The organism is Achromobacter sp. CSND-B12, from assembly GCF_052906545.1.
Map to the genome: position 1 here is coordinate 6,479,478 of NZ_JBREGJ010000001.1, position 111,209 is coordinate 6,590,686.

Genomic DNA, 111,209 nt, shown 5'->3' on the forward strand with positions numbered 1-111,209 from the left:
TACGCCGGCGTCTACCAGGCCGTCATCGACGACTGCAAGCAGCACGGCGCCTTCAATCCGGTCACGATGGGCAGCGTGCCCAACGTCGGCCTGATGGCCCAGGCCGCCGAGGAATACGGCTCGCACAACAAGACCTTCGTCATCCCCACCGCCGGCACCGTGCGCGTCACCGACGCCTCGGGCAAGGTGCTGCTGGAGCAGGCCGTCGAGGCCGGCGACCTCTGGCGCATGTGCCAGACCAAGGACGCCGCCATCCAGGACTGGGTCAAGCTGGCCGTCACCCGCGCCCGCGTCAGCCAGACGCCGGCCGTGTTCTGGCTGGACGAAAAGCGCGCCCACGACGCCCAGGTCATCGCCAAGGTCAAGCAGTATCTGAACGACCACGACACCAACGGCCTGGATCTGCGCATCCTGGCGCCGGTCGAGGCCACCAAGTTCTCGCTCAAGCGCATCCGCGAAGGCCTGGACACCATCTCCGTCACCGGCAACGTGCTGCGCGACTACCTGACCGACCTGTTCCCCATCATGGAGCTGGGCACCAGCGCCAAGATGCTGTCGATCGTGCCGCTGGTCGCCGGCGGCGGCCTGTTCGAAACCGGCGCCGGCGGTTCGGCGCCCAAGCACGTGCAGCAGTTCCTGGAAGAAGGCTTCCTGCGCTGGGACTCGCTGGGTGAGTTCATGGCCCTGGCCGCTTCGCTGGATCACCTGGGCCGCGCCTACGACAACGCCCGCGCGCAAGTGCTGGCCAAGACGCTGGACCTGGCCACCGCCAAGTTCCTGGACGAGAACAAGTCGCCCGACCGCAAGGTCGGCGGCCTGGACAACCGCGGCAGCCACTTCTACCTGGCGATGTACTGGGCCCAGGCCCTGGCCGAGCAGACCGACGACCGCGCGCTGGCCGCGCTGTTCGCCCCGGCCGCCGCCGCCTTCGCGCAAGGCGAAGCCAAGATCCTGGAAGAGCTCAAGGCCGCCCAGGGCAAGCCGGTCGACATCGGCGGCTACTACCAGCCGAACGAAGACAAGGCCAGCCGCGCCATGCGCCCCAGCGCCACGCTGAACCAGGTGCTGGCCAACATCGGCTAAGCCCCGTCGTCCCGGGCCGTCTGGCCCGCGAGCGCAAAAAAGCCGGCGGTTCCGCAAGGAGCCGCCGGCTTTTTCTTTGCGCCAGGGTTGTCCGCCAGACCGCGGGCACGGGCCCGACGCGGCATCGCGCCGTCGACCTGCGCCGCTCAGGCCCGCGATACCCCGCGCGCCCGTCGGATCTGCAACCATTGCAGCGCCACCGGAATCAGCGACAGCGCGATGATGACGACCGACACCCAGTGCAGGTTGGCGCGCACCCAGGCGATGGAGCCGAGCCAGTAGCCCGCCAGCAGCATCGAGCCGCACCAGGCAATGGCGCCGACCACGTTGTAGATGAAGAAAGTGCGGCGCGGCATCTGCGACAGCCCCGCCACGAATGGCGCCAGGGTGCGCACGATGGGCACGAAGCGCGCCACCGTGATGGTCATGGCGCCGTAGCGGGCGAAATAATCGCGCGCCCGTTTCAGGTGATCCGGCTTGACCCAGCGGCTATGCGCCAGCTTCTGGCCCCAGCGCGACGAGGCAATGGCGTAGTTGAGCGCGTCGCCGGCAATGGCGGCCGCCGTGATGGCCGCCAACGACGCCAGCGGGTCGATGCCCGCCAGCCCCAGGAACGCGCCAGCCGCGAACAGCAGCGAATCGCCCGGCAGGAACGGCATCACCACCAAGCCGGTCTCGATAAACACGATGGCGGCGATGATGCAGGTGCCCAGCACCCAGTTCTGCGCCAGCAGCGCCATCAGGCCCTGCTCGCTGGTCAACCACGCAAACATCTCGGTAATGCTCATACGGATCCCGCCCTTCTTTTTTCATGGCCGGTGGCGCCGGCCGCGTCATGGATGAAGGGTCGCAGTATGCAGCGGGCCGCGTCGATATTTCATCAAATCCGGGTGCCGCCGACGAGACAGCGGCGGGCGCCGCTCAGCGCTCGGCCATCAACCGATCGAGCCGCAGCCGGCCGCGCTCGTCCGTCAGCCGCCGCATGGCGCCATAGGCCGCGCCCATGGCCGCCATGCCGCTGGCGCCGCACAGCAGGAACATCAGCAGGATCTGGTACTTGGCCGCATCGATCGGGTCCATGCCGGCGATGATCTGGCCGGTCATGATGCCAGGCAGCGTGATGATGCCGGCCGCCGACATCTGGTTGATGCTGGGCACGATGCCGCGCCGCACCGACTCGCGCAGCAACGCCGCGAAGGCCTGGTGCGCGGTCGCGCCCAGCGACAGGCGCGCCTCGATCGCCAGCTTGTCGCGGCGCACGCCCGACAGCACCCCGTCCAGCGCCAGGCTGGCGGCATTGAGCACGCTGCCCAGCACGATGCCGACCAGCGCAATGGTATAGCGCGGGTCGTACCAGGGTTCCGGGCGCAGCGCGGTACTGAGGATGAACAGCGCGGTGACCACCGTGGTGGCCACCACCGCCATCGTGCCCACGTGCCCGTTGCCGTGGCCGGCCAGCCGCCCCTTGGGCCGGGCCGCGACCTCGCGCGCCGCCAGCGCCATCATCACCGCCACCACCAGCGCGGTCAGCCAGGGCGCCGCGTGCGCGAACACGATACGCAGGATATGGCCGACCAGCAGCAGCTGCACCACGGTGCGCAGCGCCGCCCACAGCACCTGGCGCTGCAGGTTCAAGCGCAACGCGAACGAAATGCCGGCCGACAGCAGCACCAGCAGCGAGGCGATGACCAGGTCCAGCGTCTCCAGCTTGATCACGTCCATTGCGGCTCCAGCTTGCCCTGCTCCATGCGCCAGCCGCGCCTTCCCATGCGGCGCGCCTGCTCGGGATTGTGGGTGACCATGAGGATGGCCGCGCCACCCTCGAGATAGCGGCGCAGTTCGGCCTCGACGCGCGCCGTGGCCTCGGGATCCAGCGCCGCCGTGGGCTCGTCCAGCAGCAAAGCCCGCGGCGCCTGCGCCAAGGCCCGCGCAAGGGCGGCGCGCTGGCGTTCGCCGGTGGACAGCTCCTGCACCAGGGAGTCCATTTTTTCCGGCGCCAGGCCCAGGCGCTGCAACAGTTCGGTGGCCAGGGTCCGGTCGGCGAAATGCCGCGCGACGCGGTCGTCCCACCAGCCGGCCTCGGCCTGGCAATAGGTCACCTGGCGGCGCCATTGCCAACCGCGCATGCCGGAACGCGGCGCGCCGTCCAATTCGACTTCGCCATGGCCCGGATCGAGATCGGCGACCTGGCGCAACAGCAGCGACTTGCCCGACCCCGAAGGGCCGGTGATGGCGGCGCATTCGCCCGCCGCCAGATCCAGGCTGACGGGCGCCAGGCGTTCGCTGTAGACGCCGCGCAGCCTGAGCACGGGAGGTTTCTGTGACATGGCGGCAAGCATAACCCGCGCGCGCCAGGCATATGCGTGGCGCCGCGGCGCGCCCTCGATGCCCTCTCGGGTCCATGCATGAGCTTATGCGTTTCGGCCATGTCCCTATGCGCTTTGCCACCCTGCATATGGGCGCCGCCTCGGTGGCTGTGGCAATGCTTCGCCGCAAAAAACCATTTGCTAGAGTGTCTGTATTGCAAATGAAAATCATACCTACACAGATGTTCAATTCATGCAATACCGGCGATGGAAATTCTTTGTTGTTGCAGTGGACCGACGGACCGACGAGCCGCTCGCGTCCCGTTCCGCCTGATTAGCCGGCCCTGTTCCGAGTATGCCCTGCCCCGGGCATCGTCCGTGCAACGAGAGACTCCGCAAAAGGCGTAACCATCATGAACCGTGAAATCTATGACTTCGTCGCGATCGGCCTAGGCCCTTTCAACCTCAGCCTGGCCTGCCTGTCGGCGCCCTTACCCGGCGTGCGCGCCCTGTTCCTCGACAAGAAACCCGGCTTCGACTGGCATCCGGGCATGCTGATCGAGGCCTCCACGCTGCAGAACCCGTTCCTGGCGGACCTGGTCAGCCTGGCCGATCCGCGCAGCGAATACAGCTACCTGAACTACTGCAAGCAGACCGGCCGCATCTACTCGTACTACATGCGCGAGAACCACTACCTGACGCGCGCCGAGTACAACCGCTATTGCAAATGGGTGGCCGCGCGCCTGCCGAACCTGCGCTTCAACAGCGACGTGCAGAGCGTGCTGCACGATCCCGAGACCGACACCTACCTGGTCACCGGCCAGCACAGCGTCAATGGCGAACGCTTCATGGTCCGCTGCCGCAAGCTGGTGCTGGGCCTGGGGTCGCAGCCGGTGCTGCCGCCCTGCTGCGACCGGCGCGAGGCGCCCTACATCCACAGCGCCGAGTACCTGCGGCACAAGGAGCAACTGCAGGGGCGCGCCTCGATCACCATCGTCGGCAGCGGCCAGAGCGCGGCCGAGGTGTTCCACGACCTGCTGCGCGACAGCGACGAACACGACTACAGCCTGGCCTGGATCACGCGCTCGCCGCGCTTTTTCCAGATGGAGAACACCAAGCTCACGCTGGAACTGATTTCCCCCGACTACACCAACTATTTCTACGACCTGCCCGAGGCTCGCCGCCGCCAGATCCTGGCCGAGCAGAGCAGCCTGTACAAGGGCATCAACGCCTCGCTGATCAACCAGATCTACGACCTGCTCGATGAAAGGATCCGCAACGGCGACAACCGCTACACGCTGCTGACCAATGCCGAATTGCGCGCCAGCCGCCATGACCGCGGCACCGGCCGCTACCAGCTGGAATTCCGCCACGTCGATACCGGCCAGCCGTTCTCGCATTCGACCGATGGCCTGGTGCTGGCCACCGGCTATGCGCGCAGCATCCCCAGCTGCGTCAATCCCATCCACGACCGCATCGCCTGGGCCGACGATGGCGGCTACCGCATCGCGCGCAACTACACCATCGACCATGGCGGCAACGAGATCTTCGTGCAGAACAGCGGCCTGCTCAGCCACGGCGTCACCAATCCGGACCTGGGCTTCTGCTGCTACCGCAACTCGCAGATCCTGCGCGAACTGACCGGCCACGAGCATTACGCCATTGAACCGCGCACCGCCTTGCAGGATTTCCGTCCGCCGGCCGGCGGCGTGCTGGCGCATCGCGCGGCGCAAGCGGCGCCGGCGTGCCGCGGCAGCATGGCGCCGGAACTGATGCCCCTGATGGACGGCCATCGCGCCGCCACGGTCTGATACCCCGGGAGCCCGCCATGATCACCATGACCGCCGCCTTCCTGGGCGAGATCGACCGCCAGGCGCGCAGCCACTACGACGAGGGCGCGGGCCTGGCGCTGCGGCCGCTCGATCCCGCCGCCGATGCCGCGCTGCTGCGCCAGTGGTTCGCGATGGACTACGCCCGTTTCTGGTCGATGCAGACCTTCACCGAAGCGCAGGTGCGCGAGTTCTACGAAGCGCTGACCGACAGCGGCCACGCCGGTGCCTGGCTGGGCAGCCACGACGGCCGCCCCGCTTTCCTGGTCGAGTGCTACGACCCCGCCCACGACCAGGTCGGCGAGCACTACCCGGTGCGCCCCGGCGACCTCGGCATGCACATCTTCATCGGCCCGCCGCGCGTGCGCATCCCGAATTTCAGCCGCAACGTGCTGGCCTTCGTGATGCGCTTCATGTTCGACCGCCTCCAGGCCCGGCGCGTGGTGGTGGAACCCGACAGCAACAACAGCAAGATCCATGCGCTCAACCTGGCCATGGGTTTTGTCTACGCCGGCCAGGCGCGTTTTCGCGAGAAGACCGCCAGCATCGCCTTCTGCACCCGGCAGCAATTTGAACAGGCCCAACTCCAGGAGTCTTCCCTATGAGCACCCAGCCCCATCCCGCCCAGATCGCCAGCCACCTCGCTCCCGAGGTCTGGGACAAAGTGAACCGCCTGCTGGTGAAGAAGGCCATCTCGGAATATGCCCACGAATGGCTGTTGGAGCCCGAACGGCTCGGCCCGGCCGAGGCGCCCGGCTTTGACCGCTACCGACTGGTGCTGGCCGACGGCCATGCCGAGTACCAGTTCGACGCGCAACTGATGGCCATGCGCCACTGGCGCATCCCGCCCGAGTCCATCAGCAAGACCATGGCCGGCACGCCCGCGCCGCTGGACGCGTTGCAGTTCGTCATCGAGATCCGCGACAAGCTCGGCATGCCCGAGGACCGCCTGCCGATCTACCTGGACGAGATCACCAGCACGCTGCACGGCAGCGCCTACAAGCACACCCGCGCCGCGCCCGCGGCCGCCGAATTGGCGGTGGCTGATTACCAGACCATCGAGACCTCGATGATCGAAGGCCATCCCAGCTTCGTCGCCAACAACGGCCGCCTGGGTTTCGACGCCGAGGACTACCACGTCTACGCCCCGGAATGCGCCAGCCCGATCCGCGTGATGTGGCTGGCGGTGCACAAGGACAACGCCCACTTCGCCTGCCTGTCGACCATGGACTACGACAGCCTGCTGCGCGACGAACTGGGCGCGGATACCGTCGCCCGCCACACCCAGACCCTGCGCGATCAGGGGCTGGATCCGGCCGACTACTACTTCATGCCCTCGCATCCGTGGCAGTGGTTCAACAAGCTGTCGCTGGCGTTCGCCCCCTACGTGGCCTCGCGCAAGATCGTGTGCCTGGGCTACGGCGACGATGACTACCTGGCGCAGCAGTCGATCCGCACCTTCTACAACATCAGCCAGCCGGCCAAGCACTACGTGAAGACCTCGCTGTCGATCCTGAACATGGGCTTCATGCGCGGACTGTCGCCTTACTACATGTCCGGCACGCCGGCGATCAACGAGTACATCCACGGCCTGATCAACGCCGATCCGTGGCTGCGGGAGAACGGCTTCACCATCCTGCGCGAAGCGGCCTCGCTGGGGTTCCGCAACTACTACTACGAAGCGGCCATCTCGGTCGACACGCCCTACAAGAAGATGTTCTCGGCACTGTGGCGCGAGAACCCCACCGCGCTGATCGGCGCCAACCAGCGCCTGATGACCATGGCCGCGCTGCTGCACGTCGATCCGCAGGGCCGCGCGCTGCTGCCGGAACTGATCCGCGCCTCGGGGCTGGATGCCGCCGCATGGCTGGAGCGCTACGTCGACGCCTACCTTACGCCGCTGGTGCACTGCTTCTATGCCCACGACCTGGTGTTCATGCCACATGGCGAGAACGTCATCCTGGTGGTCCAGGACCACGTGCCGGTGCGCGCCTTCATGAAGGACATCGCCGAGGAATCGTCGATCCTCGATCCCAACGCCGCCCTGCCCGAGAACGCCCGCCGCCTGGCCGCCGACGTGCCCGAGGAATACAAGCTGCTGACCATCTTCGTGGACGTGTTCGAAGGCTACTTCCGCCATCTGTCCCAGGTGCTGGTCGACAACGGCGTGATGGACGAGGACGCTTTCTGGAAACTGGTGGCCGGCCGCATCATCGCCTATCAGGAGGCCCATCCCGAACGCCTGGAAAAGTACCGCCAGTACGACCTGTTCGCGCCGGAGATGATCCATTCGTGCCTGAACCGCCTGCAGCTGGCCAACAACCTGCAGATGGTCAACCTGGCCGACCCCATCGGCAGCTTCCAGATGGCGCCCAACCTGGCCAACCCGATTGCCCGCCACCGGCCCCAGTGGCTGGGCCAGGCCGACACCGCGCAGGCGCTTGCGTGAACCGCGACCTGGACGATCTGCTGGCGCTGACCGGCCGCCTGGTGCCCGGGCTGTCGGGCCAGGTCGCGGCGGCGCCCGGGCCGGGCATCCGCCCGGGCGCCGACAACGCCCAGGCCATCGCGCGGCTGCGCGATGTCTGGGGGCAGCGCTATCCGGAGGCCGGGCCACACTACCTGGCTTTGCGCTGCTGGGGGTTGCTGATCTGGCAGCCCGTCTACCTGAGCGTGATCGCCGCGCATCGCAGCGCGATCGTGCCCGACCTGTCGGGCATGATCCAGCCGGTGCCGGACGACGGTTTCATCATCGGCTACACCCTGGAGCGCCATGAACCCTTGCGCGGCGGCCTGCGCCACCGCATGCAGGCCGCCGCCGCGCAACTGCGCAATATCTGCGCCACCTTCTACCGCGAACTGACCCAGGTGCTGCGGGTGAGTCCGCGCGCCGCCGAGAGCATGCAGGCCGATTGCGTGCTGTATGCCCTGCTGGCCGCGCGTCACGACGACGGCGCCGCCGCCAACGACTGGGCCCAGCGGCAGGCCATCGAATGGATGGACCTGCTCGGCCTGCGCGGGCGCAGCGGCTACCTGACCTGGCGGCGCGCGGACCTGCCGGTCATCGCCGTCGATCGGCAGGTCTGCTGCCACTACTTCCGCAGGCGCGACGGCGACTACTGCAGCACCTGCCCCAAATTGGATCTTGCCGAACGCATGACCCGGATCGACGCCGAGAGCGCCGTGCCCGCCTGAAGGCGGCCGGGCCTTGCGGGACGGCACAAGGAGTCGGAAATGACGGACATTGGCCGCCTCGAGCACGTGCGCGAGGCCTTGAGCCCGCTGCACGTTCGGGCCTATTTCGACCAAGCCCTGTTCGAACGCGAACAGGAACGGATATTCAAGCAATCGCCCATCTACGTGGGCCACGAGAAAGTCGTGCCCGAACCGGGCGACTGGCGCCGCCTGCCGCACGAGGACGGCGGCCGGGTGCTGGTGCGCAACGCCCATGGCGTCGAGCTCGTCTCCAACGTCTGCCGCCACCGGCAGGCGCTGATCCTGGGCGGCGAGACGGGCGCGGTGACCGGACCCGGCAACCCCGCCGGCAACCTGTCGGCCAGCGGCGGCAACATCGTCCGCCCGCTGCACCGCTGGACCTACGACAACCGCGGCCAGATCCTGGGCGCGCCGCAGTTCCCCAGCACGCCCTGCCTGAACCTGCCGCGTTTTCCGCTGAAGAATTGCCATGGCCTGCTGTTCGAGGGCCCGCGCGATCCGCGCGCCGACCTGGGCCATCTGTTCGAGCGGCCCGAGTTCGACTTCTCCGACTACGTGCTCGACCACGTCGAGGTGCACCAGTGCAACTACAACTGGAAGACCTTCATCGAAGTCTATCTGGAGGACTACCACGTGGGGCCCTTCCACCCCGGCCTGGGCCGGTTCGTCACCTGCGAGGACCTGAGCTGGGAGTTCGGCCGCCACCACAGCCTGCAACGCGTGGGCGTGCATGACTCGCTGGAAAAGCCCGGTTCCGACGTCTACCGCGACTGGCACGACACGCTGATGCGCTATCGCGGCGGCTCGGCGCCCGACTTCGGCGCGATCTGGGTGACCTACTTCCCCACCCACATGATCGAGCTGTACCCGCACGTGCTGGTGCTCTCCACGCTCTACCCCAAGAGCCCGCAGGAAACCATCAACATCGCCGAGTTCTACTACCCCGAGGAAATCGCGCTGTTCGAGCGCGAATTCGTCGAGGCGCAGCGCGCGGCCTACATGGAAACCGCGGTCGAGGACGACGAGATCGGCGAGCGCATGGACGCCGGCCGGCTGGCGCTGCTGCGCCGCAGCACCTCCGAAAGCGGCCCATACCAGTCGCCGATGGAGGATGGCATGCAGCATTTCCACGAGTGGTATCGCGACATCATGGGCGAGGAACTGGGCGACTGCGCCGCGCCGTAGGGGACGCAGGGGACGGGCGCGCCGTAATTAAAACGGTGCCGGAGCGGTGAGAATAGCTGCAACAATGCGAACATATGCTATTCTCATTCTCACATTTGACGGTGTGCCGAACACCGCTACAGGGGCTCAACCCGTATCGCGAGTGACGATCTTGAACCCAGCACCCTCCCCCGCCCAATTCACCGTCGCCGACTTCAACCGCATGGGCAGCCAGAGCGGTTTCCGCTACCGCCTGCCGCAATTGAACGGCGCGTTGCGCGGCGACCCCGAGACCCTCTGCATCGCCGAAGGCCGCGTCGAGACCCACGCGATCCGACCGGGCCTGACCCTGGTGCTGTCCGACGTGCGCGTGCACCAGCACTACGAGGCCACCTCGATGATGTCGCCGCGCTTTTCCGCCATCGTCATGCTGCAGGGCCACGCCCAGACCCGCATCGATCGCCACGACGACGTCAGGCTGGCCGCGCACAGCGGCGTCAGCGCGCTTTACGGCGACACCGTCGCCATGACCGGCATCCACGCGCCGGGCCAACGCCTGCGCAGCATCAACCTGTCGCTGTCCGACCCCGACGGCGCCGGCGACGACCAGACCAGCGAGATGATCTGGAAGGCGCTGCGTTCGCCGTCGCTGCGGCTGCGCCGCTGGCAGGTCCAGGGCCATCTGCTGCAGGCCATCGAGCACCTGCTCGACTGCGGCTGGGACGGCCCGCTGCAGGCCATGCTGCGCGAAGGCGTGGGGACGCAGTTGCTGGCGCATGCGTTGGCGACACTGGAACAGCGCGCGCCGGCCGACAGCACGGTTTCGGAACGCGACCGCCAGTTGCTGGAACGGGTGCGCGAACGCCTGTACAGCGCGCCGGGCGAGGAACACACGCTGGACGAGCTGGCGCGGCTGGCCTGCATGAGCCCGAGCACGCTGCGCGCCAAATTCCAGGCGACCTACCAGCGCTCGGTCTTCAGCTGGCTGCGCGAACGGCGGCTGGAAGTGGCGCGCGAACAACTGGCCCAGGGGTGCAGCGTGCAACAGGCGGCGCATTTCGTCGGTTACCGCCACGCCACCAACTTCGCCACGGCGTTCCGCGAGCGCTACGGCATCGCTCCCAGCGAACTGAACTGAGCGCCGGCCGTGCACGGCTTACGGCGGCGCCCATTGCTCTTGCGGCGTTCACCATTCCTGCAACCCACGATGACAGGCGACCATGCGGTTGCGCTTCCCAGCCCGGGAGGCCCCCGCCATGGATGCCGTCGTGTCACGCCGCGAACCCCTGCCTTCCTTTCCCATGATGGTGCTGATGCTGGGCCTGCTGTCCTGTGTCGCCCCCGCCACCATCGACGCCTACCTGCCCGCCTTCGGCGCGCTGGGCCGGGAATTCGCCGTGCCGCAGGAAACCGTGCAGCTGACGCTGGGCGTCTACATGGCCTGCTATGCCTCCATGCTGCTGCTGCATGGCACGCTGTCCGACTCGCTGGGGCGGCGTCGCGTGGTGCTGGTTGCGCTGGGGGTGTACGTGTGCGGCGCGCTGATGGCGGCGCTGGCGCCCGGCTTCGGCTGGCTGCTGGCCGGACGCGCGGTGCAGGGCCTGTCGGCGGGCGCCGGCATCGTGGTCGGCCAGGCCATCATCCGCGATTGCTACGACGGCGCCGTGGCGCGCCGCGCCATGTCCTACCTTATCCTGGTGTTCAATCTGTCGCCGGCGCTGGCGCCGATCCTGGGCGGCTACCTGGCCGCGCACCAGGGCTGGCGGTCCATATTCCTGCTGCTGACCGCGCTGGCCGCCGCGGCCTGGCTGCTGTGCGCGCGGCGCCTGCCCGAAACGCTGCCGCCCGATCGACGCCAGCCGCTGGCCTGGCGCACACTGGGCGGCAACTACGCGCGCGTGCTGGGCAACCGGCGCTACGCCGCGCTGGGCCTGGCGTTCAGCCTGCTGTTCGCCGCGCAGGGATTCCTGATCGGGGCCGCGCCCGACTTCATCACCAATGTGCTGGGGCTGCCGGAAACCGATTTCGCCTACCTGTTCGTGCCGCTGGTGGTGGGCGCCATGGCCGGCGCGCTGCTGGCGGCGCGCAAGGCCGGCCGCTGGTCGGACGGGCGCATCACGTTGCTGGCCTACCTGCTGATGGGAGGCAGTTGCCTGGCCTACGTGCTGTACATGGCCGCCGCCGAGCCGCCGCGCCTGCCCTGGGCGGTGCTGCTGCCGGGCCTGTTCACCTGCGGACTGGCCATGGGCGTGCCGGCCATGACGCTGCGCATCCTGGGGCATGTGCCGGATCTGTCGGGCACCGCCGCGTCCGTGCTCGGCTTCATGCAGATGCTGACGTTCTCCGTGGCCAGCGGCTGGGGCGTGCCGCTGGTCTACGGCCAGCCACTGCGGCTGGCCGTGGCCATGCTGGCCTGCGTGGCGGCCAGCGCCGCCGGTTGGGCCTGGCTGCATCGCTGCGCCGCGCCCGTGGCCAAGACCGAGGCCGGGCTGGGGTAGCGTGCCACCCCATGGGTTTGGTGCGGGCACATGCGCGCGACAGCGCAGCAGCCCGGCGGCGTTTTCCATATGCATTGCGTCGTCCGGCATACATCAGCCCAACGGTAAAAATCAATAATTCTCATTACCAAATTTTTCCGTTGGAGCTTGTCCTCATGCCGTCCGTCCTGCCCCCGCCCGCCGCGCAATCGCGCCGGGTGCGCCCTCTTGTCTACGCGATCCAGACGGCCCTGTTCTGCTCTGCCCTGACCCACCAGCAGGCCTTCGCCCAGGACGCCGCCGGCGCCGAAGCCGGCGAGGTGGCGCAATTGCCCGCCGTCACCGTCAGCGGCGCGGGCATCCCCGGCACCACGGAAGGCACCCGCTCCTATACCACCGACGCCATGAACACGGCCACGGGATTGACGCTGTCGCCGCGCGAGACGCCGCAGTCCGTCAGCGTGGTCACGCGCCAGCAGATCGAGGACCAGGGCCTGCGCGACACCGGCGCGATCCTGGCGAGCGCGCCGGGCATTTCGGTCACGCGCAGCGACAGCAACCGCTTGTCGTTCTCTTCGCGCGGGTTTGCCATCGACAACTTCCAGTTCGATGGCCTGAACTCGCCCATTCTGAGCCAATGGAACTATGGCGCCACGGACATCGACGCGGCCATCTACGATCGGGTCGAGATCGTGCGCGGCGCCACCGGCCTGATGACAGGTTCCGGCAATCCGTCGGCGGCGGTCAACTTCATCCGCAAGAAGCCGCTGCGCGAATTCGCCCTGTCCGGCAGCGCCAGCGCCGGCAGTTGGGACTACGTCGGCGGCGATGTCGACCTGTCGGTGCCGATCACCGAAAACGGCAGTATCCGTTCCCGCTTCGTGGCGGCCTACAATCAGGGCGACGATTACGTGACGTTCCTGGATTCACGCAAGCGCACCTTCTATGGTGTGGTCAGCGCCGACCTGACGCCGGACACCGTGCTGACCGCCAGCGTCGAGTACTTCCGCAACCAGAGCAACGGCTTCGGCAGCGGCTTTCCGCTGTTCTACAGCGACGGCTCGCGCACCGACTTCAACCGCTCCGTCGCCAACAACACCCGCTGGGCCCGCATCGACACCGAGTCCACCACCACCTTCGTCGACCTGACGCACCGTTTCGCCAACGACTGGAAGGTGCGCGCCGCCTACAGCCACACCGACGGCGACTACCGCATGAAGCAGCTCTATCGTGGCGGCTATCCCGATCGCGTCACGGGCGCCGGCATGACCAGCTCGTTCAACAACTACGACGGCGACCGTTCGCGCGACGACATCCACCTGACCGTGTCGGGTCCGTTCCAGCTGCTGGGCCGCAAGCACGAACTGGCGCTGGGCTGGATGAGCGTGAACGACCACAGCAACATTGGCCAGTACCTGATGACCGGCGCCAAGCCAGCCATCGGCAGCTTTTTCGACTGGCGCCAGGACCACATCGCCGAACCGACCTGGTCCGGCACCAAGACGCCCGCGGACGACCTGCGCGTCAAGCAGACCGGCGCGTACGCGGTCGGGCGCTTTTCGCTGGCCGACCCGCTGCACCTGATCCTGGGCGGACGCTGGAGCAACTGGGAAACCAACCAGACCTACTTCGGCAGCAAGCGCGCCTACAAGATCAACGACCAGTTCACACCCTACGCCGGCCTGCTGTACGACATCAACAGCACCTACACGGCCTACGCCAGCTACACCGAGATCTTCCAGCCGCAGAACGCGCGCACGCCCAGCGGCTCGATCCTGCCGCCGATCGACGGCAAGAGCTACGAAATCGGCCTGAAGGCGGCCTACCTAGACGGCCTGCTGAACGCCTCCGCGTCGCTCTACCAGACGCGCCAGAACAATCTGGCGCAGGCCATCCCGGGCGAATCGGTCAGCGGCATGCCGGGCACGCAGGCCTATCGCGCCGCCTCGGGCGCCAAGGTCGAGGGCTTCGAACTGGAAACCAGCGGCCAGCTCACGCCCGGCTGGAACATCGGCGTCAGCTACACCCACTTCACCGCCAAGGACGCCGACGGCAAGCCGATCAACACCAGCCATCCGCGCAGCCTGTTCAAGGTGTACACCACCTACCGCCTGCCGGGCGACCTGCACCGCCTGACGGTGGGCGGCGGCGTCGACTGGCAGAGCCGCATGTACCAGTCCGCGGCCAGCCCGCGCGGCAACGTGGATGTCGAGCAAGGCAGCTATGCGCTGGTCAACCTGATGGCCCGCTTCGATTTCAGCAAGCAGGTCTCGGCCACCCTCAACCTGAACAACGTCTTCGACCGCAAGTACTACGACCAGATTGGCTTCTTCAGCCAGGGCTGGTATGGCGCGCCGCGCAACGTCATGCTGACCGTGCGCGCGCAGTATTGAAGATGGCATCACACGGCTGCAAGCCAAGGAGTACAGCGGCACAATGCATTTGAATCTGGCGATCGCGGCGCGGGCAGGCCGCCGCGCACTGGCCGGCCTGGCGGCGCTGGCCCTGGCCGCCGCCCTGGCCGCATGCGACCGCGCGCCTGCCATTCCCGAGCCTGCGGCAGGCACCGCCCCTGCGCCCTCCGCGGCAGGTAAGCCGGCCGCCTCAACCGTGACGGCCGGCACCGTCGCGGGCTTTCCCGTCACGCTGGAGACCGCCCTGGGCCCTGCGGTGATCCCGGCCCCGCCCAAGCGCGTCGTCGCGCTCGGCCTGGGCGCGGACGACCTGGTGCTGTCGCTGGGCGTGGTGCCGGTGGGCGTGGGCCGCGCCGACTGGGGCGGCGACTCGGACCATTACTGGCCCTGGATCCGCGCCGCGATCGAGGCGCGGGGCAGCCTCTGCCCGAGCGCATCACCGTCTATCCCGAACTGGATATCGAGAAGATCATCGCGCTGCGGCCCGACGTGGTGCTGGCCCCCTTCTCCGGCGTCAGTCCCGAGGCCTACGCGCAACTGTCGCGGCTGGTGCCGGTCGTGGGCTATCCGGAGCAGCCTTTCCTGACCCCGGTTGACACGCAGATCGACCTCATTGCCGCCGCCCTGGGCACGCGCGAGGCCGCCGCGCCCCTCAAGGCCCGCATCCACGATGCGCTGGCGCAAGCCGCGCGCCGCTATCCCGAACTGTCCGGCAAGACCTTCGCCTACGTGCGCGCCGATCTCGGCTCGGGCAACTTCGCGGCCTACGTTGCCGGCGACCCGCGCGTCGATACGCTCAGCGCCATGGGCCTGACGCTGGCGCCCTCGGTGCGCGGCCTGCGCGCCAGCGCCGGCCACTTCGCCCATTACCTGGGCTTCGAGCATGCCGACGCGCTGGGCGATGCCGACATCCTCGTGTCCTGGTTCTACACGCCGCAGGAACGCGACCGCACCGCGGCCATGCCGCTGTATGCATCGATCCCGGCCGTGCGCCGCGGCGCCTACGTGGCATTGAGCGACCCGGCGCTGGTGATGGCCTCGTCCTCCGGCACGCCGCTGGCGGTCGCGTGGATGCTGGACCGGCTGGCGCCCCGTCTGGCCGAGGCCGCGCGCCACGCCGGGGGTAACGGAGCCGGCTCCTGATGCCGTCGCATTCCCCACCGCGCGCCGCGCGCAGCGACCAACCGCTCCCGGGCGCGCGCCGGCTGCGGGCGCCGCTGTTGCTGGCGGCCTGTACGCTGCTGGCTGGCGCCGCGGTCGCCAGTCTCTGGCTCGGCTCGCGCGGCCTGTCGGCGGCCACCGTGTGGCGCGTCTTGCTGCAACCGGACGACAGCCATGCCGCGCTGGTCGTCGCCTCCCGCGTCCCCCGCACCCTGTTGGCGTTGCTGACCGGTGCCGCCCTGGCCGTGGCCGGGGCGCTGATCCAGGCGCTGACCCGCAACCCGCTGGCCGACCCCGGCCTGCTCGGCGTAAACGCCGGCGCGGCCGCCTCCATCGTGACGGCGGCATTGCTGCTGGGCGGCCTGCCCGCCCATCCGTTCTGGGCTGCCTTGCCCGGCGCGCTGGGCGCGGCGGCGGCGGTCTACCTGATCGGCGCGGGCGGCCGGGGCCTGCAGCCGGTACGGCTGATCCTCGCCGGCGCCGCCGTCAACGCGGTGCTGTTTGCCTACGTGCAGGCCGTGGCGCTGCTGCGCGACGATATCTTCGACGCCTACCGGTTCTGGGCCGTGGGCTCGCTGGCGGGGCAATCGCTGGACGTCGCCTTGCGCGCGGCGCCATACATCGGCACCGGCCTGCTGCTGGCCGCGATGCTGGCGCGGCCGCTCAATCTGCTGGCCCTGGGCCAGGCGCTGGCCCAGGCGCTGGGACTGCGCACCAGCCTGTACCGGCTGCTGGGCCTGCTATGCGTGGCGATACTGGCGGCGGCCGCCACCGCGGCCGCGGGCCCGATCGCCTTCGTCGGCCTGGCCGTGCCGCACATCGCCCGCCGCTACGCCGGTCCCGACCTGCGCTGGCTGCTCGCCTATTGCGTGGTGCTCGGCCCGTTGCTGATGCTGGTCGCCGACATCCTGGCGCGGCTGTTGCGGGCGCCAGCGGAACTGCTGACGGGCGTGGTGGTGGCTTTCATCGGCGCGCCATTCCTGCTGGCCGCCTTGCGCAAGCGCGCGCGGAGCCTGGCATGACGCATCGCGCGCATTCCGCCATCTCGTCGGCGCGCGTGTTGCGCGCAGGCGCCTGGCTGGCCTGGCCCGTCGCGCCCCGCGCGCTGGCCTGGGCAGCGCTGCTGCTGGTCCTGGCCTGCGCTCTGCTGGTCACCGCCCTGCTGACCGGCGAGCCGGCGCTGTCCTGGCAGGCGCTGGGGCAGACGCTGCTGGGCGCCGGGGGCGCCGTGGATCGGTGGCTGGTGCATACCGTGCGCCTGCCGCGCGTCCTGACCGCACTGGGCGCGGGCGCCGCGCTGGGCCTGTCGGGCGCGCTGTTCCAGAGCCTGACCCGCAATCCGCTGGGCAGCCCGGACGTGATCGGCCTGACCGCCGGCGCCTCGGCCGGCGCCGTGGCCGTGGCGATGGTCTGGCCCGGGCTGATGCCGGTGGCCTGGGGCGCGGCGGCCGGCGCGCTGCTGGCCACGGCCGGCGTCTGGTTCGGTTCCGGCGCCGGCTTCGCCGCGCCCCAGCGCATGGTGATCGCCGGCATCGCGGTCGGCGCGATCGCCTTCGCCTTCGTGCAGTATGGCCTCTCCAACCTGCGGCGTGAACAGGCCTATCTGGCGGCCGCCTGGCTCAATGGCAGCCTGGCCGGCAGAACGTGGACCGATGTCTCTCTGATCGCGGGGGCCTGCGCCGTGTTGCTGCCGCTGGCGCTGGCGCTGTGCGCCCGCCTGCGGCTGCTTGAAATGGGCGACGACCTGGCCCAGGCGCTTGGCGCCACCGCGTCGCGCAGTCGCCTCGCCGCCACGCTGGTGGCGGTGCTGGCCGCGGCCGCCGCGGTCACCGTGGCAGGCCCCGTCGCCTTCATCGCTCTGTCCGCGCCGCAGATCGCGCGCCGCTGCGTGCGCGCCAGCGGCCCGCAGCCCCTGCTGGCGGCCCTGACCGGCGCCGTGCTGCTGGCCGCCGCCGACCTGCTGACCCGCGCGGCTGGCCCCAATGGCCTGCCGGTGGGCGTCCTGACCGCCGGCATCGGCGGCGTCTATCTCGCATTTCTGCTGGTACTCGAATGGCGCAAGACCTCCACCTGAACGATCCGGCCAGCGGCATGTCCGCCCTGCAACTGCGGCAGGTCGGCCTATCCTATGGCGATACCCCTGTGCTGCGGGACCTGTCGCTGGCGGTGGCCCCTGGCGCCTTCACGGCGGTGGTCGGCCCCAACGGCTGCGGCAAGTCCACGCTGTTGCGCGTGCTGGGCGGCGCGTTGGCGCCCACCCAGGGCCAGGCGTTCCTGGACGGCGCCAATCTGGCCAGCCTGCGGCGCAAGGCGGTGGCGCGGCGCCTGGCCTACCTGCCGCAGAACCCGGTGGCCCCTGAAATGATCACCGTGCGCGACCTGGTGGCGCGCGGCCGCTATCCGCACCAGACCCTGCTGCGGCAGTGGTCGGCGGAGGACGCCCGGGCGGTTGACGCGGCGCTGGCCGACACCGACCTGGCCGAACTGGCCGACCATCCCGTGCACACGCTGTCCGGCGGCCAGCGGCAGCGCGCCTGGCTGGCGCTGGTGCTGGCGCAGGACGCCGGCATCATGCTGCTGGACGAGCCCACGACCTTCCTCGACATCCGCCACCAGATCGACCTGCTGGAGCTGTGCGCGCGCCTGCACCGGGCCGGGCGCACGCTGGTGGTGGTGTTGCACGACCTGAACCTGGCGTTCCGCTACGCCGATCGCGTCGTCATGATGCGGGCCGGCGCCATCGCGGCGCAGGGCGAGGTGCGCCAGGTGGTGACGGAGGACGCCATGCGGCGGGTGTTCGACCTGGATTGCCGGGTGCTGCCGGATCCGGAGACCGGCAGCCCGATGGTCGTGCCACGGCGCGGCGGCCAGGGCTGATTCCGGCTGCGCGCCGCCTCAAGGCCGGTGCGCTGGCGGCGGGATGGCCGGGGGAACGAAGCCGGTACCGCCCTTACAGCATGTGCGCCAGGAACTCGCGGCTGCGCGGATGCTGCGGGGCGCGGAAGAAGTCGGCCGACGGCGCCTCTTCGACAATGCGGCCTTCGTCCATGAAGATGACGCGGTGCGCCACTTCGCGGGCGAAGCCCATTTCGTGGGTCACCACCAGCATGGTCATGTGCTCGTCGGCCAGCTGGCGCATGGTGCGCAGCACTTCGCCCGTCAGCTCGGGGTCGAGCGCCGAGGTCGGCTCGTCGAACAGCATGATGTCCGGCTCCATCGCCAGCGCGCGGGCGATGGCCACGCGCTGCTTCTGCCCGCCGGACAGGCGCGTGGGATAGTTGTCGCGCTTGTTCAGCAAGCCGACCTTGCGCAGCAGTTCCTCGGCCTTGGGCACGATGGCGGCGCGCGCCATGCCCTTGACGATCATGGGCGCTTCGATGATGTTCTGCAGCACGGTCATGTGCGGGAACAGGTTGAACGACTGGAACACCATGCCCATCTTGCGGCAGATGCGGCGCACGTCGCCATCGCTGGCGTAGCGGCTGTGGCCGCCCGGCACCGCCGTGGCCAGGGCTTCGCCCTCGATCTCGATGGTGCCGTCGTCGATGGTCTCCAGGTGGTTCAGGCAGCGCAGGAAGGTGCTCTTGCCCGAGCCCGACGGGCCGATCACCGCCACCACCTCGCCCTTGCCCAGTTCCAGCGAGACCTGGTCCAGCACCCGGTTGGCGCCGAACGACTTGACGATGCCGCGCGCCGAGATCATGGCGCCGCGACCGCCGGCGGACGGATTACTGGTCGTATTTGGCATAGCGCTTTTCCATACGCTGGAAGAACCACGTCAACACCAGCGTCATGATGAGATAGAAGGCCGCCGCGACCAGGAACGGCGTGGTCGTGAAGTCGCGCTGCACGATGCCGCGCGCGGTGCGCAGGATGTCGTTGAGCGCCAGCACGTAGATCAGGGAGGTGTCCTTGACCAGCGTGATGGTCTCGTTGCTCATGGGCGGCAGCACCCGCTGCACCATCTGCGGCAGCACGATGCGGCGCAGCGTCTGCAGGTAGGTCATGCCCAGCACCTTGCTGCCTTCGTACTGGCCGCGATCGACCGACTGGATGCCGGCGCGGAAGATCTCGGCGAAATACGCCGCGTAGTTCAGCGCGAACGCCACCACGGCGGCGGGAAAGTCGGGCAGGCGCACCCCCACCACCGGCACGAACGGCAGCGCGAAGTAGATGAACAGCATCTGCAGCATCAGCGGCGTGCCGCGCATCAGCCAGATGTAGCCGTTGACCAGCTGGCTGACGAAGCCCCATTTGGAGATCCGCAGCAACGCCAGCACCAGGCCCAGCGGCACGGCCAGCGCCAGCGTGATGAAGAACAGCGTCAAGGTCACTTTCGCGCCTTGCGCCAGGGGTCCCAGGAGGGAGAGTACGTAGTCCATGCGGATGGGTGGGCGCCTTGCCGGCGGGAGGAATCAGGAGCGGGAGAGGCGGCGCGGGGAAACGCCGGACTGAAAAACGCCCGGACCGCGCCGCGGTCCGGGCGTTTCCCGGGAGATTACTTGACGATGTTGGCGCCGAACCATTGGGTCGCGATGCGGCCGGCGGTGCCGTCCTGCTTCATCGAATCCAGGGTCTTGTCGAGCTTGCCCAGCAGTTCGGTGTCGTCCTTGCGCACGCCGACGCCGTAGTCTTCGGTGCCGAAGTTGTCGTCCAGCACGCGGTATTCGCCGGCGCGCTTGCTGATCAGGTAGCGGCCCACGACTTCGTCGACCACGATGGCGTCGAGGCGGCCGGCGGCCAGGTCCATCAGCGCGGTGACGTTGTCGCCGAACTTCTTGACTTCCTTGATGCTGCTGGCGACCGGGTCCTTGGCGATGGCGTCGGTGGCGCTGCTGCCGTCCTGGGCGCCGACCACCTTGCCGGCCAGATCGGCCTTGGCCTTCACCGGCGAGGCGTTGCCGACGATGATGATCTGGTGGTTGGCCATGTAGGGCGCGGTGAAGCTGATGTTCTTCTTGCGCTCTTCGGTGATGGTCAGGCCGTTCCAGAGCACGTCGACGCGCTTGCCGTTCAGTTCGGCTTCCTTGGCGCTCCAGTCGATCGGCTTGAATTCGACTTCCAGGCCCAGGCGCTTGCTGGCTTCCTTGGCCATGTCCACGTCAAAGCCGACGATCTGGTTGTTGGCGTCGCGGAAACCCATGGGCGGGAAGTTGTCGTCCAGGCCGACGACGACCTTGCGGGCGGCGGCCGGGGCCTGCGCGCTGGCGGCCGGGGCGTTGTCGGATGGGCCGCAAGCGGTCAGCATCGTGGTGGCGGACACGAGAAGAACAGCAGTCAGTTTTTTCATGTTTATCGAGGGCGCGAGGCGCAGGAATGAAGAAGGCCGGAGGGCTCGACGAAAGCCGCGAGCCGGTTATTTTAGCGTTCCTGGAAATATGTGTTTCATCTCGGCCATATATAGGGCCAAGCGCCAGGGTCGAAGAGCCGGGCGAAAGGCGGCGCGACCGGCCCGCCGACACCGGCGCGGCCCCGCGCCCGGGGCTGGCGTCCGGGCTACGCCTTGACGACCCGGTGTGCCCGCGCCGCCATGCCCGCGCGCAGGCCGGCGGCGCAATCGAGCGCGTCGTCCCACAACTGGCGGGTCAGGGCCTCGGCGTCGGTCTCGCGCGCCAGCGCGGCGGCTTCGCCCGACCAGAGCAGCGAAAAATCGCCGCTGCCGCGCTTTTCCACCGCCGCCCGCAGCGGATCGACCGCCCCGGTCGCCAGTGGAAACGCGGGCGCCACCGCGCTCATCGGCCCCTGTTCGCGCATGAAGCGCGTCAACAGCCCGCGCGCCGGGCGGCCGGTGTACAGATTGGTCAGGCGCGTGGCGTCGTCGCGTGCCGCGCGCACCGCCCGCCGGTGAATGGCCGAGCGACCCGCCTGCGGCGTCAGCAGATAGGCGGTGCCCAGCTGCGCCGCCGCCGCGCCGAGCGCGAAGGCCGCGGCGATCCCGCGCCCATCGGCGATGCCGCCGGCCGCGATCACCGGCACGCCCACCGCGTCCACCACCTGCGGCAGCAAGGCGTACAGGCCGGGTTGCGCGCCGATGTCGTCGGTCAGGAACATGCCGCGATGGCCGCCGGCCTCCACGCCCTGGGCGATGATGGCATCCACGCCACGGGCGTCGAGCCAGCGCGCCTCTTCGACCGTGGTGGCGGACGACAGCACCATGGCCCCGGCGCGCCGCACCCGCTCGAGCAGCGCCTCGTCCGGCAAGCCGAAATGGAAGCTGACCACCGCCGGCCGCAGTTCCTCGACCACCTGGCACATGGCCTCGTCGAACGGCGCGCGGCCCGGGCCGCTGCCGGCGGCCGACAGCTCCAGCCCGGCCTCGCGGTAGTACGGCGCCAGCGTCTCGCGCCAGCGGGCCTGGGCCGCCTCGTCGGTGGCCGGCGGGGTGTGGCTGAAGAAATTCAGGTTGAACGGCGCGTCGGTCTCGGCGCGGATGGCGGCGATCTGCTCGCGCAGCGCGTCCGGACCGAGCGCGGCACAGGCCAGCGACCCGAGCGCGCCGGCTCGGCAGGCGGCAATCGCCAGCGGGCTGAAGGAGCCGACCATCGGCGCTTGGATCAGGGGCAACAGCGAAGGCAGCGGTTTCATCTGGGGCACACGACGGCAATGGAGGACGTCAGAGCATATCGCAACGACATGCTAGGCTTGGGCCTTCCCCCTACTCGCATCACGCCATGGAATTTCGCAGCAACGGCCGCCCCGCCCTGGCCGCGCGCCGGGAGCGCGCCGCATGAGTCCCGCCCTCCGTCTTGGCCCCCTGGTATTTCCCATCGAACTGGCGCTGCTGGCGGCCGCCGTCGTCGTCGGCCTGGTCGCCGGCCGCCTGCTGGCCGGCGCGCGCGCCGAGGACGCCGGCCGCGCATTGTGGCGCTGCCTGCTGCTGGGCCTGCTGGTGGCCCGGCTGGCCTTCGTCTGGCAATACCGCGATCACTTCCTGCAGGATCCAATCAAGATCCTGGACCTGCGCGACGGCGGCTGGACCGGCCCGGCCGGCCTGGCCGCGGCGCTGCTCTATGGCGCCTACGCCGTGCTGCGCGACCGCGCCCCGCGCCGCGCCGTGCTGGCCGCGATGGCGCTGGGCGCGGCCGTCTGGCTGGGCGGCGGCCGCCTGCTGGCGCCGTCGGCGCAGCCGCAGCCCCAACTGGCGGCCCTGTCGCTGCAACAGCTCGACGGCAAGCCCGCTACGCTGGCCGCCTTCCAGGGCAAGCCCACGGTCGTGAACCTGTGGGCCAGCTGGTGCCCGCCATGCCGCCGCGAGATGCCGGCCTTCGAGCAGGCCCAGGCGGCCAACCCCGACATCCATTTCGTCTTTCTGAATCAGGGCGAAGCGGCAAGCACCGTGCGCCAGTACCTGGACGAACACGCGCCGTCCCTGGCCAACGCCCTGCTCGACCCGGCCGGCGACGCCTCGCGCCAGATGAGCAACCGCGGCTTGCCCGCGACGCTGTTCCTCGACGCCCAGGGCCGGCTGATGGACCTGCGCGTCGGCGAACTGTCGAACGCCACGCTGGCGCAGCGGCTGGAAGCGATCCGGGCGGCCGACCCCGGCCAGTGAGCCGCGGGGCCGGCAGGTTCCAGCCGGCCCCGCCAGCAGCATCCCGGGACGTCAGTCCTTGCCCGGGGCGGCTTCGATCCCGGGCAACGCCTGTGCCCAGGGCAGCGCCACTCCCTGCTCGGTTCGCCCAAAGAGGCGCAGGCGTTGGCCCGCGCCGTGCCGCGGCGCCTGCGGCAGGCGCACCACCAGCAGCGGCCCGCGCGGCAGCGCATTGACGGTGGCGAAGACGCTGCCGCCCTCGCCCGCCTTGCCGGACACGCGCGTCCACGCCAGCAGCTCGGCCTGCTCCACCGCCACCTCGCGGGCCCGGTCGTGCCCGCAGGCCGGGCACCATAGCCGCGCCGGGTAGACCCGGTGCCCGCATTGCCCGCATTCCATCACGCTGAAACTCATGCGTCCTCCCTGGCCAGCACCGCCGCGTTGGCGCACATGCCGTAGCGCAACTGCACCATGCCGTAGCCGGTCGCCACGCCATGGCGCGCGCCCGCCACCTGGCGCGCGCCGGCCCGGCCCAGCAGCTGGCGCGCCACTTCCGCCAACCCATGCATGCCCCCGGCCGTGCCCGCCTGCCCCGCCGACAGCTGCCCGCCCGCGGTATTCACGGGCAGGTCCCGCGTGGCGATGCGGCGCGCGATGAAGCCCGGCAGGTCATCCGCCGGCGCCAGGCCCAGGTCGCACAGCTGGGCCACGGCCATCGCCGGATAATCGTCGTACACGCCGATCACGTCCATCTCGTCCGGCCCCAGGCCGGCCTCGGCCCACAGCGCGGGCGCGAACCCGGCAATGCCCGTCACCAGGCCGTCGCCCTCCTGCTGGTCGGCGTTGTAGCGCGCGCCGCTGGCCCGCAGCGTGACGCGCACGCCCTGCGGCCGTGCTTGCAGCACCAGCGCGCAGGCGCCGCTGACCACCGGCACGCAATCGAGCCGGCCCAGCGGCTCGGCCACCATCGGCGCCTCCAGGTACTGCGCCAGCGTCAGCGGCTGGCGATAGGCGGCGTTGGGATTGCCCGCCGCCCAGGCGCGCTGCGCCACGCACAGCGCGCCATAGTCCTCGCGCCGCAGGCCGGTTTGCGCCATCTGCCGCTGCGTCAGCATGGCGAACAAGGGATTCGGCCCGGCGCAGCCCAGCGGGCTCAGGTAATCCTGCGCGCTGCGGTTGTAGCGCCCCACCAGTTCGGCGAAATCCGCGCCGCTGAAATGGTCGCCAGCCACCAGCACGATGGTGCGCGCCTGCCCGGCCCGCAGCGCCAGCCAGGCATGCCGCAGCATGTTGATGGCGCTGGCGCCGCCCATCTCGTCCTGCATGCACCAGTTCAGCGTCAGGCCCAGCCGCCACGCCATGTCGATGGCGCGATCGGGGCGCAGCGTGAACGAGGCCAGCCCCAGGCCGTCGACGTCGGCCGGGCGCAGCCCGGCATCGTCCAGCGCCAGGCGCAGCGCCTGCGCGATCAGCGTGGCCGTGTCGCAGCCGGGCTCGGGATGGCGCAGCGCGGGCGTCTCGCCCACGCCGACGATGCCGGGGCCGGCGTTCATGCCGATTCCTGCCGCGCGGGCTCGCGCGTCAGCAACAGCGTGATGACCGTGATTGCCGCCATGCCCACCAGGAACCACGCCACCGGCGTGGCCGATTCATACTTGCGCAGCAGCGCCATGGCGATCAGCGGCGACAGGCCGCCGGCGAACACCGAGGCCAGTTCGTGGCCCAGCGCCAGGCCGGTGTAGCGCACCTCGGGCGGGAACAACTCGGCGAAATACGCCGGCTGGGTGCCGATCATGGCGGCGTGGCAGACCGTGTTGCCCAGGAAGAACGCCAGGAAGATCCACACCGGCTCCCTGGTCTGCACCAGCCAGAAGAACGGAAACGCCGCCAGCATCAGCCCGGCCGAGCCGATCAGGTAAACGGTGCGCCGGCCAATCCGGTCCGACAGATGGCCGAACCACACCAGCGTGCCCAGTTCGATGAACATGGACGCCAGCACCCCGCCCAGCATCACGTCGTTGGGAATCCCCAGGAACTTGCCGTAGGCCAGCGCGAACGCCAGGAAGATGTACGAACCGCCGTTCTCCGCCACCCGCAGCCCCATGGCGGTGAACACCTGGCGCGGATAGCGGCGGAACACTTCCACCGCCGGCATGCCGCGCTTGGCGGTCTTCTTGGCCTGCACGAACTCGTCGCTTTCCGGGATGTGCTTGCGGATGTAGAGGCCGATGCCGAAGATCAGCACGCTCAACAGGAACGGCAGGCGCCAGCCCCAGCTCATGAAGGCGTCCTGCGGCAGCTGCTGCGCCAGCATGAAGACGCCCGATGACAGCACGAAGCCGCCGGCCACGCCCAACTGGCTGAACGACGAGAAATAGCCGCGGCGCCTGCCGCCCACCGCCTCGCTGATGAGCAGCACGCCGCCGCCCCATTCGCCGCCGGCCGCCGCGCCCTGCAACACGCGCAGCACCACCATCGCCACCGGCGCCCAGATGCCGACCTGCTCGTAAGTGGGCAACAGCCCGATCAGGAAAGTGGCCGCGCCCATGATGCCCAGCGTCCATTCCAGCGCCAGCTTGCGGCCGTAGCGGTCGCCGATGTGGCCGAACACCACGCCGCCCAGCGGCCGCGCCAGGAAGCCCACGGCAAAGCCGGCGAAGGCGCCCATGGTGCCCAGCAGCGGGTCGGTGCCCTTGGGAAAGAACAGCTCGCCGAACACCAGCGCCGCCGCGGTGCCATAGATGAAAAAGTCGTACCACTCCATCGCGTTGCCGGCGACGGACGCCATCACCACCCGCCGCGTGCGCTTCCTGCGGGCCTGCTCGTCGGCGCTCTGCGCCGCGCCCTGGTATGCCAACGTCATGCTCTTGCCCCTTGTTCTATATATGGACGGGATTCAGCGCGCCACGCGGTAGCCGGCGGCGTCGCGGTCCCAGGTGTCATCCGTCACGCCCTCATCGCGCAACCGGAACTTGCGGACCTTGCCGTTCTCGGTGCGCGGCAGGTCGTCCAGCACGCGCAGATAGCGCGGCACGGCGAAATACGGCATGCGCGGCTGGCAGAAGTCCAGCAATGCTTCGGGCGTGAGCGCGCAGCCCGGCTTGCACACCAGCGCCGCCATGACCTCGTCCTCGGCCAGTTCCGAGCGCACCGCGTAGACCGCCGCCACCGCCACCGACGGATGCGCCAGCAGCACCTGCTCGACCTCGTACGACGAGATGTTCTCGCCGCGCCGGCGGATCGCGTCCTTCATGCGGTCCAGGAAACGGAAATAACCATCGGCGTCGCGCACCACGCGGTCGCCGGTGTGGAACCACAGGTTGCGCCAGGCCTCGACCGTCTTGTCGGCCATGCCGAAATAGCCGGTGGCGATGGCGAACGGCGGGCGCGCGCGCAGCAGCAGTTCGCCGGCCTGGCCATCGGGCAGCGGCGCGTCGTGCTCATCGGCCACGATGGCCTCGAACTCGGGCGCCACGCGCCCCATGGTGCCGGGACGCTGCTCGGCCAGCGTGCCGCCCAGCGCGAAATTGGTCTCGGTGGAGCCATAGCCTTCCAGCAGCGCGATGCCGGTGCGGCCCGTGAAGGTGGCATGGAAGCGTTCCGGCACGCCTGGCGCCAGCGCGATGCGGGCGCGGTGGCCGCTTTCGGCGGCGGACGGTTCGCGTGCCAGCAGCATCGGCACCATGGCACCCAGCAGATAGGTCACGGTCGCGCCGGTGGCCGCCAGCCGCTCGAAATAACGGCTGACCGAGAAGCGCTCGTCGCAGACGATGGCGGCGCCCGTCGCCAGCGCCTGGAAGCAGGCGTTGAGCGCGTTGGTGTGGAACAGCGGCAGGCTGGTGTAGAGCACGTCGTCGAAGCCGATCCCGAGGTTGCGGGCGGCGATGACGCCCCACCAATGGAACTGGGCATGCGGGCAGCACACGCCTTTGGACAGGCCCGACGTGCCGGAGGTGTAGAGGATCGCCAGCGTGTCGCCCGGCCCCAGCTCGGCCGCCGGGATGGGCGCGTCGGGCAACGGCGGCACGGGGGTGGCGGGCGCCGGCAGGCCGGCGTCGGCGCCGGCTTCTCTGGGCGGGACGTCGTCCAGCAGCCAGATGCGCCGCAACGCCAGGCCCGCCGCGTCCAGCCCGGCCAGCGCCGGACAGGAGGCCGTGTCCGCCACCAGCAGCACACAGCCGCTGTTGGCCAGGATGTGCTGCAACTGCATGCCGCGCGACGCGGTGTTGATGGGCACGACCACCGCGCCCAGCCAGCCGCAGCCCAGCACCACCGACAGGAACTCGATGCGGTTGCCCGCCATCAGCCCGACGCGGTCGCCCCGCGCCACTCCGGCCGCGGCCAGCAGCGCTGCCCAGCGCGCGGCGTGCTGCGGCGCCTCGGCATAGCTCAACGCCCCACCCGGCGCCTGAACCCATGGACGCCGGCCCTGGCGGGCGGCCTGGTCGCGCAACAGCGACGGCAATGTCAACGCTTGCATGGCGTGCTTTTCCCCTTGTTGTCGGCGGCCGGCGGTCGGTGCCGCGGCTCGTGAAAATTAGTCTAGGAATCAACTATTTATGTGTCAAATTTATGGGTATTATTCATTGCATAAGGCTGACTGATAACAAGGGCGGGCATGGACTTCGACTTGAATCTCATGCGGGTTTTCCTGACCGTGATGCACGAACGCAGCGTCACGCGCGCGGCCCAGCGCCTGCAGCTGACGCAGCCCGCGGTCAGTTATGCCCTGGCGCGGCTGCGCGAGAAATTCGACGATCCGCTGTTCGTGCGCACGCCCGCCGGCATGCGGCCCACGCCGGTGGCCTTCGCCCTGGCAGATCCGATCGAACGCGGCATGCACAGCTTTGCCGAGGCCATCAGCCTGCGGCAGCATTTCGAGCCGGGCAGCAGCACGCGGCGCTTTCGTCTGTCGATGTCGGACATCGGCGAAATGGTGTTCCTGCCCAGCCTGATGGAGCGCGTGCACGCCCTGGCGCCGCGCCTGCAGGTCGAGGTGGTGGAGGTGCCGCTGGAACAACTGCCGCAGGCGCTCAAGGACGGCGAAATCGACCTGGCCATCGGCAACCTGGCCGGCCTGGGCCGCCACACGCGCCATGCCGACCTGTTCAGCGAGCGCTACGCCTGCATGGGCCGTCGCGGCCATCCCGTGCTGGCGGCCGGCCTGACCCGCGGCCAGTTCAAGCGCCTGGACCACATCCTGGTGGCCTCGCGCGCCAGCGCCCACCGCCTGCTGGACGACGTGCTCGGGGAGGCCGGGCTGCACCGCCAGCCCTACCTGACACTGCCGCATTTCTCGGCCGCCGCCGAAATCGTGCGGCGCACCGACCTGACGGTCACGCTGCCGTATCGCGCGGCGGTATGGTTCAACCGCGACGGCGCCTTCGAGATCCGGCCGCTGCCGCTGGCGCTGCCGCCCCTGAGCGTCACCGTGCACTGGCACGCGCGCTTCGAAAGCGACCCCGGCACGCGCTGGCTGCGCACGCTGGTGGTGCAGACCCTGGCGGATCCGGCCGGCGACGCCCCGCCTGCCACTATTTGACCGATCAACGCAACAGACTCGCGCAGGCATCACGGTTTATCTGACCGAATGGCGCAACTAGACTGCCGTCATTCCCTCTCTTTCCAGGAAACCCCCATGTCTCCCCTGCCCACCCTGCGCCGCCTGCTGCCCGCCCTGGCGCTGGCCCTGTCCACTCCCGGCCTGGCCGCCGCCACCGAACTGACCCTCACGCCCTACAACCCCGGCAACGACGCCATCTTCCAGGTTTCGTCCGTGCTCGTCAGCGGCCAACGCGAGGCAATCCTGATCGATGCCCAGTTCGGCAAGTCGCAGGCCGAACAGTTGGTGGCGCTGGTGCGCGCCAGCGGCAAGACGCTGACCACCATCTACATCAGCCACGGCGACCCGGACTTCTACTTCGGGCTCGACACCGTCCTGGCGGCGTTTCCGCGGGCCAAGGTCGTGGCCACCGCCCCCACCGTGCGCCATATCCGCGACACCGTGGACGCCAAGCTGGCGTTCTGGGGTCCGAAGCTGGGCGCCGACGCGCCGCGCAAGGCGGTCATGCCGCAAGTGTTGGAAGGCGACACCCTGACGCTGGAAGGCGAAACGCTGCGGATCACCGGGCTGGACGGCCCGCAGCCCGACCGCAGCTTCGTCTGGATCCCGTCGCGCAAGGCGGTGGTGGGCGGCGTCGTGGTGTTCGGCAACCTGCACGTGTGGACCGCCGACACGCAGACGCCGCAATCGCGCGCCGATTGGCTGGCAACGCTGGCCCGCATCGAGGGCCTCAGGCCCACCACCGTGGTGCCGGGCCATTACGCTCCCGGCGCGCCGTTGACGCTGGATTCGGTGCACTACACCCAGGGCTACCTGCGCGCCTTCGAGGCCGAAGCGGCCCAGGCCAAGGACGGCGCCGCGCTGATCCAGGCGATGCGCGCGCGCTACCCGCAAGCCGGCGCCGCCGCTTCGCTGGAGATCAGCGCCAAGGTGGCCAAGGGCGAAATGAAGTGGTGAAGCACTGAAAGGGGAAACGGCGCCGGCCGTGCTGGCCGGCCAAGGGGCGCGTCCGATGGCGCGCCCCAATTGCGTTCAGGCCTCGGCCGGCGCCAGCGCCTCCAGCATCAGGTCCAGGTTCTGCACCGCCGCGCCCGACGCGCCCTTGCCCAGGTTGTCGAACACGGCGCTCAGCAGCACCTGGCCCTGCGCTTCATTGCCATGCACCGCCAGCCGCAGGTCGTTGGTGCCATTGAGCGCCTGCGGATCCAGATGGGTCTGCGCGGCGGCCTCCGGCGGCGCCGCCACCTGCACGTGGCGGCTGCCGTCATAGTGCCGGGCCAGGCATTGGTGCAATTGCGCGGCCGTGACGCCGGCCGGCAGCAGGCGCAGTTGCAACGGCACGGTCAGCACGATGCCCTGCCGGAACGCGCCGTACGACGGCACGAACACCGGCCGTTGCGACAGACCGGCGTGGCGCTCGATTTCGGGCGTGTGCTTGTGCGCCAGGCCCAATCCGTAGACCTGGAAGGCCAGCCCGCCCGTGGCGCCCGGCGCCTCGTAGGCGTCGACGCTGGCGCGCCCGCCGCCGGAATAGCCCGACACGGCGTGGATCGCCAGCGGATAGTCGGCCGGCACCAGGCCGGCCCGCACCAGCGGCCGCAGCAAGGCGATGGCGCCGGTGGGATAGCAGCCCGGGTTGCTGACCCGCTTGGCTTCGGCGATGCGCCGCGCCTGCGCCGACTCCATTTCGGGGAAGCCATAGACCCAGCCGGGCGTGGTGCGATGCGCCGAGCTGGCGTCGATCACCCGCACCTCGGGGTTGGCGATGGACGCCACCGCCTGGCGCGCCGGTTCGTCGGGCAGGCACAGGATGGCGATGTCGGCGGCATTGATGGCCTCGGCGCGGCGCCGCGCATCCTTGCGGTCGGCCTCGGGCAAGGTCAGCAGGCGCAGGTCGGCGCGGCCGCGCAGCCGTTCGTGGATCTGCAGGCCGGTGGTGCCCTGGTCGCCATCGATGAATACAAGAGGATGCGTCATGTGCGTGCCTTTGCGGAAGAACCGGCGCGCTGCCGGAGGATTGCGGGGATGGATGCCATCATTGCGCAATGCCAGGCATAGGAAAAGTCGAATATCATGACGGTTGAATTCAGATTTCCTGAACGAGACCGCCATGCGTGAAATCAACCTTGACCGCCTGCGCACCCTGGTCGCCATCGCCGACCTGGGCTCGTTCGCCGAGGCCGCCCGCGCGCTGCACCTGGCGCCGCCCACCGTCAGCCTGCACGTGGCCGACCTGGAAGCCCGCATCGGCGCGCCGCTGCTCACGCGCACCCGCGGCCAGGTGCGGCCCACGCCCGTCGGCGACACCCTGCTGGAACGCGCCCGCCGCCTGCTGGCCGACGCCGACCAGGCGCTCGACGACGTGCAGCGGCAGGTGCAGGGCCTGGGCGGCCGGGTGCGGCTGGGCGCGTCCACCGGCGCCATCGCCCATCTGCTGCCGCGCGCGCTGGAAACCCTGGGGCGCGAACATCCCGGCATCGACGTGCAGGTGGCGGTGCTGACCTCGCAGGAAACGCTGCAGCAATTGCGCGACGGCACGCTCGACGTGGGCCTGGTGGCGCTGCCGCAGCCGCCCGTGCCCGGCCTGGTGCTGCGCCCGTGGCGGCGCGATCCCATCATGGCCTTCCTGCCCGCCGCCTGGGACGCGCCGGCGCGCGTCACGCCCGCGTGGCTCGGCGAACGGCCGCTGATCCTGAACGACGCCAGCACCCGGCTGTCGCGCCAGACCGGCGAATGGTTCGCCGGCGCCGGCCTGAACCCGCGCCCGCGCATCCAGCTGAACTACAACGACGCCATCAAGAGCCTGGTGGCGGCCGGATACGGCGCGACCCTGCTGCCGCACGAAGCCACCGCGCCGCAACCCGATCCGCGCATCGTCATGCGGCCCTTGCGTCCGGCACTGTGGCGGCCGCTGGGCATCGCGCATCGCGATGGCCAGGTCGAGCGCGCCACGCAGCACGTGCTCGATGCGTTGTGGCTGTTGCGCGCGGCCGGCGGGCACCACTGATCCAGCCAGTCGGGGGCGGCGTCGCGCACCGGCCTTCGCGATTCGCGCAGTGGCCGCTGGCGAGCCAGGCGCATCAGGCTCCGGAAGATGGCGCCCGCCGCAGGAATGCCGCGCGCTCGCTTTCCTCGCGCAGGCGCCGGGCGCGGCTGCGGAACAGGTCCTTGCGGCCGACGATGCCCAGCACCCGGCCGGTGCCGCGCTCCAGGATCGGCACGCGGCCGGCGCCGGACAGCGCCATGCGGTCGGCAATTTGGCTGGCCAGTTCCTCGGGATAACCGTAGACCAGTTCGCGCCCTTGCAGCGCCTGCGCCAGGGTCTGCTCTTGCCGCGCCGGCTCCAGCGCCCAGGCCAGGCTGTCGGCGCGGGTCACCTCGCCCACCGCCACGCCCTCGGCATCGATGACGGGATAGCTCGTGTGCACCGGCTGCGCGGTCGTGAAATGCGCGATCGCCTGCGCCACCGTCAAGGCGTCCGGCAGGGTCTGCACCGGCGTGGTCATGACCTGGCTGGCGCGCAGCAGGTCGAATGGATCGACCCGGTATTCGCGGCTGATGTGGTGGCCGCGGCGCGCGATTTTCTCGGTCAGGATGGAACGGCGCAGCAGCAATACCGTGACGCCGTAGGCGAACACGCAGGCGGCCAGCACCGGCAGCAACGCGCCCAGGTTGCCGGTCAGCTCGACCGCGAACAGCGTGGCCGTCAGCGGCGCGCGCATGGTGCCGCCCATCATCGCTGCCATGCCCACCAGCGCCCAGAAGCCCGGCGCCGCCTGCGGCAGCCACGGCGTGGCCAACGCGCCCAGGGCGCCGCCGAAGATCAGCAAGGGCGCCAGCACCCCGCCCGAGGTGCCCGAACCCAGCGCGATCGACCAGATCGCCACTTTCACCACCAGCAGCAGCAACACCGCCTGCAGCGCCAGGTCGCCGGCCAGCAGGTGGCGGATGTTGTCATAGCCCACGCCCAGCGCGGCCGGGTCGATCAGGCCGCCGATGCCGATGGCCAGGCCGCCCAGGGCCGGCCACCACATCCAGTGCAGCGGCAGTTTCTCGAACAGGTCCTCGGCCGCGTACACCAGCGACGTCAGCACGCCCGAGCCCAGCCCCGCCAACACCCCCACGGCGGCGCACGCCAGCAAGTGCCACGGCGTGAACGACATGGCGCCGGCGTAGCTGAAGACCGGCCCGGCATCCAGCACGAAGGCGCGCGCGGCGGCGGCCACCAGCGCGGCGGTGGCCACGGGCAGGAAGCTGCGCGGCTTCCATTCGAACAGCAGCAGCTCCACCGCCAGCAGCACCGCGGCCAGCGGCGTGGCGAAGATCGCCGTCATGCCCGCGGCCGCGCCCGCCACCAGCAGCGTCTTGCGCTCGCCATCATTCAAGTGGATGGTCTGCGCCAGCAGCGAGCCGATGGCGCCGCCGGTCATGATGATGGGCCCCTCGGCGCCGAACGGGCCGCCGGTGCCGATGGAAATGGCCGACGACACCGGCTTGAGCACCGCGACCTTGGGCGCGATGCGGCTCTTGCCTATCAGGATGGCTTCCATCGCCTCGGGAATGCCGTGGCCGCGGATCTTCTCGGATCCATAGCGGGCCATCAGGCCGATGATGAGGCAGCCGACGACGGGAATCAGCACCGACGCCGGCCCGAGCCGGCCGGTGGTGATGGGCAGGTCGGCGAACGAAAACAGGCCGTGGTAGGCCAGGTTGGTGCACAGCGCGATCAGGCGCAGCAGGGCCCAGGCCGCGGCCACGCTGGCCAGGCCGGTCGGCACGGCCAGCGCCATCAGCAGCACGACACGTTTGTCGGTGGTGAAGTCGCCCAGCCGCAAGGCGCGGGCGGAAGAAGAAACGGGAGGCATGATTCGAGGGGAAAGGGAAGAAAACGGCAAGCCGGGCGGGAGGGGGATTTGCGAAAGATCAAATATATCGTATCACGACATATATTAGAATCGGCGCGTGAAACGTTCCAAGCCCCCCGCCCTGCCCTCCGCCTCGGACTACGAACTGCTGGCCGATTTCCGCTACGCGCTGCGCAAGTTCGCCGCCTTCAGCGAAAACGCCGCCGCCGGCCTTGAACTGATGCCGCAGCAGCACCAGGCGCTGCTGGCCATCAAGGGCAGCCGCCCCGGCGCGCCTGGCCGACGCGGCCTGTACGTGGGCGAGATCGCCGAACGCCTGCTGGTGCGACCGCACACCGCCGCCGAACTGGTCAACCGGCTGGAGCGGCTCGACCTGGTCAGCCGCGAACCCGATGCCACCGATGGCCGCCGCGTCGAAGTGGTGCTGACCGACAAGGCCGAGCGCATCCTGGCCAGCCTGTCGGCTTCCCACCTGGAAGAATTGCGCGCCATGCGCCCGCTGCTGACACGGCTGCTGGCGCGCATCGGCGACGATCCCGCCGACCGCTGATTCCCGCGTTTCTTATCACTTGCAGGCATAAGCTCATGCCGCCGCCCGGCGCGCCGCGTGATAAATTGTCGTCCCCCGATATATCTGGAACGGCGAGGAGAAGGTTTTGGGTGTGGCAATCAAGCGCTGGCTGGGTGCGTTCGCGCCAGCGCCGGTCGGCGTCAATACACGCGAGAAGCTCTATGGCGCGGTAGGCGCGCTGGTCGGGCTGTTCTGCACCGAATGGGTCGGACACCATGCGCTGGGCAGCGCCAATCCGTGGTTCATCGCACCCATGGGCGCTTCCGCCGTGCTGCTGTTCGCCGCGCCCGCCAGCCCGCTGGCCCAGCCCTGGTCGATCATGGCGGGCAATTTCGTCTCGGCCCTGATCGGCGTGTTCTGCGCCCAATCGATCGCCGACCCCGGCGTGGCCGCGGCTACCGCCGCCGCGCTGGCGATCGCCACCATGTTCTGGCTGCGCTGCCTGCATCCGCCCAGCGGCGCCGTGGCCCTGACCGCGGTGCTGGGCGGACCGCAGGTAGCGGCGCTGGGCTATGGTTTCGCGTTGTGGCCGGTGGCCTTGAATTCCGCCATCCTGCTCAGCATCGCCGTGGTCTTCAACGGCCTGCTCAAGCGCAACTACCCGCGCCGCCACGCCGAACCGGCCACCAATCACCAGACCCGCGATCCGGCGCCCAGCGCGCGGCTCGGTTTCTCGCGCGCCGATCTCGACCAGGCCCTGGCGCAGCGCGGCGAGCTGCTCGACATCAGCAAGGAAGACCTCGAGGAAATCGTGCTGGCGGCCGAGTTGCGCGCCAGCCGCCGCCGCTTTGGCGACGTGCGCTGCGCCGACATCATGTCGCGCGACGTGGTCTCGGTGCAGCAGCAGGATCCGCTGGACTACGCCGTGCGCCTGTTCGACAAGCACCGGCTGCAATGGCTGCCGGTGCTTGATTCCGCCGGCCACTACGCCGGCATGCTGGCCCAGGGCGACGTGCTGGCGCGCAAGAGCCGGCCGGCCCAGGTGGCCGCGGCCGGCGGCGCGCCCGCCGACCTGCTGGTGGCCGACTGCATGCGCTCGGAAGTGCCGTTCGCCCACCCCGACCTGCCCGCGATCGAACTGGCCCGCCCCATGTCCGACAGCCTGCACTGCGTGCCGGTGCTGGGCCAGGACCGCGTGCTGGTGGGCCTGGTGACCCAATCCGACCTGGTGGCCGCGCTGCACCAGATGGCGCTGTCGGCCGCTTCCCAGACCGCGCCCGACACCGACGACAGCGACCGCCTGGCCGCTTGAAGCGGCGGCGCCCGCCTCCGTAGCCCTACGGATTCCGGGGCGGGCGGCCCGCAGGGCATAATTCCAGCGTGAAGCCCCCCTTGCGCCACCGCGCCCTCCTCTACTGGCTGGTCCTGTTCTGCCTTGGCGCCCTCTGGATCGGCCGCCAGCACTACGTCGACCAGTACGACCGTTTTTTCCAGGACACCAGCGTGGCGCAACGCATGCTGAGCCAGAAGACCGTGCAGCACGAAGCCGTGCTGGCCACGCTGGCCGCGCTGTCGCATCCGCCCGCGCCCGAACGGCTGTTTCCCAGCCTGCGCCCGGCCATGCCGCAATTGCGCGCGCTCGGCTACCTGCCGGACGGCGCCTGGGCCGGCAGCGTCCCAGAGCCGCCCGGCCTGCGCGCCGCCGTGGCGCAGGCCCGCGGCCTGGGCCGCCCCGTCACGCTGCCGCTGGACGCCGCCCGCTACTGGCTGGTGTCGCCATCCAGCTGGAGCCTGCTGGTGGACGCGCGCGACCTGCTCGCCGCGGCCGACTTTCCCGCCGGCCTGGCCAACCTGACGCTTGCCATCGGCCCGCAACCGCTGGCGCTGCTGCAACGCCAGCCCGAACCCGCCCCGTCCGGCTGGCCGCTGGCGCTGGCCAAGCCGCTGGGCGCGGCCAGCCAGCCTTTCATGCTGCACAGCGCGCGCACGCTGACGCCGGCCACCTGGCCCTGGCTGCCGTGGCTGCTGTGGGCCCTGACCAGCGCGCTGCTGGTGGCGGGCGTGGCGGCCGGCCGACGCTCGCGCGCCGAGGCCAGGCGCCAGCAGGAACAGGCGCGCGTGGCCGCGATGGCGCGCCTGAGCACCCTGGGCGAAATGGCGGCCGGCATCGCCCACGAGCTGAACCAGCCGCTGACCGCGATCCTGGCGCAGACGCGCGCCGCGCAACGCCTGCTGGACGACGACGAGGAACGCCCCACGGTGCGCCGCGCCTTGCTGGCCAGCGCCGAACAGGCCAAGCGCGCCGCCGACATCATCACTCGCATGCGCGCCCTGGTGCAGCCCAGCGCGCCGGGCAGGCGCGAAGCGCTGGACCCGGACGCGCTGGTGGCCTCGCTGCGTTTCCTGCGTGAACCCGAGCTGGCGCGCCAGGGCATCCAGCTGAGCTGGCGCAACGCCAGCCCCCAGGCCCGGCCGCTGGCCGACCGGGTGGCGCTGGAACAGATCCTGCACAACCTGGTGCAGAATGCCGCCGACGCGCTGGCCGGCGCCTCCGGCGCCCGCCACATCGCGCTCGAAGGCCGCACCGAGGGCGCCACCTACGTCTTCAGCGTCAGCGACAACGGCCCCGGCATCGCCGCCGACGCCTTGCCCCGGCTGTTCACGCCGTTTTACACCACCCGCGCCCAGGGCATGGGACTGGGCCTGGCGCTTTGCGAAACGCTGGCCGGCGCCATGGACGGCCGCCTCGCGGCGCGCAACCTGCAACCCGCGGGCGCCTGCTTCACCCTGGCGCTGCCGCTGGCCGGAGACGCCGCATGAACCTGTCCGCCCAATCGCCGCTGGTCTACCTGGTCGATGACGACGACGCCGTGCGCGACGCGCTGGCGCTGCTGCTGCGCACCGTCGGCCTGCGCAGCGAAAGCCATGCCGACCCGCAGCAATTCCTGGCGCAGCTGGCGCCGCAGGCCATCGGCTGCGTGGTGCTGGACATCCGCATGCCCGGCATCAGCGGGCTCGACGTGCTGGCGCGGCTGGCCGATACGTCCGACCTGCCGGTAGTGATGCTGACCGGCCACGCCAATGTCGACCTGTGCCGCCGCGCCTTCAAGGGTGGCGCCATGGAATTCCTGCAAAAGCCGGTGGACGACGACGTGTTCCTGGACGCCGTGCAGGCCGCTGTGCGCGGCCACATCGCCCGCCGCGAGCGGCTGGCCGTGACGCAGGCCGCCGCCGACCGCCTGGCGCGCCTGTCGACGCGCGAGCACGCAGTGCTCGAGCGCATCGTGCAGGGCATGAGCAACAAGGAAATCGCGCGCGAGTTCGACCTGTCGCCGCGGACCGTCGAAACCTATCGCGCCAACGTCTTCGCCAAGCTCGAAGCCGACTCGCTGGCGCAGCTGATCCGCCAGTACGCCACGCTGCTGGACTGAAGTCCGCCGCGCCGCCTCCGTAGTGCTACGGAGGCGCGTGGGTAATCGGGCGTATACCGCGCCGCCGCCCTTTTGGCCACACTGACTGCTCCTGATCCCCACACGAAAAAAGGACGCAGACCATGACCCGCCACCCGCTCGCCGCCCTGGTTGCCACGCTCGCCGTCAGCGGCGCCGCCCAAGCCGCCGTGCTCACCGAAAGCAATATCTCGACCGCCGACGCCCAGAAGCTGGCCAGCGCCGCCGTCGCCGCCTGCCAGGCCAAGGGCTACAACGTCAGCGCCTCGGTGGTCGACCGCGCCGGCCTGCTCAAGGCCTTCGTGCGCGCCGACAACGCCGGCCCGCACACCATCGAAGCCAGCCGCGCCAAGGCCTTCACCTCGGCCTCCGCCAAGGCGCCGACCCTGGCAATCATGGAAAACGCGCAGAAGAACCCCGGCGCCGCCAACCTGACCGACATCCCCGGCTACCTGCTGCTGGGCGGCGGCGTGCCCATCAAGGCCGGCAACAACGTCATCGGCGCCATCGGCGTGGCCGGCGCGCCCGGCGGCAACCTGGACGCGCAATGCGCGGATGCGGTGCTGGAAGAGAACGCGGCGTTGTTCAAGTAAGCGGCAAGGGGAGCTGGCCTCTGACCGCCGAATGGCGGACCATCAAGGGCCAGCCCTGCATTCTGACTCGAGGGGTTCCGACGCTAGCCGCCAGGCGGTGCGCGCCCGAATCACCAACCGACATCATCGACGTTATTGCCCACCACGGCGCAACTCGTCTCCGCGAGCGCCCAACTTCCTTCGGACAGCCACGCCGTGTCCATATCGGATAGCGGCGCGCGTATCTCTTCGTGCGAGACTGCGACCGGGATTTCTTCTGCTTTCCACGGTGGCGGAAGTGGAACCGTGGACCATGTGTCGGTAGCGATATCGAGTACGGCCAGTCCGCCTGTACCGCCGCCAAAACGTACCGGGTGATCTCGATATATCGATGCGATATACCTCCCGCTCGAATCGCAAACGAGCTCCCTCGGCTCGAACCATGGCTCCGACGACAATGGCACCTCCTGCCAGGCTTGGCGCCGCCCGTCCGCGGAAATCCGGATGACGGTGAGTCCATAGCGCGGCGTCTGCCCCCAGAGACAGAGATTTCCCGCGCGATCCATGGAAGGCATCCTGATATGTTCTATTCCGTCGAACACAACGGGGATCGGCACCACCTCATTCCCCCGACGCATCCGATAGATTGCGCTGCCCGCGTATATCTCGTGATAGCGTGAAAACAGGCCGGATGGACCAAAGGATTCGAGCAGGATTTCATCGTCCGAGATGTACTGCGCCTGGCCACCTTCCACAAATTTGAAGATGCCCGCGAACGGCTGTTCATGCATGCCGCGCCGGTCGAACTCCCAGATATCGAACTCCAGCAGCCGCACTCGCCGGCCCGGAGGAACCAGGCGCTCGCTGCGCCAGAATGCGATCCGCGACTCGTCGGGAGACATGAACGGCGACAACTTATTGCCCGGCGCAACCGGCACAACCTCGAAGGCGCTGCCGTCCGCGCGCATCAGCACGATTTGCAGGTCATGAAGCGAACGGCGCAGCTCGTCTTCGGTATCTCCATAGACGGGCATGCGCGACATCACAATGAAATTGCCTTTGGGCGAATAGCGCGCATAGGTATAGGAATAGGCGGGCGGCAGCGCGTAGCGATACAGCCGGCCGGAATCGAGTTGGTAACGCATGACGTCGCAGCGGTTGTCGCCGCTTTGGGCGCATTCGACAAACAGCCAATCCACGCCGTTCGGATGCACACTCAGGGAGCGGATATCCCTGCCCCCGTTCGGCGGCGAGAACGGCGTGCGCAGGGTCGGTGTGTCCGTCATCACGAGAGGTGCCTTTTTCTCGTGCGCGCCCAGGGAAGCCGAAGTCCAGAGCGACCACCACAGGGGCAGCACGCAGACCACCGTCGCGCCTGCCGCGAAAATCCACGCTCGATTTCGCTTCATCGTCGCCTTCGCACAGGTCAGAAGCCCGCCAAAGCGGCGGAACAATCCTCGGCAACGTATCTCGATGCCCGCTACAACTCCAGACTCGAACGGCCACAATAGGAACAACTCCTATTAATAGCGCCTCGCGTGAGTTCGGGCGCCCGTCGACGACAACGGCGGCTTGACGGAGGTTGGTCCGCTTTAGCCGAATCGGCGCTTTCGTCACCTTGACGATCGATATACGTTGTTGGGCATCGTCCCGCTGTCCTGCGGGCGTCTGAAGGCAAGCGGACGCAATGATGAAACGAAATCGGGGGTGGGCCTTCGCCGCGGCTTTGACGGCGGCTTGCGTCTTGCCATTGTGGTGGTCTTTCCTCGCCTCACCGCCCTCGACTACCGAAGTGAAAGCGAGGGCCGCGGCCGAGGTGGCGACGCCCACCGCGCAGACGCGCTTCTCGCCGCCCAATGGCGGCCGTGAGATCCGTTCGCTGAGCATTCATCCGAATGGCAGCGACTGGTTGTTCGTCGAGTGCGTTGAGCGGATTCATCAGCGCTGTGACGTGATGCGTTACCAGTTGAAGACAGGCCGTTTGTATCGCTACGGATTGCCTGAAGGCTTTCGCTACACGTACGCGCACTATTCGCCGCAAGGGCGCTACATCGTAATGTCTCGTCGGAAGATGCCCGGTGACTCCGAAGACGAGGAGCGCCGCTCGCTGGATGAATCTGAAATTGCGCTGATGCCCAGCGAAGGCGGTGTGCTGGCGATCATTCCGGCGGCGCGAGGAAACAAGTTATCCCCTTTCATGTCTCTGGACGAGACGAGGATCGCATTCTGGCGCAGTGCGCGCCTGTTGCCACCAGGTCGGCGCGTGCGCCTTCTGGAGTTCGATCTGTGGGAGTTTGACCTCTCGCGCGGCACGGAACGCCCTTTCTCGGGCTTGTTCAAGTTTGTCGAAGGGGGACAGGCGCAATACGTTTCGGACGACGAAATCCTCTTCCAGTCCTACGGCCCGTCCGGGCTCTTCACCGATTACCACGATCGCTATGGGCGTAGCGAGATTTATCGAATGAGACGTGGAGACGACAGGGTGCCGGTCCCATGTGCCTTTGATGGAATCTTGCATGCCGAACTGCCGTCCCAGGACCGGGCTGGCCATCTTTGCCTCCAGGGACAAACGCGTCGCCATGGATTGAGTGTGATCCGCCTGTCCTCGCAAGGCGTGCGGCAAGGGTGGCAGTTAATGCCTGGGAATTCAGGGTCGGTATTTGAGCCTCGCGAATTGCTATGCGCGCCCGGCGGCGACTATATCGCGGCGATCTACATGGATCAGCCCTCCACGCGGGGCAACAGGCTCGGAGGAATGGCTCTGCTGGATATCGCTACCACAACATGGTCCGCCATCCGCCTGCCCCCGTGGGCAGATGCGGAGATCATCCCCGTGGCAGCTTCATCTGCATTGGGCAATAGCGAAGTGAAACCGTAGTTCTTGACGATTGGAGTGAACGAAGATGGCTTCCGAATACGGCGACATCAGGCTGCTCAACCCGCATTGGGATGAGCTGGCCAGTCTTGTTCCTATCTAAGCGATTCGCTTTCCGCAACCTGATATGGCGTCTGGGCATGCTTATTCCGTTGAACACATTCGGCGTCGGCGCCACTTCACTCCTCCGAGGTATCCGATAGATTTCGCTGCCCGCGTATATCTCGTGATAGCGTGAAAACAGGTGGTCGAGTCGGCTTCAAGCCGCCGCAATCAGCCGGATATCCTCGCTGCCATCCCGCTCCAGCTGCGCGACCAACCCCAATTCCCAATCGAGGTAGTCGCGAAAGCCCTGGTCGCGCGCCGAGAGATCGTCGAACAGGTACGGACTGATACTCTGGTCGTCGTCGCCCGTCAGCACGCCATCGGCGCCTTGCGCCAGCGGCAGGCCCTGCGCCTGCCAGGCGCGGGTGCCGCCGAGCAGGTAGCGCACCGGGCGGCCGGTGCGCCAGGCCAGTTCGGCCGCCGCCACGGCGGCAAGCACGCCGTCGGGCGAGGTCAGCACGATCGTGCGCTGCGTGTCGGCCGGCAGGAACTCATGCAGGCGATCCGGCGCGGCGTAGCGCGCGCCCGGCACGTGGCCGCGCTCGTAGGCCAAGCGCGATTCGATGTCGAAGACCTCCGCCGAACCCGCGTCGATAGCCGCCTGCAAGGCCTGCGGCCGCAGCGCCGGCACGTCGGGCCGGTGCCGCAGCACCCGCCGCGGTTCGGCGCCGCGTTCCAACGGCGCCAGCGCCGGCGGCTGGTACAGGTAGACCTCGACCGCGCCCAGTTGCGCCAGCCAGGCGCCGGTGGTCTGGGCGCGCACGCCGTCCCAGTCGGCCAGCACCACGCGCGCGCGCCGGGTGGCCAGGTACTCGTCGGTGGCCTGCACCAGCTGGCCGCCAGGGGCCCAGCGCCAGCCCGGCAGGTGGCCGGTCTCGTATTCCTCGCGGGTGCGCACGTCGAACTTGTACAGCGTGCGCGTGCCCTGCTCGGCCTCGAAGGCGCGCAACGTGGCCGCGTCGATATGGCCGATGCCGGCACGCTGCGCCACGCCGCGCGCCTGCTCGCGCGCGGCGGCGGCGCTGTCGGCCGACGGTTCGGGCAGCGCCGGCTGGCGGCCATAGGCCAGTTCCCGGCCGGACAGCAGCCATTCCATGGTGCCGTTGCGCAGCGATGCGACGCGGTTCGGGATGCCGGCGTCGATCAGCGTCTGCGCGCCGACAATGCTGCGCGTGCGGCCGGCACAGTTCACCACCACGAAGGTGCTGGGATCCGGCGCCAGTTCGCGGATGCGGTAGACCAACTCGGCGCCCGGCAGACTGTGCGAGAACGGCAGCGTGAAGTTGTGGAATTCCTCAGGCGTGCGGCTGTCGACCACCACGATGTCGTCGCCGCGCGCGACCCGCTCGTGCAGGTCGTCGACGTCGATCCACGGCGTGTGCTTTTCGTGTTCGATGACTTCGCCGAAGGCCTTGCTGGGCACGTTGGTGCCAGAGAACAGTTCACGCCCTTCCCGCTCCCAGCCGTCGGTGCCGCCGGCCAGCACCGAGATGTCGGTCCAGCCCAGGCGCGTCAGCTTGGCGGCGGCCTGGTGCGCCAGGGTCTCGTCGTCGTCCACCAGCACGATGCGGGTGTCGCGGCGCGGCACCAGGCGGTCGGCCAGCACCTCCAGGCGCCACAGCGGCGCCGGCACCGCGTACAGCAGGTGGCGGCGGGCGTAGCGGCCTGCTTCGCGCACGTCCAGCACGGCGATCTCGGCCTCGCCGCGCAAAGCCTCCTGCAACCCGGCGGGCGACAGGCGCGCATGGTAGATCGCGGCCGGCGGCGAAAAGGTGCGGTAGGCGCCGCCGGCGGTGCTCTCGAACACCACGCGGCCGTGCAGGCGGTCAAGCGCCAGGCCGTAGAAATGCAGGTGCGCGCCGGGCGCGTCGCCCACCAGTTCGATGGTATGCACGTCGGCCGGTCCCAGCACGATGGAATTGCCCGCCGCCACGTCCACTCGTCGCACGTGGGTCAGCACGTCGCGCCCCGGCTCATTGCCGGCGCTGCGCGCATAGACCTCGTTGCGCTCGTTGCCCGCCACGCCGGCGATGATGGCCCAGGTGGTGTGGTCGTGCGGCGGCTGCGCCTTGCCGGGCTCGCCCAGCGACAGGTACAACGCGTAGCCGCCGTCGGCGTCCTCGGCCAGGCGGTAGATCGAGGTGGGCCGTCCGGGCACGACGGCAAAGGCCTCGGCGGGAAACAATTCCGCGCGGCGTCCGAGCGCTTCGAGCAGCCGGGCCGCCGGCGCCAGTTGTTCGGGCGTGGCGCGCGCGGGGTCCGGCACCAGCGCCTTGACCTGCGCGATGAAGTCCCGCACGGCGCGGGCGCGTTCGGTATCGTGACGGAAAGCGGCGGCGGCCGCGTCGGGATGGGTGCTCATGGGATCCGGAATTCCTGGGGTTGAAGAACCGGATCAGCCTACGTCCGCGACCGGGCGCGGACAACGTAGAAATGCGTCTATGGTTATGCGGACGGCGATGCGCGCATGCCCGCCGGCCGGCACGGCGCGGCATCGCGCCAGGCGCGCAGGCCACGCAGCCGCGCGCCCGCGCCTGGTCTCAGGCTTCGCCCTTGAGCGCCTGGTCCACCACCGCGCGCGTCAATGTCGGCACGAACATCTCGATGAAGTGGAAGGCATAGCCGCGCAGCCACGCCCCGCGGCGGATCGCCAGGCGCGTCAGGTTGATCTCGAACAGGTGGCGCGCGTCGATGGCGCACAGCCGCGTATCGCGCTCGGCGTCCCAGGCCACCGCGGCCACGATGCCCACGCCCAGTTCCAGCTCGACGTAGGTCTTGATGACGTCGGCGTCCATCGCGGTCATGACGATGTCGGGCGTGATGCCGGCGCGGGCGAAGGCCTCGTCGATGTGGGCGCGGCCGGTGTAGCCGCGCCCGTAGGTGATGATGGGATAGCGCGACAGCTGCGACAGGCTGATGCCGCCGTCCATCGCGGCGAGCGGATGACCCTTGGGCACGATGATGCTGTGGCTCCAGCGGTAGCACGGCAGGTTCAGCAGGCCGGGATAGTCGGCCACCGCCTCGGTCGCCACGCCGATATCGGCCTCGCCTTCGAGCAACATCTCGGAGACCTGCTTGGGCGAACCCTGGTGCAGGTGCAGCACCACCTCGGGATAGCGCTGGCGGAATTCCTTGATCACCGGCGGCAAGGCGTAGCGCGCCTGCGAATGCGTGGCCGCGATCGACAGCACGCCCTTGCGGCTGTCGGCGTACTCAGCGCCGGCATGACGGATGTTGTCGGCGCATTGCAGGATCTGCTCGACCAGCGGCAGGATCTGCTCGCCCGGCGGCGTCAGGCCGATCAGGCGCTTGCCCGAGCGCACGAAGATGTCGACGCCGACCTCCTCCTCCAGCTCGCGGATCTGGCGGCTGACGCCGGGCTGCGAGGTATGCAGGCTTTCGGACACATCGGTCAGGTTGAAATCGCGGCGCACGGCCTCGCGCACGGAACGCAGTTGCTGGAAGTTCATGGGATGCCGCCGCCTAGCCGAGAAATGCCAGTTGATTGCCGCTGGGGTCCTTGACGTACATGACGCGCGGCGAGGCGTCGGGCAGCGAACAGACCGGGTGAAAGCCGGCGTCGCGCAGCCGCAGCAGGATATCGTCGTAGGCGCGGGTGCGGATGGCCAGGTAGTCGGCCCTGAGCTCGCGGCTGACCTCGGCCACCGGCGACAGCGACAGGGTCGCGTCGCCCAGCGCGAACAGCAGGCGCCCCTCCGGGACCGGCATTTCATCCAGCCCGAGGGTGCCGCGGTAGAACTCGCGCACGGCATCCAGCTGCCGCGCCGCGAAGGAAAGCTGTACCGATCCGATCGAAGAAATAGAGGACATGCCCTGCCGCCAACCTTGGAACAAGGCAAATTCTAGACCCCGAAGGTCCAACCGGAAAAAGACGTTGTAATTGCTTCTACATAATCAGAATCCCTAAGGAAATGTGGTCATTTGCATATGCGTCAGGCGCTGCGGCGCAGGCCGTCGCGGACCGCGCCGAAGGCCCGGTCGAGGTCCTCGACCAGGTCCAGCGGATGCTCCAGGCCGATGTGCAGCCGCACCACTTCATGGCCGCCCTGCCACACGCTGTGCTCGGCCAGCCTTTCCGGCGCCGCTTCCAGCGCCAGGCTTTCGTAGCCGCCCCAGGACGCGCCGATGGAGAAATAGCGCAGCGCGTCGATGAAGCGCGCCGCCGCGCCCGGCTGCTCGGCCCGCAATGCGAACGACACCAGGCCGCTGGCGCCGCTGAAATCGCGCCGCCACAGCGCGTGGCCAGGATCCTGCGGCAACGCGGGATAGTAGGTCCGCGCCACGTCGGCGTGGCGCGACAGGTATTCGGCCACGCTCAGCGCGTTCTGGTGGTGGCGCGCCAGCCGCACGTCCAGCGTGCGCAGGCCGCGCAGCGTCAGGTAGGCATCGTCCGCGCCCACCGCCAGGCCGAGCGCGTCGTAGGTGGCGCCGACCTGCCGCGCCAGCTCGGGGCTGTCGACCGTGACCACACCCATCATCACGTCGGAATGGCCGGCCAGGTACTTGGTGGCGGCCTGGATCGAGATGTTGGCGCCCAGCGCCAGCGGCTGGTAGTAAAGGCCGCCGCTCCAGGTGTTGTCGGTGGCCACCAGCACGCCGCGGCTGCGCGCCTGGGCAGCCAGCGCCGGCAGGTCCAGCACCTCGAACAGCAGCGAGCTGGGCGACTCCAGGTACAGCAGCCGCGTGTTGGGGCGGAAGCGTTCAGCCAGATCGCCGCGGCCGGACGAGAAGTACTCGACCTCGATGCCGTAGCGCTGCAGCAGCGCCTTGTCGACGCGCCGCACCGGTGAGTAGACGCTGTCGGACACCAGCGCATGCTCGCCCGGCGCCAGGGTGGCCAGCAGCACCAGCACGATGGCCGACAGGCCGGACGGCGCCAGGATGCTGCGGTGGCCGCCTTCCAGCGACGCGACCGCCGCTTCCAGCGCCTGGTGCGTGTCCAGTCCATGGCGGCCATAGGTGGCGACGCGCTCGCCGGCGGCGCGCTGCGCGTTCAGCGCGGCATGGGTGGCGGTGTCGGCAAAGCGCACGGTGCTGGTGCGCACCACCGGCACGTTGACCGGGCCGGCGCCCTGCTTCAGGTCGGGGCTGCCGGCATGCACCAGCCGGGTCTGGACACGGGCGTGGTCGAGGCTCATGCGCGCTGCTCCTGGCCGGGCTTCATCTGGGTGGCGTTGTAGTTGACGATCTCGCCGGTGGCCAGGTCGATGCCGATGCGGCCCGACAGCGTCTCCAGCGGCTGCCCATACAGGTGGAAATGCAGGGTGGGCGCATCGCCGGTGACGTGGATGCTGTGGATGTCGTCCGGCAGGAACGACACCGACTGTCCAGGCTGCACCACCACTTCGCGCACCTGTTCCAGCGTGGCGCGGCCGGCCTGCGAGCCGTCGTCGCTGCGGCGGTAGACGCGGTTCAGCTCCTGGCCCGACAGCGCCACGATCACCGCCCAGGTGGTGTGGTTGTGCGGCAAGGTGGTCTTGCCCGGGTTGATCGAGTTCAGGTAGAGCGCCGGTTCGCCGGCGGCGTCGTCGGGATTGAGGCGGTAACGGGTCGAGGCCCCCACGCCCTGCCCCGGCGCGGGCGGCGCGAATTCGGTGGCGGGAAACAGCGCGCGCTGTTGCGCCAGTTGCTCCAGGCGCGTGGTAATCCGCGCCAGCAGGTCGCGCGTCAGCGGCGCGGCGGCCAGCAGGCCGCGGATGTCGGCCAGGGCGTCCTGCACCTGCTGGCGGCGTTCGAGAGTAACGGAAGATTCGGTGGTCATGTCGGCTCCGGGTTGCGGAAAGGCATCACACTGCGAGGCGCAGCGGGTCAAAGGTCAGGTAGGCGTCGATCGGATCGGCCTGGGCGCGCCGCACCGGCGGCTCGGCCGAGGCGCGTTGCAGGAAGGCGCGGGTGCGCTCGCTGTCGGGCCGGCCGAAAATCCGGGCCGGCGGGCCGTGCTCGACGATGCGGCCGGCTTCGGTGAAGTACACCGTGTCGCTCACCTCCTGGGCGAAACGCATTTCGTGCGTGACCAGCACGCAGGTCAGGCCGTCCTGCACCAGGTCGCGGATCACGGTCAGCACTTCGCCCACCATTTCCGGATCCAGCGCCGAGGTCACTTCGTCGAACAGGATCAGTTCGGGCCGCAGGGCCAGCGCGCGGGCAATGGCCACGCGCTGCTGCTGGCCGCCCGACAGCTCGCCCGGATAGGCGTTTTCCTTGTGGTCCATGCGCACCTTGGCCAGCAGCTCGCGCGCCAGCGCCTGGGCCTGGGCACGCGGCTGGCCGTTGACCTTGATGGGCGAAATCACCAGGTTCTCCAGCACGCTCAGGTGCGGGAACAGGTTGTATTGCTGGAACACGAAGCCGACCCGCTTGCGCAGGGCGATCAGTTCGGACTCGCTCTTGAGCGCGTCGACCCGCACGCCGCCGACCTCGATCTCGCCGCGCTGCGGCCGCAGCAGGCCGGTGATGCAGCGCAGGATGGTGGACTTGCCCGAGCCCGACGGGCCGATGATGGAGACAGCCTGGCCCGGACGGACCTCGACGTCGATGCCCTTGAGCACCTCGGTCCGTCCGAAGGCCAGGTGCACGTCCCGCAGGCTGACCAGCGGGATCTCGGCGGCGCGGGCGCCGTTGTCAATGATGCGCATAGCGTCGTTCCAGATGGCGCGTCCAGCGCGCGATGGGATAGCAATAGGCGAAGAACAGCGCCAATAGCGTGAAATAGACCAGGATGGTGAAGTCGCTGCGCGCCACCGTGTTGCTGGCCACCGTGGCCGTGTCGACCAGGTCGTGCACGCCGACCAGCGAGGCCAGCGAGGTGCTCATGGTGATGCTGGCGTACAGGTTCATCCACGACGGCAGCATGCGCCGCACGCACTGCGGCAGCACGATCATGCGGAAGATCTGCGCGCGCCGGAACGCCAGCGATTGCGCCGCCTCCCACTGGGCTTCGGGGATCGACTGGATGGCGCCGCGGAAGATCTCGGCGACATTGGCGCTGGCCGGCAGGCCCAGCCCGATCACCACCTTGATCCAGTCCGGAAACGGCAGGTTCCAGCCGCCCAGGTTCAGCTCGAACGGGAACACGTAGGTGGTGAAATACACCAGCACCAGGATCGGCGCGTTGCGGAACGCCAGCACATAGGCGCGCGTCAGGCGCCGCAGCGGCCTGGACGGCGACAGCGACAGCGCGCCCACCACCAACCCCAGCGCCGTGCCCAGCGCCATCGCCAGCACGCTGATCTGCACGTTCATGCCCAGCCCGCGCAGCAGCGCCGGCGACCAGTGCCACAGGTGCCGCACCGCGGCCGGGGCGGTATCGGTCAGCGCCCAGGCGACGCCCAGGATCACCAGGGCCAGCAGCAGCACCACCCACGGATCGCGCAGCCATGCCAGCCATCCGCCACCCGCCCGGCGCGCCGCGGCCGCATTCAATACCAGTTCATTGGCCATAGCCAGGCATCCTCAGGCGCGCTTCGAGCCAGCGTCCGGCGACACTCACCAGCCAGGTCAGCAGGCCGAAATACAGCAGGATCAGCAGCAGCAGTTCCAGCACGTTGTCGCGGTGCGACCAGATCATGATGGACTCGTAGGTCACATCCCCCACCGCGATGGCCGAGGCGATCGCGGTCATCTTCACCAGGTCCACCAGGTTGTTGACCAGCGCCGGCAGCGCGAAGCGCAGCGCCAGCGGCAGCTGCACCTGCGTCAGGATCTGGCGGCGCGAGAAGGCCAGCGAGCGCGCCGCCTCCAGCGTCACCGACGGCACAGCCTCGATGCCGGCGCGCAGCGCCTCGGCATGGAACACGCCCTTGTGCAGCGCCACCACGATCACCACCCACATGAACGGCGTGATCGGGCTGCCGCCGCCCAGCTTCTGCGTGATCAGCATGTTCAGCACCAGGAAGGCGCAATAGAGCTGCACCAGCGTCGGCGTGTTGCGGGTCAGCTCGACGAAGGCCTGCAGCGGCCGCGCCAGCCAGGGCCGCCCGCTGGTGAGCCCGGCCGCGATCAGCACGCCGAACAGCAGGCTGACGGGAATGGTCCAGGCGCACAATTGCAGCGTCACCAGCAGGCCGTGGCCGAAGGCGGACAGCTCGCCCGGATCCAGCACGAAGCCGTAGTTCAGGCCCAGGGGCTTGAAGAAATGCACCCAGGCCTGCAATGCCTGTTCGATCATGCGGCCGCCTCCAGCGCCGCCGGCCGCAGCGCCGCGACCGCGCGGGCGATGCGCGCGACAGCCTCCGCCACCTTGGCGTCCGAGGCGGCGAACGACAGCCGCAGGTACGGCGACAAGCCATAGGCCGCGCCCCGCACCACCGCCACGCCCTCGGCCTCCAGCAGCCAGTCGGCCACGTCGCCATCGTCGGCGATCACGGCGCCATCGGGCTTTACCTGGCCGATCAGGCCGGCCACGCCGATCCAGGCGAAGAACGAGCCGCGCGGCGCCGTCACGCTCAGGCCCGGCACCGCGCCCAGGCCGTCGACGATCACTCGCGCCCGGCGCGCATAGGCCAGCCGCGCGTTCTCGACGAAGTCGTCGGCCACGCCCTGCAACGCCACCAGCGCGGCGGCCTGGCTCAGCGAACTGGGGCCCGACGACACCTGCGACTGCACCGCCTCCAGCACGCCGATCAACGCCGCCGGCCCCACGCCCCAGCCGATGCGCCAGCCGGTCATGGCGTAGGCCTTGGACACGCCGTTGACCGCCAGCGTGCGCCCCGCCAGGTCCGGCGCGGCGCGCAGCAGGTGCGCGGGCGCCTCGTCGAACCAGATCTGTTCGTACATCTCGTCCCACAGCACCAGCACCGACGGATGTTCGCGCAGCACCGCGGCCAACGCCGCCAGCTCGGCCTCGCTGTAGACCGCGCCTGACGGATTGCCGGGCGAATTCAGGATCAGCCACTTGGTGCGCGGCGTCAGCGCCTGGCGCAGGCCCTGCGGCGTGAGCTTGAAGCCATCGGCCTGGGCCGTCGGCGCCAGCACCGGCGTGCCGCCGTTGACCCGCACCGAATCCAGGAAGGTGGGCCAGTACGGCGTCGGCACGATCACCTCGTCGCCCTCGTCGAGCGTGGCGGCCAGGGCCAGGTAGATCACCTGCTTGCCGCCGTTGGAAATGATGACGTTGGCCGACTCGGTCGGCAGGCCGTGACGCTGGCGGTAGCCATCGGCCACGGCACGCCGCAGCGGGGCGGTGCCGGCCGTCGGCGTGTACTTGGTCTGGCCTTGCGCCAGCGCCAGCGCGGCGGCGTCCTTGATGGCCTGGGGCGTGTCGAAGTCGGGCTCGCCCGAGGTCAGCGCCACGATCGAGCGGCCCTCGGCCGCCAGCCGCGCGGCGCGCGCGCCGGCCGCGGCAATCGGCGACAGTTCCACGCCGCGGACGCGGCGCGCGAACACGCCGGGAAACAGGGATTCAGTCATGACAGGACCTTTCCGGGATTCATCAGGTTCAGGGGATCGAGCGTGTCCCTGGCGGCCGTCGTCATGGCTTGGCCTGGGCCTCGGGGGGAGCGCTGTCGAACTTGCCGGCCTGCGCGTCGGCGTTGGCCTGCTTGAGGTAATCGGCCGGCACGCCGAACCTGTCGGCCTCTTTCACCAGCAGGCCGGATTTGTGCCAGTCGCGGATCACGCCATCGACGAAGGCGCGGGTATCGGCCTCGTTGCGGCGGGTCCAGATTACCGTGGGCGACGGGATCAACTGGTCCGGCGTGGCCAGCTCGAAGCCGTCCCATTCCTTGCCGTTGGGACCGTGCAGCGTCTCGTACAGCGCCGGCTGGATGTGCACCGACGCATCGCAGCTGCCGCCCTTGAGCGCCAGCAGCGATTCAGGGATGTTGCGCAGGCCTTTGACCACCGCCCCATAGGTTTCCTGCAGCGGCTTGGCGAAATTGCTGCCTTGCGACACGCAGGCCACCTTGCCCTTCAGGTCTTCCCAGCGCTTGATGCCGCTGCGCTTGGACACCATGGCCGCTCCGCCCACGAGGTTGTACGGGGTCGGCGCATAGCTCAGGATCTCGCTGCGTTCCTGGGTCCACTGGATGTTGGCGATCAGCAGATCGACCTTGCCGGCCTGCAGGAACTGCACCCGGGTCGCGGCCGTCACCGGCACCGTCTCCAGCGTGACGCCGAGCCGGGTGGCGATATCGCGGCCCAGCTCGGTCTGGAAGCCGCCGACCTTGCCAGTGGCCGGATCGAGCAGGCCGAACGGCGGACTGGCGCCGTCCACGCCCACCACCAACTTGCCGCGTTGCTTGACGCGGTCCAGGGTGGCGTCGGCGTGCGCCGCCGTCGCCAGGGACGCCAGCGCCAGCGCGGCGGCCCACTTGATTGCTTGTCTATTCATCGGTCTTTTCCAACACGGGCGGGCGCGAGGCTCAGCTGCCCTGCTTGTACTTGTCGTGCAGTTCTTGCAGCAGCGGCTGCGCCGGCTGGATGCCGAGGCGCTTCTCGGTGGCGATCAGCCAGCCGCTGCGGTGCCAGCCCTGGATCACCTTGTCGACGGCGGCGATGGTGTCGGCCTCGCCCTTGCGGGTCCAGACCACCGAATTGGCCGGCAGCACTTCCGTGGCGATGGGCGCCTGGTAGTCGGCCCATTCGGGATTGGTACGCAACAGCGGATGGATCAGGGTCGAATCGTGCACCGCCGCCACGCACTGGCCGCCGCGCAGCGCCAGCAGCGAGTCCGAAGAACTCTTGTAGCCCTTGACCACCGCGCCGTAGTCGGCCTGCAGGGGACGCGCGAAGCTGCTGCCCTGCGACACGCAGACCGGCTTGCCGCGCAGGTCTTCCCACTTGGCGATGCCGCTGTCCTTGCGGGTGGCGGCCGCGCCGCCCACGCGGAAAAACGGCGTCGGCGCGTAGCCCAAGATCTCGGCGCGCTCCGGATTCAGCTCCATCGACGCGATCAGCAGATCGACCTTGCCCGAGATCAGGAACTGCGTGCGGGTGGCGGTCTGCACCTGCACCAGCTCGGCCTTCACGCCCAGGCCCTTGGCCAGTTCACGCGCCAGGTCGGGATTCCAGCCGACCAGCTGCTGCGTGGCCGGGTCGATCGAGCCGAACACGCCGCCGTTGGCCAATACGCCGATGGTGACGGTGCCGCGTTCCTTGATCTTGTCCAGCGTGGCGTCGGCATGGGCGCCGGTGGCGCCGGCCGCCAGGGCCAGCGCGACGGCCGCCTGCAGGATACGGCCGGAGATATTGCGAGTCTTCATGTTGTTGTGTCGTAGGCATTGAACGAAGTTCTATGCTGCGGTCCGGCGCCGCACAACACAAAGAAGACTTTCAGATATGAATATGAAACCGCTGTTGCGGCGCGTCTACTGGAGCTTGACGTCGGCCGTGGCAATCACGCGGCGATAGGTGGCGATGTCGTCGCGCACGGTCTGGTCGACCGCTTCGGGCGTCGAGGCGGCGATGGCGAAACCCAGGTTCTCCAGCAGCGTGGCGGTCTCCGGTTCGCGCAGCACGGCCACCACGTCGCGATGGATGCGCTCGACCAGCGCGCTCGGCGTCGAAGCCGGCACCACGAAGCCCTGCCAGCTCTCGACCGCGTAGTCGGCCAGCCCCGCCTCCTGCATGGTCGGCACCTCGGGCAGCGCCTTGGAGCGGTACGGCGTGGTCACCGCCAGCGCCACCAGCTTGCCCGAGCGCACGTTCTCGGTGGCGGCGGCCAGCGTGATCAGCATGGCGTCCACGTGGCCGCCCAGCACATCCAGCGTGGCCGGCCCGCCGCCCGGATAGGGAATCTGGTTGGTCTTGGCGCCGATGCGCTCGTTGAGCAGTTCCACCGCCAGGTGCTGCAGGCTGCCATTGCCGCCAGGCAGCGCCAGCGAGATCTCGCCGGGCCGGCTGCGCACCAGCGCCACGAATTCCTGGAAGGTCTTCACGCCCAGGCCCGGGCGCACGACCAGCAACTGCGGATTGACCACCGCCTTGGTCACGCCGCGCAGATCGCGCAACGGGTCGTACAGCGGCTTGCCGGGTTGCAGCGCGTTCAGCGACAAGGCGTCGCCGCCCAGCAGCAGCGTGTAGCCGTCGCCGCGCGCATGCGCCACCGCGGCATTGCCGATAGCGCTGCTGGCGCCGGGCTGGTTCTCCACCACCACGCTCTGCCCCCACTTCTCGCTCAGCTTCTGCGCCACGGTGCGCGCCAGCTTGTCGGCGCTGCCGCCGGCCGCGATCGGCACGATCAGCTTGACCGGCCGGCTCGGATAGCGGGTGGCGTCGTCGGTGGCGGCCGGCGCGGCGCCGGTCATGTTGCTCAACAAGCCCGCGCCCACCACCACGCCGCCGGCCAGGCCGAGCGCGGCCTTCAGTACGGATCTGCGTCGATTGCCCATCATCCTGCTCCCTGCGGAAATTTGGAGCAGGCCAGGATAGGAGCGCGCCGCGCGCCGGACAAATACCGATGCGCAATGTGGAAATGCCGGGGCGGTCCTTTGCCGGGGCGGCCCTTTGCCGGGACGGCCCTTCGCCGGGGCGGCCGTCTGCCGCGGCGGTCGCGCGCGGCTACGCCAGGAACGCCAGCATGCGCCGCGCCAGTTCGCGCGGCTGCTCCTCCGGCAGATAGTGGCCGCAATCGGCCAGCACCCCGCCGCGCAGGTCGCGCGCCAGCGGCCCCAGCGCCTCGTACAGATCGGGCGCGCTGCCGTGTTCGCCGCCCAGCGCCAGCACCGGCAGCGTCAACGGCGTCTCGCGCAGCGCCCGGTTCTGCTCGGCCGACTGGTGCGCCGCGCGGTAATAGCCCAGCATGCCGCGCAAGCCGCCCAGCGTCTGGTAGACGCGCTCGTACTCATCCAGGTCGGCGCGGCTGAACACGCCCGGCTTGTTGGCGGTCTTGCGGCTGAAGAACCACTCGATCAGCACCCGCTCGCGTCCCTGCAACAGCGCTTCGGGCAGGTCCGGTACGGTGTTGAAGAGGAAATGCCAGCGCTTCCAGTTGTCCGGTCCCAGCTCGAAGCTGGCGGGCAGCGTCACGCCGGGGATGTTCGCGTCCAGCAGCACCAGCCGCTCGACCTCGTCGGCGTGGCGCGCCGCGTAGGGATAGGCGATCCAGGCGCCGATGTCGTGCCCGGCCAGCGCGTAGCGCGTCAGTCCCAGCGTGTGGAACAGCGCCCGCAGGCGCTCGCCCGCCGCGCCGGTGTCGTAGCCGTCCAGCGGCTTGTCCGAGTCGCCCTGCCCGGGCAGGTCCACCGCATAGAGGCGGAAGTGCGGCGCCAGCAGGGGCATGACCCGGCGCCACGCGTACCAGCTCTGCGGAAACCCCGCCAGCAGGACCAGCGCCGGCCCGGCGCCGCCTTCCACCACGTGATAGCCCAGGCCGTCCACCCGCACCTGCCGGTGGCGGAACGGCACGCCGTCCAGCGCGAAGGCGTCGGCGTCGTTGAAGGTATCCATCGTCCGTCTCCGTTCAATGCAGCGCGCCGCCGCCTTCCTTGACGTCCGCCGTGACGGCCAGCGAAGTCGCCACCATCACCTTCACGCCTTCGATCAGCGTCTCCAGCGCCAGGCTGGGCTGGCCGGGATGATGGGCCGCCATCTCCGGCAGGTACGGCACGTGCACGAAGCCGCCGCGCAACGCCGGACGCTCGGTGGCGATATAGTGCGACAGGCCGTAGAAGATGGTGTTGCAGTTGTAGGTGCCCGCCGTCGACGACACCGACGCCGGCACGCCCGCGCGCCGCAGGTCGCGCACGATGGCCTTGATCGGCAGGGTCGAGAAATAGGCCGCCGGGCCGCCCGCCACCACCGGTTCGTCGATCGGCTGGCGGCCTTCGTTGTCGGGGATGCGCGCGTCCACCACGTTGATCGCGACGCGTTCGATCGACACATCGCCGCGGCCGCCCGCCTGGCCCAGGCAGATCACCAGGTCCGGTTGCGTGTCCTCGATGGCCTGGCGCAGCACGCCCACCACCTTGCCGATCACGCACGGCAGTTGGCGCGCCACCAGGGTGGCGCCGGCCACTTGCGCGCCATCGAGCCGCCGCGCGGCTTCCCAGGAGGGATTCAGGGTTTCGCCATCGAACGGTTCGATGCCGGTAATCAGTACGGTCGTCATTGCGCAGTCCTTCGATTCCATTGCTGCCAGCCATGGTAGGACCACGCCCTGGAATTGTTGAAATCCATAATCGCTATTCGTACTATTGATGGCATGAATCTTTCCGCCGTCGACCTGAACCTGCTGGTCGCCTTCGAGGCGCTCTACGACACCCGCAACGTGACCCTGGCCGGCCAGCGCATCAACCGCGCGCAGCCCTCGGTCAGCAGCGCGCTGGGCCGCCTGCGCCTGCTGTTCCAGGACGAGCTGTTCCTGCGCACCGCCGACGGCATGCAGCCCACGCCCAAGGCCGTCGCGCTGATGCCGGCCGTGAGCGCGGCGCTGGACCAGATCCGCCAGGCGCTGGCGCAAGGCGCCGGCTTCGATCCCCAGGCCGCCGCCGGCCGCCGCTTCACCGTGGCGGCCAGCGACTACGCCGACGTGGTGATCGTGCCGCACATCGTCGCGGCGCTGCGGCGCGACGCGCCCGGCATCGACCTGCGCATCGCGCGGCTCGACCGCGCCGCCCTCTACGAGCAACTGGACAACGGCAGCGTCGACCTGGCCATCGGCGGCCACCTGGCGCCGCCCAAGCGCATGCTGCGCGAACGGCTGTACCAGGAACACTTCGTATGCATCGCCGACAGGCAGCATCCGGCGCTGCGCGGCCGCAAGCTGGACCTGGCGCGCTACGTGGCGCTGCCGCACGCGCTGTTCACGCCCAGCGACGACGGCTCGGCGCGTGGCGTGGTGGACGCCAGCCTGGCGCGGCTGGGCCAGCGGCGACGGGTGGCCTGCACCTTCGCCCACATCGTCGCGCTGCCGCACGCGGTGCAAGGCACCGACCTGCTGGCCACGCTGGCGCGGCGCGCCGCCTTGCGGCTGGCCGGCCCCGGCCTGACCTTGCGGCCGCTGCCGCCAGAGGTCGACCCCGGCCCTTTCGATATCGACATGGTGTGCAGCCGGCGCGCGCCCGGCGACGCGGCGCTGGCGTGGCTGCAACAGGTGGTCCGCGACGCCGCCGCGCGTCTGGCGGATTGATCGTGCGGCCATGAAAAAAGCCGGCCCCGTCCACGGGCGCCGGCTTGGCGTGCCGGGCGGCGCGCTGCCGCCTCACGGCGATCTCAATTGGCTTTTTCGTCCTCGCCGGCATAGCCGCTGATGTAGGGGCGGCCCGAGCAGCGCACCATCGCCACGCAATTGGGCAGGCCGCTCTTGGCGCTGCAGGTGTTGCGCGCCGCATCGCGCGCCGTCTTCGGATCCGGATCGAGCGCGGTGTAGCTGGTGCCGCGCCCTTTCACGCCCTTGGCCCAGGCCATGCCGACGCAGGTGTCGCGGTAGGTCAGCACCTTGGTGCAGCCGGTGCATTCATCCCATTCCAGCAGTTGGTTGAGGGCGTCCTTCTCATTGGGGTAGCCGTCCGAGTACGTCAGGTCGCCCGAGTCCTTCTCGGCGACGGCGCCCCAGTATTCGCGGTCGTTGAGCTTGGCGGACAGGGCTTCCAGCTCGGCGGGCGTGGCCCTTCTGGCCGCCTCCATGTCCTGCGCGCTGTAGCCCGGCCCGACACACAGCGGCATCGTGGTCAACCAGCATTTGCCGTTGGGGCTGCCGGCGGTGCAGCGTCGGATCGCCTTCTTGGCCGCCATTTCCGGCGACACGCTGTTGCCGGGGAACAGGTCGTTCGAGGTATTGCGGGCATAGGTCATGCAACTGTCCGAAAACCAGCTCAGCGATTTGCAGTCCTTGCCGCCGCCCTGGCGGCAGGCCGCCAACCCCGCCGCTTCGGCCGCCTTTTCCGAATCCTCGGGCAGCGCCCAATAGATCTTGGCGTGCTTGCCATCCGTCGCAATGCCGCCATACAGTTTGTCGGCATGCGCCTGCGGCGCGAACAGGCCGGCCATCAACGCCAGCGCGCCGAGCGCCGCGCGGATAGTCGGGGAAAATCGGGCAAATAGCATGGTCGGTGTCCGGATCGGGTGGATTCAGCGGCCACGATCTTAGCAAAGCGGATCGGCCGGTCCGTCCCCTTTGCCGATACGACCCGGGCATATTGAGTAACAAATTTCACCATTGGCGCAAGGAAGCTGGCCCCGTTTATCGGTAAAAATGGCGGACATTTCGTAAGCAGGCTGTCAGTCTGCAATCATTCTCCGTCGCAGGGCTGGCCGCCCCGGCCTGTCACGAAGAGAAACAAAACGTCTGGCGCCCGGTTCGCAATCGCAGCCGCCGCGCCCGACCGACACGGAGCGCCGACCGCAAGCCATGATCTTCCCCCTGCCCCTTTCCGTCCGCCGTCCGCCGCTGCGCCTGGCCGCCAGCCTGATCGCCGCCGCCAGCCTGGCCGGATGCGCCCCGATGCCCTCCGGCGGCAGCTCCTCGTTGCCCTCGCTCAGCCGGGTCTTCTCGGAAGGCCTGTCGTTCTCTCCCAGCGTCAACGTCGCCCGCAACATGCAGGGCCGCTCGATCAACGACGCCATCGCGGCGCTGGGCGAGCCGTCCCGGAAACGCGCCGTCGGCAACACCATGGAACTGGAGTGGTCCGACTACCAGGCCGCGCCTTACCAGGAATGGGTGACGACCGGCACCAGCCAGCAGGTCGTCGGCATGATCCCGGCCACCAACACGACCGCCGCGACGCCGGTATTCCAGCAAAGCAGCAGTGGTTATTACCAGGGCCGCACCCGCATTTATGAATGCAAGGTGCTGATGCGCATGAAGGACAGCGTGATTGTCGATTCCACCGTCGACGGCAATGTCTGCCCGGAATTCATCGCCGCGCTGCGTAAATGGGCCGGTGAAAATGAAGCGAAGAATTATGTCGTGAAATAAGGCCCGCGGCGGCGCATGACAGCCGTCGCCCGTGGGAATCGATTATCTCGCGATGCGCGGCATTTGTTTTGTCGACATTATTTTCGGAATCCCGCGAAAGCTGTCACTTAACTGAATATAAATACATCCAGAAAAGCAAAAATAAATATCACCGGCAGATTAATTTTCCGCCGCGCCCGCCGTTAGTCATGTTGATACTCCCCGGCAAGCCTCATTGGGCAGTTGTTGCCCGCCAGGACTACCACTGACATGACCACGATCTCCAGCTACACCCCGCCGCTCGTCATCGCCCCGCAGGCGCCGGCGACCGGGGTGTCCCGTGTCACCACCGTCAACCGCAGCCCCGACATCCCCGCGTCCACCTCGGTGACGCTGGGCCAGCCGGCCAACGTGCTGACCTATTCTCCCGAGTCGGTCGCCGCCGGGCAGGTGCAGGAACCCGACGCGCTCTCCTCGCTGATGTCCGACAACGTCCGCGCCGCCTCGCTGACCGGCCAGTTCAAGGGCCTGGCCGCGGCCCTGCTGGGCCGCATGCAGAACGATGGCGGCAACTACACGCTGACGATTCCCTCGGCCCGCGCCGCCGCCCCGGTGGACGGCATCGCCGCGCCCCAGGGCGCGGCCGTGGCCGACAACTCGGTCGCGCTACGCATCACCACTGCCAGCGGCGCCAAGGTCACGGTGACCCTGGAAAGCAATGAAAAGGGCCTGGGCGTGCAGATCGACGTGGGCGACGCCAAGCTCACCGAAGAAGAACGCAGCGCCATCGCCGGCCTGTCCAAGTCGTTCCAGGACGCCGTCGACGGCCTGGCCTCGGTGCCGCCCAAGCTGGCGCTGGGCGCGCTGGCCAAGTTCAACACCAGCGTGCTGTCGTCGGTGTCGCTGGAAGCCACGGTCGGCGCCGAGGGCCCCGACCGCGTCAGCTTCAATTTCCAGGCCGATGCGGGTCAACGCTCGCTGACGGTCAAGACCGTGGCCGGCTCGGCCCAGATCAACGTCGACGCCAGCCAGCCCAGCCAGTACGGCAGCGCCCAGCAGCAGACGACCGCCATCAACAACTACCTGAGCAAGTTCGACAGCGCCCAGAAGCGCGGCGAAGGCGATGCCACGCTGATGGCCCTGTTCAAGTCGGGTTTCGCGGACCTGCACAAGAGCTACGGCGACTGGGCGCCGCAAGGCACCGCCACGACGCGCCTGGGCATGCCGGCCGAAGTGCATCGCACCATGCTGTCCGGCCTGGCCGACTTCTCCGCCTCGATCAACCAGGCGCCGGTCGCGTCCAATCCGCTGCAGCCGCGCGAATTCGACACCTTCTCCTACGAGACCTCGCAGAACACCACCTCCAGCGGCCGGCCCCAGCTCGACCTGGCGATCACGCAACAGCAGCAATCGTCGCTGAACGCCAGCTTCCACCGCGCGCTCTCGCCCGATCAGAAGCTGAACCTGACCAAGGACCCCGAGTCGCAGAACTACGCGTTCCACCAGATCCGCGACGATTACAGCAACCGCACCGACATCGCCTACGAAGACGGCGAACTGGCCAAGGCCTCGTTCACCGAGTCCAGCACGATGTCGACCCTGGTGAGCAAGTTCGTCAAGGGCAAGCTGGTCGACCAGAGCCGCATCACGCCCACCACCCAGACCCGCACCCAGGACCTGATGGGTCTGCTGCGCGCGGCCGATCTGACCAGCCACCGCGACGACACCCGCACCCCGCGCGACCAGGTCGAGGCCGCCCTGATCCGCAAGCAGGAAGACCTGGCGCAAGCCGTGGCGCGTCTGCGCGGCTGATACGGCGACGCACCCGAAACAGGGCAGGCCCGGCGATTGCGCCGGCCTGCCCCGTCGCTTTTGCCCCGCCGCCCCCGGCGGCTAGGCCTCACGCGGCAGCTTCGCGATCACCTTGATCTCGAAATCGAAACCGTACAGCCAGGTCACGCCCACCGCCGTCAGCGTCGGATGCGGCGCCTGGCCCCAGTATTCGGGCACGACCTGCCAGATGGTCTCGAAGCGGGACGCCGGATCCACCATGAACACCGTCACGTCGATCACGTCCTCGAAGCTGGCGCCCGCCGCCTTCAGGATCGCGTTCAGGTTGTCGAACGCCTGCCGCACCTGCGCCTGCAGGTCGGGTTCGGGCGAGCCGTCCTCGCGGCTGCCCACCTGGCCCGACACGAACAGAAAGCCATTCGACCGCACCGCCGGCGAATAGCGGTTGCGTTCATACAGCGCCTGGCGCCCGGCCGGAAAAACCACATCACGCGTTGCCATACTCATTCTCCTGTCTCGGACCTTAAGCCCGTATTGATGATGCAGGCACTGTACGGACGGCGCGGCCGCCGATAAACGGGCAAGCGTGTCCATCACTGTTTGTAAAATGCAAACAATTCCCTGATCCCCTGGAGTGGCGATGGACCGTTTCGACGCAATGCAGGCCTTCGCCCGCGTGGTGGAAACCGGCAGCTTCACCAAGGCGGCCGACACCCTACACATGAGCAAGACCAGCGTCACCCAGCTGGTGCAGCAGCTCGAGGCCCGCCTGCGTGTGCGACTGCTCAATCGCACCACGCGCAAGGTCAATGTCACCGCCGACGGCGCCGTCTACTACGAACGCGTGCTGCGCCTGCTGGCCGACATGGACGACGCCGAGACCAGCCTGTCCAGCGCCGCCGCCGTGCCGCGCGGCCGGCTGCGGGTCGACGTGCCCAGTCCGCTGGCGCGCATGATCCTGGTGCCCGCCCTGCCCGCCTTCCACGCGCGCTACCCGGACATCCAGCTCGATATGGGCGTGAGCGACCGCATCGTCGACGTGATCGGCGAGAACGTCGACTGCGTGGTGCGCGGCGGCGAGCTGACCGACCAATCCCTGATGGCGCGGCGCGTCGGCGACCTGCAATTGCGCGTCTATGCCGCGCCCGCCTACCTGCAACGGGCCGGCGCGCCCGGCCATCCGCGCGATCTCGAGGACAGCCACCACCGCATCGTCGGCTTCCTCTGGTCGCGCAGCGGCAAGCCCCTGCCCTATGCCATGCATCGCGGCGACGAAAGCATCCACGCACACGGACGCTATGTGGTCGCGGTGGACGACGGCAACGCCTACCTGGCGGCGGGGCTGGCCGGCATGGGCATTCTGTGGCTACCGGACTACATGGCCCGCGGCCACGCCGCGCGCGGCGAGCTGGTGCCGCTGTTCGAGGACTGGCGGCTTGATTCGATGCCGCTGTACATCGCCTTCCCGCCCAACCGGCACGTCAGCGCCAAGCTGCGGGTGTTCATTGACTGGGTGGCGGAACTGATGGCGGAGCATGCGCCGGTGAGCGGCGCGGGCCGAGCGGACACTGCAGGCTGATACGGGTTTCGGCCGCAATCCAGGCAGGACCTTATGCGTTGGCCCTGTTGGCCATGGCCCCTGCGTGCGGGGCTTGCCAGCCGCGGTCTCGCGGCCGCAAATCGTAGCCCGCCGCCAGGCAATTTGAAACATCGACCAACGTTATGTTTAACCTTGCCCCGCCGCGCCCTCGGAAATTCGCTAGCATTCACCCACCAGCAACAATACCGGGAACCGAGGGGCCATGAACCTGGACACACACGCCATCCGCATGCGCAGCCGCGCCAAGTCCCGCCCCGCCCCGGCGGCGCTGGCGCCGCGCGCCGCGAGGCCACGCCAATGAGCGAATGGAGCGAGATCAAGGCGCGCTTCAAGCGCCCGCTGAATGCGCTGTTCCTCTGCCTGATGCTGCTGATTTTGTCCCGCGATCTCTTCGACGCCGCGGCCAAGGCGTACCTGCCGCCCGATCCCGCCACGCTGCACGCCATCGCCGTGCGCGTGGACAGGTTGGCCGTATGCCCCTACTCGCGGACCGCCAGTTCCCGGCAGAACAGCGGCTACAGGCCCCTTTGCTATTTCTCGAACGACTATCCCGACGTGGCGTTCGAGGCGGGCGCCGTTGTGACCGGCCTCGTCCTGCCACGGACCTTGGAACTGCTGACCGACCGCGAGCCGAACGACCTGAAGAACGTCTACGAGGGCCAGATGTTCAGCGTGCACGTGCCCATCAGGGTTTATGGGCTGCGCCAGATGGACGGCAAGGTGTTGTGGGATCCGGTGGCCACCTACGATAGCGCCTGGTCCAACAAGCAGCGCAAGAAGGCGTATGCCTGGCTCGTGGTGCTGATCGCACTGGGCTGCGCCGCCTACGCCTTCCTCAGGATCCGGGCGATCCTGCGCGATCCGCATCTATGACCTGACGGCCCGTCGCCCCGCCTGGCTCAGGTCCGCCTGGCCAGCCACACCGTCGCGTTGCCGCAAGCGGCGTCCCATTCGACGTGGCGCAATACCTCGAAGCCGTTGGCCGCGAGCAGCTCGCGGTATTCGGCGCTGTCCAGGCTGCCGTGATAAAGCGGCTGGCCGTCGAGCTGGCCAATGGCCTCGCCCAGCGTCGTACCGCTGGTGAACATCAGCGCCGCGCCCGGCGCGGCCAGGCGCCGGAACTGCGTGAACATGGGCCGCTGGTCCTCGGGCGACAGATGGAAGAAGCTGTGCCACGCGATCAGGCCGTCGAACGGCCCGGCGCAAGGCAGCTGGCGCATGTCGGCGGCGATCCAGGCCTGCTCGGGAAAGCGCGCGGCGGCGCGCGCCAGCAACGCGGTCGAACTATCGACGCCGGTAATCCGGCAACCGTGCTCGATCAGGTGGCCGGCGATCGGCATGCCGGTGCCGCAACCGATGTCCAGCACTCGCGGCGCGTCCGCCGGCAGCGCCGCCAGGAAATCCGCCAGCCACGCGCGCTCGATCAGTGTGTTGCCGCGGTCGCGCTCGAACGCCGCCGCATGCGCCTGGTACAAGGCCATCACACCGGCGGACAAGGGATGGGCCATGTGCGTCGTCTCCTGGCGTCGATCAGGTCTGGCACCGGCACCTGCCGGCCCTTGCCCATCATGCCACGCGCCGGAGGCCCCCGCCCGCGCATGACAGCGGCATGACGATCATGCCCCCGGCGTGCGGCATTCATACAGCTGATATTAAGGCATCGCCCCTACAATCGATTCAGACCGACGGGCCTGCCCCCACGCGAGTGCACGGCCTGAAACAGATGTTCACGCGCGTTTGCCGCCCGGCGGGAACCCGGCCCCGCTTGCGCCTATCCATATCCTCTCCGTTGCCTTCCGGTTCGTATCCCATGCCGTCTACCCCGCAGCAGCACCTTCCCGATCCGGGCGGAATCGTCATTCACGCCAGCGGCGCGCTGGCGATGACGCAACATTTCCTGTCCGACCTGGGCCTGCGCGCCGCCGCCCACTGCCAGGCGCAACCCGGCGCCGCCGGCGCACATGCCGCGCTCACCCCGGGTTTCGCCGCCAGCTACCTGCCCGACCACGACACCACGGGCGTGGCGCGGGCACTGAGCCTGCGCACCGACGCCAACGACGCCGACCTCGATCGCGAGATCGTGCTGGCGATGCTGGCCAGCCCGGTCGCCTTCGCCTTTCCCACGGTCGCGGAACTGGAATCGGCCGTGCGCATCCGCCGCTACATCGTGCGCGCCGCCGCCAAAACGGCGCTGGCCTTCGACACTGAACACGCCGAGCGGCCCGAAGACTACTGGACCTACGACGAGGCGCGCGGCTTCACGGTGCTGCCGGGCCGCTCGCTGATCGACGGCCTGCGCAAGGCCACGCAACCCGAGGCCTCGGGCCAGTTGTACGCGTTCTCGTGCTATCGCGCCACCGAATACGTCACCGTGCTCGGCATCGCGCAGGAACTGCGCGATGCCAATCCCGAATTGGGCCAGCGCCTGCAACGCCAGTGGGAAACGCGCGCGGTCATGTCCGGCAGCTTTCACGAGACCTTCCTGCAGGAATACGGCGCGCTGGACGCGCCGCTGCCGCAGCGCTTCTACGTGCCGGGTGACCGACTCTGGTTCCGCAATCCCGACGCCGCGTCCTCCGACGTCGAGGGCTACGAAGGCTCCTGGGTTTTCTACCTGGGCGGGGGCCTGTTCAACAATTTCTGGGAACGCGGCGCGCCCTACACGCTGGCCTCCAAGTGCGTCGAGATCTTCCACTGGCGCCATGGCCTGCGCGCCGACGCGGCCGGCAAGCCCTTCATCGACGAAGCCATCGTCAAGGAACATGTGCACCGGACGCTGGCCGACCCCGAGGTCACCGCTGCCGTCCTGGCGCGCATGATGCGGATCCGCGATCCGCAGGGCGTCTACGCCGAGGGCGGCTGCATCGACGCCACCCGCGAACGGGTGCGTTGGGTGCGTCCTGGCCACAGCGATATCGTGCTGCCCGACTTTCCCCGCCCCGCGGCGTCACGGTCCTTCGCGGCCTGACCCCGCATCACGCTGGCGCATCGCTTGACGCGCGGCGTTTCATGAAACATCATATGTTTCATGAAACACACCCTGTTCCGAGTGTCCTCGCGGAGCCGCGCATGACCTTTGCCCAAACCCCCGGCGCCTCGGACGACTATGCCGACCGCGTCGCCCGCCATGTGCCGGGCCTGCGCGACCTGCACCGCATGATCGGCGTGCTGATGGCCGAGCAGACGCCCGCCGACGGCCATCTCCTGGTGCTGGGCGCCGGCGGCGGCCTGGAACTGAAAGCACTGGCCGAAAGCGGCCCGCACTGGCGCCTGGACGGCGTCGATCCCTCCGCGGACATGCTGCGCCAGGCCCGCGCCACGCTGGGCGAGCTGGCGCCGCGCGCCACTTTGCGCCAAGGCTATATCGACGATGCCCCCGAAGGCCCCTACGACGGCGCGACCTGCCTGCTGACGCTGCACTTCCTGGCGCCCCAGGAACGCCTGCGCACGGTGCGTGAAGTGAGCCGCCGCCTGCGCCCCGGCGCCCCGTTCATCGTCGCCCACCACAGTTTTCCGTTGCAACGGCGCGATGCGTGGCTGGCACGCAATGCCGCCTTCATCACCGCCGCCGGCCTGCCGGCCACGCAGGCGCGCGACGGCATGCAAGCGATGCGCGACAAGCTGCCCGTGCTGGATCCGCAGGCAGACGAGGCCATCCTGCGCGACGCCGGCTTTACCGATATCGAGCTGTTCTACGCCGCGCTGACGTTCAAGGGCTGGGTCTGCCGCAAGGCCTGACGGCACGCGCGGCGCCGGATCAGCCGCGGCCGAAATCCTTCTGCTTGAAATCGGTATCGCCGCGATAGCCATACAGGCGTGAAACCGCCTGGAAATCCTCGGGCGAGAAGCCGGCCCAGGAGTAGTTGCGGATGTTCTTCTTGCTCTGCGCATCGCGCACGTAGAAAGACAGCGAGGCCTTCTGCTCGGGCACGTTCACCGCCTTGTGCAGCGACGGCACGAATTCATATTGCGACGTGGGGTAGGTCTTTTTCACACCCAGCAACGTGCTGACCACGATCTCGGTTTCGCTGAAGGCATAGCGGTTCACGAGCACGTAGTCCTTGCGGACCGCCAGGAACACGACCAGCGCCAGCGCCACGGTGGCCAGGTAGAAGCCCGGCGAGTTGATATCACGATCGACGGTGTAGCGGTAGGCGTAATTGAATACCAGCGACAACAGGCCCACGGCGATGACCAGTTGTCCCAGTTGGGAAAACAGCCATTTGGCCTTGTTCTGGATGTTGACGATCAGCATTGCTAGGGTCCCTATGACGGTTGTTATTGGAAGCACGGGATTGGCAAGCGCGTAGTGTGCCGCAAGCCGACCCGCCGCAACCGCCGCGCCTACGCTTTGTTACCCCTTGGCCAATTGCTGCGCCAGGGCCAGCGCCTGCGCCAGGAACGGCGAGGCGTCGTCCTTGCGATAGCTGGCGATCACCGGCGACACGAAGGCCTCGGCGTCGATGCGCACGTGGGCCACGTCGCGCCGTTGCAGGCGCTGCACCGAGGCCGGCACCACCGTCACGCCCAGGCCGGCCGCCACCAGGCCGATGGCGGTCTGCAATTCGTTGGCCTCCTGCGCCACCTGCGGCGCATGGCCGGCGGCGCGGAACAGGTCCAGCACGTGGTCGGCGAAGTTGGGCCGCGGCCGGGCCGGATACAGCAGGAACGGCTCCTGCGCCAGCCGGTCGACCGACACGCTGTCGCAGCCGGCCAGCGGATGGCGCAGCGGCACGGCGGCCATCAGCGGCTCGGTCATCAGCACGCGGCGCTCGATCGCCGGATCGTCCAGCAGGATGCGGCCGATGCCCAGGTCGATGCGGCCGGCCTTGAGCGCCTCCAGTTGCGGCAGCGTGGTCATCTCCAGCAAGCCGACCTCGACCTGCGCGTCAGCGCCGCGCAATTGCCGGATCAGCTCGGGCACGAAGCCATACAGCGTCGACGGCACGAAGCCGATGCCGAACCAGCGGCGCCGCGCCTGGCCCAGCCGGCGCGTGCCCTCCAGCACTTCGTCCAGCCTTGCGGTCAGCAGGCGCGACTGCTCCAGCAGGAACCGCCCGGCCTCGGTCAGCCGCAGCGCGCGGGTGGTGCGCTCGAACAGCGCCACGCCCAGTTCCTCTTCCATCTGGCGGATCTGGCGGCTGAGCGGCGGCTGCGCCATGTGCAGCGCTTCGGCGGCGCGGGTGAAGCTGCCCTCGCGCGCCACCGCCTGGAAATACCGCAGGTGCCTGAGTTCCATGGCTATCCAAACCCTATAGGTATAAATGGAGACCCATATAGTCTTGGACTTGGCCGTGTAACGCAAGCGATACTGCGCTTGCCCTGAAGAACCTGCCTTGGAAAGTATGAATCCGGTAACGATAAACTCGGTCGAGGCGATCCTGGTGGATCTGCCGACCATCCGCGCCCACCAGCTGGCCATGGCCGTGATGCAGCGCCAGACGCTGGTGATCGTGCGCCTGCGCTGCAGCGACGGCATCGAGGGCATCGGCGAAGCCACCACCATCGGCGGCCTGGCGTATGGCGAGGAAAGCCCGGAAGGCATCAAGCTGGCCATCGACACCTACCTGGCGCCAGCGCTGGCCGGCCTGGACGCGGCCAACATCCACGCCGCCATGCGGCGCCTGGAAACCGTGGCGCGCGGCAACCGCTTCGCCAAGTCGGCGCTGGAAAGCGCGCTGCTCGATGCCCAGGGCAAGCGCCTGGGCGTGTCGGTCTCGACCCTGCTGGGCGGCGCCGTGCGCGCCAGCCTGCCGGTGCTGTGGACCCTGGCCAGCGGCGACACCGCGCGCGACATCGAGGAAGCCGAGTCGCTGCTCGCCAGCCGCCGCCACAACACCTTCAAGCTCAAGGTCGGCCGCCGCGCCGTGGCCGACGACGTGGCCCACGTGTCGCGCATCAAGCAGGCGCTGGGCGAGCGCGCCCGCGTCACCGTGGACGTCAACCAGGCCTGGAACGAGGCCGACGCGGCCGGCGCCATCGCGCGCCTGGAAGCGGCCGGCGTCGACCTGATCGAACAACCCATCCCGCGCGCCAACCTGGCCGGCATGGCGCGGCTGGCGGCGCGCTTCGTGGTGCCCATCATGGCCGACGAAGCCATCAATGGCCCCGAGGACGCGCTGGCCATCGCCCGCCTGGGCGCGGCCGACGTGCTGGCGCTGAAGATCGCCAAGTCGGGCGGCATCCACGAAATGCTGCGCACCGCCGCGGTCGGCGACGCCGCCGGCATGTCGCTGTACGGCGGCACCATGCTGGAAGGCTCGGTCGGCTCGATCGCCTCGGCCCACGGCTTTGCCTGCCTGCCGCGGCTGTCGTGGGGCACCGAACTATTCGGCCCGCTGCTGCTCAAGGACGACATCGTCGCCAACCCGCCGCGCTACGCCGATTTCGCGATGGAGATCCCCACCGGTCCGGGCCTGGGCCTGGAACTGGACGAAGACAAACTGGCTTTCTACCGCAGGGACCGCTGACGCGCCCTGCCCCACGGCTGTTCCCGCGCGCCGGCCACGTATCGGCGCGCGGAAAAATAATTCAAGCACACGGAGACACGACATGGCATTGCGCCACGCCTTCAAACACCTCGCCCGGGCCTGCATGGGCCTGGCCCTGCTCGGCGCCGCCGGCACCGCCCTGGCCGACAACTACCCCGACCGGCCGGTCAAGTGGATCGTGCCGTTCCCGCCGGGCGGCGCGATGGACAGCATCGCCCGCACGTTGGGGGAATCGATGGGCAAGCAGCTCAACACCTCGTTCATCGTCGAGAACCGCGCCGGCGCCGGCGGCAACATCGGCGCGGCCAGCGTGGCGCGTTCCAAGCCGGACGGCTACACCATCCTGATCGTGGCCAACGGCATGGCCGTGAACCCGGCGCTGTACGCCGACCTGAACTACGACCCGATCAAGGACTTCGCGCCGATCTCGCTGCTGGCGGTGGTGCCGAACGTGCTGGTCACCAACCCCGCGCGCAACGACGTCAAGAGCGTGGACGAAGTGATAGCCAAAGCCAAGGCGCAGCCCAACCACTACACCTACGCCTCGGCCGGCGTCGGCACCTCGATCCACCTGGCGGGCGAGCTGTTCGTGTCGATGGCCAAGATCGACATGCTGCACGTGCCCTACAAGGGCAGCGGCCCGGCCATCGCCGACCTGCTGGGCGGCCAGGTGGACTACATGTTCGACAGCATCACCTCGGCCAAGCCGCACATCGAGGCCGGCAAGCTGCGCGCGCTGGCGGTGACCACCGCCAAGCGCTCTGCGGCGCTGCCCAACGTGCCCACCGTGGCCGAAAGCGGCCTGCCCGGCTACGAGCTGATGCCCTGGTTCGCCGCCTTCGCGCCGGCCGGCACGCCGCCCGAGGTCGTGGCCAAACTGAACGCGGCCATGCGCCAGGCCCTGAACGAGCCCAAGGTCAAGGCGACGCTGGATTCGATCGGCGCCGAATCCATAGGCGGCACGCCCGACGAACTGCGCGACTACCTGGCCAAGGAAACCGCGCAGTGGAAGGTGCTGGTGAAGGAACGCAACATCAAGATCAACTGAGTCACGCGCGGACTCGGCGCGGGCGCGACACGCGCCCGCTGCGCGCCGGCCGAGGGAGTTTCCCCGGCCGGCGTTTTTGCGTCGGCTGTGCCGCTACGCCGGCGCCGCGGTCGTATCGAGCAGGTGATCGACAATCGCCAGGATCTGCTCGGCGGCCTCGGCAATGTGGTGTTCCAGCGCCGCCTCGGCCTCGCCGGCGCGGCCCTGGCGACAGAACGCGATCAGCGCGCTGTGCTCGTCGTGGGCCTGCTGGCGGATCGGCGCGTTGACGATCTGGAAGCGGAAATAGCGTTCGGATTTTTCATGCAGCGCGCGCACCATGGCCAGCGCCGCTGGCCGCTGCGCGGCGCGGTACAGCAGTTCGTGCAGTTGCCAATTCAAGCGGCCCCACTGCTGCGGTTCGGCGCTGTCCATCCGCGCCACGATGCGCGCCGCCTCGTCCAGTTCCTCGGGCGTGTGCTGCGACACCGCCAGCCGCAGCAGCCAGGGTTCGAGCCGCAGGCGGATGTCGAAGAATTCCTGCACTTCGGCGCGCGACAGCATCGAGACGTAGGCGCCGCGGTGCGCGATCATGTCCACCAACCCTTCGGCGCTGAGCTGGCGGATCGCCTCGCGCACCGGCAGCCGGCTCACCCCCAGTTCCTCGGCCAGCAGTTCCTGGCGCAGGGCGGAGCCCGGCGCGATCGCGCCAGACAGGATGCGGTCGCGCAGTTCGTCGACCACCAGGTCGACGGCGGTCTTGCGCACCAGGCGACCGGCGGATCCGGCGGCGACGCGGGGTTGGGTGGCGCTGGCGGGAGAGGAATTCTGGGACACGTCACATCCGGTGGAAGATTCCGCCCGGCGGACGCCGGACGGCGGCGGATCCGCTCAACCTGCCCCACGCCCAGGAAAACCCCGAGAGACAGCCGGTGTCCGGAACCCGTTTAATGTGAGTATATTGGATCCATGATCCAGCAGAAATCGACGCCCTTCCCGGGGCGCTGGTTCGGGGCCTTCGCGCCTCGTTTTTCTGGCTCTTTTATTTTGGATCCAATATCCAATCAATAGCCCGACAGTACAAACCGGGCGGATCACGCAACAGGAGCGGCAGCATGAGCATTCAATGGCAAGGCGTATTTCCCGCGGTCACCACCAAACTGAAGCCCGATTTCTCGCTGGACGCGGACGCCATCCGCCAGGGCCTGGAGCGCCTGATCGCCAATGGCGTGGGCGGCGTGGTGATGATGGGCATGGTGGGCGAAAACGCCCAGCTCGCGCCCGAGGAAAAGCTGGAGGTGCTGCGCATCGCGGTCGAGACCGTGCGCGGCCGCGTGCCGGTGGTGTCGGGCGTGGCCGAGACCGGCACCGCGCGCGCGGCGGCATTCGCGCGCCAGGCGGCGCAGATCGGCGTCGATGGGCTGATGGTGTTTCCCGGCCTGACCTACAAGTCGGACGAGCGCGAAACGGTGGCGTTCTACCGCGGCGTGGCGCAGGCCAGTCCCCTGCCCATCCTGCTGTACAACAACCCGCGCGGCTACGGCGTCGACCTGACGCCGGACCTGGTGGCGCAGTTGCTGGAGGAACCGACCATCGTCGCCATCAAGGAGGAATCCTACGACACCACCCGCGTGACCGACCTGATCACGCGCTTCGGCGACCGCCTGGCGGTGGTCTGCGGCGTCGACGACCTGGTGCTGGAAAGCGCCGCGCTGGGCGTGACCGCCTGGGTCTCGGGCATGGCCAACGCCGTGCCGAAAGCGTCGGTGGACCTGCTGCGGCTGGCGGTCGAAGGCGACTTCAAGCGCGCCCGCACGCTGTACGCGGCCCTCACGCCGCTGTTCCACCTGGACACCGTGGTCAAGCTGGTGCAGCACATCAAGCTGGCCGAGCACCTGATCACCGGCAGCGCCGAAACCGTCAAGCCGCCGCGCCTGGACCTGGCCGGCGCCGAACGCGAACGCACCCTCGCCATCACCCGCCAGACATTGGCGGATCTTTCAGCCCTGGGCTACTGATACCGGAGCCACCATGACCCGCACCCGCCTGCCCGCGCTGGCCTTCAGCGCCCTGTCCTTCCTGGCCTGCGCCACCGCCGCTCCCGCCGCGATGGCGGCCGACTATCCCAGCCGCTCGATGGAACTGGTGGTCGCCTACCAGCCCGGCGGCGGCAGCGACAACACCGCCCGCGCCATCGCCGAAGCGGTGCGCCCGCCGCTGCTGGCGCAGCCCACCGTGGTGATCAACAAGCCCGGCGCCAGCGGTTCGATCGGCTGGTCGTATGTGGCCAACGCGCAGCCCGACGGCTACAGGCTGGTGCTGATGACGCCCGAGATGCTGGTGGTGCCGCTGATGGGCATCGGCAAGACCACGGTCAAGGACTTCCAGCCCATCGCCCGCTTCACCGATGATCCGTCGTCGGTCACGGTGCGGGCCGACGCGCCGTGGAAGACGGTGGAGGAATTCCTGGACTACGCCCGAAAGAATCCCGAGCGGGTGGCGGTGTCCAACGCCGGCATCGGCACCGTGCCGCACATGGCGGCCGCGGCGCTGGGCGAGCAGACCGGCGTGAAGTTCGTGCACGTGCCCTACCAGGGATCGGCGCCGGCCATCATGGGCCTGCTGGCGGGCGACGTGCAGGCCACCACGGTGGCCTATGCCGAACTGCAGCAGCACGTGGACACCGGCAAGCTGCGCACCCTGGCCGTGATGGCGCCGAAACGGCTCGACAACCTGCCGGGCGTGCCGACCATGAAGGAACGCGGCGCCGACCTGCAGTTCAGCGTCTGGCGCGGCATCGGCCTGCCGAAGTCGGCGCCGGCCGACGCCATCGAAAAATGGCGCAACGCCGCGCGCCAGGTGGCCCAATCGCAGGACTTCCAGGCCCTGATGCGCAAGCAGAACCTGACGCCCTCATACGCCGACCAACCGCAATTCGCGGCCGACGTGGCGCGGCAGGAACAGGCCTTCAACGCGCTGGTGCCGAAGCTGAGCCTGAAACCCTGATATTGGCGGTCATCATTCCACCGTCGCCCCCGATTTCTTCACCACCTCCGCCCAGCGCGGGATCTCCGTGGCCATCAGGGCGCGCAGTTCCTCGGGCGTGCTGCCGACCAGCTCCATGCCCATGGTCTTGCCGAGCTTTTCCTGCACGTCGGGTTCCTTCAGGATCACGGCAATCTCGGCGGCGAGCTTGTCGAGGATGGGCTTGGGCGTGCCCTTGGGCGCATACACCGCCTGCCACGACGCCATCTGGAAGCCAGGCACGCCGGCCTCCTGCATGGTCGGCACGTCCGGGGCCAGCGAGATGCGGTCCTTGGTGGTGACGGCCAGCAGCTTGAGCTTGCCGGTCTGCAAGAGCGGCAAGGCGGCGGTCATCTGGTCGAACATGAAGGTGACCGCGCCCGAGGACACATCGACCATGGCGGGCGGCGTGCCCTTGTAGGGCACGTGCGTGAGCGGCACGCCGATCATGCCGGAGAACAGTTCGCCGGCCAGGTGGGTGGAGGTGCCGGCGCCGGACGAGGCGAAGGTGCGCTTGGACGGATCCTTCTTGAGCAGCGCGATCAGGTCGGCCACCGAGTTCACGCCCAGGTTCGGGTCGACCAGCAGCACGTTGGGCAGATAGGCGATCAGCGAGACCGGCTCGAAGTCCTTGACCGGGTCGTACTTCAGGTTCTTGTAGAGGCTGGCGTTGATGGCGTGAGTGCTGATGGTGCCGCCGAACAGCGTGTAGCCGTCGGGCGCGGCCTTGGCCACGTAGGTGGCGCCGATGCCGCCGGCGGCGCCCGGCTTGTTCTCGACGATGACGTTCTGGTGCAGCCGGTCGCCCAGCTTCTGCGCCAGCACGCGGCCGACCACGTCGGTGGAGCCGCCCACGGTGAACGGCACCACGTAGGAAATCGGCTTCTGCGCCGGCCACTCGGCGGCCGTGGCCGGCAGCGCCCACGCGCCCAGCAGCGGTCCTGCCAGCAGCGCGGCCAGCGCGCTGCGACGTTGCTTGTTCATGCTTGTCTCCTGCCCTCTGTGTTTTATAGGCATGGGTCGCCGGCCGGTCGGCCGGCGCCAGGGCTCAACGGCCCTGTTCTTTGCGCCACGCGGCGAACTTGTCCTTGGTGGCCGGGTCGGTGGGCGGATACAGGCCCAGGATCGAGGCGCCGGCCTGCACCTGGCTGGTGACGAAGTCCTCGAACGCGGTCATTTCCACCGCTTCGTCCGCGATCTCGTCGGCCAGGTGCGCGGGGATCACCACCACGCCCTCGCGGTCGCCCACGACGATGTCGCCGGGAAACACGGCCACGTCGCCGCAGCCGATGGGCGCATTGATATCCAGCGCCTGGTGCAGCGTCAGGTTGGTCGGCGCGGACGGCCGGTTGTGGTACGCGGGAAAGCCGAGTTCGGCGATCTCGGGCGAGTCGCGAAAACCGCCGTCGGTGACCACGCCGGCCACGCCGCGCTTCATCAGGCGGGTCACCAGGATCGAACCGGCCGAGGCGGCGCGCGGGTCCTTGCGGCTGTCCATCACCAGCACCGCGCCGGGCGGGCAGGTCTCGACCGCGGCGCGCTGCGGATGGGCGCGGTCCTCGAACACCTTGATGGTGTTCAGGTCCTCGCGCGCCGGGATGTAGCGCAGCGTGAAGGCCGGGCCGACCATGTTGGGCAGCGTCGCGTTCAGCGGCCGCACGTCCTGGATGAACTGGTTGCGCAGGCCGCGCTTGAACAAGGCGGTGCACAGCGTGGCGGTGCTGATGCCGGCCAGCTTGGCGCGGGTGGCGGGATTCATGTCTGACACGGAAAACTCCAGGGAAAGCGATTCAGGGGATGGCGGGTTCAGAAGATTTCCGGTTCCGGCACGGGCGCGCCGAAGCTGGTCTCGAGGAAGTCGAAGTCGCAGCCCTCGTCGGCCTGCAGGATGTGTTGCGAGTACATCCAGCCGTAGCCGCGCTCGTAGCGCTTGGGCGGCGGCGTCCAGGCGGCGCGGCGCGCGGCCAGCTCCTCGTCGCTGACGTTCAGGTGGATGCTGCGGGCCGGCACGTCGACGGTGATCAGGTCGCCGGTCTTGACCAGCGCCAGCGGGCCGCCGATGTAGGCTTCGGGCGCCGCGTGCAGGATGCAGGCGCCGTAGCTGGTGCCGCTCATGCGGGCGTCGGACAGGCGCAGCATGTCGCGCACGCCCTGCTTGACCAGCTTGGTGGGGATCGGCAGCATGCCCCATTCCGGCATGCCGGGGCCGCCCTGCGGGCCGGCGTTACGCAGGATCATGATGTGGTCGGCGGTGACGTCCAGGTTCTCGTCGTCGACCGCGGCTTTCATGCTGGGATAGTCGTCGAACACCAGCGCCGGGCCGGTGTGTCGCAGGTACTGCGGGGCGCAGGCGCTGGGCTTGATGACGCAGCCGTCCGGCGCGATGTTGCCGCGCAGGACCGCCAGCGCGCCCTCGTCGTAGATGGCGGTGTCGAGCTTGCGGATGACGTCGTCGTTGTAGACCTCGGCGCCGGCGATGTTCTCGCCCAGCGTCTTGCCGGTGACGGTCATGGCCGACAGGTCCAGGTGGCCTTCCAGGCGCGACATCAGCGCCGGCAGGCCGCCGGCGTAGAAGAAGTCTTCCATCAGGTACTTGTCGCCGCTGGGCCGGATATTGGCGATGACCGGCACCTTGCGGCTGGCGGCGTCGAAGTCGTCCAGGCCCACAGGATGGCCGGCGCGACGCGACATGGCCACCAGGTGGATGATGGCGTTGGTGGAGCAGCCCATGGCCATGGCCACGTTGATGGCGTTCTTGAACGAGGCCAGCGTCAGGATGCGCTGCGGCGTCAGGTCGTCCCACACCATCTCGACCACGCGGCGGCCGCATTCGGCCGACATGCGCATGTGGTTGACGTCGGCCGCCGGGATCGACGAGGCCCCCGGCAGCGTCATGCCGATGGCCTCGGCGATGGCGGTCATGGTGCTGGCCGTGCCCATCGTCATGCAGGTGCCGTAGCTGCGGGCGATGCCGCCTTCGACCTCGGTCCATTGTTCCTGCGTGATCTTGCCGGCGCGGCGCTCGTCCCACAGCTTCCAGGCGTCCGAGCCGGAGCCCAGGATCTTGCCCTTCCAGTTGCCGCGCAGCATCGGGCCGGCGGGCACGTAGACACAGGGCAGCCCGGCGCTGATGGCGCCCATCAAGAGGCCCGGCGTGGTCTTGTCGCACCCGCCCAGCAGCACCGCGCCGTCCACCGGGTGGCTGCGCAGCAGTTCCTCGGCCTCCATCGCCAGCATGTTCCGGTACAGCATGGTGGTGGGCTTGACGAACGATTCGGACACCGAGATGGCCGGCAGTTCCACCGGGAAGCCGCCGGCCTGGAACACGCCGCGCTTGACGTCCTCGACCCGCTGCTTGAAGTGGCTGTGGCAGGGGTTCAGGTCGGACCACGTATTGATGATGGCGATGATGGGGCGGCCGGCCCAGTCGTCGGGGCCATAGCCCATCTGCATCATGCGCGAGCGGTGGCCAAACGAGCGCAGGTCGTCCTTGGCCATCCAGGCGGCGCTGCGCAGACTTTCGTAGGTGCGTTTCATAGGCGGGTGCGGGTCCAGGGATGCGAAAAGAGAAAGAGAAGAAATCGTTGACCGGACCATTTAAACACTAATACATTAGTGCGTCAGCTAGGTGAAAACCCGCTACACTCCGCTTCCACGACAGCCCCTTGCGATCGACCTTGACGACCGACGCTTCCGACCGACCTACCGAGAATTTCCCGGATTCCGCTCCGATGCCCAGCCCCAAGCTCAGACTGGACCGCTCGCGGCACGCCGCGCCCCAGGTCTTCGAACATCTGCGCGAACAGATCATGTCGCTGGCGCTGGCGCCGGGCGCGCCGTTGTCGCGCGTGACGCTGGCCGAGGCCTATGGCCTGAGCCAGACGCCGATCCGCGATGCGCTCATGAAGCTGGCCGAGGAAGCGCTGGTCGAGATCTATCCGCAGCACACCACCGTGGTCAGCCGCATCGACATCGCCGCGGCGCGTCAGGCGCATTTCCTGCGGCGTTCGATCGAACTGGAAATCGTGCACCTTTTGGCGCAGAAACCCGATCCCCTGCTGATCCAGCGTCTGCAGGCCAGCATCGACCGCCAGCGCGTCTGCCACGCCGCCGGCCAATACCAGCAATTCATGGAAGCCGACCAGGCCTTCCATCGCGACATGCACACGGCCGCCGGCGTCACGGCGCTGTGGGACATGGAGCAGCGCTACAGCGGTCACGTCGACCGCCTGCGCCGCCTGCACCTGCCGGAAGCCGGCAAGGCCGAACGCATCATGGACGACCACCAGCGGGTGCTGGACGCCATCGCCGCCGGCGATGCGCCGCGGGCGCAGCAGGCGCTGCGCGAGCACCTGTCGGGCACCCTCAGCCAGGTGGCCGAGATCTGCAAGCGCTATCCGGACTACGTGCTGGCGCCCTACTCCAACGCATAACGCACGATGAGGGTCCTGCCGTCGCGATCGGCATGCACCAGCAGGCCCTCGCCCGCCGCGTCCAGCCCGAGCAGCCCGCGCTCCTGGTCGGGCGACAGCTGGAACGGCCGCCAACTGCGCCCCTGGTCGCGGGTGTGGAAATACGTGCGGGTGTATTCGCCAAACGAAAACAGGTGGTCGGCGTAGGTCTGGATCACCCAGCCGTTGCGGCCGAACCAGGCCTGCCCGATCCAGGTGGGCCGGCCCCGCACGTCGGGCGTCGCGGCCAGTTCGTGCCAGTTGCCCTGGTCCGGCTCCAGGCGAAAGATGCGGTTGCCATGGGTGGAATACACCGGCTGGCCCAGCACCGGGCGCGACAGCGGGTCCTGCGCCGGCACCGGCGCCACGTCATGGGTGATGCGGAATGCCGGCGACGCGCCGCTCTGGAACCGCACCTCGAAGCGCCGCGTCTCGATGCGCCGCGCGCCGCCATCGGCGGTGACGCCTTCGCGCCAGCTCCAGCCCACCGCGCGGTCGGCCGCCGCCGGGTACAGCGACCAGCCGTAGGCCAGTTGCTCGCCCGCGCCCGCCTGCTCATGAAAGGCCTTGGCGTAGCTGCCGGCATCGGGCCAGACCTGTTCGCGCAACCGCAGCGCCGACCAGCGCCGGGCGCCGTCTTCGCTCACCAAAAGGCGCTCGCCATCCGCGCCGTCCTCCAGCGCCACGGCGCGCGCCTCGCTCAGGAACATGGTGTGCCGCTGCGGCGCGCCCAGCGCGACCTCCGGATCGTAGCGCCACGTGGCGCCCTGGTCGTCGGAACGCAGGACGTCCCGCGCGGCCGGTTGGTCGCCGTCGCCCGGACGGCGCAAGGCGCTGGTCACCAGATACAGAGTCTGGCCCGGCGTGCCGATGAGCGTCACGCCGGTGTCGCCGCCAATCGAACCGAGCAGCGCGTAGCGGCCGTTGTCGCGGCCGCCATAGACCAGGTTGCGGACCTCGCGCGAGGCCGCGCCGGCGCGCAACAGATCCTCCGCCAGGTCGGCCTGCCCGGCGGCCAATGCCGGCGCGGTCCCCTGCGCCGACGCGCGCCGGGGTTCATGGCGCTCGGCCACGGCGGGCAGCAGCGCGTCCAGCACCGGCGCGCGGCCCAACCCGGCCAGGTCGCGCTCGCCCGAGATCAATTGACCGGTCAGGTACTGGTGATCGCCATAGCGGTACAGGCGCGTGCGCGAATAGCCGGCCAGCGGCGGGCCGTCGAGTTCGCCGATGACCTCGCTGCGCGTCAACGGCTGGCCTTCCGGCACCAGCTGGTGCAGGCCATAGGCCAGCAGGCCGGTCGCGGCAATCGCGGCCACACCCGCGACCCCCCTGATATTCATCGTGCTCGTCACTCCTGCGATGCGGGACAGCGCCAGACGTCGCCATGGGCGCCATCCGGACGGACGAGACTATACCTCCGCGCCGCACACCGCGCCGCGCTCCGGCTGTGACCGGATCTTTCTCTATACTGGGGCCACTCACACGGACGCCGCTCGGGAAACGCCCTCATGACAGCAAGGCAAGCGCTACACATACTGATCCTGGCCATGCTGGCGGGATCGGCCTGGGCCGAGCCGGCCGCCACGGCGGCGGACGCCTGCGCCGCGGCGCAGCGTGGCGGCAAAGCCGCGCAGGCCGACGCCTGCGCGGGCGCCAGCGTGCCGCGCGAGGCGGACAATACCGGTCTGGCGCCAAGCCCTGGCTCGGACTGGCAGCCGCTGGCCCCGCAAAGCATGCCGGGGGTGTTCTATGACGGCGCCTCCATCACGCAGCTGTCCGAACGGCCCGTGGTGATGCTGGCCACGGTGGCCTGGTTCTACGCCCAGCCGCGGGTCTCCGAAACCAATGGCCAGCCCTACGGCTCGGTGACGCAGGCCGTGATCATGAACTGCAGCAACAATACCTACACCGTCACCGAGACCCAGCATTACGCCGGCCCCAACGCCACCGGCAGCCTGGTGGAATCGCTGCCCGTGGCAGGCATGTCGAGCGCGCCGGTGGTGCGCGACCCGGTGCAACGCTCGCTGCGCACCGTGATCTGCCCGGCCGACGGCCGCCGCGCGCCGCCCCAGGGCACGGCGGCGGGCAAGGACTAGGGCCTGCCGCGACCGCGCCGCGCGTCCTGGTCACGCGTCCGGATGTCCATGCGAGGCGCCTGTTGCATGGACAGGGCCTAGCCGCGCCAATAGCGGTAGAGCGCGCGCGCCGCGGCGTCCAGCGCGAAGCCGAGCGCCCCGATCAGCAGCACCATGGCCATCAGTTCCGAATAGGCCAGCCGGTCGCGCGTGTCCAGGATGAAATAGCCCATCCCCGCCGATACGCCCAGCATTTCGCACGGCACCAGCACGATCCAGAGAATGCCGATGGCCAGCCGCGCCCCGGTCAGGATGTGGCCCAGGACGCCAGGCAGGATCACGTGGCGCAGGGTTTCCCAGCGGGTCGCGGCCATGCTTTGCGCCAGCTGCAGCCAGCGCGCGTCCAGCTGCTGCACGCCTGCGGCCGTATTCAGCACGATGGGCCACACCGCGGCAAAGGCCAGCAGGAAATACACCGGGTCGTCGCCCACGCCGAACACCATCACCACTATCGGCATCCACGACAGCGGCGAGATCATGCGCAGGAACTGCATGGCCGGCGACAACGCCGCCTCCAGGCGCCGGTAGCTGCCGATCGCCAGCCCGAGCGGCACGCCGATGGCCAGCGCCAGCCCCAGGCCCACGGCCACGCGCCGCAGGCTCACCAGCACGTGCAGCGGCAGATCCGAGCCGGTCAGCAGTTGCCACAGGCTGGCGAAGGTGGCGGCGGGCGCAAAGCGCCGCGCCATGCCGCCGGCGGGCGCCAGTACCTCGGTACCCAGCCACCACAGCGCCAGCAGCGCCGCCAGGCCGGCCAGCCCAAGCACGGCGCGCGCGGCCGGGCCGTCGCGCCGCGCGCGGGTGCGCGCAGGCACGGCGACGGGCTGCGCGCCGCCCGCGGCCAGCGACTGGCGCGCCGTCACGCCCGCACCATCTCGGCCCGGCTGTACGACTCGGGAAAGCCGAAGCGTCCCAATCCGCCCGCCGCCTCGATGGCGCGCCTGACGTAGCGGTCGTCGACCAGCTCGGCGGCCGCCCGCGCCGGATCCAGGTTCGCCAGAAAGCCGCGATCGGCCTCGATCACGGTGTCGCGCAGGCGCCGCACCAGTTCCTCGGTATAGCTGGGGAACGGGTATGGCTGGAAGTCGATGCGGCGCTCATCCCAGTCGGCGTGGCGGATCGCGCCGCTGGCCAGGTATTGCTCGCGGTCGGACGGCGGCGGCGCCAGCACCTTGCTCAAGGCCGGCAGGCCGTGCGGGGTGTAGCGGTTGATGCCTTCCTTGGACAGCAGCCTGGCGGTCTCTTCGCGGTTGTCGCGGATCCACAGCTGCGCCTGGACGATGGCGTCGACCACCTTCTGCGACCACTCGGGGCGCTGCTGCAGGTCGCGCTCGTGCATGAACACCACGCAGCAGGCGTGGTTGCGCCAGACGTCGCCGGTAAAGCGCAGCACCTTGCCCACGCCCAGCGTCTCGGCCACGGCATTGAAGGGTTCGGCCACGATGTAGCCTGCGATGCGGTTTTGCGCCAGCGCCGGCGGCATGTCGGCCGGCGCCATCACCACCAGGTTGACTTCGTTGGCGGCCGGCGCGCCGTCCTTGCGCGACACGGGCTCCAGGCCGTTCTCGCGCAGCAGGTATTGCAGCACCACGTTGTGGATGGAATACCAGAACGGGATCGCCACGGTCTTGCCGCCCAGCTGCTTGACGTCGTTGATGGCCGGCGCCACCGTCAGGCCCGAGCCGCCGACGTGGTTCCAGGCCACCACCTTGGCCGGCACCTGGCTGCCGAAGCGCGCCCACACCGTCATCGGCGACAGCAGGTGCACCACGTTGACCTGCCCCGAAATGAACGCCTCGATCACCTGCGCCCAACTGCGCAGCAGCGTCGGCTTTTCGGCCTTCACCCCGGCCTTGTCGAACAGGCCGTTGTTATGCGCTACCAGCAATGGCGCCGCGTCGGTGATCGGCAGGTAGCCGATGCGCACCGGGGCGTCGGGCTCGCTCTGCGCCCGCGCGTTGAACGCCGACAGCAGCGGCGCGGCGCCGCCCACCGTCAGCAGGGCCGAGAGTTTCAACCAGTCGCGACGCGACATGTGTTCAAGGCACATCGATAGACTCCTTGGCGGCTTGGCCGCGTGCGACCCGCAGCGCATCGCGCAGGCGGGTCAGGATTTCCAGGCGCAGCGCGCCCATTTCAGACAAGAGATCGGCGCGCGGCTGCGGCAGGTCCACCGACCACACGCCCAGGATGCGTCCGGGCGCGCCGCCCAGCAGCACAATGCGGTCGGCCAGCAGCAGCGCTTCGTCGATATCGTGGGTGATGAGGACGGCGGCGGTATGGAAGTCGGCCACCACCTTGCGCAGCAGCGCCTGCATGTCGCCGCGCGTGACCTCGTCGAGCGCGCCGAAGGGTTCGTCCAGCAGCAGCACCGCCGGCTGGCGCGCCAGGCAGCGCGCCAGCGCGGTGCGCTGCGCCATGCCGCCTGACAGCTGCGCCGGCCGCAGGTGGCGCGCATGCGACAGGCCGACCTCGTCGATGGCCTGGTCGATCCGCAGGCGCCGTTCGGCCGCGTCCAGCACGGGCTGGTGGACGAAATCCAGGCCGAACGCGACATTGCGCTCCAGCGACAGCCACGGCAACAGGCTGGGATCCTGGAACGCCACCGCCACGCGCGGATGCACGCCGGTCAACGGCGCGCCCTCCATCAACAGCGTGCCGGCGCTGGCCGGCTGCAACCCCGCCAGCACCCGCAACAGACTGGACTTGCCGGCGCCGCTGGCGCCCAGCACCGCCACCACCTCGCCCCGATCCAGCGCCAGGTCCACGTCCCGGAACACGTCCATGGACGCGCCGGGGTAGCGCAGCGCCAGCGCGCTGGCCTGCAACACGGGGCGCGGCGGCGCGCTCATGCGGCGCCCTCGGCCGCGAGCCGGGCCTGGCGCTTGGCCAGCTCGGTCTTGAGCTGCACCAGGCTGGGGGTGACGATGGGCAGGAAGGCCGCCTCGCGCCAGCGGCGCGCAAAACCATCGCCAGCCGGTCTCAGGTAGGCCGCGCCGCCGCTGGCCTGCAGTTCCAGCTGCACTGCCTGGCTGGCGATCTCGGCCAGGGCGATGCGGCTCTCGAACAGCAGCCACGGTTCGGCCACGAAGCGTTCGCTGCGCACGCCGGCCACCAGGCGCGCGGTCACTTCGTCGAGCTGCCGCGCCAGCGCCTGCAGGGGTTCGGCGAGGATGCCGCGCGACGCCTGGCCCTGTCCGGCCTCGCCAGCCGCGCGCAAGGCGCGCCGCGCCAGGCCGATGGACAGGCCGCACTGCAGCCCGGCGAAGGCCGGCCGCGCTCGCGGCAGATACTGGCGCGCGTCCGGATGGATCAGCCATTCGGGCCCGATGCGTACATCGCGCACGTCCAGCGCCGCCGTGTTGCTGGACTGCAGCGCCAGCAGGTTCAGGTCGGCGCTGCGCGTCAGTCCGTCGATGTCGTGCGGCAAGGCCACCACTGCCGGCGTGCCGTCCGGCGACGAGACGGCCGCGGCCACCAGGAAGCCCTGCTTGCGCAGGTTGGTCACCCACGGCATGCGGCCGTCCAACCGCCAATCCGTGCCGTCCTGGCGCGCGCCGATCTGCAGCGATTCGATGCCGCTGAGGAACTTCATGGCGTTCGACAGCGCCGTGGCGCCGGCCGTTTCGCCCGCCAGCAAGGGCGCCAGCCACGCTTGCGACAAGGCCGCGTTGGGGCTGCGCAGCAGGTATTCGATGAAAACGCGCTGGCCCCAGGCCACGAAGGCCGCGGCCACGGAATGCTCGGCCACCTGCGACACCGCCTCGATGGCGTCGCCGATGTCGGTGCCCGGCGCGCCGCCCTGCTCGGCCGGCACGCCCAGGCGGAACACGCCCGCCTCGGCCAATCGCGGCAGGACCTCGGCGGCGTCATGGCTGCCGTCGTCCAGCGCGCCGGCATGGGCGTCGAGCCAGGCGGCCAGCCCGGGCGACAGGCGCGGGTCCGGTTGCCGCGCCGTCATTGCGCGCCGCTCCAGGCGTAGGCGCCCAACTGCTCGTTCAGCGGCGTCTGCGCCAGGTTGTTGCCGAAATTGCAGATGGTCGCCAACCCCACGCCGACGATCACTTCGAGCGCGTTGCCGTCGCTGTAGCCGGCCTCGCGCAAGGCTTGCAGCTCGGCGTCGCTGACGCGGCCGCGGGTACGGATCACGGCTTCGGTGAACGCGGCCAGCGCCTGCAGGCGGGCGTCGGGCAGCGTGCCTTGCGCGCGCAGCGCATCCACCACTTCGGGCGAAAGCTTGGCCTTGTTGCGCGCCAGCGCGGTGTGGCCGGCCACGCAGAAGGTGCAGCCGTGGCGGGTGCCGGCCACCAGTTGCACCACCTCGCGTTCCTGCAGCGTCAGCCCGGCGCGCGCGTTGATCTGCGACAGCGTCTGGTAGGCTTCCAGCGCCACCGGCGCGTTGGCCAGCACGCCCAGCAGGTTGGACAGGTAGCCCGCGCCCTGTTCGGCGGCGGCCAGCGCGGCGCGGGTGGGTTCGGGGGCGCTTTGCGCGGTATGGACGGGCAGACGGGCCATGAAGGTCTCCAGAAGACTGTCAACGAAAACTCGATTGTGCGGGCGCCCCGCCCCGGGCGACAATGCACGGGGATCGCAAGCTGATGCTCGATCCTATCGACTTTCAGCTATGCGCTTATAACCAGGCGCGATCGCCATCATCGCGCCAAACTGATCCGGTCGTTCCGCCATACCAGCGCGACCGCCACTCGCCTGCCCTTGCCATGCCGCCCTCGCCCGCCCCGAACGCCGATCAAGCCGCCGTCGACGCCCTGCTGCTGTCGAGCCTGGAGGTGCAGTCCAGCTTGTATCACCTGGGGCAGTACTGCGGCAATTGGTCGGCCAGCACCAGCGGCCGGGCCCGCGCCAGTTTCCACCTGATCCTGCACGGCCGTTGCCGCGTCGACCTGGGGCCGGGCCAGGCGCCGCTGACGCTGGCGGCCGGCGACGGCGTGTTCTTCCTGCGCGACCTGCCGCACGCGCTGACGCCGCTGGACGCGCCCGGATCGGCCGCGCCGGTGTGTCGCGAGATGCGGCCGCTGCTGCCGCGCCAGCCCGACGGCACCGGGCTGGCCTGCGGCTTCTTCCAGTTCCGCCCCGGCCTGGCCGATCTGCTGGCCGATACGCTGCCCGACGTGCTGGTGCTGCGCGCCGACGATGCCCGCTACGCCAGCGCGCGCGGCGTGTTCGACCTGATACTGGGCGAAACCCGGCGCGACGGCGGCGCCTCGACGGTAGTGCTGGAACGGCTCACCGACATGCTGGTCTTTTTCATGCTGCGCCACCTGGCGATCCACGACCGCCAGGCCCACGGCCTGTTCGTGCTGGCGCGCGACCCGGCCATGGCGGGCTTGCTGCAGGCGATCCTGGCGCGGCCGGCGGACCCCTGGAGCATGGACGACATGGCGCGCCACGTGCACATGTCCAAGGCCACCTTCCACCGCCGCTTCACGCTGCAAAGCGGCACCACGCCGGCGCAGTTGCTGCAATTGCTGCGCATGCGTGTGGCGCGGCGCCTGCTGGCGCAAGGCGTGGCCATCGCCGAGGCCGCCGAACAGGTCGGCTACCGCTCGCAAGCCGCCTTCAGCCGCGTGTTCCAGCGCACCGAGGGCGTGGCGCCTTCGGCCTGGCGCAAGGGCTCGCCTTTGCCGGGAGCGCCCGGCTGAAGGCCGCCGCGCCCCTGCCTTGCGGCCCCTCGCGTCCCGGCTCGCGGCGCCTTACGACAGCCCCAGCAACAGTTCCGCCAGCAACTGCGGGTGGGTGATGTGCGCCTCGTGCGGCGCGGCGATGTCGACCCAGTTCCAGCCCGATTGCGACTTCACCCATTGGCGCGAGGCCTCCAGCACTTCCAGTTCCGGCTGGGTGCAATGGATGTAGGTGCGCGGGCGGCCGTTGCCCACGGGATGCCGGAGGGTGAGCGGCGTGGTGTAGCTGGCCAGCGGGTGCGGCGTCAGGCGGCGCTTGACCCAGGCCTCGTCGGCGCTGCCCGGCTTGAAGCCCCAGGCCGCCGGCAACGGCTCGGGGATCGGCACGGCCAGGCCGTTGGTGGCCTTGGACGCGGCCGCGATGCGCGCGTCGGCGTCGGCCTTGGGGTACACCGAGAACGCATCCTGGCCGTTCTGCAGCACAATGGAATCGAAGTACACCAGGTGCGCCAGCCGCTCCGGAATGCGGTCGGCCACGCCCGAGATCGGAATGCCGCCGAAGCTGTGGCCCACCAGGATCACGTCGTTCAGTTCTTCACTCTGGATCACCTGGACCAGGTCCTCGACGAAGGTGTCGATGGTGATGCCCTTGTGCAGCAGGTGGGCGCGGTCGCCCATGCCGGTGAAGCTGGGCGCGTAGACGCGATGGCCGGCGGCCTGCAGCCGGTCGGCCACCGGCCGCCAGCACCAGCCGCCGTGCCAGGAGCCGTGCGCCAGCACGTAGGTCTTGGCGCGGCCGGCGGCCGGCTTGGCCGCGATGGCCGGGGCCGCCGCCAGGGCGGGCAGCCCGGCGGCCAGTTGCAACAGGGTCCTGCGGGAAATCATGCTCATGCCATTCACACCTGCGCCAGGGCCTGGTCCAGATCGGCCAGCAGATCGTCGATATGCTCGATGCCGATCGACAGGCGCACCGTTTCCTCGCGCACGCCCGCCTTCTGCAGTTCTTCGGGATTGAGCTGGCGATGGGTGGTGGACGCCGGATGCGTGGCCAGCGACTTGGCATCGCCGATGTTGACCAGGCGCGTGAACAGCTGCAGCGCGTCCTGGAAGCGCGCGCCGGCTTCGCGGCCGCCCTTGACGCCAAAGGTGAACAGGCCCGGCGCCTTGCCGCCCAGGTACTTGCGCACCAGCGCGTGGTCGGGGTGATCCGGCAGGCCCGCGTAATTGACCCACTCGACCTTGGGGTGCTCGCGCAGGTAGCCGGCCACCTTGACCGCGTTCTCGACAATGCGGTCCACGCGCAGCGCCAGCGTCTCGATGCCCTGCAGGATCTGGAACGCATTGAACGGCGAGATCGCCGCGCCGGTGTTGCGCAGCGGCACCACGCGGGCGCGGCCGATGTAGGCGGCCGGGCCGAAGGCTTCGGTGTAGACCACGCCGTGGTAGCTGACGTCGGGTTCGTTCAGGCGCTTGAAGCGGGCCTTGTGCTCGGCCCAGGGGAACCTGCCCGAGTCGATGATGGCGCCGCCCAGGCTGGTGCCGTGGCCGCCCAGGTACTTGGTCAGCGACTGCACCACGATGTCGGCGCCGTGCTCGATCGGGCGCAGCAGGTACGGCGAGGGCACGGTGTTGTCGACGATCAGCGGCAGGCCGTGGCGGTGGGCCAGCTCGGCCAGCGCGGCGATGTCGGTGATGTTGCCCAGCGGGTTGCCGACCGACTCGGCGAAGATGGCCTTGGTGCGCTCGTCGATCTGCGCCTCGAAGGCGGCCAGGTCGCTCGGGTTGGCGAAACGCGTGGTGATACCGTATTGCGGCAGCGTGTGGGCGAACAGGTTGTAGGTGCCGCCGTACAGCGTGCTGGACGAGACGATGTTGTCGCCCGCCTCGGCAATCGTCAGGATGGCGTAGGTCACCGCGGCCTGGCCCGAAGCCAGCGCCAGCGCGGCGATGCCGCCTTCCAGCGCCGCCACGCGCTGTTCCAGCACGTCGGTGGTCGGGTTCATGATGCGGGTGTAGATGTTGCCCGCCACTTTCAGGTCGAACAGGTCGGCGCCGTGCTGGGTGTCGTCAAAGGCGTAGGCCACGGTCTGGTAGATCGGCACGGCCACGGCGCGCGTGGTCGGGTCGGGCTTGTAGCCGCCATGCACGGCAATGGTTTCCAGCCGCCACTCGGGCTTCTTCGGTTCGGTCATGTGGTGCTCCTCGAAATGCGTTATCGGTAATAGGATCAGGCGGCGAACCCGCGCGCGGCGCGCAGGATGCGGTCGACGTCCCCATGATTGTTATAGGCGCCGACGGACAGGCGCACGTAACCATACTCCACGATGCTGGCCACCACGCCTTCGCGGGCCAGGTGCGCCAGCGCCGTGGCCGGATCGGCCACGCGCAATGCGGTGGTGGTGCTGCGCAGCGCCGCGTCGGCCGGCGATACCACCTGCAGGCCCTGGGCGCGCAAACCGTCGCTCAATGCAGCGGATAGCTCCAGTACCCATGGCTCGATGCGTTCGGGCCGCGCCCATTCGATCAGGTCCAGCGCCGCGGCCCAGCCGGCGATGCCGGGATAGTTCAGATTGCCGGTTTCCAGGCGGCGGGCGTCGCCCGCGTCGGACACCCCCACCTGCCATTGCAGGCCGGTCTTGTCGAGCGTGGTGATTTCCGACGGGCCGACGTACAGCGGATCCAGCGCGTCGAGCAGCCGCGGCGACACGTGCAGCAGGCCCACGCCCAGCGGCCCCAGCATGCCCTTGTGAGCGCCGCTGGCGAAAGCGTCCACGCCCCACGCATCGACCTCGGCGCGCAACAGGCCCGCGCCCTGGATGCCGTCGACCACCAGCCAGATGCCGCGCTCGGCGCAGCGCCGGCCCAGCTCGGCGATGTCGGTGCGCAGGCCCGTGCCGTATTGCACCCACGACACCGCGATCAGCCGCGTGCGCGCGTCGACGTGCTGCCACAGGTCATCGACCGTATAGCGGTGCGCGCGTGCCGACGGCACCCGCACCTGCACGCCGCGACGGCGCAGGTTGAGCCAGGGCAAGGCGTTGGTGGGATGTTCCTGGTCGTCGATCACCAGGTTGTCGCCTTCCTGCCAGGCCAGGCCCTGCGCCACGGTGTTCAGGCCCTCGGTGGTGTTCTTGGTGAAGGCCAGCCGACGCGCGTCGCCGCCGATCAGCCGGGCCAGCCGCGCGCGCAGCGCGCCGGCATCGCGCAGCCATTGCGGCTTGTCGCTGCGGGCGTGGGTGATGCCGTCGAAGAAGGCGGCCACGCCTTCGGCCACCTTGGGCGCCAGCGGGCTGGTGTAGGCGATGTTGGCGTAGGCCTTGTCGCGAGTGATGGGAAACCATTCCCGGAATTCGTCCTGCCAGCTCATGCGCAACCTTCTTCAATCCTGCAACTTGGTATGGACGGATTCTAGGTATATGACGCGAATTTGGATAAGGCTAAGTTCTCATAACCATATGACGATACAGTCGCTCACAATGGCGATGCGCAGCCCTAGAATTCATGCCTTTCTTGCATACATCGAATACGGGAACGGCATGCGGTTGATCTCTCTACTCAAGGCCGCCGGGGCGGCGGCGGCGCTGGCTTGCGCTGGCGCGTCCATGGCGGGCGTCACGGTCGACGCCATCAAGAAGCGCGGCGAATTGGTGTGCGGCGTGAGCCAGGGCTCGGCCGGGCTGTCGATCGCCGACAAACAGGGCCGCTGGACCGGCCTGGACGCCGACCTGTGCCGCGCGCTGGCGGCCGCCGTGCTGGGCGATCCCGAGAAGACGCGCTTCGTGCCGCTCAGTTCGCAGCAGCGCTTTCCCGCCCTGCAAGGCGGCGAGATCGACGTGCTCAACCGCAACACCACCATCACCTCCAGCCGCGACGCGGGCCTGGGCATCGTCTCGGCCGGCATCGTGTTCTACGACGGCCAGGGCTTCCTGGTGCCGAAGAAGCTGGGCGTGAAAAGCGCCACCGAACTGGACGGCGCGCAGGTCTGCGTGCAGCCCGGCACCGTCAACGAACAGAACCTGGTCGATTACTTCAAGAAGCACAAGCTCAACTATCGGCCGGTGGTGATCGAGAACCTGGTCGAGCTGGAACAGGCCTTCTACGCCGGGCGCTGCGACGTCTACCTGTCGGATGCCTCGACGCTGGCCGCCAGCCGCGCCGCGCGCGCCGCCAATCCGGACGACTTCGTCATCCTGCCCGAACGCATCAACAAGTCGCCGCTCGGCCCCTTCGTGCGCCAGGACGATCCCAACTGGACCGCCATCGTGCGCTGGACCGTCAACGCGCTGGTGGCCGCCGAGGAACTGGGCATCACCTCCAGGAACGTGGACAGCCAGGCGCAAAGCAGCGACGCCCAGGTGCGCCGCCTATTGGGTCTGGACCCCGGCATCGGCAAGGGCTTCGGGCTGGACGAAGGCTGGGCCCGCAACGTGATCAGGGCCGTCGGCAACTATGGCGAGGTGTGGGACCGCAACCTGGGCGCGGCCACGCCGCTCAAGCTCGATCGCGGCCTGAACCGGCAATGGAACCAGGGCGGCCTGCTGTATTCGCCGCCGTTCCAATAAACCTTCACGCACGCGCTGCCGGCAGGCGGGCCGACGGCCCGCCTGCGCGCTTTTTGAGAAGCCGCCGGCCCCTTCCGGCGCAGGCCAGGACAGACATGATCGCCCTTCACTCCTCGCCCTGGAACGCCGCGCTGCGGCGCTGGTGGCCAACCGCCGCCTGGACCCTGGGGCTTGCCGCCCTGGCGGCGCTACTGCTGCTGCACATCGAAGCCACGCAGGCGGCCCGCGGCATCCGCGGCGGCTTCGGCTTCCTGTTCCAGCCGGCGGGCTTCCGCATTTCGGAAAGCCTGCTGCCGGTGACGCCCGACGATCCCTACTGGATGTCGCTCGCCGCCGGGCTGGTGAACACGCTGACGGTCGCGCTGGCGGCGATTCCGCTCGCCACCCTGCTGGGCATCGGCCTGGGCCTGCTGCGGCTGTCGTCGCGGCCGCTGGCATCGCGCGCCGCCGCGCTCGTCATCGCGCCCTTGCGCAATACCCCGGTACTGCTGCAATTGTTCGTCTGGTACGGCCTTTTGCTGCGCCTGCCGGACGCGCGCCAGGCGTGGTCGCCGCTGCCGTCCGTGCTGCTGTCGAACCGCGGGTTGGCATTGCCGGCGCTGCACGGCTGGCTGCCCTATGCGCTGGCGGCGGCGGGCGCCCTGCTGCTCGGCTGGCGCCTGCGTCATCGCCTCGGCCGAGCCGCGCCCTGGGCCGCGCTGGCGGCCACGGCGCTGGCCTGGGCGTTGTTGCCCGGCGTCACCATTGATCTGCCCGTCAAGCGCGGCTTGGGTCTGCAAGGCGGCTGGCAGCCCAGCATCGAATTCGCCGCGCTGGTGATCGGGCTGGTGGTGTTCCATGCGGCCTACATCGCCGACATCGTGCGCGCCGCCGTGCGGGCGGTGCCGGTGGGCCTGGTGGAAGCCGGCCAGGCCATGGCATTGCCCCCCTGGGGCGTGCTGCGCCACGTCGTCGCGCCCTACGCCGCGCGCGTGGCGCTGCCGCCGTATGCCAACCAGTGCCTGGCACTGGTCAAGAACAGCACCCTGGCCATCGCCATCGGCTACCAGGAACTGATGGCCGTCATCAATACCGCCATCACCCAGACCGGGCTGGCGCTGGAAGGCATCACCCTGGCCGTGGCCGTCTACCTGGGGCTGGCGTTGGCGCTGGGCGGCGCGCTGTCCGCCTGGAACGCGCGCCATGCCCGCCACGGCCCCGGCGACAGCCACGGCGCCCGCCTGGGCGAGCGCCCCGCGTTGCGCCTGCTGGACGACGACAAGCGCGGCATCGGCGGCTGGTTCGGATCGGCGCTGATGGCATTGCTGCTGGGCGCCGCCGGCTGGGCCTTGCTCGATTGGGCGCTGCTGCGCGCCGTCTGGAGCGGCAGCCCCGCCGCCTGCGCCGCCGCGGGCGCCTGCTGGGCCGCCGTGGGCGAGAACCTGCCATTGCTGCTGTTCGGCGCCATGGCGCCCGCCGACCGCGCGCAGGCGCTGGTCGCCTGCGCCGCCCTGCTCGCCGGCGTGGCGGTCGCGCTGGGGGTGGGTCGGCTCGCGGCGCGGCCACGCCTGGCGTGGATCGCGCTGATGATTGCCGTCACGCTGGCCGCGCTGGCCGGTTGGCCCTGGGGTGGCGGCGCCATCGGCCCGTTGCGCTGGAGCGGCCTGTTGGTGACGCTGATCCTGGCGATCTCCGCGCTACTGGCCGCGCTGCCGCTGGCCTTCGGCCTGGCGCTGTTGCGCCGTTCCGCCAGCCCCGGCGGGTCGCTCGCCGCCGCAGCGCTGATCGAGGCCGTGCGCGGCGTGCCGCTGGTGACGCAATTGCTGTTCGCGTCGTTCGTGCTGCCGCTGCTGCTGGGCGGCGGCGTGTCCAAGTTCGGCATGGCCCTGGCCGCGCTGACGCTGCACACCGCCTGCCTGCTGGCCGAAGTGCTGCGCGGCGCGCTGCAGGCAATTCCGCCTGGCCAAATGATGGCGGCGCGCGCGCTCGGCATGCGCCCCGCCGTCGCCTACTGGACGGTGATCTGGCCGCAGGCGCGCCGCATCGCGGCGCCGGCCGCGCTGGGCGTGTTCGTCGGCGCGGTCAAGGACACCTCGCTGGTCAGCATCATCGGCGTGTTCGACGTGCTGGGCGCGGCCAAGGCGGTGGTCGCCGGCACTGACTGGCGTGCCTACCATGTCGAGGTCTACCTGGCGGTGGCGCTGCTGTACTTCAGCGCCAGCCTGGCGTTGGCGCGCGTGGCGCGGCGCATGGAAGGAGCGGTTTCCTGATATCCTCGCCGACGCGCGCGGTGCCGCCTTCGCGGCCAAGCCTATTGGCCCCCTGCGCCCAGCCGTTCCAGCCACGCCGGACGCGGCGCCGCATCCAGCCAGTTCTTGACGATCAACCCCAGTTCGGTGTCGCCGGAGATACGCAGCCGCCGCTGGAAGAACAAGGTGTCCGCATCAGTCTCGCCGCGCATCAGCGCCAGCAGTTCCGCCACGCCCGCGCCCAGCGCCAGCTCGCAGGCCTCGCGATTCCACATTGGTCGAAAGACGCCGCCGCGCACGGTGAAGCGGCTGCACAGGCCCAGGTCCTCGATGGTGATGGCGAAGCTGCGGCCCTCCAGTTCGGGTGGCGGGCTGAGCCAGTTCAGGCGCCGCGCCAACTCCAGCCCGGCGACGAAGTGCAGCGACACCAGCGGCGCGGGCAACCGCCGCCCCAGGCGCGCGACCAGGCCCGGCACGGCGAATCGGCTGTCGCTCATAGCCCCTCCTGCCAGGCGATCCCCGACTGGCCATGGAAATAGCCATTGCAGCGGCCGATGCCGGCCGGCGGCTGCACCGCTGCCGGCGCGCGGCCGCCGCGCGCGGCGTCCAGCGCCGCGATGGCTTCGAGCGTGCCGGCCGACTGCGGGCTGACGCGCAGCACGTCGGCGCCCATGTCGGCCAGGTACGCGGCCTGGTCCAGCAGGTCGAGGCAGGCGGCCGACTGCACCTGGATGCCGTTGATCGCCAGGAACTCGCGCGATTCACGCGTGCGCATGTCCAGGCCATCGGGATGCTCGATGCAGCGGAAGCCGCACTCGTCCTTCTTCAACCGGAAGTGGCGCGCGGTGAAGCAGCGCGCCGAGAACGCCAGCGCCATGCGGCCCCACACCATGATCTCGGCCTGCAACCCGGCCGGCCGCTCGGCCAGCAGCCGCGCCAGCGCATTGACGTGCATTTCCAGCGGCGCCACGAAGCGGGTCGCGCCGCGCGCGGCCAGCCATTCCAGCGTGCCGCCGTGGTAGGCGTTCATGTGCGGACCGGCTACGAACGGCCGGCCGCCCAGGTGGCGCATGGCGCCGGCCTCGCCAGCCTCGACCATGAAATCCCGCTGCTCGCACAGGCGTCGCAGGGCCGAGGCTTCGGCGCCGGTCTCGATCAGGGTGCGGCCGGACAGCACCACTTCCTTGCCGGCGGCCGCGAGGTCGCGCGCCAGGTCGAGCCAGTCGTCGGCGCGCAATTCGTGGCGCCGGCTACAGACGGTTTCGCCGACGTAAAGGATATCGGCCGGACTGTCGGCCAGTTCAGCGTAGAACGCCAGCGTACGCTGGCGCGGCCAGTAGTACAGCAACGGTCCGACCGAGATGCGGAAAGCCTTGGGTTTCATTTCCATGGACGTTCGAATGCGCCTTGCGTGACTTGGGATCCCTCGGCATGGCGCGCCAGCATGGCGTTCCATTCGGGACGGGGGGAATAGCGGTTGGGATCGGCGTGCGCGCTGTCGAGCGCGGCGCGCAGCGTGGACACCACCTGCGTGACGTAGGCCGGGCTGCGCTGGCGTCCTTCTATCTTGATCGCCGCCACGCCCATCTCGGCCAGTTTGGGCAAGAGGCCGATGGCGTTCAGGCTGGTCGGTTCCTCCAGCGCATGGTCGGCATGGCCGTCGACCTCGAAGCGCCCCTTGCACAGCGTCGGATAGGCGGCGGCCTCGCCAGGCCCATAGCGGTCGATCAGGATGCCGTTCAGGCGCGCATCCAGGCGGCCGTCCTGCTCGACCCAGCGCACCGCGCTGGCGGGCGAACAGACGCCCTTGTTGTTGGGCGAATCGCCCGTGGCGTACGACGACAACAGGCAGCGCCCTTCGGCCATGACGCACAGGCTGCCGAAGCCGAACACCTCGACCTCGACGCTGACGTTGGCACAGATGCGGGCGATCTCGGCCAGCGTCAGCACGCGCGGCAGCACCACCCGGTGAATGCCGAATTGCTCCTTCATGAGTTCGATCGCGTCGGTGTGGGTGGCCGAGCCCTGCACCGATAGGTGCAGGCGCAGGTCGGGATAGCGGTCGCGGGCATACGCCAGCAGGCCGGCATCGGCCATGATGACCGCATCCGCGCCCAGCCCGTGCGCGGCATCGACAGCCTCGCGCCATTCATGGCCGCGGCCGGCCTGCACGAAGGTGTTGATGGCGAACAGCACCTTGCGTTGCCGGCTGTGCGCCAGTTCGACGCCGGCGCGGATGTCGCTTTCGGTGAAATTGAGCCCGGCGAAGTTGCGGGCGTTGGTGGCGTTCTTCAGGCCCAGGTAGACGGTGTCTGCGCCTGCCTCGATCGCCGCCTTCAGCGCGGCCAGGCTGCCGGCCGGCGCCACGAGTTCCAGGGGGGAGGTTCGGGTTTGCATGCCGGCCAGTCTAGGGGCCGGCGCGGCGGGTGGCCTTGTCGCAGATCAAACCGTCCGGCGGCGGCGCGCCACGCCGCGCAATTTCAGGCCGGATCGTCGCCGTGCAGGCCGTGCTCGACGGCGTAGACCGCGACCTGCACGCGGCTGGTGAGGTTCAGCTTCTTCAACACGTTCTGCACGTGGATCTTGACCGTGCTTTCGCTGACGTCGAGTTCGCGCGCGATGACCTTGTTGCTGGCGCCGCGCGCCAGGCACTGCACGATCTGGCGTTCGCGCGCCGTCAGGCGATGACGCTCGGCCTGGCCGGCCGGCGCCTGCGCGGCCAGGCTGGCCTGGCCTCGGAATTGTTCGACCAGCTTGGCCGTCATGCTCTCGGCGATGACGGGTTCGCCGGCCGCGGCGCGGCGGATGGCCGACGTCAGGGCCTCGGCGTCGATGTTCTTGAGCAGATAGCCGCGGGCGCCGTCGCGCAGCGCCTGGCCCAGCTCGTCGGCTTCTTCCGACACGGTGAGGATGATCACCGCACAGGAAGGCAGATCCTGCGTCAGCAGTTGCAGCGTCTCCAGCCCCGACAGGCCCGGCATGTTCAGATCCAGCAGCACCACGTCGGGCTTGAGTTCCTTGGCGCGCTTCAGGCCTTCGACGCCATCGCCGGCCTCGGCCACGATCTCGAAATCGGGCTGGCGCTGCAGCAGCAGGCGCATGCCCGAACGGAACAGGGTGTGGTCATCGACGAGCAGGATACGGATGGGCATGGTCTTGAAAGGGTCAGGCGGCCTGGCGTTCGGCGTCGGGCAACGTCAAGGCAATGCGCGTGCCGCCGCCGGGCCGGGATTTCATTGTAATCAAGGCATGCATCCGGGCGGCGCGTTCGCGCATGATGTGCAGGCCGACGTGGGCCTCGCCGCGCTGCGCCACTTCGTCCGGATCGTAGCCCTGGCCGTTGTCGGCGATCAGCAGGTTGAAATCGCGGTCGTTGCGCACCACCACGTCGACCCGGTCCGCCTCGGAGTGCTTGCGCACGTTCGACAGCGCTTCCTGCAGGATGAACAGCACCTGCAATTGCTGCTCCGGGGCCAGCGGCGCGCCGACGCCCTGGCTGAAGGCCAGCTCGGTGCGCGTGCCGGTCTGGCGGCGGAAACGTTCGACCGTGTCCTGGATGGCGGTCTTCAGGTCGCCCTGGCCCAGCTTGTCGCGGAAGTTGGTGAGCAGCTCGCGCACGTCCTTGTAGCTTTCGTCCACGCCGGTGCGCAGCAGCGGCAGGATTTCCTCGACCTCGGCCTGGTCGCCGCGCCTGACGGCCGCGTCCAGCAGCTGCAATTGCAGGTTCAGGAAGTTCAAGCCCTGCGCCAGGCTGTCGTGCAGCCCCTGCGCCACCAGGCCGCGCTCCTGCACCACCGCCAGCTGGCGCGCCTGGGCGCCCAGGCGGCGGTTGTCCAGCGCCACGCCCAGGTGCTGCCCCAGGGTTTCCAGCAGTTGCGAATCGGACGGCGCCAGCTTGCGCTGGCTGCGAAAATGCAGCGAGTACGAGCCCAGCACCTCGTCGCGCGTGACGATGCGGAACACCGCCACGCTGGCGAAGCCGTCGCGCTGGCAGTTCAGGTCCATCTGCGGCGGCGCCTGGCGAAAATCCTGGATCACGACGACGCCGGCCTGGCGCGTGGCCACGCCGCAATAACAGTCGTCGACCCGCATGCAGTGCTCGGACTCGACCAGTTCCTCGGACAGCCCCACCGACACCACTAGGTTGAGCTTTTCGTTGTCGGGATCGAGCGCGCGGATGCTGCCGCCTTCGGCGTCGAACTGCAGCATGACGCGGCGCAGGAAGCCCTGGCACATTGCCTCGATCTCGTTGGGCTGGTTCAGGAACGCCGCCATGTCGTACAGCGCGCCGATGTCGCGGTTCTGCGCCGCGAGCTGGGCGGTCTTTTCGCCCACCCGCTGTTCCAGGCCGGTGTACAGGCTCTGCAATTCGTCGGCCATGCGGTTGAAGCCGCGCGCCAGCACGCCGAATTCATCCTGGCTCTCGACCGGCAGGCGGGTGCTGAACTCGCGCGCCGCCATGCGCTGCAGGCCGTCGCGCAGGCGCAGCACGGGCGCGATGATCCACAGGTACAGCAGGTAGATCATGGCCAGGGTGCCGGCGCTGGCGATGGCCGCCAGCACGCCCTGCGACAGCCGCAGCGAGGTGGTCTTGCCGGCGTTGTCCTGTTCGATCATGCGCACCAGCTCGTCGGCGCGGGCAACGAAATCGGGCAGCGTCTCCAGGTATTCGGCCGCATCCTCGCGGGCGATGGCGCGCAACGCCGCCGGCCGCATGATGTCGCGCCAGTAGTCGGCCACGCCCAGCCAATGCTGGCGGATGGTCGGATCGTTGGGAATGAACAGCGGCCGGGCCGGGTTGCCGCGCGCCAGGCGGGCGATGGTGTCGTCCATCAACTGCACCTGCTCTTCGGTGCGCGCCTGGCGCCCGGCCTCGGGCCGCATCAGCTCCACCGCCACCCTATTGGCGCGCATGCGCAGGCTGCTGGTGTCGTTGATGGCCGCGCCCGCGCCTTCCAGCTGCCACGACAGCCACAGCGTCAGGCCGATCATGCCGAGCACCACGATCAACGCGACCAGCGAACTGGCGACGATGCGCGTCGACAGCCGGTGGCGTGGCGACGGCAGGCCCTGGGCGTCGGAAGGGGAATCGGGTGTGGTCATGGACTGGGCTTGCGCGCGGGCGTGCCTGAAGCGGGTTGGGCGGTTGCCAGCCGTGAGGCGCACGCCGCGCGGCTGGCAGACTCCAGTGTAGTCGTTCCGCTCAACCCTGCCGCACCGCCCGGACGATGAAATCGGCCACCGCGGCCGGGTCGTCCAGGGGCAGGCAAGGCAGGTCCGTGGTCAGCGCGGCGTCGGTCACGATCGCCAGGAAGCCGGCGTCCTCGGCATGCAGCGGCGGCTTGCCCAGCGCCGGGCGGTAGACCTCGATGCGGGGAATGGCGGCCTGCTTGAAGCCCTCCACCAGCACCAGGTCGGCCGGCGCCAGGCGGGCCACCTGCTCGGCCAGCGACGGCTCGGGCGCGCCGCGCAGCTCGTGCACGATGGCATAGCGGAACGGCGACGCCACCATCACCTCCTGCGCGCCGGCCTGGCGAAAGCGCGCGCTGTCCTTGCCGGGCGGCTCCATTTCGAAATCGTGGTGGCTGTGCTTGATGACGCTGACCTTCAGGCCGCGCGCGCCCAGCAGCGGCAGCATGGCCTCGATCAGGGTGGTCTTGCCGCTGCCTGAGCGGCCGGCGATGCCGAAAACGGGGGTCATGCGGGCTCCGTGAACAAGGGACAGACGATGGGCAGGAACGCGTCCGCCCGGGCCGAGTATGCCAGCAAAGCGCCCGCCACCAGGTCGAAGTACCAGCCGTGCAGGGTCAGGTCGCCGGCCTGCAGGCGCCGTTGCACGCACGGCAGCGCCTCCAGGTTGCGCAGCGAGATCAGGATGGAGGCCTGCTCGCAGGCGCGCCGGTGCTCCGCCAGCGATGCCGCCGGCATGTCGCTCAACACGCGCTGGCGCGCCGGCTCGGCGATATCCATCCAGCGATTCAGGTAGTCCGGTTCGCCGTCGGCGCGCGCCGGCCGCTCCATCAGCGCGCGGATGCCGCCGCACTGGGCATGGCCCAGCACGATGATGCGGCTGACCTTCAACTGCTCGACCGCGAACTGGATCGCGGCCAGCACGCCGTGGTGACCCTGGTCGCGGTCGGGCGGCGGCACCAGGTTGGCGACGTTGCGCACGGTGAAGATGTCGCCCGGATCGCAGCCCAGCAGCATGGCCGGATCGACCCGCGAATCGCAGCAGCCCACCAGCAGCGTGCTGGGGTGCTGGCCGTCGCGCAGGTTGCGGTACAGCGACGGCGCCTCTTCGTAGTATTGATGCTGGAAGCGCTGGAAGCCGTCCACCAGCCGTTCGATGTCGCGCATGGTTCAGCCTCCGGTCTGCGACATGAAACGCACGATGCGCTCGGGCCGGGTGGTGAATTCGTGGCGTTCCGGCTTGGCGGCGATGCCGGCGCGGATCGCCCGTTCCAGGTCGGTGTCGCTGGCGCCCTCGCGCAGCAGCCGCCCCAGCGGCACCTGGTCTTCCTGGCCCAGGCACAGGTAGAGGGTGCCGTCCACGCCCAGCCGCACGCGGTTGCAGGCGGCGCAGAAATGGCGCGACATGGGCGTGATGACGCCCAGCACCGGCGCGCCGCCGCCGCTGCTCCAGTAGCGCGCCGGGCCCGCGCCCTGCCCCGCCAGCGCCGGCACCAGGCCGGCGTCGGCCGCCAGCCGCGCGCCCAGCGCGCCGAGGTCGGCATGGGCATAGCGGCGGCCGCAATCGCCCACCGGCATCGGCTCGATCAGGCGCAGGATGAAGCCTTGCGCCAGCGCGTAGTCCAGCAGCCGGCGCACGTCGGCCTCGGGCGTGGCGGCATGCACCACGCTGTTGAGCTTGATCGGCGCGAAACCGGCCTCGCGCGCGGCCCGCAGCCCGGCCAGCACGGCATCCAGGCAATCGCGGCCGGTGATGCGGTCGAACGCGGCCGCGTCCAGCGTGTCCAGGCTGATGTTGAGACGGTCGACGCCGGCCGCGCGCAACGCGGCGGCATGGCGCGCCAGCTGGGTGCCGTTGGTCGACAGCGACAGGTCGTCCACCCCTGGCAGCGCGGCCATCGCCGCCGCCAGGTCGGCCACGCCGCGGCGCAGCAGCGGTTCGCCGCCCGTCAGCCGCACGCGTCGCACGCCCAGGCCGGCGAACAGGCCCGCCAGTCGCGCCATCTCGTCGTGGCGCAGCCAGTTGGACGGTTCCTCGAAGCCCTTGAAGCCCTTGGGCATGCAATAGCCGCAGCGCAGGTCGCAGCGGTCGGTGACCGAGACCCGCAGGTAGTCGATACGGCGGCCGAAGCCGTCGATCAGCCCCCGCGGCGCGGCGGACGCCATGGCGGCGACCGTGGCCGCCGGGGCCACCGCCAGGGCGGGCGCGGCTGTCATGACGGGCTCCCGAACACCCGGTCATCCTCGGCCGCGCCCAGGTCGATGCCGCGCACGTCGGCGCGCTCCACCAGCAGCCGGGCATACTGGCGCCAGGCGGTGTCGCGGCTGGCGGCGGCCAGGGCCGAGGCGATCGATTCGCGCACCTGCTCGAACGGCAGCAGGCGCCCTTCGATGCGCCGCGTCACGCGCACGATGTGCAGCCCGTGTCGGGTCTCCAGCACCTGCGGCAGCAAGCCGCCTGCCGGCAAGGCGAACACCGCCTTCTCGAATTCGGGCACGGTGTCGCCGCGCCCCAGCTGCCCCAGGTTGCCGCCCACCGCCGCCGACGGGCAGTTGGACTGCCGCCGCGCCACCTCGGCAAAGCCGGAGGGGTCGGCCAGCAGGTCCGCCAGCACCGCGCTGGCGTGGGCCCGCAGCATGTCCAGGTTGACCCCGGGGGTGACCTGGAACAGGATGTGGTCGGCCTCGATCAGCTCGCCCACGATGAAGCGCTGCGGATTGGCCTGGTAGTAGCGGCGGCAGGCCGCCTCGTCGGCCTCGGGCGCCTGGGCCTGGCGGGCCAGCAAGGCGCCGATGGCGTCGTCTTCGGACAAGGGCTCCGATTCCGACCCCAGCCCCAGCCGCGCCGCCTCGTCCAGCAGCACCCGCCGCAGCACCAGCGCCGTGGTGGCGGCGCGCATCGGGTTGGGCGCGTCCGCATGCAGCGGCAGTTCTTGTTCCATGTCGGCGTCGGTCAGTTCGACGCCATTGATGGTCACAGGCATGTCGGCCTCCTTGCCGCTCAGCGCGGGCGCACCAGTTGCCAGGCGCGGCCCAGGTAACCCACCGACGCGAAGCCGCTCCACACGTGCACCAGGCGCGTGAACGGGAAGATCACGAACAGGGTCAGGCCCATGAACAGGTGCGCCTTGAACAGCGGCGGCACGTCGGCCACGAAGCTGGCGGCGTCGCCACGGAAGGTCACGATGTGCTGCGCCCAGTTCATCAGGCGCACCATCATCTCGCCATCCATGTGGCCGGCCGACAGCGCGATGGTCGACAGGCCCAGCAGCAGCGTCACCAGGATCCACAGCAGCAACAGCTTGTCGCCGGGCCGGGTGGTCTTGCGGATGCGCGGGTCGCTCAGGCGGCGGTGGATCAGGATCAAGAGGCCGATCAGGCACAGCCCGCCCATGACGCCGCCGGCCACCATGGCGACGGTCTGCTTGAGCGTGTGCGACACGCCCAGCGTGTCCCACACCGCCACCGGGGTCAACAGGCCCGCCAGGTGGCCGAAGAACAGCCCCAGGATGCCGACGTGGAACAGGATGTTGCCCAGCCGCAGCTGGCCGCGATGCAGCAGCTGCGAGCTGTCGGTCTTCCAGGTGTACTGCTCGCGCTCGAAGCGCGCCAGGCTGCCCAGCAGGAACACCGTCAGGGCAATGTAGGGGTAGATGCCGAAGAAGAACTGGTTCAGGGAATTCATGATGCGTGTCCTGGAAATTAGCGGGTGACCGGCGCGCGGGGATAGAAGCGCACGGCCTGCGCGCCGTCGCCCGAGAACGGGCGCAGCAGCGGCTCGACGCCGTCGGCGCCGGCGCCGAAGGTCTCCATGGCCTCGTCCATGTCGCGCACCGGCGGCGCGGTCTGTTTGCGCGGCGTGACCCGCGACAGCCCGCGCAGCACGACGAAGACGCTGGCGTACGGGCTCTCGTTGCGCGCCAGGCGCGAGCCGATGGCGGCCAGCACGTGGATGGCGTCGTCCAGCAGGTCCCGCGCCACGGCCGGGTCGATCACGCCCAGGAACTCCAGGAACAGCGGCACGTGGTCCGGCAGTTCCGACACCACCGGCTCGAAGCCGTGCTGGCGGTAGGTCTCGAGCAGGTCGACCATGGCCTGGCCACGGTCGCGGCTTTCGCCATGCACGTGCTCGAACAGGTGCAGCGAATGGGCGCGGTTGCGGTCGAAGGTGGCGACGTAGGCTTCCTGCAGCGCGATCAGGTCCTGGCTGGCCAGGTGGCCAATCAGCGGTTGCAGGGTTTCCTCGGCCTCGGGATGGGCGGCCAGGGCGGCCTCGACCTCGGTCAGGGCGTCGAGCAGCTCCTGTTCGGGGTAGCAGAGCAGCGCGGAAAGCAGTCGATAAAGGCTCATAATGTTCTCCGGTCTCAGGCCGCGGCCTTCTTGCGCGACTTCGGCATGTCGATGAAGATCTCGCTGCCCTGCGGCTTGCGGCCGAACAGCGTGCCTTCCGAGACGCCGCCCGAGCAGCCGTTGCCGAAGGTGAAGCCGCAGCTGCCCTTCTCGTTGAAGCTGTCCTCGACGATTTCCTTGTGGCTGCTGGGCACCACGAAGCGGTCCTCGTAGTTGGCGATGGCCATGATGCGGTACATGTCCTGCACGGTTTCTTCCGACAGGCCGACCTGTTCCAGCAGGGCCGTATCGCGTTCGCCGTGCACGGTCTCGGCGCGCTTGTAGGCGCGCATCGCCAGCATCCGCTCCAGCGCCTGCAGCACCGGGGCTTCCTTGCCCGCGGTCAGCAGGTTGGCCAGGTAGCGCACCGGGATGCGCAGGCTGGCCACGTCCGGGATCATGGCGCTGGTGCCGAGCGTGCGCTGCGGCATCTTGCCGGCCTCGGCCGCGGTCTGGATCGGCGACAGCGGCGGGATGTACCAGACCATCGGCAGCGTGCGGTATTCCGGATGCAGCGGGAAGGCGACGCGCCATTGCACCGCCATCTTGTAGACCGGCGACTGGCGCGCGGCTTCCAGCCAGGATTCCGGGATGCCCTGCTCGCGCGCCGCGGCGATCACCTCGGGCGAATGCGGGTCCAGAAACAAGTCCAGCTGCGATTCGTACAGGTCCTGCTCGTTGCCGACGGCGGCGGCGCGCTCGATCTGGTCGGCGTCGTACAGCATCACGCCCAGGTAGCGGATGCGGCCCACGCAGGTTTCCGAGCACACGGTCGGCTGGCCGGCCTCGATGCGCGGATAGCAGAAGGTGCACTTCTCGGCCTTGCCGCTGTGCCAGTTGTAGTAGATCTTCTTGTACGGGCAACCCGAGATGCACATGCGCCAGCCGCGGCACTTGTCCTGGTCGACCAGCACGATGCCGTCATCCTCGCGCTTGTAGATCGAGCCCGACGGGCAGCTGGCGACACAGGCCGGGTTCAGGCAGTGTTCGCACAGGCGCGGCAGGTACATCATGAAGGTGTTCTCGAAGGTCGAGTACATCTCCTTCTGCACGCCCTCGAACAGGGCGTCGCGGCTGCGCGCGGCGAATTCGCCGCCCAGGTCGTCTTCCCAGTTGGGGCCCCATTCGATCTTGTCCATCTTCTTGCCGGTCAGCACCGACACCGGGCGCGCGGTGGGCGGCGTCTGCGACAGCGGCGCGTTCTTCAGGTGCTCGTAGTCGAAGGTGAACGGCTCGTAGTAGTCGTCGATCTGCGGCAGGTTGGGGTTGGCGAACAGGTTGGCCAGGATGCGCAGCTTGCCGCCCTGGCGCGGTTCCAGCTTGCCGGCCGCCGTGCGGCGCCAGCCGCCCTGCCACTTCTCCTGGTTCTCCCATTCCTTGGGATAGCCGATGCCGGGCTTGGTCTCGACGTTGTTGAACCAGGCGTACTCGACGCCGTCGCGGCTGGTCCAGACGTTCTTGCAGGTGACCGAGCAAGTGTGGCAGCCGATGCACTTGTCCAGATTCAGCACCATGCCGATTTGGGCGCGTATCCTCATGATTGCTTCTCTTCCTGTTGCGTTTGGACGGCGGGATCTTCGACCAGCGGGCCTTCCAGCCAGTCCACTTTCTTCATCTTGCGCAGCACCACGAATTCGTCGCGGTTGGCGCCCACGGTGCCGTAGTAGTTGAAGCCGTAGGCCTGCTGGGCGTAGCCGCCGATCATGTGGGTCGGCTTGAGCACGGTGCGCGTCACCGAGTTGTGGATGCCGCCGCGCTTGCCGCTGGTCTCCGCGCCCGGCACGTTCACGATCTTTTCCTGGGCGTGGTACATCAGGCACATGCCGACCGGCACGCGCTGGCTCACCACCACCCGCGCGGTCAGCGTGCCGTTGACGTTGAACACCTCGACCCAGTCGTTGTCGACCAGCCCGGCCTGCTTGGCCTCGGCCTCGGAGATCCACACGTGGGGACCGCCGCGGCTCAGGGTCAGCATGCGCAGGTTGTCGGAATAGGTGCTGTGGATGCCCCACTTCTGGTGCGGCGTCAGCCAGTTCAGCACCAGTTCCTTTTCGCCGTTGGGATAGCGGCCCAGCATCGGCGCCACGGTCTTGGTGTCGATGGCCGGCTTGTAGACGCACGAACCCTCGCCGAAATCCAGCATCCAGCGGTGGTCCTGGTAGAACTGCTGGCGGCCGGTCAGGGTGCGCCATGGGATCAGCTCGTGCACGTTGGTGTAGCCGGCGTTGTAGCTGACCTCTTCGCTTTCCAGGCCCGACCAGGTCGGCGCCGAGATGATCTTGCGCGGCTGCGCCTGGATGTCGCGGAAGCGGATCTTGTCGTGCTCGCGGCCCACCGCCAGGTGGGTGTGGTCGCGGCCGGTGATCTTGCCCAGCGCTTCCCAGGCCTTGACCGACACGTGGCCATTGGTCTCGGGCGCGAAGGTCAGGATCATTTCGGCGGCGTCGATGGCGCTGTCCAGCCGCGGCCGGCCCTGGCTCACGCCGGGTTCTTCGACGCGCTCGTTGATGCCGGCCAGCTCGCCGACTTCGTGCTCGGTGTTCCAGTTGATGCCCTTGCCGCCGTTGCCCAGCTTGTCCAGCAGCGGACCGACCGAGGTGAACTTGCGGTAGATGTCGTTGTAGTCGCGCTCGACCACGGTCATGTTGGGCGCGGTCTTGCCCGGCACCAGGTCGCATTCGCCCAGCTTCCAGTCCTTGGGCTCGAAGGCCTGCCCCAGTTCCCCCGGGGTGTCGTGCATCAGCGGCGTCAGCACCAGGTCGCGGCGCTTGCCCAGGTAGGGGCCGCCGATGTCGCTGAACTTCCTGGCCAGCAGCTTGTAGATCTCCCAGTCGGTCTTGCTTTCCCAGAGCGGTTGCACGGCTTCGCTCAAGGGATGGATGAAGGGGTGCATGTCGGACGTATTGAGGTCGTCCTTCTCGTACCAGGTGGCCGTCGGCAGCACGATGTCACCGTACAGGCAGGTGGTGCTCATGCGGAAGTCCAGCACCGTCAACAGGTCGAGCTTGCCCTCGGCCGCGTCTTCCTGGTAGTTGACTTCGACCGGCTTGATGGCGTCGGCCTCGTCGCCAAACACCGCGTTCTGCGTGCCCAGCAGGTACTTCAGGAAGTACTCGTGGCCCTTGCCGCTGGAGCCCAGGATATTCGAGCGCCACACGAACATGTTGCGCGGGAAGTTGGCGGGATCGTCCGGGTCTTCGCACGACATGCGCAGCTCGCCGGACTTGAGCTGCTCGACGGCGTGCGCCACCGGGTCCTTGCCGGCGGCTTCGGCCTGCGCGGTCAGGTCCAGCGGATTGGTGCGCAGCTGCGGCGCCGACGGCAGCCAGCCCATGCGCTCGGCGCGGGCGTTCAGGTCGATCATGCTGAGATCGCCATAGCGGCCGCGGTCGGCGGTCGGGCCCAGCACCTCTTGTACGTTGAGCTTTTCATGGCGCCACTGGCTGGTATGGGCGTAGAAGAACGAGGTGCCGTTCATCTGGCGCGGCGGACGCACCCAGTCGGAGGCGAACGCCAGCGGCGCCCAGCCGAACTGCGGCCGCAGCTTTTCCTGGCCCACGTAGTGGGCCCAGCCGCCGCCGCTCTTGCCGACGCAGCCGCACATCATCAGCATGTTGATGATGCCGCGGTAGATCATGTCCATGTGATACCAGTGGTTCAGGCCGGCGCCGACGATGACCATCGACTTGCCTTCGGTATCGTGGGCGTTCTGGGCGAACTCGCGCGCCACCTGGATCACCTGCGCGCGCGGCACGCCGGTGTGTTTTTCCTGCCAGGCCGGGGTATAGGGCACGTCGTCGTCATAGGACGTGGCCACGTTGCCACCGCCCAGGCCGCGATCCAGGCCGTAGTTGGCCATCTGCAGGTCGTACACCGTGGCCGCCAGGGCCTCGCTGCCGTCGGCCAGGCGGATGCGGCGCACCGGCACGTTGCGCACCAGCACTTCATCGTGCTCGGCGCCGAAGTACGGGAAGCCCACGCCGACCACGGCGTCGGCGCCATCGACCAGGCTCAGACGCGGCTCGATCGCGCGGCCGCTGCCGCCGTCACGGGCTTCCAGGTTCCAGCGGCCGACCTTCTCGCCGCCGTTGACCGCGCCCTCGCCCCAGCGAAAGCCGATGCTGCCGTTGGGCGCCACCAGGTCGCCGCTGGTTTCGTCGAACACCAGCGTCTTCCAGTCGGGATTGTTCTGCTCGCCCAGCGCGCCGTCCAGCTGCGAGGCGCGCAGGAAGTGGTCGGGCGCGTAAAAGCCGTCGCGCTCCTTGAGCAGCACCAGCATCGGCATGTCGGTGTAGCGCCGCACGTAGTCGCGGAAATAGGCCGAGGCGCCCGACAGGTGGAATTCCTTGAGGATGACGTGGCCCATGGCCATCGCCAGCGCGGCGTCGGTGCCCTGCTTGGGCGCCAGCCAGATGTCGCCGAACTTGACCATTTCGCCGAAGTCGCTGGACACGGCCACCGTCTTGGTGCCCTTGTAGCGGACCTCGGTGTAGAAGTGGGCGTCCGGGGTGCGGGTCTGGGGCACGTTCGAGCCCCACACCATCAGGTAGGTCGAGTTGTACCAGTCGGCCGATTCCGGCACGTCGGTCTGTTCGCCCCAGATCTGCGGGCTGGCCGGCGGCAGGTCGCAGTACCAGTCGTAGAAGCTCAGGCAGGCGCCGCCCAGCAGGCTCAGGTAGCGGGCGCCGGCGGCGTAGCTGACCATCGACATGGCGGGAATCGGCGAAAAGCCGATGAGGCGGTCGGGGCCGAACTTCTTGATGGTGTAGGCGTTGGCGGCGGCGATCATCTCGGTCGCCGTGTCCCAGTCCGTGCGCACGAAGCCGCCCAGGCCGCGCACAGACTTGTAGCGCCTGGCGCGCGCCGGATCCTGGCTGATCCATTCCCAGGCCGCGATCGGGTCCATGGTCTTGCGCGCCTCGCGCCACATTTCCATCAGGCGGCCGCGCATCATCGGGTACTTCACGCGCTGCGCCGAATAGACGTACCAGCTGTAGGACGCGCCACGCGGACAGCCGCGCGGCTCGTGGTTGGGCAGGTCCGGGCGGGTGCGCGGGTAGTCGGTCTGCTGGGTTTCCCAGGTGATCAGGCCGTTCTTGACGTACACCTTCCACGAGCACGAGCCGGTGCAGTTGACCCCGTGGGTCGAGCGCACCACCTTGTCGTGCTGCCAGCGGGCGCGATAGGCGTTTTCCCACTTGCGGTCTTCGTTGACCACTTCGCCGTGACCGTCCGCGTAGGTGGATTTCACCCGCGACATGAACTTCAACCGGTCCAGAAAATGACTCATTGCGTTTCTCCAAGAGCGCCGGCCCGGCCGGCGCGTACTGCAATCTGTGCTGTCAAAATCACTTTAGTGGTCGCCCGCCCCGCCGACCATTCGCCGGTGGCACAGGGCGGGCGCGGCAGAGTGACTAGTCACCCCGGCCAACCCTGCCGTCAGCAGGGCACGGGCGCGTTGCGGCGCGCGTAGTACCACCAGGTGATCAGCACGCAGGTGGCGTAGAAGCCGATGAAGCAATACAGGGCCGCCTGGGCGCTGCCGGTCAGCTCCAGCGAGGTGCCGAAGCTGCGCGGGATGAAAAAGCCGCCATAGGCGCCGATCGCGCCGGAAAAGCCCAGCACCGCGGCCGATTCGCGCGCCGCGTCGGTCAGGGCCTGCTTCTGCGCGGCCTCGCCCTTGCCGTGCGCGGCCTGGGTGCGCTCGCGCAGGAAGATCACCGGAATCATGCGGAAGGTCGAGCCGTTGCCCACGCCGGTCAGCGCGAACAGCACGATGAACATGGCCAGGAAGCCGTTGAAGTCGCCGCCCTGCCCGTTCAGCGGCAGGAACATCACCACGCCCAGCACCGCGGCGATCATGCCGATGAAGGTGAACAGCGTGACGCGCGCCCCGCCCAGCTTGTCCGAGACCCAGCCGCCCACCGGCCGCGTCAGCGAGCCGACCAGCGGCCCCAGGAAGGCGTAGGTGGTCGGATCGACCTGCGGGAACAGCGTCTTGGTCAGCATGGCGAAGCCGGCCGAAAAGCCGATGAACGAGCCGAAGGTGCCGACATACAGCCAGCACATCAGCCAGTTGTGCTTGCGCTTGAAGATCACCGCCTGGTCGGCGAACGAGGCGCGCGCATCGGCGATGTCGTTCATGCCGAACCATGCCGCGAGCGAGGCCAGCGCGATGGGAATGACCCAGATGAAGCCCGCGTTCTGCAGCCACAGGCTGCGCTGCGCGCCGCCGGCGGTAATCGTCTGCGGCTCGCCGCCGAGGGCGCCGAACACGCCCATCGAGATCACCACCGGCACCACGAACTGCACCAGCGACACGCCCAGGTTGCCGATACCGGCATTAAGGCCGGTGGCCAGGCCTTTCTTGTCCTTGGGAAAGAAGAAGCTGATGTTGGCCATGCTGGAGCTGAAGTTGCCGCCGCCCAGGCCGCACAGCAGCGCCAGGATCAGCAGCGTCGGGAACGAGGTGGTCGGGTCGCGCAACGCAAAGCCCATGCCCAGCGCCGGGATCAGCAGCGAGGCGGTCGAGATCGCGGTCCACTTGCGGCCGCCGAACACCGGCACCAGGAACGAATAGAAGATGCGCAGCGTGGCGCCCGACAGGGCCGGCAGCGCGGTCAGCCAGAACATCTGGTTCTTGGACAGCATGAAGCCGGCGCGGTCGAGGTTGACCACCACCACGCTCCACAGCATCCAGATGCTGAACGCCAGCATCAGCGCGGGAATGGAAATCCACAGGTTGCGGTTGGCGATGCGGGCGCCGGTCTGTTTCCAGAAGCCGGGGTTTTCCGGCTCCCAGCGCGCCAGGACATGGGAAGTCATAGGTGTTCTCCGGTTGGGGTCAGGCGGCTTGGCGCCGCGCGGTGGCGGCGCTTTCGGGCCGGAAACTGAAATGCATGAAGATGAGCGAGACGCAGACCGTGCCGTACAGCAGCATGAAGGCGCTGGAACGCACGCCGGTCAGGTCCAGCAGCACGCCGAACAGGATCGGCAGGATGAAGCCGCCCAGGCCGCCGGCCAGGCCGACGATGCCCGAGACCGCGCCGATGTTCTGGCCGAATTCATCCGAGATGAACTTGAAGACCGAGGCCTTGCCAATCGCCATGGCGATGCCGACGATGAACAGCAGGATGGTGAAGCTGACCGGCCCCAGGGCGATGTCGAACTGGCGCGGGCCGCCGGTGGTCAGGACGGTGAAGTGCGTCTGCGGATAGCTGAGGATGAAGAACGCCACCCAGCACACCCACATCACCCACCAGGTGGTCTTGTAGGCGCCGTAGCGGTCCGAGATCCAGCCGCCCATGGCGCGCAGCACGCCGCCCGGCAGCGAGAAGCACGCGGCCAGCAGCGCCGCCAGCTTCATGTCGAAGCCGTATTCGCCGATGTAGTACTTGGTCATCCAGAGCGCCAGGGCCACGTAGCCGCCGAACACCACCGAGTAGTACTGGCAGTAGCGCCACACGCGCGGGTCCTTCAGCATCGCGAATTGCGCCTTCAGGCTGGCGCCGCCGGCCACCCGGTGCGACGGATCCGAGGCCGAGAACAGCCAGAACAGGATCGCCGTCACCAGGAGCGCCACCGCGTACACCTGCGGCACGATCACCCAGGCGCCGCCAGCGGCGGCGATCAGCGCCGGCGCCACGAACTTGGTGATGGCCGAGCCCGAATTGCCGGCGCCGAACACGCCCATGGCCAGGCCCTGCTTGTTGCGCGGGAACCAGCGCGCCACGTAGGGCGTGCCGACCGAGAACGAGCCGCCGGTCAGGCCCACGAACAGCGCCAGCACCAGGAATTGCCAGTACTCGGTGGCGTAGGACAGCAGCCAGATCGGCACCACCGCCAGCAGCATCAGCACGAAGAACACCGGCCGGCCGCCGTAGCGGTCGGTCCAGATGCCCAGCGGCACGCGCACCAGGGAGCCGGTCAGCACCGGCATGGCGGCCAGCAGGCCGAACTCGGTCTCGGACAGGCCGAGCTGCGTCTTGATGGGAATGCCCAGCACCGCGAAGATCATCCATACCGCGAAGCAGATGGTGAAGGCGAAGGTGCTGGATACCAGGACCCGCATGGGCGCGCTGGCCGAGGGGTGGGTTGATGCCATGGTGGTTCTCGCTTTTTTGCACACGGAATACGACAGCCCCAAGCCTAGGCATCCGCGCCTGCCGCCACCATTCGCCGGCCGACCATATCGGCGCCGCCGATGTGACTAGTCACCCCGGAAAAGCCGCCGCGTTTGCGCGGGATCAAATCCACGCGATGGGCCGAAAGCCTTCTTGGGCATTAATATGTATTTCAAATACACATTCAAAATCACCCCGCCGGCTACTGGTCAAAGGTCATCATGTCCACCCTGCTCACCCTGGAAGAACCCGCCGCCGACGGCGCCCCGCGGCCGAATTGGCGCGCCTTCACCGAAATGGGCTTTCGCCCGCTGTACCTGGCTGGCTGCGCCTGGGCGTTGCTGTCGGTGCTGCTATGGGTGTTCGCGCCGGCCCGACTGACGGGCGTGCTGACCGCCATGCCGTGGCACGCCCACGAGATGCTGTGGGGCTTCGTGGCCACCATCGCGGTCGGCTTCCTGCTGACGGCCGGCGCCAACTGGACCGGCCGCAATCCGCTGCGCGGCGCTCCCCTGGCGGCGCTGTGTGTGGTCTGGCTGGTGGCGCGCGGCGCCTACCTGGCGCCCGGCATGACGGCCTTCACCGTCGCCGCCGTGGCCGACCTGCTGTTCTTCCTGTCGGCCGCCATTGCCCTGGCGCGCGCCGTCTGGATCACGCGCAATCGCCGCAACTACGGCGTGCCATTGCTGCTGCTGGCGCTGGCCGCGGCCCACGCGCTGTATCTGCGCGCCGCGCTGGCGGGCGATTACCTGGCGCTGATGCGCTACTTCAACACCGGCCTTTTGGTGATGGCGGTGCTGACGCTGCTGATCGCGCGCCGCGTGCTGCCGTTCTTCGCCAAGCGCGCCGTCGCCGGCCTGGAGATTCCGCCCCACACCCGCAGCGGCCATTGGCAGCTGGGCGCCGGCGTGCTGGCCATCGCCTGCCTGCTGGCCGGCACGCCTCGCGCCGCGGCGTTGCTGCTCGCGGTGACCGGCGTCCTGGCGCTGGTGCAGTGGCTGGCCTGGAAGCCGTGGGCCGCGCGCCGCGTGCCTCTGCTGTGGATCCTGTACGTGGGTTATCTGGGCCTGGGCCTCGGCCTGCTGGTGGGCGCGGCGCAACTGGCCGGCTACGTGGCGCGGCCCGCCTGGCCGGCGCACGTCATCGGCATAGCCGGGTTCTCGGTGCTGATCATCGGCATGGCCACGCGCACCGCCATGGGCCACCTGGGCCGGCCGCTGCGCGCCGACCGCAGCATGGTGTTGAGCTATGCGCTGGTGATCCTGGCGGCGCTGCTGCGCCTGGCCGCCCTGCTGCCCACCAACGCCACGCTGGGCCTGCAGCATGCCTCGGCCGACGCCTGGGCGCTGGGATTCGGCTTGTACCTGTGGCGCTTCTTCCCGTGGATGATCCGGCCGCGCGCGGACGCCGTGGCCAAGCCCGCCGCGCCGCTGATGAAGATCGTGCCCGCCGGACCGCGCCGGGCGCCCTGAAATACGGGCGGCCCCGGCCTCAGCCGCGCGCCTCGCGCCGGCGGGTCGCTTCCAGCTGCTTCTTCATGGCCTTGAGCCAGGCCTTGAGCTGCTGCATGTCGACGAACTGCGACAGCTCGAACTCCAGTTCGCCGATGTAGTCCTGGACGTCGGCGATTTCGGCATCCAGGTCTTCCATCAGGTCGGCCGGGTCGATCGGCTGTTCCGGGTCGAAGCGGTATTCGGCCTTGAAATCGCGCTCGAACGCGGCCAGCTCGCGGTTCAAGGCGGCCAGTCGTTCCTGCAGCACCGGGATGGCCAGCGCCAGCTTGTCTTCGGCGACGCCGTCCAACCCGTCCGGCCCCAGGGCCAGCAAGGCCTCGGCCTGCGCCAGCGCGTCAGGCGCGAACGTCACGGCGGTGGCCGGTTCGTCTGCCGGCGCCTGCGCCGAGGCAGCCCTGTCCGCCGCCTCGGCCTCGCGTTCCTCGGCCACTTCGGCGTCGATGTCGGAATCGCTGTGCTTGCGGTAGACCGCCTTCAGGCGCTCCACGTCGCATTCGGCCGGCGTGCCGTCCAGCAGGATCGAGAACAGCGTCTCCTGCCCGAGCTGGGCCGCGATCTCGGACACCAGCTGGCGTTCCGCCTTGGTCAGCTCCTTCTGCTTGGCGGCATGGTCGAAGCAGAACACCAACTTGGCCTTGAGCTCGATCTCGGTGACCTCCAGCGGCGCCAGCACCTCGGCATGCTTGTCCTGGTACTGGCGCGCCACGGTTTGCCACAACTGCAACGCGGCGCGGTCGGTGCGCAGCGCGTCGATCAGCGCGGCGCAGGTCTGGCGGGGCGACGATGAGCCCGGCGCCGGCGGTCGGGACGCGGCGGACGTGTTCTCTTGCATGGATGAAACCCTATCGAGCGGCCCGGCGCGAAGCGCGCCGGAACCTGGTCGGAAAACCACATTATCCCCGTTCGCCGCCCCCGCCGCATGCCAATCCCTGCCCCCAGGCGCTCGCCATCGCCCGCAGCGCCGCCCCGGCATCGACGGCCTTGATCTGCTGGTCGCGCAGGCGGCAGGCCTGCGGATCCCGCTCGAACAGGCCGCGCGCGTACACGCGGGCCTGCTCGGTCAGGGCCG

The 111,209-nt window shown here is 69.2% G+C and carries 103 protein-coding genes and 1 pseudogene (2 of these 104 cut by a window edge); 41 read left to right on the forward strand and 63 right to left on the reverse strand.

What is annotated here, in order from left to right; all coding sequences use genetic code 11:
• Positions 1-1,083 carry the end of an NADP-dependent isocitrate dehydrogenase gene (locus ACUTAG_RS30405; RefSeq protein WP_058664483.1) on the forward strand. It extends 1,146 nt beyond the left edge of the window, so the window shows 1,083 of its 2,229 coding nt (coding positions 1,147-2,229); its start codon lies beyond the left edge, outside the window; its stop codon occupies positions 1,081-1,083.
• A gap of 146 nt (positions 1,084-1,229) precedes the next feature.
• Here the strand turns inward: ACUTAG_RS30405 and ACUTAG_RS30410 are convergent, their stop codons facing one another.
• The 3 genes from ACUTAG_RS30410 to ACUTAG_RS30420 all read right to left on the reverse strand — a co-directional run bounded on the left by ACUTAG_RS30410 (position 1,230) and on the right by ACUTAG_RS30420 (position 3,410).
• Positions 1,230-1,871 (reverse strand): VTT domain-containing protein, encoded by a 642-nt coding sequence (locus ACUTAG_RS30410; protein ID WP_054515201.1) that lies wholly within the window; start codon positions 1,869-1,871, stop codon positions 1,230-1,232.
• 133 nt (positions 1,872-2,004) lie between these two features.
• Complete coding sequence (locus tag ACUTAG_RS30415) at positions 2,005-2,805, reverse strand: ABC transporter permease (RefSeq protein ID WP_006384182.1); 801 nt, start codon at positions 2,803-2,805, stop codon at positions 2,005-2,007.
• Positions 2,796-3,410 carry an ABC transporter ATP-binding protein gene (locus ACUTAG_RS30420; protein WP_235442292.1) on the reverse strand — a complete coding sequence of 205 codons (615 nt, stop codon included), beginning with the start codon at positions 3,408-3,410 and terminating at the stop codon, positions 2,796-2,798. The genes ACUTAG_RS30415 and ACUTAG_RS30420 overlap by 10 nt, the downstream gene beginning before the upstream one ends.
• A gap of 392 nt (positions 3,411-3,802) precedes the next feature.
• On the opposite strand from ACUTAG_RS30420, the gene ACUTAG_RS30425 reads away from it, so the two are divergent.
• The 13 genes from ACUTAG_RS30425 to ACUTAG_RS30485 all read left to right on the forward strand — a co-directional run bounded on the left by ACUTAG_RS30425 (position 3,803) and on the right by ACUTAG_RS30485 (position 18,527).
• Complete coding sequence (locus ACUTAG_RS30425) at positions 3,803-5,200, forward strand: lysine N(6)-hydroxylase/L-ornithine N(5)-oxygenase family protein (RefSeq protein WP_054515199.1); 1,398 nt, start codon at positions 3,803-3,805, stop codon at positions 5,198-5,200.
• Positions 5,201-5,217: 17 nt separating this feature from the next.
• On the forward strand, positions 5,218-5,823 hold the full coding sequence (locus tag ACUTAG_RS30430; RefSeq protein ID WP_024068913.1) for a GNAT family N-acetyltransferase: 606 nt from the start codon (positions 5,218-5,220) through the stop codon (positions 5,821-5,823).
• Complete coding sequence (locus ACUTAG_RS30435) at positions 5,820-7,667, forward strand: IucA/IucC family protein (protein ID WP_148318915.1); 1,848 nt, start codon at positions 5,820-5,822, stop codon at positions 7,665-7,667. Before ACUTAG_RS30430 ends, ACUTAG_RS30435 begins: the two co-directional genes overlap by 4 nt.
• Positions 7,664-8,413 (forward strand): siderophore ferric iron reductase, encoded by a 750-nt coding sequence (locus tag ACUTAG_RS30440; RefSeq protein WP_006384177.1) that lies wholly within the window; start codon positions 7,664-7,666, stop codon positions 8,411-8,413. The genes ACUTAG_RS30435 and ACUTAG_RS30440 overlap by 4 nt, the downstream gene beginning before the upstream one ends.
• 39 nt (positions 8,414-8,452) lie before the next feature.
• On the forward strand, positions 8,453-9,619 hold the full coding sequence (locus ACUTAG_RS30445; RefSeq protein ID WP_446650435.1) for an aromatic ring-hydroxylating oxygenase subunit alpha: 1,167 nt from the start codon (positions 8,453-8,455) through the stop codon (positions 9,617-9,619).
• A 202-nt stretch (positions 9,620-9,821) separates the two neighbouring features.
• On the forward strand, positions 9,822-10,736 hold the full coding sequence (locus tag ACUTAG_RS30450) for a helix-turn-helix transcriptional regulator (RefSeq protein WP_020927768.1): 915 nt from the start codon (positions 9,822-9,824) through the stop codon (positions 10,734-10,736).
• Positions 10,737-10,866: 130 nt separating this feature from the next.
• Positions 10,867-12,096 carry a multidrug effflux MFS transporter gene (locus tag ACUTAG_RS30455; RefSeq protein WP_047991606.1) on the forward strand — a complete coding sequence of 410 codons (1,230 nt, stop codon included), beginning with the start codon at positions 10,867-10,869 and terminating at the stop codon, positions 12,094-12,096.
• A 167-nt stretch (positions 12,097-12,263) separates the two neighbouring features.
• Entirely contained in the window at positions 12,264-14,468 is a 2,205-nt protein-coding gene (gene fauA / locus ACUTAG_RS30460; protein WP_392388263.1) for a TonB-dependent alcaligin siderophore receptor FauA, read from the forward strand.
• A gap of 43 nt (positions 14,469-14,511) precedes the next feature.
• Positions 14,512-15,075, forward strand: a complete 564-nt coding sequence (locus ACUTAG_RS30465) for a hypothetical protein (RefSeq protein WP_446650436.1) — start codon at positions 14,512-14,514, stop codon at positions 15,073-15,075.
• The gene (locus ACUTAG_RS30470; protein WP_446650437.1) at positions 14,982-15,632 is read left to right on the forward strand and encodes an ABC transporter substrate-binding protein; all 651 of its coding nucleotides are present in this window, start codon (positions 14,982-14,984) and stop codon (positions 15,630-15,632) included. The genes ACUTAG_RS30465 and ACUTAG_RS30470 overlap by 94 nt, the downstream gene beginning before the upstream one ends.
• Positions 15,632-16,672, forward strand: a complete 1,041-nt coding sequence (locus tag ACUTAG_RS30475) for a FecCD family ABC transporter permease (RefSeq protein ID WP_262352285.1) — start codon at positions 15,632-15,634, stop codon at positions 16,670-16,672. The genes ACUTAG_RS30470 and ACUTAG_RS30475 overlap by 1 nt, the downstream gene beginning before the upstream one ends.
• A complete protein-coding gene (locus tag ACUTAG_RS30480; protein WP_060720231.1) occupies positions 16,669-17,724 on the forward strand; it encodes a FecCD family ABC transporter permease in 1,056 nt (351 codons plus the stop codon). Before ACUTAG_RS30475 ends, ACUTAG_RS30480 begins: the two co-directional genes overlap by 4 nt.
• Positions 17,703-18,527, forward strand: a complete 825-nt coding sequence (locus ACUTAG_RS30485) for an ABC transporter ATP-binding protein (protein WP_187378319.1) — start codon at positions 17,703-17,705, stop codon at positions 18,525-18,527. The genes ACUTAG_RS30480 and ACUTAG_RS30485 overlap by 22 nt, the downstream gene beginning before the upstream one ends.
• Positions 18,528-18,600: 73 nt before the next feature.
• On the opposite strand, the gene ACUTAG_RS30490 is transcribed toward ACUTAG_RS30485, so the two are convergent.
• The 4 genes from ACUTAG_RS30490 to ACUTAG_RS30505 form a co-directional block, all read right to left on the reverse strand.
• The gene (locus ACUTAG_RS30490) at positions 18,601-19,353 is read right to left on the reverse strand and encodes an amino acid ABC transporter ATP-binding protein (protein ID WP_020927775.1); all 753 of its coding nucleotides are present in this window, start codon (positions 19,351-19,353) and stop codon (positions 18,601-18,603) included.
• 25 nt (positions 19,354-19,378) lie between these two features.
• Positions 19,379-20,032, reverse strand: coding sequence for an amino acid ABC transporter permease (locus ACUTAG_RS30495; protein ID WP_006384524.1), 654 nt, complete (start codon positions 20,030-20,032; stop codon positions 19,379-19,381).
• A gap of 116 nt (positions 20,033-20,148) precedes the next feature.
• Entirely contained in the window at positions 20,149-20,940 is a 792-nt protein-coding gene (locus ACUTAG_RS30500) for an amino acid ABC transporter substrate-binding protein (protein WP_026383077.1), read from the reverse strand.
• 206 nt (positions 20,941-21,146) lie between these two features.
• Positions 21,147-22,235, reverse strand: a complete 1,089-nt coding sequence (locus tag ACUTAG_RS30505) for an NAD(P)H-dependent flavin oxidoreductase (RefSeq protein WP_148318905.1) — start codon at positions 22,233-22,235, stop codon at positions 21,147-21,149.
• 142 nt (positions 22,236-22,377) lie between these two features.
• Between ACUTAG_RS30505 and ACUTAG_RS30510 the strand changes: the two genes are divergently transcribed.
• Positions 22,378-23,202 carry a TlpA family protein disulfide reductase gene (locus ACUTAG_RS30510; protein ID WP_054437957.1) on the forward strand — a complete coding sequence of 275 codons (825 nt, stop codon included), beginning with the start codon at positions 22,378-22,380 and terminating at the stop codon, positions 23,200-23,202.
• A gap of 51 nt (positions 23,203-23,253) precedes the next feature.
• Here ACUTAG_RS30510 and ACUTAG_RS30515 read toward each other — a convergent pair whose 3' ends face one another.
• The 4 genes and pseudogenes from ACUTAG_RS30515 to ACUTAG_RS30530 all read right to left on the reverse strand — a co-directional run.
• Positions 23,254-23,595, reverse strand: a complete 342-nt coding sequence (locus ACUTAG_RS30515; RefSeq protein ID WP_047990831.1) for a hypothetical protein — start codon at positions 23,593-23,595, stop codon at positions 23,254-23,256.
• A complete protein-coding gene (locus ACUTAG_RS30520) occupies positions 23,592-24,734 on the reverse strand; it encodes a thiolase family protein (protein ID WP_038503588.1) in 1,143 nt (380 codons plus the stop codon). Before ACUTAG_RS30520 ends, ACUTAG_RS30515 begins: the two co-directional genes overlap by 4 nt.
• Positions 24,731-26,044 (reverse strand): MFS transporter, encoded by a 1,314-nt coding sequence (locus ACUTAG_RS30525; RefSeq protein ID WP_020927781.1) that lies wholly within the window; start codon positions 26,042-26,044, stop codon positions 24,731-24,733. The genes ACUTAG_RS30520 and ACUTAG_RS30525 overlap by 4 nt, the downstream gene beginning before the upstream one ends.
• Before the next feature lie 33 nt (positions 26,045-26,077).
• A pseudogene (locus ACUTAG_RS30530) lies at positions 26,078-27,673 on the reverse strand (ATP-dependent acyl-CoA ligase); the annotation flags it as partial.
• Between the two features lie 126 nt (positions 27,674-27,799).
• Between ACUTAG_RS30530 and ACUTAG_RS30535 the strand changes: the two are divergent.
• Together ACUTAG_RS30535 and ACUTAG_RS30540 are read left to right on the forward strand one after the other, a co-directional pair.
• Positions 27,800-28,723, forward strand: coding sequence for a LysR family transcriptional regulator (locus ACUTAG_RS30535; protein ID WP_053500872.1), 924 nt, complete (start codon positions 27,800-27,802; stop codon positions 28,721-28,723).
• Between the two features lie 96 nt (positions 28,724-28,819).
• Complete coding sequence (locus ACUTAG_RS30540; protein ID WP_112957600.1) at positions 28,820-29,701, forward strand: MBL fold metallo-hydrolase; 882 nt, start codon at positions 28,820-28,822, stop codon at positions 29,699-29,701.
• A gap of 75 nt (positions 29,702-29,776) precedes the next feature.
• Here ACUTAG_RS30540 and argC read toward each other — a convergent pair whose 3' ends face one another.
• Positions 29,777-30,721, reverse strand: a complete 945-nt coding sequence (argC, locus tag ACUTAG_RS30545) for an N-acetyl-gamma-glutamyl-phosphate reductase (RefSeq protein ID WP_053500840.1) — start codon at positions 30,719-30,721, stop codon at positions 29,777-29,779.
• Positions 30,722-30,854: 133 nt separating this feature from the next.
• On the opposite strand from argC, the gene ACUTAG_RS30550 reads away from it, so the two are divergent.
• Positions 30,855-31,751, forward strand: a complete 897-nt coding sequence (locus ACUTAG_RS30550; protein WP_054443537.1) for a LysR family transcriptional regulator — start codon at positions 30,855-30,857, stop codon at positions 31,749-31,751.
• Positions 31,752-31,824: 73 nt separating this feature from the next.
• Here ACUTAG_RS30550 and ACUTAG_RS30555 read toward each other — a convergent pair whose 3' ends face one another.
• Positions 31,825-33,609, reverse strand: a complete 1,785-nt coding sequence (locus tag ACUTAG_RS30555; RefSeq protein WP_020927787.1) for a chloride channel protein — start codon at positions 33,607-33,609, stop codon at positions 31,825-31,827.
• 97 nt (positions 33,610-33,706) lie between these two features.
• On the opposite strand from ACUTAG_RS30555, the gene ACUTAG_RS30560 reads away from it, so the two are divergent.
• The 5 genes from ACUTAG_RS30560 to ACUTAG_RS30580 all read left to right on the forward strand — a co-directional run bounded on the left by ACUTAG_RS30560 (position 33,707) and on the right by ACUTAG_RS30580 (position 38,162).
• Positions 33,707-34,159, forward strand: coding sequence for a MarR family winged helix-turn-helix transcriptional regulator (locus ACUTAG_RS30560; RefSeq protein ID WP_054437964.1), 453 nt, complete (start codon positions 33,707-33,709; stop codon positions 34,157-34,159).
• Between the two features lie 106 nt (positions 34,160-34,265).
• The gene (locus tag ACUTAG_RS30565; protein WP_054498901.1) at positions 34,266-35,432 is read left to right on the forward strand and encodes an HPP family protein; all 1,167 of its coding nucleotides are present in this window, start codon (positions 34,266-34,268) and stop codon (positions 35,430-35,432) included.
• Positions 35,433-35,500: 68 nt separating this feature from the next.
• Positions 35,501-36,940, forward strand: coding sequence for a sensor histidine kinase (locus ACUTAG_RS30570; protein WP_148318901.1), 1,440 nt, complete (start codon positions 35,501-35,503; stop codon positions 36,938-36,940).
• Complete coding sequence (locus ACUTAG_RS30575; RefSeq protein ID WP_020927790.1) at positions 36,937-37,551, forward strand: response regulator transcription factor; 615 nt, start codon at positions 36,937-36,939, stop codon at positions 37,549-37,551. Before ACUTAG_RS30570 ends, ACUTAG_RS30575 begins: the two co-directional genes overlap by 4 nt.
• 122 nt (positions 37,552-37,673) lie before the next feature.
• The gene (locus ACUTAG_RS30580) at positions 37,674-38,162 is read left to right on the forward strand and encodes a GlcG/HbpS family heme-binding protein (RefSeq protein ID WP_026383091.1); all 489 of its coding nucleotides are present in this window, start codon (positions 37,674-37,676) and stop codon (positions 38,160-38,162) included.
• Between the two features lie 110 nt (positions 38,163-38,272).
• On the opposite strand, the gene ACUTAG_RS30585 is transcribed toward ACUTAG_RS30580, so the two are convergent.
• On the reverse strand, positions 38,273-39,550 hold the full coding sequence (locus ACUTAG_RS30585; protein WP_446650438.1) for a hypothetical protein: 1,278 nt from the start codon (positions 39,548-39,550) through the stop codon (positions 38,273-38,275).
• A 278-nt stretch (positions 39,551-39,828) separates the two neighbouring features.
• Between ACUTAG_RS30585 and ACUTAG_RS30590 the strand changes: the two genes are divergently transcribed.
• Positions 39,829-41,019 carry a hypothetical protein gene (locus ACUTAG_RS30590; protein ID WP_262352283.1) on the forward strand — a complete coding sequence of 397 codons (1,191 nt, stop codon included), beginning with the start codon at positions 39,829-39,831 and terminating at the stop codon, positions 41,017-41,019.
• A 256-nt stretch (positions 41,020-41,275) separates the two neighbouring features.
• Here the strand turns inward: ACUTAG_RS30590 and ACUTAG_RS30595 are convergent, their stop codons facing one another.
• The 14 genes from ACUTAG_RS30595 to pcp all read right to left on the reverse strand — a co-directional run bounded on the left by ACUTAG_RS30595 (position 41,276) and on the right by pcp (position 55,189).
• Positions 41,276-43,483, reverse strand: coding sequence for a rhodanese-like domain-containing protein (locus ACUTAG_RS30595; RefSeq protein ID WP_148318897.1), 2,208 nt, complete (start codon positions 43,481-43,483; stop codon positions 41,276-41,278).
• A 178-nt stretch (positions 43,484-43,661) separates the two neighbouring features.
• Positions 43,662-44,591, reverse strand: a complete 930-nt coding sequence (locus tag ACUTAG_RS30600) for a CysB family HTH-type transcriptional regulator (protein ID WP_006385372.1) — start codon at positions 44,589-44,591, stop codon at positions 43,662-43,664.
• 13 nt (positions 44,592-44,604) lie between these two features.
• Positions 44,605-44,952 (reverse strand): VOC family protein, encoded by a 348-nt coding sequence (locus ACUTAG_RS30605; RefSeq protein ID WP_006385371.1) that lies wholly within the window; start codon positions 44,950-44,952, stop codon positions 44,605-44,607.
• A gap of 122 nt (positions 44,953-45,074) precedes the next feature.
• Positions 45,075-46,280 carry a cystathionine beta-lyase gene (metC, locus tag ACUTAG_RS30610; RefSeq protein WP_148318895.1) on the reverse strand — a complete coding sequence of 402 codons (1,206 nt, stop codon included), beginning with the start codon at positions 46,278-46,280 and terminating at the stop codon, positions 45,075-45,077.
• Positions 46,277-46,903 carry a cysteine dioxygenase family protein gene (locus ACUTAG_RS30615; protein WP_047990843.1) on the reverse strand — a complete coding sequence of 209 codons (627 nt, stop codon included), beginning with the start codon at positions 46,901-46,903 and terminating at the stop codon, positions 46,277-46,279. The genes metC and ACUTAG_RS30615 overlap by 4 nt, the downstream gene beginning before the upstream one ends.
• Positions 46,904-46,928: 25 nt before the next feature.
• Positions 46,929-47,777: an amino acid ABC transporter ATP-binding protein gene (locus tag ACUTAG_RS30620; protein WP_148318893.1), complete on the reverse strand. Its 849-nt coding sequence runs from the start codon at positions 47,775-47,777 to the stop codon at positions 46,929-46,931.
• Positions 47,764-48,582 (reverse strand): amino acid ABC transporter permease, encoded by an 819-nt coding sequence (locus tag ACUTAG_RS30625; RefSeq protein WP_148318891.1) that lies wholly within the window; start codon positions 48,580-48,582, stop codon positions 47,764-47,766. Before ACUTAG_RS30625 ends, ACUTAG_RS30620 begins: the two co-directional genes overlap by 14 nt.
• Positions 48,572-49,309: an amino acid ABC transporter permease gene (locus tag ACUTAG_RS30630; protein ID WP_054517812.1), complete on the reverse strand. Its 738-nt coding sequence runs from the start codon at positions 49,307-49,309 to the stop codon at positions 48,572-48,574. The genes ACUTAG_RS30625 and ACUTAG_RS30630 overlap by 11 nt, the downstream gene beginning before the upstream one ends.
• Positions 49,306-50,550: an aminotransferase class I/II-fold pyridoxal phosphate-dependent enzyme gene (locus ACUTAG_RS30635; protein ID WP_148318889.1), complete on the reverse strand. Its 1,245-nt coding sequence runs from the start codon at positions 50,548-50,550 to the stop codon at positions 49,306-49,308. The genes ACUTAG_RS30630 and ACUTAG_RS30635 overlap by 4 nt, the downstream gene beginning before the upstream one ends.
• A 61-nt stretch (positions 50,551-50,611) precedes the next feature.
• Positions 50,612-51,472 (reverse strand): transporter substrate-binding domain-containing protein, encoded by an 861-nt coding sequence (locus ACUTAG_RS30640; RefSeq protein WP_006385364.1) that lies wholly within the window; start codon positions 51,470-51,472, stop codon positions 50,612-50,614.
• Between the two features lie 31 nt (positions 51,473-51,503).
• Positions 51,504-52,343 (reverse strand): transporter substrate-binding domain-containing protein, encoded by an 840-nt coding sequence (locus ACUTAG_RS30645; protein ID WP_148318887.1) that lies wholly within the window; start codon positions 52,341-52,343, stop codon positions 51,504-51,506.
• Between the two features lie 105 nt (positions 52,344-52,448).
• Positions 52,449-53,474 (reverse strand): Bug family tripartite tricarboxylate transporter substrate binding protein, encoded by a 1,026-nt coding sequence (locus ACUTAG_RS30650; RefSeq protein ID WP_081335367.1) that lies wholly within the window; start codon positions 53,472-53,474, stop codon positions 52,449-52,451.
• Between the two features lie 166 nt (positions 53,475-53,640).
• Positions 53,641-54,528 carry an alpha/beta fold hydrolase gene (locus ACUTAG_RS30655; protein WP_148318885.1) on the reverse strand — a complete coding sequence of 296 codons (888 nt, stop codon included), beginning with the start codon at positions 54,526-54,528 and terminating at the stop codon, positions 53,641-53,643.
• A 13-nt stretch (positions 54,529-54,541) separates the two neighbouring features.
• On the reverse strand, positions 54,542-55,189 hold the full coding sequence (gene pcp, locus ACUTAG_RS30660; RefSeq protein ID WP_054430555.1) for a pyroglutamyl-peptidase I: 648 nt from the start codon (positions 55,187-55,189) through the stop codon (positions 54,542-54,544).
• Positions 55,190-55,282: 93 nt separating this feature from the next.
• Between pcp and ACUTAG_RS30665 the strand changes: the two genes are divergently transcribed.
• Positions 55,283-56,209, forward strand: coding sequence for a LysR family transcriptional regulator (locus ACUTAG_RS30665; protein WP_020927803.1), 927 nt, complete (start codon positions 55,283-55,285; stop codon positions 56,207-56,209).
• A gap of 83 nt (positions 56,210-56,292) precedes the next feature.
• On the opposite strand, the gene ACUTAG_RS30670 is transcribed toward ACUTAG_RS30665, so the two are convergent.
• Positions 56,293-57,126 carry a DUF4189 domain-containing protein gene (locus tag ACUTAG_RS30670; protein ID WP_054444780.1) on the reverse strand — a complete coding sequence of 278 codons (834 nt, stop codon included), beginning with the start codon at positions 57,124-57,126 and terminating at the stop codon, positions 56,293-56,295.
• 304 nt (positions 57,127-57,430) lie between these two features.
• On the opposite strand from ACUTAG_RS30670, the gene ACUTAG_RS30675 reads away from it, so the two are divergent.
• Both ACUTAG_RS30675 and ACUTAG_RS30680 read left to right on the forward strand, forming a co-directional pair.
• A complete protein-coding gene (locus ACUTAG_RS30675) occupies positions 57,431-57,997 on the forward strand; it encodes a hypothetical protein (protein WP_070781592.1) in 567 nt (188 codons plus the stop codon).
• A gap of 249 nt (positions 57,998-58,246) precedes the next feature.
• Positions 58,247-59,788, forward strand: coding sequence for a hypothetical protein (locus ACUTAG_RS30680; protein WP_054481454.1), 1,542 nt, complete (start codon positions 58,247-58,249; stop codon positions 59,786-59,788).
• Positions 59,789-59,869: 81 nt separating this feature from the next.
• On the opposite strand, the gene ACUTAG_RS30685 is transcribed toward ACUTAG_RS30680, so the two are convergent.
• A complete protein-coding gene (locus ACUTAG_RS30685) occupies positions 59,870-60,268 on the reverse strand; it encodes a RidA family protein (RefSeq protein ID WP_006385355.1) in 399 nt (132 codons plus the stop codon).
• 139 nt (positions 60,269-60,407) lie between these two features.
• On the opposite strand from ACUTAG_RS30685, the gene ACUTAG_RS30690 reads away from it, so the two are divergent.
• The gene (locus tag ACUTAG_RS30690) at positions 60,408-61,346 is read left to right on the forward strand and encodes a LysR substrate-binding domain-containing protein (RefSeq protein WP_054497000.1); all 939 of its coding nucleotides are present in this window, start codon (positions 60,408-60,410) and stop codon (positions 61,344-61,346) included.
• Between the two features lie 318 nt (positions 61,347-61,664).
• Positions 61,665-62,240 (forward strand): hypothetical protein, encoded by a 576-nt coding sequence (locus ACUTAG_RS30695; RefSeq protein ID WP_446650439.1) that lies wholly within the window; start codon positions 61,665-61,667, stop codon positions 62,238-62,240.
• Between the two features lie 26 nt (positions 62,241-62,266).
• Here ACUTAG_RS30695 and ACUTAG_RS30700 read toward each other — a convergent pair whose 3' ends face one another.
• On the reverse strand, positions 62,267-62,875 hold the full coding sequence (locus tag ACUTAG_RS30700; protein ID WP_054507478.1) for a class I SAM-dependent DNA methyltransferase: 609 nt from the start codon (positions 62,873-62,875) through the stop codon (positions 62,267-62,269).
• A gap of 302 nt (positions 62,876-63,177) precedes the next feature.
• Between ACUTAG_RS30700 and ACUTAG_RS30705 the strand changes: the two genes are divergently transcribed.
• Together ACUTAG_RS30705 and ACUTAG_RS30710 are read left to right on the forward strand one after the other, a co-directional pair.
• Entirely contained in the window at positions 63,178-64,335 is a 1,158-nt protein-coding gene (locus ACUTAG_RS30705; protein WP_427201384.1) for a hypothetical protein, read from the forward strand.
• A gap of 101 nt (positions 64,336-64,436) precedes the next feature.
• Positions 64,437-65,105 carry a class I SAM-dependent methyltransferase gene (locus ACUTAG_RS30710; RefSeq protein WP_446650440.1) on the forward strand — a complete coding sequence of 223 codons (669 nt, stop codon included), beginning with the start codon at positions 64,437-64,439 and terminating at the stop codon, positions 65,103-65,105.
• 19 nt (positions 65,106-65,124) lie between these two features.
• Here ACUTAG_RS30710 and ACUTAG_RS30715 read toward each other — a convergent pair whose 3' ends face one another.
• Both ACUTAG_RS30715 and ACUTAG_RS30720 read right to left on the reverse strand, forming a co-directional pair.
• Positions 65,125-65,622, reverse strand: coding sequence for a hypothetical protein (locus ACUTAG_RS30715; protein WP_054481460.1), 498 nt, complete (start codon positions 65,620-65,622; stop codon positions 65,125-65,127).
• 99 nt (positions 65,623-65,721) lie between these two features.
• Positions 65,722-66,606, reverse strand: coding sequence for a LysR family transcriptional regulator (locus ACUTAG_RS30720; protein WP_006385348.1), 885 nt, complete (start codon positions 66,604-66,606; stop codon positions 65,722-65,724).
• 106 nt (positions 66,607-66,712) lie between these two features.
• Here ACUTAG_RS30720 and ACUTAG_RS30725 point away from each other — a divergent pair, with 106 nt between their 5' ends.
• On the forward strand, positions 66,713-67,837 hold the full coding sequence (locus tag ACUTAG_RS30725; protein ID WP_076469389.1) for a muconate/chloromuconate family cycloisomerase: 1,125 nt from the start codon (positions 66,713-66,715) through the stop codon (positions 67,835-67,837).
• Positions 67,838-67,919: 82 nt separating this feature from the next.
• A complete protein-coding gene (locus ACUTAG_RS30730) occupies positions 67,920-68,906 on the forward strand; it encodes a tripartite tricarboxylate transporter substrate binding protein (RefSeq protein ID WP_446650441.1) in 987 nt (328 codons plus the stop codon).
• Between the two features lie 93 nt (positions 68,907-68,999).
• On the opposite strand, the gene ACUTAG_RS30735 is transcribed toward ACUTAG_RS30730, so the two are convergent.
• Positions 69,000-69,722 carry a GntR family transcriptional regulator gene (locus tag ACUTAG_RS30735; RefSeq protein ID WP_006385345.1) on the reverse strand — a complete coding sequence of 241 codons (723 nt, stop codon included), beginning with the start codon at positions 69,720-69,722 and terminating at the stop codon, positions 69,000-69,002.
• 278 nt (positions 69,723-70,000) lie between these two features.
• Here ACUTAG_RS30735 and ACUTAG_RS30740 point away from each other — a divergent pair, with 278 nt between their 5' ends.
• Together ACUTAG_RS30740 and ACUTAG_RS30745 are read left to right on the forward strand one after the other, a co-directional pair.
• Positions 70,001-70,903 (forward strand): dihydrodipicolinate synthase family protein, encoded by a 903-nt coding sequence (locus tag ACUTAG_RS30740; protein WP_006385344.1) that lies wholly within the window; start codon positions 70,001-70,003, stop codon positions 70,901-70,903.
• Positions 70,904-70,916: 13 nt separating this feature from the next.
• The gene (locus ACUTAG_RS30745) at positions 70,917-71,891 is read left to right on the forward strand and encodes a tripartite tricarboxylate transporter substrate binding protein (protein WP_446650442.1); all 975 of its coding nucleotides are present in this window, start codon (positions 70,917-70,919) and stop codon (positions 71,889-71,891) included.
• A 12-nt stretch (positions 71,892-71,903) separates the two neighbouring features.
• Here the strand turns inward: ACUTAG_RS30745 and ACUTAG_RS30750 are convergent, their stop codons facing one another.
• The 3 genes from ACUTAG_RS30750 to araD form a co-directional block, all read right to left on the reverse strand.
• Entirely contained in the window at positions 71,904-72,893 is a 990-nt protein-coding gene (locus tag ACUTAG_RS30750; protein WP_049054312.1) for a Bug family tripartite tricarboxylate transporter substrate binding protein, read from the reverse strand.
• Positions 72,894-72,957: 64 nt separating this feature from the next.
• Entirely contained in the window at positions 72,958-73,668 is a 711-nt protein-coding gene (locus ACUTAG_RS30755; RefSeq protein ID WP_026383117.1) for a ribonuclease activity regulator RraA, read from the reverse strand.
• A 47-nt stretch (positions 73,669-73,715) separates the two neighbouring features.
• Positions 73,716-75,446: an L-arabinonate dehydratase gene (araD, locus tag ACUTAG_RS30760; protein WP_006385339.1), complete on the reverse strand. Its 1,731-nt coding sequence runs from the start codon at positions 75,444-75,446 to the stop codon at positions 73,716-73,718.
• Between the two features lie 194 nt (positions 75,447-75,640).
• Between araD and ACUTAG_RS30765 the strand changes: the two genes are divergently transcribed.
• A complete protein-coding gene (locus tag ACUTAG_RS30765) occupies positions 75,641-76,342 on the forward strand; it encodes a GntR family transcriptional regulator (protein ID WP_446650443.1) in 702 nt (233 codons plus the stop codon).
• Here ACUTAG_RS30765 and ACUTAG_RS30770 read toward each other — a convergent pair.
• On the reverse strand, positions 76,327-77,700 hold the full coding sequence (locus ACUTAG_RS30770; RefSeq protein ID WP_446650444.1) for a hypothetical protein: 1,374 nt from the start codon (positions 77,698-77,700) through the stop codon (positions 76,327-76,329). The genes ACUTAG_RS30765 and ACUTAG_RS30770 overlap by 16 nt on opposite strands.
• 168 nt (positions 77,701-77,868) lie before the next feature.
• Here ACUTAG_RS30770 and ACUTAG_RS30775 point away from each other — a divergent pair, with 168 nt between their 5' ends.
• Positions 77,869-78,456: a surface-adhesin E family protein gene (locus tag ACUTAG_RS30775; protein WP_024068959.1), complete on the forward strand. Its 588-nt coding sequence runs from the start codon at positions 77,869-77,871 to the stop codon at positions 78,454-78,456.
• A gap of 77 nt (positions 78,457-78,533) precedes the next feature.
• On the opposite strand, the gene ACUTAG_RS30780 is transcribed toward ACUTAG_RS30775, so the two are convergent.
• Genes ACUTAG_RS30780 through ACUTAG_RS30800 form a run of 5 tightly spaced genes read right to left on the reverse strand, consistent with a single transcriptional unit; the run spans position 78,534 to position 83,010 of the window.
• Positions 78,534-79,358: an ABC transporter permease gene (locus ACUTAG_RS30780; protein WP_446650445.1), complete on the reverse strand. Its 825-nt coding sequence runs from the start codon at positions 79,356-79,358 to the stop codon at positions 78,534-78,536.
• A complete protein-coding gene (locus ACUTAG_RS30785; RefSeq protein ID WP_020927827.1) occupies positions 79,355-80,545 on the reverse strand; it encodes an ABC transporter substrate-binding protein in 1,191 nt (396 codons plus the stop codon). Before ACUTAG_RS30785 ends, ACUTAG_RS30780 begins: the two co-directional genes overlap by 4 nt.
• A complete protein-coding gene (locus ACUTAG_RS30790; RefSeq protein ID WP_054507468.1) occupies positions 80,535-81,347 on the reverse strand; it encodes an ABC transporter ATP-binding protein in 813 nt (270 codons plus the stop codon). Before ACUTAG_RS30790 ends, ACUTAG_RS30785 begins: the two co-directional genes overlap by 11 nt.
• A complete protein-coding gene (locus ACUTAG_RS30795; RefSeq protein WP_054498888.1) occupies positions 81,344-82,456 on the reverse strand; it encodes an acyl-CoA dehydrogenase family protein in 1,113 nt (370 codons plus the stop codon). Before ACUTAG_RS30795 ends, ACUTAG_RS30790 begins: the two co-directional genes overlap by 4 nt.
• Positions 82,453-83,010, reverse strand: coding sequence for a carboxymuconolactone decarboxylase family protein (locus tag ACUTAG_RS30800; protein ID WP_006395222.1), 558 nt, complete (start codon positions 83,008-83,010; stop codon positions 82,453-82,455). Before ACUTAG_RS30800 ends, ACUTAG_RS30795 begins: the two co-directional genes overlap by 4 nt.
• A 203-nt stretch (positions 83,011-83,213) precedes the next feature.
• Here ACUTAG_RS30800 and ACUTAG_RS30805 point away from each other — a divergent pair, with 203 nt between their 5' ends.
• On the forward strand, positions 83,214-84,155 hold the full coding sequence (locus ACUTAG_RS30805) for an AraC family transcriptional regulator (protein ID WP_054505879.1): 942 nt from the start codon (positions 83,214-83,216) through the stop codon (positions 84,153-84,155).
• Positions 84,156-84,206: 51 nt separating this feature from the next.
• Here ACUTAG_RS30805 and ACUTAG_RS30810 read toward each other — a convergent pair whose 3' ends face one another.
• The 3 genes from ACUTAG_RS30810 to ACUTAG_RS30820 are packed head-to-tail and all read right to left on the reverse strand — an operon-like array spanning position 84,207 to position 87,501.
• Positions 84,207-85,025, reverse strand: coding sequence for an alpha/beta fold hydrolase (locus ACUTAG_RS30810; RefSeq protein WP_262352282.1), 819 nt, complete (start codon positions 85,023-85,025; stop codon positions 84,207-84,209).
• A gap of 5 nt (positions 85,026-85,030) precedes the next feature.
• On the reverse strand, positions 85,031-86,326 hold the full coding sequence (locus ACUTAG_RS30815) for an O-acetylhomoserine aminocarboxypropyltransferase/cysteine synthase family protein (RefSeq protein WP_049051112.1): 1,296 nt from the start codon (positions 86,324-86,326) through the stop codon (positions 85,031-85,033).
• A 35-nt stretch (positions 86,327-86,361) separates the two neighbouring features.
• The gene (locus ACUTAG_RS30820) at positions 86,362-87,501 is read right to left on the reverse strand and encodes an aminotransferase class V-fold PLP-dependent enzyme (protein ID WP_148318861.1); all 1,140 of its coding nucleotides are present in this window, start codon (positions 87,499-87,501) and stop codon (positions 86,362-86,364) included.
• Between the two features lie 169 nt (positions 87,502-87,670).
• On the opposite strand from ACUTAG_RS30820, the gene ACUTAG_RS30825 reads away from it, so the two are divergent.
• Positions 87,671-88,696, forward strand: a complete 1,026-nt coding sequence (locus tag ACUTAG_RS30825) for an amino acid ABC transporter substrate-binding protein (protein WP_006386082.1) — start codon at positions 87,671-87,673, stop codon at positions 88,694-88,696.
• Between the two features lie 95 nt (positions 88,697-88,791).
• A complete protein-coding gene (locus ACUTAG_RS30830; protein WP_148318859.1) occupies positions 88,792-90,945 on the forward strand; it encodes an ABC transporter permease subunit in 2,154 nt (717 codons plus the stop codon).
• Positions 90,946-90,986: 41 nt separating this feature from the next.
• On the opposite strand, the gene ubiT is transcribed toward ACUTAG_RS30830, so the two are convergent.
• From ubiT to ACUTAG_RS30905, 15 genes are all read right to left on the reverse strand, one after another.
• Positions 90,987-91,421 carry a ubiquinone anaerobic biosynthesis accessory factor UbiT gene (gene ubiT / locus ACUTAG_RS30835; RefSeq protein ID WP_148318857.1) on the reverse strand — a complete coding sequence of 145 codons (435 nt, stop codon included), beginning with the start codon at positions 91,419-91,421 and terminating at the stop codon, positions 90,987-90,989.
• Positions 91,418-92,308, reverse strand: coding sequence for a U32 family peptidase (locus ACUTAG_RS30840; protein ID WP_148319047.1), 891 nt, complete (start codon positions 92,306-92,308; stop codon positions 91,418-91,420). The genes ubiT and ACUTAG_RS30840 overlap by 4 nt, the downstream gene beginning before the upstream one ends.
• Positions 92,305-93,321, reverse strand: a complete 1,017-nt coding sequence (ubiU, locus tag ACUTAG_RS30845) for a ubiquinone anaerobic biosynthesis protein UbiU (RefSeq protein ID WP_024068969.1) — start codon at positions 93,319-93,321, stop codon at positions 92,305-92,307. The genes ACUTAG_RS30840 and ubiU overlap by 4 nt, the downstream gene beginning before the upstream one ends.
• Positions 93,322-93,404: 83 nt before the next feature.
• Positions 93,405-94,076 (reverse strand): response regulator, encoded by a 672-nt coding sequence (locus ACUTAG_RS30850; protein WP_006386087.1) that lies wholly within the window; start codon positions 94,074-94,076, stop codon positions 93,405-93,407.
• A 13-nt stretch (positions 94,077-94,089) separates the two neighbouring features.
• The gene (locus tag ACUTAG_RS30855) at positions 94,090-96,027 is read right to left on the reverse strand and encodes a type IV pili methyl-accepting chemotaxis transducer N-terminal domain-containing protein (protein ID WP_446650446.1); all 1,938 of its coding nucleotides are present in this window, start codon (positions 96,025-96,027) and stop codon (positions 94,090-94,092) included.
• A gap of 100 nt (positions 96,028-96,127) precedes the next feature.
• On the reverse strand, positions 96,128-96,625 hold the full coding sequence (gene mobB / locus ACUTAG_RS30860) for a molybdopterin-guanine dinucleotide biosynthesis protein B (protein WP_148318853.1): 498 nt from the start codon (positions 96,623-96,625) through the stop codon (positions 96,128-96,130).
• On the reverse strand, positions 96,622-97,281 hold the full coding sequence (locus ACUTAG_RS30865; protein WP_148318851.1) for a carbonic anhydrase: 660 nt from the start codon (positions 97,279-97,281) through the stop codon (positions 96,622-96,624). Before ACUTAG_RS30865 ends, mobB begins: the two co-directional genes overlap by 4 nt.
• 3 nt (positions 97,282-97,284) lie before the next feature.
• Positions 97,285-98,280 (reverse strand): GTP 3',8-cyclase MoaA, encoded by a 996-nt coding sequence (moaA, locus tag ACUTAG_RS30870; RefSeq protein ID WP_148319045.1) that lies wholly within the window; start codon positions 98,278-98,280, stop codon positions 97,285-97,287.
• Between the two features lie 47 nt (positions 98,281-98,327).
• Positions 98,328-99,098: a peptidylprolyl isomerase gene (locus tag ACUTAG_RS30875; protein ID WP_047990872.1), complete on the reverse strand. Its 771-nt coding sequence runs from the start codon at positions 99,096-99,098 to the stop codon at positions 98,328-98,330.
• Positions 99,099-99,115: 17 nt separating this feature from the next.
• Positions 99,116-99,799: a respiratory nitrate reductase subunit gamma gene (gene narI / locus ACUTAG_RS30880; protein ID WP_054444764.1), complete on the reverse strand. Its 684-nt coding sequence runs from the start codon at positions 99,797-99,799 to the stop codon at positions 99,116-99,118.
• Positions 99,800-99,816: 17 nt separating this feature from the next.
• Positions 99,817-100,464, reverse strand: coding sequence for a nitrate reductase molybdenum cofactor assembly chaperone (gene narJ / locus ACUTAG_RS30885; protein ID WP_148318849.1), 648 nt, complete (start codon positions 100,462-100,464; stop codon positions 99,817-99,819).
• 14 nt (positions 100,465-100,478) lie between these two features.
• Positions 100,479-102,041 carry a nitrate reductase subunit beta gene (narH, locus tag ACUTAG_RS30890; RefSeq protein ID WP_148318847.1) on the reverse strand — a complete coding sequence of 521 codons (1,563 nt, stop codon included), beginning with the start codon at positions 102,039-102,041 and terminating at the stop codon, positions 100,479-100,481.
• Complete coding sequence (locus tag ACUTAG_RS30895; protein WP_148318845.1) at positions 102,038-105,793, reverse strand: nitrate reductase subunit alpha; 3,756 nt, start codon at positions 105,791-105,793, stop codon at positions 102,038-102,040. Before ACUTAG_RS30895 ends, narH begins: the two co-directional genes overlap by 4 nt.
• Before the next feature lie 149 nt (positions 105,794-105,942).
• Positions 105,943-107,328 carry a NarK family nitrate/nitrite MFS transporter gene (locus tag ACUTAG_RS30900; RefSeq protein WP_148318843.1) on the reverse strand — a complete coding sequence of 462 codons (1,386 nt, stop codon included), beginning with the start codon at positions 107,326-107,328 and terminating at the stop codon, positions 105,943-105,945.
• Between the two features lie 19 nt (positions 107,329-107,347).
• The gene (locus tag ACUTAG_RS30905; protein WP_047990877.1) at positions 107,348-108,607 is read right to left on the reverse strand and encodes an MFS transporter; all 1,260 of its coding nucleotides are present in this window, start codon (positions 108,605-108,607) and stop codon (positions 107,348-107,350) included.
• A gap of 240 nt (positions 108,608-108,847) precedes the next feature.
• Between ACUTAG_RS30905 and ACUTAG_RS30910 the strand changes: the two genes are divergently transcribed.
• Positions 108,848-110,098, forward strand: coding sequence for an NnrS family protein (locus ACUTAG_RS30910; RefSeq protein ID WP_148318841.1), 1,251 nt, complete (start codon positions 108,848-108,850; stop codon positions 110,096-110,098).
• A 19-nt stretch (positions 110,099-110,117) separates the two neighbouring features.
• On the opposite strand, the gene ACUTAG_RS30915 is transcribed toward ACUTAG_RS30910, so the two are convergent.
• Positions 110,118-110,972 carry a hypothetical protein gene (locus ACUTAG_RS30915; RefSeq protein WP_045953163.1) on the reverse strand — a complete coding sequence of 285 codons (855 nt, stop codon included), beginning with the start codon at positions 110,970-110,972 and terminating at the stop codon, positions 110,118-110,120.
• Positions 110,973-111,033: 61 nt separating this feature from the next.
• Positions 111,034-111,209, reverse strand: the end of a protein-coding gene (locus ACUTAG_RS30920; protein ID WP_148318839.1) for an FAD-dependent oxidoreductase. 1,006 nt of this gene lie beyond the right edge of the window; only the last 176 of its 1,182 coding nucleotides appear in the window; the start codon falls outside the window, past its right edge — the gene reads right to left on this strand; it ends in the stop codon at positions 111,034-111,036.

Excerpts from the sequence above, each read along its gene's own strand:
- ACUTAG_RS30410 (WP_054515201.1), bottom strand. The coding sequence starts at position 1,871 with ATGAGCATTACCGAGATGTTTGCGTGGTTGACCAGCGAGCAGGGCCTG.
- ACUTAG_RS30415 (WP_006384182.1), bottom strand. The coding sequence starts at position 2,805 with ATGGACGTGATCAAGCTGGAGACGCTGGACCTGGTCATCGCCTCGCTG.
- ACUTAG_RS30420 (WP_235442292.1), bottom strand. The coding sequence starts at position 3,410 with ATGTCACAGAAACCTCCCGTGCTCAGGCTGCGCGGCGTCTACAGCGAA.
- ACUTAG_RS30425 (WP_054515199.1), top strand. The coding sequence starts at position 3,803 with ATGAACCGTGAAATCTATGACTTCGTCGCGATCGGCCTAGGCCCTTTC.
- ACUTAG_RS30430 (WP_024068913.1), top strand. The coding sequence starts at position 5,218 with ATGATCACCATGACCGCCGCCTTCCTGGGCGAGATCGACCGCCAGGCG.
- ACUTAG_RS30435 (WP_148318915.1), top strand. The coding sequence starts at position 5,820 with ATGAGCACCCAGCCCCATCCCGCCCAGATCGCCAGCCACCTCGCTCCC.
- ACUTAG_RS30445 (WP_446650435.1), top strand. The coding sequence starts at position 8,453 with ATGACGGACATTGGCCGCCTCGAGCACGTGCGCGAGGCCTTGAGCCCG.
- ACUTAG_RS30450 (WP_020927768.1), top strand. The coding sequence starts at position 9,822 with ATGGGCAGCCAGAGCGGTTTCCGCTACCGCCTGCCGCAATTGAACGGC.
- ACUTAG_RS30465 (WP_446650436.1), top strand. The coding sequence starts at position 14,512 with ATGCATTTGAATCTGGCGATCGCGGCGCGGGCAGGCCGCCGCGCACTG.
- ACUTAG_RS30475 (WP_262352285.1), top strand. The coding sequence starts at position 15,632 with ATGCCGTCGCATTCCCCACCGCGCGCCGCGCGCAGCGACCAACCGCTC.
- ACUTAG_RS30480 (WP_060720231.1), top strand. The coding sequence starts at position 16,669 with ATGACGCATCGCGCGCATTCCGCCATCTCGTCGGCGCGCGTGTTGCGC.
- ACUTAG_RS30485 (WP_187378319.1), top strand. The coding sequence starts at position 17,703 with ATGGCGCAAGACCTCCACCTGAACGATCCGGCCAGCGGCATGTCCGCC.
- ACUTAG_RS30490 (WP_020927775.1), bottom strand. The coding sequence starts at position 19,353 with ATGATCTCGGCGCGCGGCATCGTCAAGTCGTTCGGCGCCAACCGGGTG.
- ACUTAG_RS30495 (WP_006384524.1), bottom strand. The coding sequence starts at position 20,032 with ATGGACTACGTACTCTCCCTCCTGGGACCCCTGGCGCAAGGCGCGAAA.
- ACUTAG_RS30500 (WP_026383077.1), bottom strand. The coding sequence starts at position 20,940 with ATGAAAAAACTGACTGCTGTTCTTCTCGTGTCCGCCACCACGATGCTG.
- ACUTAG_RS30505 (WP_148318905.1), bottom strand. The coding sequence starts at position 22,235 with ATGAAACCGCTGCCTTCGCTGTTGCCCCTGATCCAAGCGCCGATGGTC.
- ACUTAG_RS30510 (WP_054437957.1), top strand. The coding sequence starts at position 22,378 with ATGAGTCCCGCCCTCCGTCTTGGCCCCCTGGTATTTCCCATCGAACTG.
- ACUTAG_RS30515 (WP_047990831.1), bottom strand. The coding sequence starts at position 23,595 with ATGAGTTTCAGCGTGATGGAATGCGGGCAATGCGGGCACCGGGTCTAC.
- ACUTAG_RS30520 (WP_038503588.1), bottom strand. The coding sequence starts at position 24,734 with ATGAACGCCGGCCCCGGCATCGTCGGCGTGGGCGAGACGCCCGCGCTG.
- ACUTAG_RS30525 (WP_020927781.1), bottom strand. The coding sequence starts at position 26,044 with ATGACGTTGGCATACCAGGGCGCGGCGCAGAGCGCCGACGAGCAGGCC.
- ACUTAG_RS30535 (WP_053500872.1), top strand. The coding sequence starts at position 27,800 with ATGGACTTCGACTTGAATCTCATGCGGGTTTTCCTGACCGTGATGCAC.
- ACUTAG_RS30540 (WP_112957600.1), top strand. The coding sequence starts at position 28,820 with ATGTCTCCCCTGCCCACCCTGCGCCGCCTGCTGCCCGCCCTGGCGCTG.
- argC (WP_053500840.1), bottom strand. The coding sequence starts at position 30,721 with ATGACGCATCCTCTTGTATTCATCGATGGCGACCAGGGCACCACCGGC.
- ACUTAG_RS30550 (WP_054443537.1), top strand. The coding sequence starts at position 30,855 with ATGCGTGAAATCAACCTTGACCGCCTGCGCACCCTGGTCGCCATCGCC.
- ACUTAG_RS30555 (WP_020927787.1), bottom strand. The coding sequence starts at position 33,609 with ATGCCTCCCGTTTCTTCTTCCGCCCGCGCCTTGCGGCTGGGCGACTTC.
- ACUTAG_RS30575 (WP_020927790.1), top strand. The coding sequence starts at position 36,937 with ATGAACCTGTCCGCCCAATCGCCGCTGGTCTACCTGGTCGATGACGAC.
- ACUTAG_RS30580 (WP_026383091.1), top strand. The coding sequence starts at position 37,674 with ATGACCCGCCACCCGCTCGCCGCCCTGGTTGCCACGCTCGCCGTCAGC.
- ACUTAG_RS30585 (WP_446650438.1), bottom strand. The coding sequence starts at position 39,550 with ATGAAGCGAAATCGAGCGTGGATTTTCGCGGCAGGCGCGACGGTGGTC.
- ACUTAG_RS30590 (WP_262352283.1), top strand. The coding sequence starts at position 39,829 with ATGATGAAACGAAATCGGGGGTGGGCCTTCGCCGCGGCTTTGACGGCG.
- ACUTAG_RS30595 (WP_148318897.1), bottom strand. The coding sequence starts at position 43,483 with ATGAGCACCCATCCCGACGCGGCCGCCGCCGCTTTCCGTCACGATACC.
- ACUTAG_RS30600 (WP_006385372.1), bottom strand. The coding sequence starts at position 44,591 with ATGAACTTCCAGCAACTGCGTTCCGTGCGCGAGGCCGTGCGCCGCGAT.
- ACUTAG_RS30605 (WP_006385371.1), bottom strand. The coding sequence starts at position 44,952 with ATGTCCTCTATTTCTTCGATCGGATCGGTACAGCTTTCCTTCGCGGCG.
- metC (WP_148318895.1), bottom strand. The coding sequence starts at position 46,280 with ATGAGCCTCGACCACGCCCGTGTCCAGACCCGGCTGGTGCATGCCGGC.
- ACUTAG_RS30615 (WP_047990843.1), bottom strand. The coding sequence starts at position 46,903 with ATGACCACCGAATCTTCCGTTACTCTCGAACGCCGCCAGCAGGTGCAG.
- ACUTAG_RS30620 (WP_148318893.1), bottom strand. The coding sequence starts at position 47,777 with ATGCGCATCATTGACAACGGCGCCCGCGCCGCCGAGATCCCGCTGGTC.
- ACUTAG_RS30625 (WP_148318891.1), bottom strand. The coding sequence starts at position 48,582 with ATGGCCAATGAACTGGTATTGAATGCGGCCGCGGCGCGCCGGGCGGGT.
- ACUTAG_RS30630 (WP_054517812.1), bottom strand. The coding sequence starts at position 49,309 with ATGATCGAACAGGCATTGCAGGCCTGGGTGCATTTCTTCAAGCCCCTG.
- ACUTAG_RS30635 (WP_148318889.1), bottom strand. The coding sequence starts at position 50,550 with ATGACTGAATCCCTGTTTCCCGGCGTGTTCGCGCGCCGCGTCCGCGGC.
- ACUTAG_RS30640 (WP_006385364.1), bottom strand. The coding sequence starts at position 51,472 with ATGAATAGACAAGCAATCAAGTGGGCCGCCGCGCTGGCGCTGGCGTCC.
- ACUTAG_RS30645 (WP_148318887.1), bottom strand. The coding sequence starts at position 52,343 with ATGAAGACTCGCAATATCTCCGGCCGTATCCTGCAGGCGGCCGTCGCG.
- ACUTAG_RS30650 (WP_081335367.1), bottom strand. The coding sequence starts at position 53,474 with ATGATGGGCAATCGACGCAGATCCGTACTGAAGGCCGCGCTCGGCCTG.
- ACUTAG_RS30655 (WP_148318885.1), bottom strand. The coding sequence starts at position 54,528 with ATGGATACCTTCAACGACGCCGACGCCTTCGCGCTGGACGGCGTGCCG.
- pcp (WP_054430555.1), bottom strand. The coding sequence starts at position 55,189 with ATGACGACCGTACTGATTACCGGCATCGAACCGTTCGATGGCGAAACC.
- ACUTAG_RS30665 (WP_020927803.1), top strand. The coding sequence starts at position 55,283 with ATGAATCTTTCCGCCGTCGACCTGAACCTGCTGGTCGCCTTCGAGGCG.
- ACUTAG_RS30670 (WP_054444780.1), bottom strand. The coding sequence starts at position 57,126 with ATGCTATTTGCCCGATTTTCCCCGACTATCCGCGCGGCGCTCGGCGCG.
- ACUTAG_RS30675 (WP_070781592.1), top strand. The coding sequence starts at position 57,431 with ATGATCTTCCCCCTGCCCCTTTCCGTCCGCCGTCCGCCGCTGCGCCTG.
- ACUTAG_RS30680 (WP_054481454.1), top strand. The coding sequence starts at position 58,247 with ATGACCACGATCTCCAGCTACACCCCGCCGCTCGTCATCGCCCCGCAG.
- ACUTAG_RS30685 (WP_006385355.1), bottom strand. The coding sequence starts at position 60,268 with ATGGCAACGCGTGATGTGGTTTTTCCGGCCGGGCGCCAGGCGCTGTAT.
- ACUTAG_RS30690 (WP_054497000.1), top strand. The coding sequence starts at position 60,408 with ATGGACCGTTTCGACGCAATGCAGGCCTTCGCCCGCGTGGTGGAAACC.
- ACUTAG_RS30695 (WP_446650439.1), top strand. The coding sequence starts at position 61,665 with ATGAGCGAATGGAGCGAGATCAAGGCGCGCTTCAAGCGCCCGCTGAAT.
- ACUTAG_RS30700 (WP_054507478.1), bottom strand. The coding sequence starts at position 62,875 with ATGGCCCATCCCTTGTCCGCCGGTGTGATGGCCTTGTACCAGGCGCAT.
- ACUTAG_RS30705 (WP_427201384.1), top strand. The coding sequence starts at position 63,178 with ATGCCGTCTACCCCGCAGCAGCACCTTCCCGATCCGGGCGGAATCGTC.
- ACUTAG_RS30710 (WP_446650440.1), top strand. The coding sequence starts at position 64,437 with ATGACCTTTGCCCAAACCCCCGGCGCCTCGGACGACTATGCCGACCGC.
- ACUTAG_RS30715 (WP_054481460.1), bottom strand. The coding sequence starts at position 65,622 with ATGCTGATCGTCAACATCCAGAACAAGGCCAAATGGCTGTTTTCCCAA.
- ACUTAG_RS30720 (WP_006385348.1), bottom strand. The coding sequence starts at position 66,606 with ATGGAACTCAGGCACCTGCGGTATTTCCAGGCGGTGGCGCGCGAGGGC.
- ACUTAG_RS30725 (WP_076469389.1), top strand. The coding sequence starts at position 66,713 with ATGAATCCGGTAACGATAAACTCGGTCGAGGCGATCCTGGTGGATCTG.
- ACUTAG_RS30730 (WP_446650441.1), top strand. The coding sequence starts at position 67,920 with ATGGCATTGCGCCACGCCTTCAAACACCTCGCCCGGGCCTGCATGGGC.
- ACUTAG_RS30740 (WP_006385344.1), top strand. The coding sequence starts at position 70,001 with ATGAGCATTCAATGGCAAGGCGTATTTCCCGCGGTCACCACCAAACTG.
- ACUTAG_RS30745 (WP_446650442.1), top strand. The coding sequence starts at position 70,917 with ATGACCCGCACCCGCCTGCCCGCGCTGGCCTTCAGCGCCCTGTCCTTC.
- ACUTAG_RS30750 (WP_049054312.1), bottom strand. The coding sequence starts at position 72,893 with ATGAACAAGCAACGTCGCAGCGCGCTGGCCGCGCTGCTGGCAGGACCG.
- ACUTAG_RS30755 (WP_026383117.1), bottom strand. The coding sequence starts at position 73,668 with ATGAATCCCGCCACCCGCGCCAAGCTGGCCGGCATCAGCACCGCCACG.
- araD (WP_006385339.1), bottom strand. The coding sequence starts at position 75,446 with ATGAAACGCACCTACGAAAGTCTGCGCAGCGCCGCCTGGATGGCCAAG.
- ACUTAG_RS30765 (WP_446650443.1), top strand. The coding sequence starts at position 75,641 with ATGCCCAGCCCCAAGCTCAGACTGGACCGCTCGCGGCACGCCGCGCCC.
- ACUTAG_RS30770 (WP_446650444.1), bottom strand. The coding sequence starts at position 77,700 with ATGAATATCAGGGGGGTCGCGGGTGTGGCCGCGATTGCCGCGACCGGC.
- ACUTAG_RS30775 (WP_024068959.1), top strand. The coding sequence starts at position 77,869 with ATGACAGCAAGGCAAGCGCTACACATACTGATCCTGGCCATGCTGGCG.
- ACUTAG_RS30785 (WP_020927827.1), bottom strand. The coding sequence starts at position 80,545 with ATGTGCCTTGAACACATGTCGCGTCGCGACTGGTTGAAACTCTCGGCC.
- ACUTAG_RS30790 (WP_054507468.1), bottom strand. The coding sequence starts at position 81,347 with ATGAGCGCGCCGCCGCGCCCCGTGTTGCAGGCCAGCGCGCTGGCGCTG.
- ACUTAG_RS30795 (WP_054498888.1), bottom strand. The coding sequence starts at position 82,456 with ATGACGGCGCGGCAACCGGACCCGCGCCTGTCGCCCGGGCTGGCCGCC.
- ACUTAG_RS30800 (WP_006395222.1), bottom strand. The coding sequence starts at position 83,010 with ATGGCCCGTCTGCCCGTCCATACCGCGCAAAGCGCCCCCGAACCCACC.
- ACUTAG_RS30805 (WP_054505879.1), top strand. The coding sequence starts at position 83,214 with ATGCCGCCCTCGCCCGCCCCGAACGCCGATCAAGCCGCCGTCGACGCC.
- ACUTAG_RS30810 (WP_262352282.1), bottom strand. The coding sequence starts at position 85,025 with ATGAGCATGATTTCCCGCAGGACCCTGTTGCAACTGGCCGCCGGGCTG.
- ACUTAG_RS30815 (WP_049051112.1), bottom strand. The coding sequence starts at position 86,326 with ATGACCGAACCGAAGAAGCCCGAGTGGCGGCTGGAAACCATTGCCGTG.
- ACUTAG_RS30820 (WP_148318861.1), bottom strand. The coding sequence starts at position 87,501 with ATGAGCTGGCAGGACGAATTCCGGGAATGGTTTCCCATCACTCGCGAC.
- ACUTAG_RS30825 (WP_006386082.1), top strand. The coding sequence starts at position 87,671 with ATGCGGTTGATCTCTCTACTCAAGGCCGCCGGGGCGGCGGCGGCGCTG.
- ACUTAG_RS30830 (WP_148318859.1), top strand. The coding sequence starts at position 88,792 with ATGATCGCCCTTCACTCCTCGCCCTGGAACGCCGCGCTGCGGCGCTGG.
- ubiT (WP_148318857.1), bottom strand. The coding sequence starts at position 91,421 with ATGAGCGACAGCCGATTCGCCGTGCCGGGCCTGGTCGCGCGCCTGGGG.
- ACUTAG_RS30840 (WP_148319047.1), bottom strand. The coding sequence starts at position 92,308 with ATGAAACCCAAGGCTTTCCGCATCTCGGTCGGACCGTTGCTGTACTAC.
- ubiU (WP_024068969.1), bottom strand. The coding sequence starts at position 93,321 with ATGCAAACCCGAACCTCCCCCCTGGAACTCGTGGCGCCGGCCGGCAGC.
- ACUTAG_RS30850 (WP_006386087.1), bottom strand. The coding sequence starts at position 94,076 with ATGCCCATCCGTATCCTGCTCGTCGATGACCACACCCTGTTCCGTTCG.
- ACUTAG_RS30855 (WP_446650446.1), bottom strand. The coding sequence starts at position 96,027 with ATGACCACACCCGATTCCCCTTCCGACGCCCAGGGCCTGCCGTCGCCA.
- mobB (WP_148318853.1), bottom strand. The coding sequence starts at position 96,625 with ATGACCCCCGTTTTCGGCATCGCCGGCCGCTCAGGCAGCGGCAAGACC.
- ACUTAG_RS30865 (WP_148318851.1), bottom strand. The coding sequence starts at position 97,281 with ATGCGCGACATCGAACGGCTGGTGGACGGCTTCCAGCGCTTCCAGCAT.
- moaA (WP_148319045.1), bottom strand. The coding sequence starts at position 98,280 with ATGGCGTCCGCCGCGCCGCGGGGGCTGATCGACGGCTTCGGCCGCCGT.
- ACUTAG_RS30875 (WP_047990872.1), bottom strand. The coding sequence starts at position 99,098 with ATGCCTGTGACCATCAATGGCGTCGAACTGACCGACGCCGACATGGAA.
- narI (WP_054444764.1), bottom strand. The coding sequence starts at position 99,799 with ATGAATTCCCTGAACCAGTTCTTCTTCGGCATCTACCCCTACATTGCC.
- narJ (WP_148318849.1), bottom strand. The coding sequence starts at position 100,464 with ATGAGCCTTTATCGACTGCTTTCCGCGCTGCTCTGCTACCCCGAACAG.
- narH (WP_148318847.1), bottom strand. The coding sequence starts at position 102,041 with ATGAGGATACGCGCCCAAATCGGCATGGTGCTGAATCTGGACAAGTGC.
- ACUTAG_RS30895 (WP_148318845.1), bottom strand. The coding sequence starts at position 105,793 with ATGAGTCATTTTCTGGACCGGTTGAAGTTCATGTCGCGGGTGAAATCC.
- ACUTAG_RS30900 (WP_148318843.1), bottom strand. The coding sequence starts at position 107,328 with ATGACTTCCCATGTCCTGGCGCGCTGGGAGCCGGAAAACCCCGGCTTC.
- ACUTAG_RS30905 (WP_047990877.1), bottom strand. The coding sequence starts at position 108,607 with ATGGCATCAACCCACCCCTCGGCCAGCGCGCCCATGCGGGTCCTGGTA.
- ACUTAG_RS30910 (WP_148318841.1), top strand. The coding sequence starts at position 108,848 with ATGTCCACCCTGCTCACCCTGGAAGAACCCGCCGCCGACGGCGCCCCG.
- ACUTAG_RS30915 (WP_045953163.1), bottom strand. The coding sequence starts at position 110,972 with ATGCAAGAGAACACGTCCGCCGCGTCCCGACCGCCGGCGCCGGGCTCA.